This is a genomic window from Streptomyces sp. Ncost-T10-10d, from assembly GCF_900091955.1.
Classification (GTDB): domain Bacteria; phylum Actinomycetota; class Actinomycetes; order Streptomycetales; family Streptomycetaceae; genus Streptomyces.
In genome coordinates, this window is record NZ_FMDF01000157.1 from 57,672 (window position 1) to 165,230 (window position 107,559).

Here is a 107,559-nt window from a genome sequence, read left to right on the forward strand (position 1 = left end):
CTCTGCGGGATCGTCGCGGACCGCCTCAGCCGGAAGGCCGCGGCCCGGAAGTGGATCGTTGCGATCGTCTGCGCTCTCGGGTCGTTCGTGCTGCTGACGGCGGGATTCCACCTGCCGGCCGGCCCGCTGCAGCTCGTGCTGATCGCGGCCGGGACCCTGGTGGCCGGCGGTACAGCCGGTCCGGCGGCCGCCATGGTGGCCAATCTGACCCCAGCCGCCATCGCGGCGACGGCTTTCGCCACCCTTACGCTGGCCAACAGCCTGCTCGGGCTGGCTCCCGGACCCGCGGTGACGGGCATGCTCGCGGACCACCTGGGCCTGCTCGGCGCACTGCGGCTGATCCCGCTCGTCGCGCTCGCGGGCGGCGTGGCCTTCACCATCGGGAAGTTCTCCTACGAAAAAGATCTGCGCCGCCTGGGGCTGCTCCCCGACCTGGCGCTCAGGATTCCGGAGTTGCAGTCATGAGTCTCAGCACACTGCCGACGGTCGTCATCGTCCCCGGGCTGCGCGATCACGTGCCGGACCACTGGCAGACGGTCCTCGCCGACAGGATCGCCGACGCCCGAACCGTTCCCCCGCTGGAGAAGGACAGGCTGAGCCGCGACGCCCAGGTTGCCGCACTGGACGAGGCGCTGTCGGACATTTCCGGCCCCGTCCTACTGGTCGCCCACAGTGCAGGGGTGATGACCACCGTGCACTGGGCGCAGCGACACCGGCGTCCGGTCAAGGGGGCGCTGCTGGCGACGCCGCCCGACTTCGTCACCCCGCTGCCGGACGGCTATCCCACCCCGGAAGTCCTGCGCGAAAACGGCTGGATGCCGACGCCACGGACACCCCTGCCCTTCCCCAGCATCGTCGCGGCGAGCACGAACGACCCCCTGGCCGATGTCGATCACGTCGCCGGTCTCGCCCGGGCGTGGGGGAGCCGCCTCGTGGACCTCGGCCCGGTCGGACACCTCAACCCTGCCTCCGGCTACGGTGAATGGTCCCGGGCGCAGGAGTTCGTCCGCGAACTCGGCCGAGCCTCGTCCGACATGTCCGCCTGACCGGCGATGGCAAATGATCTCCATGCCCCTTCTGGGACAGACCGCGTCACCGGATGGCGCGACATCGTCGCGGGGACGGGAACACGTCCTGACCCGGACCGAGCTTGCTTCCGGCTTGGAGTGGGATCGTGTCAGCCGAGCCGAAGCACGTGAGGGGTGAGCCGGGTTCTGCTCCGTGACTGCCGGTCAGGAACGGTTTGGCGGTGGGAGAGAAGGGGAGTCACAACATGATTCCGGCTCTGCTGTCGACGGCTCCAGCGAAAGGCGCCTGACGAACGAGAGCCCAGGGCGGGCGCCTTTTTGATGCCGCTGGAAGAAGCCGGGCACGGCCTTCCGGCGCCGGCCCTGTCGCGTCGCCGTCGGGGTCGTACCCCACGGCACGGATCGTCTTCCTTCCCGTACAGGCCCGGCCCCGCGGAGCGGCGTGGCCCCGACGCGAGTGCCGGGGCCCGAGGTTTCACAGTGCGGCCGCGCCGATCACGATCGCCGCTGTTCCGGTGAGCAGGAGGGCGACGATGAAGGCGATGCTCCTCGCTCCGGAGCGACGGTCGGCTGCGGGGTCGGGTGTGTAGACGGCCGGGTCCGTGGGGGCGTAGTGGATGGTGAGGTCGCGGCCGAGGGACAGGCGCGGGTCGGGGATGCCGTCGCGGGACAGGACAGTGACGTGCGTGCCCTGACGGGTGGTGAAGGTGACGACGGGGGCGTGGCTGACGATCTCGCCGCCCTCACCGTCGGTGTGGACGTCCTTGGTGACGGCCACGACACGGGCCGGGACGGCGACGGCCGAGGCCAGCAGGGCGTTGCGGGCGCGCGCCAGGCGGATGTCGGGGCTGATCGCCCCGACGGCGGTCAGCAGGGCACCGAAGCCGAGCAGTGCCCACGGGTAGCCCCGGACGACGGTCGCATGGATCACCAGCCCGATGAAGAGCAGGACGACCGCGCAGTTGGGGCCGTTGCGTCCGCTCTTCTCGCCCACGGTGTCGAACACGACGAGGAACCGGTGCGGTTGCCCGGGGGGTAGCGCACGTCAACTTCCCGGCCCACCCAGGCTTCCCGGATCGCGTCGCCGTGCCTGCCTGCGTTCGGCAGGGTGAACTCCTGCCCGGTGGCCGGGTCCTGGAACGCGAATGTCACCGGTATCCCGGGCTTCTCGGAGTCGCCGTGGGCCGGCTGCCCCACTTCCACGATCCGCGCCTTCACCCATACCGCTCGCTGGGCCCGGGTCACTCCGGCGAGCGAGCGCCCGTAGCCGAGCAGCGCCAGCCCCGCGGGCACCACCCACCACAGCGCCAGTACCTCGTCACTGCTCATCCGAGCCCCTGCCCCTTCTCCGCGGAAGGCAGCCCGCGGGACGCTTCGGCCGCGCACCCAGCACACCGGCCGCGCACGCATGGGTGAACCCCGCTGTCCGGATGCGGGGAAGGCGGTTGAGGGGGAACCGCGGATGCTCGACGCCGTACGCTCCGATGACGACGGCCATGACCTCGCGGAACCTTTGGAGCCGGTGCTGCGCCGACCCCCACCGACCGACCGGGGCCCCTGAGCCGACTTCGCCGCCGCGCCGTCCCCGCCGCCCATCTCCTCCGCAGGCGTGCCCGCTCAGAACTCGACACGGAACCGGCCGCCCGACGGGTCGACGACGGCTGTGAGCCGAAGACCCACGCGCAGGGCGGGATGGTGCGTGCGCTTCCAGGTCGTCTCGAACGTCCGCAACCCCGGCCCGCTGACCCGTAGACCGACCGCGACGCCGGATTCCTCCCCGCTCCAGTCGAAGTCGGTCAGGTCGGTGATCTCCGCGGTCGCCGGAACACCCACGGCGTCGAGCCGCCGGTTGTGCTCTCTGTCGACGACAGTGTTGCCCCAGAACGCCAGGCCCAGGGGAACAAAGACCACCGTGAACACGATGCCCATGACCGTGAGCTCCGCGCCGGCGAGGAGGGCGAAGCCCAGCATGACCGGACCGCACAGGCACATCACCGCGGCAATGATGTAGAGGGACGTTGGCTTCCCACAGGCCGATCTGCGATATCTGTGTCATCTGCGGCTTGGGGCCGATCCCGCCGTTGTCCCCGTCATCGACCATGTCAGCGCTCCGAGCCCTCGGGTCGGCTCCGCGCCAGCCGGTCCGCCAGGGCCTGCAGGCCGACGAGCCGGTGCGGGTCGTACAGGATGGAGTGGCGTCTGCCGTGCTTGGTGGTGATCGTCAGTCTGCGGCTCCGGCCGGGACGGAACTCCAGACGAGGCTCCTCCCAGATGTGGTACCGGGCGGCGTCGACATAGCCGAACACCTCCAGCACCCGGCCGTCGAAGGAGAGCAGGACGGAATCGGTCGCCGGCGCTTCGTGCAACGGCGTCGGGATCACGGTGCGACGCCGTCCCCGGCATAGAGGTAACCGCCGGGCCGGGCGGGGTCGGACACCAGTAGCACCTGGTCGCCGGTGCGAGGGATCCGCAGTTTGGAGACGATGGTCTGGAGGGTGATCCGGTCGGTGGTCCCGGACGGCTGCAGGATCAGGTCGACGACCGGGTCGTAGTTGACCAGCTTGCCGGTGTCGCTGATCGATACGACGACGGCGGGTATGGTCGGCGCTCCCATGGCGACCAACTGCCGGGCATCCAGGCCGGAGTTGTACGCACCGATCGACTGCTGGAGTCTGGTGAAGTCCTCGTTCCCGAGGAATGCACGCGTGGCGCGGCCGTAGAAGCCTTTGCCGCCGGCCACCTTGCCGGCGATCTCGGCCGCCCGCTCCTCGCGGGTCTGGCGACGTTTCCCGAAGATTCCCATGAGGCTCTCCTTCTGGTGATGTCCGGTGCGGTCCGGACGCGGGGGTCGGCGGGCAGCCGGAGGGCCACCTCGTTATCGGCGTTCGACAGGTACGGGACGGTGACGGAGCGGCCGCCCTGTACGCGGCCGGTCAGGCGGGCGGGGAAAGACCGTTGGACGGTCGCCTCGTACGACGATCCGCCGGGGCGGCCGATGAGTTGCCCGGCGACCGAGGTGACCGTCCCACGGCCCGTGTCGCGCGGTTGACCGTCCTGGTCATGGGTTCCCTCCTCGCCGTCGGCCCGGCCTGACGGTGTGGACGCTAGCGGCCGGGGACACCTACCGATCCCAGGTTCGCCCGCCCGTTCCGGACGACGTACTCTCCTCACATGCCGCCTCCGAGCCAGCAGACCGGCGAGCGCCGACCGCGCGCCATGGTCATCGACCGGGCCTGGCGTGGCCTCGGGCCGGGGCTGGAGTCGCTGAGCGGCCCCGGTGGCGCACCGTTGACCCGGACGGTCAAGCTGATCGTGCTACCGCTGATCGTCAGGCCGGCGCTGCATCCTGAACTTGCGGTGGACTTCCTCGGACCGGCGCACGCCGCGCGCCTGGACGCGCTGATCCAGGAGTCGGGTACGCGTCTTGAGGCGACGGCACAGTGGTTCACGCTGCTCAAGAGGACCCGCCGGTCTCTGGGCATCGTGGCGGGCAACCCCCAGGACCTGTACTTCCAGCGGTGCTTCGAGCTGGCCACCGAGCACGGAAAGCCCTCGGCCGGTGCGGACGCCGTGGCCAGGGCAGTGGTGGAGGACGTGGTCGGCGCGGCCGGCGGACGCACGGTGGAAGTGCTGAAGAACCATCTGGCGGACGCTGCCCGGCGCGCCCGGCTCGACGGGGAACTGGCCACCGCGTGGGGGAGTCATCAGCCGGCCCCATCCGCCGACGCGGTCGCGGCAGTCGCACGCGCGGCCGAGGTACTGGAAGCCTGCGGCGCGCCGGGGCGGTCGCGGAACTCGCCGGAGTACACGTCCATGGTCGAGGCGGGACACGGAGGATTGTTCGGCCGGGCCCTGTGGGCGGACACGAGCGGTGTCTGGGGCCGCGACGACCTCCCTGTGCATCTGGGGCTGACCGTGTGGCCGGTGCCGCCGTGTCCGGAGGCGGGGCTGGGTGCCTCGACGGCCACGCTTCCCGCGCCACTGGACCGCACGCTCTTCGAGCGGCTCTTCGTCGTTCTGCAGTCGTCGGCCCGGCGCGAGGAACTGCCGACGGTGCCCGAGCTCGTGAAGCGGGAGATCGGACGCAGTTGCGCTCCGCTCGGTCTGTACGACGAGAGCCTGCGCGTCGCCGTGGTCCTCGGCGGCCGGCTCGCGGTCGGTCTCGACCCGCTGGGCAGCGGGGATTCCGCGCTGGGGCGGACAGCGGCGCACCGGACCGTCAACAGCCGCTGGCGACGGGAGGCTTCGGTTCTTCGTGCACGCCGGATGACCGTTTCTCCCCGCCCCGACCCGGGCGGCGGCGTCCTGGACGCGCTCGCCCAGGACCTCCGTACGCCCTGGACCGCCTACATGCGGCGGCTGTGGGTGCGGCTGCACGGGCGGGATGTCCGCGACGCACCGCTGGGCGACATCGCGTCGGCCTGGGCGGTGCTCGACGGGGTCGCCCGTTCGGTGATGATGGACCACCGAGCCAGGGTCCGGTCGGCGCTGCGCACGCTGTCGGCGACTGCCGCGGAAGCGACCGAGCGGAGCAGCGCGTGATGGCGCAGGCAGGCATCGACGTCCATGTCGCGCGGGGCGAGGACGGCACGATCCGGGTCGCCTCCGGCCCTGTCGTCGGCCGGGCCGACGACGGCAGCGGCGTGGCTGCCGCGGGTCCCGGCTTCACCGGGGCCGTTCTCGACGTCGCGGGCGCGGTTCTGGTCTGGCCCGTCCTCGGGGAACCGGGATTGCCGGTGGCGGAGGTGGATGACGTGGGGCGGGCGCAGCAGTGGCTGTGGGCGGTCTACGGTGAGCGCACCGCCGCTGCCGTGCACGCCTGCGCGGCAGGGGAGTCGGCCGGTGTCCGGGTGACGGCGGACATGACCGCTCTCGCGGGCGGCGCCGCCCGGCTCGGCTTCGGGCACTGGGCGTCCCGGTGGTGGCCGGCGTCGTACGCGGACGGGATACCGGCGCTCGAACCGGACGTGCTCGGCCTGGAGCTGGCCGCACTCACCCACCGGTGCCATCAGTTGTTCGACGACTTCGGCGATCAGCCCGATGACTGCGCGGCCGAACTGATCGAGGAGCATCAGGCCGCCCTCGACCCGCTGATCCAGTGGTGGCGCACGGCATCACAGCCGGCGGACACGGCACGCCACCTGGAGAGCGTCCTGCGGCTGATCGACAATGCGGCGGACAGCGCCGGGCTGGACGGGCCGGTGCTGCGCCGCCTCCGCTCATCCCTGGACCAGGGCCGTCCAGCCGCTACGCCGGCCGGCCCCGGCACGCTGTTCGCACGGCACGACGGCTACGCACTCGCGGCGGGCGAACCGCTCCTCACCGGCGGCCGGGTGATCGCCCGGGGCTCAGGGACCAACGACTGGCACCGCTACCCGCCCGGCTTCGTCGACGCTTCCGAGCACGCGGTGTCCTGGACCGCTCGCGCACTCGGCGCGCGACGGCGGATCGAGGTCGAGGTCGTCGCACACGTCGCGGCACCCGCCGGCGGTGCGTCCCTCGTCGCGGAGGTCCGTGTGAACGGTGGCCTCCCGGACCGGGTGGTCCTCGCCAGAAGGGACGACATGTGGACCGGCCGGGCGGATTTGGACCTGCCCCTGCCGGCCGGGGCGATGCCGCCGCGTTTCGAGGTGGGTGTCCTGCTGCCCGGATTCGACCCGGGTCCGGGTCCCGAAGGCCGCGAAGACCGCGACGCGATCCGCGCGCTGGTCCGGCGGCGACTTGCAACCGCGGCACAGCCTCCGGCACACCACGCGTCGCCGCACGACGCGTCTTCGGGGCTGTTCCTTGCCGAGATCGCCGCGCTTGCCACCGGCGAGGACTACTGACGGATGCCGGACGAGGACGAGGAGAACGCAGCGGTGACGCAGTTGTACGGGGAACCGTTCGACAGCGGCTTCGCCCTGGCCGAGGAGCATCAGCTGGCTGCCGATCCAGGGGCCGCGTGCGCCGTCTACGAGGAGTTGCTCACCGTGGCCGAGTCCATCGAGGACTCGCCCGATGTGCGGTTCCTGCGGGCGCACCTGCTGTCCGACATCGCGAGTGTCCGGCTCACCGCCACGGACCTGGTCGGGGCGGAGGAAGCCGTCGAGCGGTCCCGCGGCCTGCTCGACGGCACCGCGTCGGTGCCGATGGGGCCGCGTGGTCGTCAACTGTGGCTGGAAATCCTGCTGAAGACGCTGCTCGCCAGGGCCGACCTGCTCCGCAGGACCGGGCGCCTGGACGAGGCGCTGGGGTGTCTGGACGAGGCGGCGGTCAGGCTGCCCGAGTTCGACGATCCCGAGGCGCTGCGTACTGCCGAACTCGGCCTGAACCGGGTGCATCTGCTGATGGATCGGGGCGAGTGGGGATCGGCCGAGGAGCAGGGCTTGATGCTGCTGTCCACCCTGCCGGAGACCCTGATGGAGACCGTGCCGCGGCTGCTGACCGCGCTCGGCCTGATCTGCGCCTCGACCGGACGGTTCGACCCGGCCGAGGACTACTTCGCCCGCGCGGAGGACGGCTTCCGGGCGATGGAGGACACGGGTGAGCTGCAGTCACTGGTCGCCCACCGGGCGTACGCGGCGATGCACCGGGGCGACCTCGACCTCGCGGAGCGGCTGTTCGCCGAGGCATCCGCGGTCTTCGAGCGGCAGGGGCGGTTCGGTGACCTGGCGGTCTGTGAACAGGCCCGTGGCTTTCTCGCCGGCCGGCGTGGCGACACCATCGACGCAGACGACCTGCTGGGAGCGAGCCTGGCCCGGTTCGAACGACTCGGCGCTTCGATCGCCGCCGCCGACACCATGCTGCTGGGCGCCCAGCACGCCTATGACCGGGGCGACATCGAGGCGATGAAGCGGCTGGCCCATGAGGCCCGCGAGGTGTATCAGGCGCGGGAGGTGTACGAGCGGTGTGCACAGGTCGACCTCATGCTCGCGAAAACCCTTGAGCACAACCTGAACCTCACGCACCACGGCGACCACGAGACGGAGTCCATCGGCACCGCACTCTCCCTCGCCCTTCCCGCCGCACTGGCCCTGGAAGCGGCGCGCTACGACTTCGTCACCGCCCACGCGCGCAGTCAGTGGCTTGAACTGGCGGACGAAGCCATGCGGTTGGTCTTTCGCCTCGCCGTACGCCGACAGGACCAGGGGCTGCTCTTCGAACTGGTGGAACACCGCTGCGCGGGCGTCTCCCTGGCCCTGGACCGTACGCCGCTGCCCGCGACGCGCCCCTCACCCCCCGAGTCGGCCGAGGCCGCCGAATCGGTCTTCCCGAGTGCGGCCATGAAGGCCTACGGGCACGTCTACGGCCCGATGACGCTCGGGGGAGTGGCGGCGGAGGCCGCTGCCTCCGCCGGCCTGCGTGTCGCGCCGCCGCCGAAGGTGCGAATGTCGCCGGAATCCGGCCGCGTCGCACTCCAGGAGTACATCGAGGCGGCCGAGTTCCGCTATCACCGGCCGATCGTGAACGAGGAAGAGGTGCCCTTCTGGATCACCGACGACCTGACGAGCCGCCCGGTGGTCCAGGTCCGGCTCGCCGACGCCGGCGACCTGTTCATGACCTGGACGTGGGCCGGCGGCGCCCGGGGGTTCGGCACCGGCCGCGGGCCCGGTGACGAAGTCGACCGGGCGGTGGGTGCGCTGGCCGCCGCGCTGCCGGGGGCGGGCGGCGGAGCGGAGGGGGTACGGCGAGCGTTCGACTCGGGAGCGATGGCCGATCAGCGGACCGAACACCGGCTCGCGCGGATGCTGGCCGAGGCGCTGTGGCCGGAGGGGCTCACGGCGCAGATACGCCAGGTGTCGGCGCGGGCGGGCCGTCCGCTGATACGGATTCAGCCGTCGTCCCGGGTTGCCCAGGTCCCCTGGGAACTGCTCGCCGTCGACGGCGATGTCCGGCTCATCGATCTGGCGGACGTCGTGACCACCGTCCCGGTGTCGCTGCAGCGGCAGGATCCCGCCGCGCGTCCGGCGCCGGACGCGGACACCGACGCCGACACGGTCGTTCTCGTCCTCGACCCCCGGGTGCCCGGATTCCGGGCCGACTCCTCGCTCGGCTCGGTCCTGGGACCGCCCGGCTCGGACCCGGAGGTGCTGTCGTTCGTCCGGAGCCGCCTCGACACGGGCGCCGTCGTACCGTCCGTCGCCACCCCGGCCGAGGCATTCCGCCGCAGCGACCTGGACCGGGACTGGCTGAGCGAAGTGCTCCGCAAGGGGGCACGCAGACTGATGTACGTCGGGCACGTGAGCGGCGCTCCGGTCGAGGGCGGGCAGAGCGAGGACGGCACGCTCCATCTGTGCTGCGGTCCGGGGACCGACGGCCTGGCCGAGCCGATCCGCACCCATCGGCCCTTGTCCGCCAAGGACCTGCTGCTCGGCACGCTTCCCCTGCGCGCGGACGGGGAGCCGGGTGCGCGGATCTGGCCCGCGCCGCCCCGTGTCGCCCTCATCGGCTGCGAGAGCGGCGGCGATCTGCGGTTCGCCGAGTCGTTCGGCCTGGCGACAGCGATGATCCACAACGGTGCCGAGCTGGTCACCGCCACCCGCTGGGTGCTGCCCACCAGCTTCGCCTTCCACCGGCTGGCCGGCCTGGCCGAGTCCGTACGCCCCCTGTCGGAAGCGATCATTGCCGTCGACGCCGCCCACGAGCATCGCGACCCCGTACACCGGCTCGGCCGTTGGCAGCGCGAGCAGCTCGACCACTGGCGCGCCGGCGGCCGCATCGAGCACTCACCCCTGCTGTGGGCGGCCATGACCTGCATCGTCGTGTGACCAGCAAGCGGTCCGCCGGGACCTGACACTCCCCGAGGCCGTCCGTCCGCCGACTTCGGTCTGTACGAAGGAACGGTACGGCGAGCAGATTCTGCCCCGGTGACCCGAGCCGTGCCCGTGGTGACAAGGCAGCAGTTCCCCGGCATGAACATGATGGCGAGTGTCGATCCGGCGCAGCGCGCCACGTGGGCATCGTCGATGAGGTACTGGGTGACACGCCACCATCCCTCGGGGTGGACACCGACCGAGCGCACACCCTTCGTCAAGAAGCCCGTGTCAGGGGCGACTGTGCACCGACCGTGCCAGTTCGGCATTGAACTGGGCGCCGGCCAGCAGGGCGAGATTGGTGAACCAGATCCAGACCAGAAAGACGACAACGCCGGCGAGTGACCCGTAGAGCCGGCTGTAGGAACCGATGCGGGTGGCGTAAACGGCGAACCCGGCCGATGCGACCAGCCAGAGCAACGCGGCGAGCACCCCGCCGGGCAACCCCCGCCGCAAGCCGCCGGCCGCAGCGGGACCGGTACGGAAAAGTACCGTGATCAGGCAGGCGACCAGGAACATCAGCACGGGCCACTTCGCCACCGCCCACAGCGTGTCGGTGGCATCCGCGAGGCCCAACCGGTGCCCCAGCCAGTGAGCCGGCGGCCCGGTCAGCACCAGGGCGAACGCACTGGCCATGAGGAGCAGCAGCAACCCCACAGCGCTGACGACGATGATGTGCGCCTTGCGCAACGCGGGCCGAGTGTCACGTACGCCGTACAGGGCGTGGAGCGCGCGGCGAAAGACGGCCAGATAGCTGGACGCGGACCACACGGCGCTGACGGTTCCCGTCGCGACGAGCAGCCACACCGCACCGTGGTCCTTGGCCGCGGACTCCAGCGGTTCGCGCAGCGCCGCACCGGACTCCGCGGGGGCGATGGCTGTGATGTCGGTGATCAGCGCGTCGGTGGCCCGGGGGTTGGCCACGCTGATGAGGGCGACCGTGACCAGCAGCGCCGGAAGCAGGGCCAGGATGGCGTAGTACGTCAGGGCGGCAGCCCAGTCCGAGAGGTCGTCGTTCCACACGGAGACGGGGGTACGGCGAAGGGCGGCGCGGTAGTGGGCAGTCCGTCCGCCGGGCGCGGCCTGCCGGGGGAGGCGTCCGGCGGCGTTCGGTGTGGTCTTGTTGGGCACGCTGGTCTTTCCGGGGAGGGGACGTGGACGGGCACGGCGCGGCCTGGCGGCACCGGGGGCAGGCAGTGGATCCCCCGGTGTACGGAGGTCCTTTGCTACCGGGATCATTCGCAGTGCTCCGTCCTTCAGGGCGGAGGTGCGGCCCATGAGTCGGACAGCCCGGACACCCCGAAAAGCCGGCGATCCTTGCAGGTCGCCTTCGGCCTCACCGCGTCGGCCCACGGCTACCGCCGTGGGTGCGTGGCGGGGAGTCCGGTCACTGGTGACGGTCTCGCCATTCGTGGGCGAGGATCGCCCACATCTGCTTGTCGTGACGGGTGCCGTCGTAGGGCCAGTACTCGCGTCGTACGCCTTCGAGCGTCATGCCGAGCCGCCGGGCCACCGCGGAGCTGCGCTCGTTGTCGGCTCGGCAGTTCCATTCGGCGCGATGCATCCCCCGGGAGGCGAACGCCCATTTCAGCAGCGCGCGGCACGCCTCTGTGACCAGGCCGTGGCCCTCGGCGGCCGGCTCCAGCCAGCAGCCGATCTCGCAGGAACCGAAGCCGGTGTCGAACTCCACGAACATCACGCCGCCGACCAGTGTTCCGTCGAGCCAGATACCGAAGAGGCGGCCGCCGTCCGCGGCCTGACGCTCGGCGTACCGGCGCAGCGTGGCCCGCGCCCCGTCGAGGTCGACGGTGACGAACCCCGGCCCGACCCACGGCCGGATGTGCTCGCGAGCCCGGTCCAGATGGGCGGCGAACTCCTCGGCATGCCATATCTCCAGCGGGCGGAGGCGGGCGTTGTCCCGCAAGGAAAGGGAAAACATGATGACCCCATTCACATAACAAGCGTTACGATTATGTACCGTAGCAGCATGCCACGCACCAAGGGGAACCATGAGGCTCGCCGGCGCGATGTCTCCGAGGCGGTCTGGCGGGTGTTGGTCGCGCACGGCTTCGGCGGATTGACCATGCGAGCCGTCGCCGCCGAACTCGACGCCACCACCGGCCTGCTCACCCACTACTTCCCCGCCAAACGCGACCTGGTTGCGTACGCCCTCGACCTGCTCGAACGGCGAAGCGCCTCCCGCCCCCGGCGCGCCGCCGACAAGGGCCTGTCCGCCGTGAGGGCCGCGCTGCTGGACATCCTGCCGCTGACCGACGAGGCCACTGACAGCAACCGGATCTGGGTGTCCTCCTGGGACGCCGCGCTCGCCGACCCCGCGTTGCGCGGCGACTACGCCCGCAAGTACGCGCGGAGCCGCGACAAGCTGCGCGACCTGGTCGCCGCAGCCCAACAGCTCGGCGAACTGCCCGGTGGCGACCCGGCCCGCATCGCGGCCGGCGCCCAGTCCTTCGTGCTCGGTCTGGTGGTACAGGCGCTGTTCGACCCCGGGGCGTACCCGCCTCACCGCCAGGCCGAGCTCCTTGACGACTACCTGGCCACGTTGACCTCCACGCCCTCATCCGGTGGCGATCGCGCGGTCCCGTCCTGACAACCGCGCGTCCCGGAACAGTTCGACGACACCGCCGTGCCCGCCGCCCGGTGCGTCGGAGCGTCGGACGCATGAGGGTGGTGCCACATCGCACGTGACACCACCCCACACCGGTACCCGGCGGACCAACGCGTTACAGCGGCTCGTTCGCCGGCTCGAAGTCGGGCAGGGACGGAGTGGAAACGATAGTGGTGCCGTTCCAGCGAACGTGGGCCGTCTCATTTCCTCCCGATGGACAGCAAGTGGGGTCGCTGTCCTTGAAGACCGGCCGACTGAGTGTCACTTCCGTGCCGGTCTGGGCCGAGATCCGAAGCTGGCTGGCGAAGGCGCGCCCTGCGTACCTGTCGCCGTAGAAGAAGAACACACCGGAGCAGTTGCCATTGGCACTGCCGACACAGGAGACCGGGACCGCTCGCAGTGGGCCGGGCATGCCCGCCAACTCGTCCGCCGTGACCGTGCTGGTGTAGTTCTCCTGCTCGATGCGACGCAACGCTGCGGCTCCGTCAATGGTGCCGGACGGCGCCTTGGTGGACGTCGGACATCCGACGAAGTCGATCACATCGGCGGGAGGATTCTTGCCCCGGAGTTCGCGGCAGTCGCGGAGCCAGTCCGGATCCTCCGGATCATCCAGCACCGGCACGAGGTGTGTGGCCAGATGCAGTTGTCCATTTGTACGGGTGAAGACGCTCGTGGTGACCATATCCGACGCCGGGGCATCGGACCAGACGACGGCCGACCAACTGGACCAGCATCGGCTGGTTCCGAGGTACACGTCCGCAGGGGCCCGGAGAGTGGCGGCTACGGCGGCCTTCAGCTGGGCGGAGGTCGGACAATGATTCGCCTTCGACGGGTCCGCCTTGGGTTTGGCAGCCGCCACTTCACCGGGGCCCGACTCCCAGATCGTCGTGGGTTTACCGAGCGGGAAGGCGATTTCGGCGGATCGTTCCTCGCCGAGAAGGCCCGGGATGATGCCTACGCCTGCGGTGCCCTCGGCGAAGAACTTGACCTTGGCGTTCTCCTTGAGCACGTCGATTTCGGACTCCAGTGCCATTCCTGTGCCGACATGCACCTCGGCGACGAGCAGGTCGATGACAGGGCTGGCTTCCAGCGTGATCCGCCACCCCAGCGTCGCCTTGGCCTTGAACTCGGCCGCTCCGACCAGATCGACCGTGGGCTTGGGCGGCCAACCGGTCGTGGTGACGGAGTTGTCCTGTTGCCCGATCCGAGCCGTGACTCGGTAGTCGATGGGGTTGCTGTACTCGATCTTCGCGCCGGCTCCCCCCTTCAGCTCGCCGCCCAAACGCCAGGACAGCTCGGGGACCACCTTGAACGGGCCGACCCTCAAGAGCTGTGCGGTGACGTACGGGGCGCGCATCCGGCCGAGTTCCATGTCGTAGGTGCAATGGGTGGAGACGGGTGAGCCGAGCGTGAGCTTGGTCGTCTCCTTCACGTGCATGGTCACGGTGCTCTGGGTCCAGCCGATGTCGGTCCCGTCCATGCCGACGACGATGCCGTTGTTCTCAGCCTTCATCAGGGGCAGGGAAGCACCGCACTTGAGACCCTTGAGTTTGCCCTTTCCTTCCATGGTGTCCAGCTTGAGCGTGCCTTCCGACTGGCCCTCGGGCTCCGGATCCGCAGGTGACCGCAGAGGCGCTCCGTAGGCGGCGAGAGCAGGCCCACCCTCCTGGTCCTTGTCCGGCGTGCCGAAACGCAGAACGGCCTTCGGTATCGCCTCGCGCAAGGACGCCTCTTCCGTCCGTACGATGAGCCGGCTGTCCCGCTCGCGCACACTCCGGATCTTGCGCACCAGGCCGTCGGGCGTCAGCGGCGTCTCTGCGGCGACGACGAAGTCACCACTTCTCAGCGACCGGGCATCCCGGGACGCGCGGGCAAACACCAGCTGGGAGCTGCTCGGCGGTTCCAGGAGACCGGTCGATTCGGGATCCAGGACCGTGGTCCTGTCGGAGACGGCGATGCGGTAGTCGACCGTGACGCGTGACGACTCGCCTCTGTCAGCGACGGCGGTGAGCACGTCGTCCGGGGTGTAGTAGGTGGCATGGGAGGCCTTGACCGGTGCTGGTGTCACTCGGACGGTTCCCGGAGGTACCGACAGGGTGGTGGAGGCCGTGACCGACTGCTTGAACCCCTCGGCCCCGGTGACGGTGACGGTGGGGTGGGCCTTGCCCGGAAGCCCCTTGATCTCGATCGTGAGGCGGGTGTTGGCGGATCTGTGGGTCTTCCAGAGGGTCACCCCGCCTCCGGCCAGTAGTGCGAGTGCCAGCAGGCCACTGAGCCACCGGCCCCGTCTGCCTTGCGTGATCATGCGCTATCCCTTCACGGCGCCAGGCTGAGGCGTGACACCCATCAACAGAGTGAAGAGTATTAACCACATAACATGGCGTCGTTGCAACTCGGTCCGTACTGTCAACTCCACGACCCAGTAGGCGACTTGTCCCGTTCCAGGTCACAGAGAGGCACGAATGCGACCCTTCGCCGAGGAAAATGCCGATCGACCGACGTCACGTCGCGAGCGCCTGCGCGCCGAGCTGGAGCAGGAAGCGCTCGCAGCAGCGCGCCGGCTCATCGCCACACAGGGCGTTGAGGCCCTCAGCCTCTCAGCGGTGGCCCGAGAGGTCGGGGTGACCCCACCCGCGCTGTATCGCTACTTCGAGGGCAAGGCCGGCCTCACCCTCGCTCTCTACGAAGCGATCACCCGTGACTTCGTGTCTGCCGTCGCCGAGGCAGCCGGAGCGATCGAAGCGGAGGACTTCGCCGGCCGGCTCTACGCGGCCACGCGCGCCGTCTTGGAGTGGTCGGTGGCGAACCCCGGTGAGTTCGATCTCCTCATGGGAGCCGGCTATGCCCGGCTGGTCGCCGCCGGCCGCCCTGTCGACCAGGTACTCATCCGGGAACTGGGCGGCCTGTTCGGTCAGACCTTCGCAGAGCTGTGGCGTCGAGGCATCCTGGCGTACCCCTCGGAAGGAGAACTGGAGCCGCATCTCCGGTCGCAGGTGACGGCCTACGGAAAGCTCATGCAGCACGACTACCCGCCCGGTGTGGCCATGGTGATGATCACGTGCTGGCGGCAGATCTACGGACTGCTCTGCATGGCCGTCTACGGGCACATGGCCTCCTCGTTCGACGACTACCTGCCCTTGTTCGAGAACATGATGGACGACCTCCTCGCCCTGTGCGGCGTACCGCGCAAGCGATGACTATGCGTCCGCACGCTCGCCGACGGTGGTTCGGCACCGGTGCCACGCCCCTCCGGCCGGCGCTTGTGCCGGAAGGCCGTGGGGACCTGCTGGCCCTGCCACGATGCGGCCCGGCGGCTGCGCACGGAGCTGGAGGTTTTCCTGCGCGCCGGGCCGCACGGCTCCTCAGGCCGACGGGCGACCTCGGTGAGCAGTGCGCCGCTCTCGGCAGCCGGATGTCTGTCCGCCGTGGAATCCGCAGTGCCCGCCCCGAACGCGAACGTGGGCACACTGCTCCAACGCCCGACGGGGGCGTCCACCAGCTGCGATGCCCGGACGACCCACCGGACGGGCAGCGGGCCTCATCCGATGCCATTCTGTCGACGACCGGCCGGCGTTCACCCGGCGGCTGCTCGCCGACGGCGGCGGACCGCTGCCCTGTTCATCGAGGTCAGGGTTGGGGCCTCGGCGGCTCCGCGGACGAAGGCCGAACCGCGGAACGGGCTCAGCCAGTTGGAGATGACCGACGCCGCCCGAGCTGATGCGGGACTTCCGGAGGTACGCGGTGGACGCCTGACGCGGCAACGACGAGCCGCCCCGCGGGCCGGTCCGCACTCCCGCCGACCGGCCCGCGCTCAGGTGGGGGTGCCGGCCGCCCTCGTCAGGCCAGCAGCGTGGCGATCTCCGTCAACTGCTCCTCCCGCAGCGGCCCGTGGGCCAGTGCCCCGGCGTTCTCCTCCGCCTGGGCGACCGTTCGGAATCCGGGGATCGGCACGGTGTGCGGGCTGCGGGCCCAGAGCCAGGCGAGGGCACCCTGAGCGAGGGTGCGTCCGTCCGCTGTCAGGGCCTCGCGTACGGCATCGACCCGCGCCGCCCACTCGGGCGCCGCGCTCCCGCCCGCCCCGAACCACCGCAGCCAGGCCGGCGGGGTGGCCCGGATGTCGCCCGCTCCGCCGCGCCGCTCGGGGTCGTACGCGCCCGTGAGGAGCCCCATCGCGAGCGGGCTGCGGTTGATGCTCGCAAGCCCCAGCTCCGCACAGAGAGCGAGCATCTCCGGCGCGTCCTCCAGCACATTGCAGGCGTGCTGCACGGCGACGCAGTGCGCGCCCTCCGCGAACAGTGCGGCGCGCACCGGGTCGTCGGTGCTCCACGCGTAGGCCCGGATCAACCCCTCGGCCACGAACTCCTCACAGGTGTCCCGGAGTTCCGCGGCTTCGTCGAGTGGCGCGTCGGACAGATGCAGCTGATAGAGGTCGATCCGGTCGGTGCCGAGCCTGCGCAGTGAGGCGACGAGCGCCCGGCGGGCGTACGCGGGGGAGCTGTCGCCCCCGATCAGCGTGCGGGCCCGCTCGTCGAAGCGATTGCCCCACTTGGTGGCGATGACGACGTCATCACGGCGCCCGGCGAGAGCCCGGGCGAGAATCCGTTCGCTGTGCCCGGTCCCGTACACATCGGCCGTGTCGAAGAACGTCACGCCGAGCTCCAATGCCCGCCGGAGCGCCGCGACGGACTCCTCGTCCTCGACCCTGCCCCACCCGAGCGGATTGCCGTCCGGGTCCGCCCACTCGCCGCCGATGGCCCAGCATCCGAAGCCCAGCGCACTGACCTCGATGCCGTCGCGCCCCAGGTCTCTGCTCTTCGTCTCTGTCTTCATGCCTCAGGAGGCTAGGAGTTGAAGTGCGCACGAGGGCAAGTGCCGCGTCCGGACCTGGCAGGCATGCCCTGCAAGATGCTCAACGCCACCGCCGGGCTCTTCACCGAACGCGGCTGGGCGCGTACGACCATGGAGGATGTCGCCCGCACCGTCGAAGTCGGCGTCCAGACCGTGTACTTCACATACGGCAGCAAACGCGCCCTGCCGACGGAACTGCTGGACGTCGCAATCGCCGGCGACACCGACCCCGTCGCGACCCTCGACCGCCCCTGGTCCCGCGCCGCCATCGACGAGCCCGACCCCGCCAGGCCGCCTCACGTCCCCCGGCACATCGTCAGCCGCGTCCGTGCGCCGTGCTGTCCCGCACCACGAGCCGTGTGGGCACCAGCGTCGTTCCCCGCTCTGCCTCGCCCTGCCGTACCTGGCGCAGGGCGCTCTGCACGCAGCGGCGGCCGACCTCGGCGAAGTCCTGGTGGACCGTGGTCAGCGGGGGAAGGAACGAGCCCGACTCCGGGATGTCGTCGAAGCCGATGACCGAGACGTCCTGCGGAACCTTGCGGCCCCGCTCGTCGAGGGCGCGCAGCAGGCCGAGCGCCATCTGGTCGTTGGCGGCGAACACCGCGGTGCAGTCGGCCTGTTCGGCCAGGTGGAGGCCTGCGCGGTAGCCCGACTCCGCCGACCAGTCGCCCCGCACGAGGGGTGGTGGCACGCGGCCCGCCTCCTCGAGTGTGCTGCGCCAGGCGTCCGTTCGACGTTGCGCCGCGTACGACGTTTCCGGTCCGGCGAGGTGCCACACCGTGTGGTGCCCGAGGTCGAGCAGGTGCAGTACGGCGTCCCGCGTGCCGCCCGCCTGGTCGGTGTCGACGACCGCATACCGGTCTCCGGCGTCCGAGTCCGCCACCACGATCTTCACGTGCGGTGGCAGCGACAGGCTCGCCGAGTCGAGCAGATGGACCTCCATGATAACGATGACCGCGTCCACCGCCAGCTCACCCAGCCGGGAGAAGGCGCCGCGCACTTCGTCCTGGGTGGGGACCGCGACCGGCAGCAGCGTGACCGAGTACCCCTCCTGTGCGGCTGAAGTCGCGATGGCCTCCAGCGTGCGCATGTTGCCCGTCGTGGACAGCGTGAATGTGATCACGCCGATCGTGCGGAAGTCGCCCCGCTTGAGCGCGCGGGCCGCGCTGTTGGGCCGGTAGCCGAGCTCCTTCATCGCCGCGAGGACCCGTTGCCGCGTCTCCTCGTTGACGCCGGGGAAGCCGTTCGAGACGCGGGACACCGTCTGTGAGGAAACGCCCGCGACCCGGGCGACGTCCGCCATCGACGCGTTCTGTGCACGGCGTCGGCCACCGGGCCTGCCTTGCGCCGGGGCGCTGTCCGTTGCTCCCACCGTTTTCCCTCACCAGCTGTCTCGTTCGTATACCGAGAGGCGGACTCTTGACCGTGATCAACGGGGCGGTGTAGACATGCCGCCACCGAATGTTTACGTAACCATAACAGCCGTCGGCCCCTTGCGCGTCGGAATGGTTACGCAAACATCAAGGTCACCACCCGCGAGGAATGTACGAGCGAGGGACGCGAGATGACGACGCTTCAACCGACGGCGGCCACAGGGCCCCGCCCGGCCGGACCACCGGTGCGACAGGCGCGTCGCTCGTGGACGGGATGGGGGTTCATCGGCCCCTTCGTCCTCGTCTTCGCGCTGGTCTTCCTGGCGCCGCTCGGGTACTCGATCTATCTGAGCCTCTTCAGGACCCAGCTCGTGGGCGGCACCACCTTCGTGGGCCTGGGCAATTACCAACAGGCCCTGCAGGACAGTCAGTTCTGGGACGGAGTCGGGCGCGTCGGCCTGTTTCTCCTGATCCAGGTGCCGATCATGCTGGGCCTCGCCCTGCTGGTCGCGCTCGCCCTCGACAGTGGCCGCCTCTACGGCAAGGACTTCTTCCGGATATCCGTCTTTCTGCCCTACGCGGTGCCCGCCGTCGTCGCCTCCCTCATGTGGGGCTTCATCTACGGCACCCGCTTCGGCCTGGTCGGCGACCTCAACGACGCGTTCGGCGTGAAGCTGCCCGACCCGCTCTCCTCCGACCTGATCCTGGCGTCCATCGGCAACATCGTGACCTGGGAGTTCGTCGGCTACAACATGCTGATCTTCTACGCCGCGCTGCGGGTCGTCCCGCATGCGCTGTACGAGGCGGCGGAGATCGACGGCGCCGGACAGTGGCGCGTCATCTCGGCCATCAAGCTGCCGGCCATCCGCGGCGCGCTCGTCATCGCCACCATCTTCTCGATCATCGGCAGCTTCCAGCTCTTCAACGAACCCGCCATCCTCCAGAAGCTGGCACCGAACGCGATCACCACCGACTACACCCCGAACTACTACACGTACTCGCTGTCCTTCTCCGGCCAGCAGCACAACTACTCCGCGACGGTCGCCATCGTCATGGGCGTGATCACCATGATCGTCGCCTATGTCGTCCAGCTGCGCGGCATGCGCAAGGGAGCGTGAGCCCAATGACCGGGCTGAGCAGTACCACCACCGCTTTCCGGCCCCCGGCGCCGCCGAAGTCCGCCGCCTCGCGCTTGCGCGCCCCGCGCCGCCACACCCCGGGACGCCCCAAGCGCAGTGTCCTGCTGACCGTGCTCACCGTCGTCGTCCTGCTCTACAGCCTCGTACCGCTGCTGTGGCTGCTGATCAGCGCCACCAAGACACAGCAGGGCCTGGCGGGCTCGTTCGGCCTGTGGTTCGACGGGGACTTCGCCCTGTGGGACAACATCACCGAGACCTTCACGTACCAGGACGGTGTCTTCGGCCGCTGGCTCCTCAACACCCTGCTGTACGTGGTGGTGGGCGCGGGCGGCGCCACCTTCCTGGCCGTCCTCGGCGGGTACGCGCTCGCCAAGTTCGACTTCCCGGGCAAGCGGGGTGTGTTCGCAGTCGTCATAGGCGCGGTCGCGGTACCGACCACGGCGCTCGCCGTCCCGACGTTCCTCATGTTCAGCAAGATGGGTCTGACCGACACCCCGTGGGCGGTCATCATCCCGTCGCTGATCTCGCCGTTCGGCCTGTATCTGATGTGGGTGTTCGCCGCCGAGGCGATCCCCACCGAGCTGATGGAGGCCGCCCGCATCGACGGCGCGGGCGAGGTGCGCACCTTCTTCCAGGTCGCGCTTCCGCTGCTCGCGCCCGGCACGGTCACCGTTCTGCTCTTCACCACGGTCGCGACGTGGAACAACTACTTCCTGCCGCTGATCATGCTGAAGGACCCCGACTGGTACCCGCTGACCGTCGGACTCGACGCGTGGAACAAGCAGGCGTACGCGGCCGGCGGCGAGGTCGTCTTCAACCTGGTGATCACCGGCTCGCTGATCACCATCGTGCCGCTGATCGCCGCGTTCCTGCTGCTCCAGAAGTACTGGCAGTCCGGTCTCGCCGCCGGAAGCGTCAAGGAGTAGGCGCAACAATCCAGTTCAACCTTCATTTGTTTTCTGAAAACCCTCTGTAGGACCACGACGAAGTGGAAGCATCGCCATGTCCAAGCACCCCCGCCGCCTGCTGCGCGGCATTGGTCTCGTCTGCGCCCTCGCCCTCGGGGCGACCGCCTGCGGCGGCTCCGATGACGACAACTCCAGCCAGAAGAAGGTCGGTTCGGCCGACATCCAGGCCGCCCTGAAGAAGGGGGGCACCGTCACCGTCTGGGCGTGGGAGCCCACCCTGAAGCAGGTCGCCGCCGACTTCGAGAAGAAGTACCCGAAGGTCGACATCAACCTGGTCAACGCAGGCACCAACAACGACCAGTACAAAGCCCTGCAGAACGCGATCTCGGCGAAGAAGGGAGTCCCCGACGTCGCGCAGATCGAGTACTACGCGCTCAGCCAGTACGCGCTGACGAAGTCGGTCGCCGACCTCAAGCCCTACGGCGCCGAGAAGCTCGCCGACTCCTACTCTCCCGGCCCGTGGAACTCGGTGCAGGCCGGTGACGGCATCTACGGCCTGCCCATGGACTCGGGCCCGATGGCGCTCTTCTACAACAAGAAGGTCTTCGACAAGTACAAGATCGCCGTGCCGACGACGTGGGACGACTACGTCGAGGCGGCCCGCAAGCTGCACAAGGCGGACCCCAAGGCGTACATCACCAGCGACCTCGGCGACGCGGGACTGACCACCAGCCTTCTGTGGCAGGCCGGTTCGCGTCCGTACAAGGTCGACGGCACCAAGGTCGGCATCGACTTCACCGACGCGGGCGCGAAGAAGTACACCGAGACCTGGCAGAAGCTCATCGACGAGAAGCTCGTCTCGCCGATCGCCGGATGGAGCGACGACTGGTACAAGGGCCTCGGCGACGGCACCATCGCCACGCTGCCCATCGGTGCGTGGATGCCCGCCAACTTCGCCTCCGGTGTGAAGGGCGCCTCCGGTGACTGGCGCGCGGCCCCGCTGCCGCAGTGGACCAAGGGGGCGGCGGACAGCTCGGAGAACGGCGGCAGCTCGCTCGCTCTGCCCGAGCTCGGCAAGAACAGGGAACTCGCTTACGCCTTCGTCGAGTACGCCAACTCCGGTGCGGGCGTGCAGACCCGCATCGAGAACGGTGCGTTCCCCGCCACCACGAAGGACCTGAACTCAGAAGCCTTCCAGAACACCGAATTCCCGTACTTCGGCGGCCAGAAGGCCAACAAGGTCTTCGCCGAGTCCGCGAAGAACGTGCCTGCCGACTGGAAGTACCTGCCGTACCAGGTGTACGCCAACTCGATCTTCAACGACACCGTCGGCAAGGCCTACATCTCCGGCACGAAGCTCGACCAGGGCCTGAAGGCGTGGCAGGAGGCGTCCGTCAAGTACGGCACGGAGCAGGGCTTCACCGTCGAGAAGTAGCACCAGAAGCCTTTGAAGTTCGCCTTCGCACCATAGGACCCCGGAAGGACCTGCATGACCTCCCCCCGCATCTCCCGTTTCCCGTACCCGGCGGGCAGCGACGGCCGCCGACGCCTCGGCTACGGCGCCGATTACAACCCCGAGCAGTGGCCGCGAGAGGTGTGGGAGGAGGACGTCCGGCTGATGCGCGAGGCCGGCGTGAACATCGTCTCCCTGGCGATCTTCTCCTGGGCCCGGATCCAGCCCACCGCCGACACCTGGGACTTCGAATGGCTCGACGAGGTCATGGACCTGCTGCACGCGGGCGGCATCGGTGTCGACCTGGCCACCGCGACCGCGTCTCCGCCGCCGTGGCTCACCACCGCCCACCCGGATATTCTGCCGGTGACCGCTACCGGCGAGACGCTCTGGCCGGGCGCACGCCAGCACTGGCGGCCCACTTCGCCGGTCTTCCGCACCCATGCGCTGCGCCTGGTGAGGGAGTTGGCGACGCGCTATGCCGGCCATCCGGCCCTGGTCGCCTGGCACGTCAACAACGAGCTGGGCTGCCACAACGTCTACGACTACTCCGACGACGCCGCCCACGCCTTCCGTACTTGGCTGCTCCGCCGCTACACCACGCTCGAAGCCCTCAACCACGCCTGGGGAACTGCCTTCTGGTCCCAGCGCTACAGCGACTGGGACCAGATCCTGCCGCCGCGCCTCGCCGCCTCGCACCCCAACCCGACGCAGCAGCTCGACTTCAAACGGTTCTCGTCGGCCGCGCTCAAGGACCATCTGCTCGCGGAGCGCGAGGTGCTGCGCGAGCTGACCCCGGACGTGCCGGTGACCACCAACTTCATGGTGATGGGCGGCACCAAGGGCATGGACTACGCGGACTGGGCGGACTCGGGCGCGATCGACTTCGTCGCCAACGACCACTACGTCACCCCAGGCCCGCAGGACCGCGACGAGCTGTCCTTCGCAGCCAACCTGACCAGCGGTATCGCGGGCCACCGCCCGTGGTTCCTGATGGAGCACTCCACCAGCGGCGTGAACTGGCAGCCCGTCAACCTGGCGAAGAAGCCCGGGGAGCTGGCGCGGGACTCGCTGCTGCACGTGGCGCACGGCGCCGACGCCGTCTGCTTCTTCCAGTGGCGCCAATCGGCGGCCGGAGCCGAGAAGTACCACTCGGCGATGGTGCCGCACGCCGGTTCCGACAGCGAACTATTCCGCTCCGTAGCCGAGTTGGGGCGCACCCTCGAAGCGCTCGCGCCGATCGCCGGAGCCGGGCGCGAACCCGGCCGCGTGGCCGTCCTGTTCGACTGGGACTCGTGGTGGACCAGCGAGCACGACTCCCACCCCACCTCGCGGCTCGACTACCACCGCGAGGCCCTCGACTGGTACTCCGCACTGCTGCGGCTCGGTATTCGCGCCGACGTGGTGCCTGCGCACCGTACCGACCTCTCCTCGTACGACGTGGTGATCGCGCCCGTGCTGCACGTGGTGCCCCAGCCTTTCGGCAAGGCGCTGACCCGGTACGTCGAGGGCGGCGGACACCTCGTCACCACGTACTTCTCCGGCGTCGTCGACGAGAACGACCACATCTGGCTCGGCGGCTACCCCGGCGCCCTGCGCGAGCTGCTCGGCATCCGCATCGAGGAGTTCGGGCCGCTTCTCGACGGCGCCACCGTCGATCTCGACAACGAGACGACCGGCAGCCTGTGGACCGACCGGATCACCGTCACCGGGCCGGACGTCGAGGTGCTCGCCCGCTACCGCAGCGGGACGTACGCCTCTCGCCCGGCCATCACACGCTGCACGACGGGCCACGGTTCGGCCGCGTACGTCTCCACCCGCCTCGGCGCCGAAGGCCTCGCCGCACTGCTGCCGGATCTGCTCGCACCGGCCGGCGTGACCAGCGAACTCCCGGACGAGGCACGAGGAGCGGTCGAGCTCACCGTGCGCCGCGACGCCGACAGCCGCTACCTCTTCCTGGTCAACCGCAGCGACGTGCCGGTGCCGCTGCCCGGCGTGACCGGTGAGCTGCTCGTCGGACCCGCGACGGAGGGCGGCCTCGTACTGCCGCCCCGGGACGTCGCCGTGCTCCGGCAACCCGCCCCCTGAATCGCACCACAGCAGTACCAACTATCCGCCCACACATATGATTTGGGAGCACACGTTGGCACGCCATATCCGCACACGACAACTCCTCGGCCTCGTCGGCACCGCCGTCCTGGTTTCCGGAGCCGCCCTCACCACCGCCCCGCCCGTGACGGCCGCAGCGTCGACAGCCGCCGTCACGGTGACCCCCGACCCCTCGTACCAGCAGCAGAAGTTCGAAGGCTGGGGCACCAGCCTCGTCTGGTTCGCCAACGTCACCGGAGGCTACCCGCGGGAAATCCGCGAGAAGCTCGCCGACCTCCTTTTCGGTGACGACGGGCTCGCCCTGAACATCGCCCGCTACAACATCGGCGGCGGCAACGCCCCTGATGTGAAGGACTACCTGAGAGCCGGTGGAGCGGTCGAAGGGTGGTGGAAGGCCCCCGAGGGCACCACCCGCGACGACACCGACTGGTGGAGTGCCGACGACGCGGCGGACTGGAACGAGAACGCCGACGCGACGCAACGCTGGTGGGTGAACCGGATCAAGGACGACATCGACCACTGGGAGACGTTCAGCAACTCGCCGCCGTACTTCATGACGGAGAGCGGCTATGTATCCGGCGGCTTCGACGCGTCCAAGGATCAGCTCAAGACCGAATCCGTCGACGACTTCGCCGCCTACCTGGCGGGCGCCACGAAGCGTCTGGAGAAGGCGGAGGGCATCAAGGTCGACACGGTCGACCCGTTCAACGAGCCCAACACCAGTTACTGGCGAACACAGTTGGGTGCCGACGGTGAGCCGACCGGCGGACGCCAGGAAGGCGCGCACATAGGCCCCGAGCTCCAGCAGAAGGTCATACGCGCCCTCGCCCCCGCCTTGAAGAAGGCGCGGACCGGCGCGCAGATCTCGGCGATGGACGAGACGAACCCGACCACGTTCACGAAGAACTGGAACACCTATCCGGCCGATGTGAAGGACATCGTCGGGCAGATGAACGTCCACACGTACGGCACCGGCGGCCGCACCTCCGTGCGCGACCTGGCGAAGGCGGCCGACAAGCCGCTGTGGATGAGCGAGGTCGAGGGCGACTGGGGCGACGGACAGTCCTTCACCGACATGCGGCCGGGACTCGGGCTCGCTCAGCAGATGGTCGACGACCTGCGTGAACTGGAGCCCACCGCCTGGGTGTTCTGGCAGCCCGTCGAGGACTACGACAACATGAAGCCCGGCGGCGAGTCCGCCAAGGGCGGCAACTGGGGCGAGATCCAGCTCCCGTTCAGCTGCACCTCGAAGGACACCCTTGAGAGCTGCCCGGTGTACACGAACACGAAGTTCGACACCGCGCGCAACTTCACGCACTACATCCAGCCCGGTGACAGCCTGATCAAGACCGACGACACCAGCAGCGCCGCTGCCGTCTCCCAGGACGGCAAGAGCGCGACGGTCGTCCATGTCAACAAGACCACCGACGTCCGCACGGTGTCGCTTGATCTGTCGAAGTTCGGCCGCATCGGCAAGGGTGCGACCGTCACCCCGGTCGTGACCAGTGCCGACGGCAAGCTGGCACGGCACGACGCCATCCCGGTCAGCGACAAGAAGGCCACCTTCACGGTGCCGGCGCAGTCGGTGACCTCGTTCGTCGTCGACGGGGTGTCCGGTGTCGCGAAGGGCGCGGCGACCCTGCAAAAGGGGCACACGTACGAGCTGACGGGCGCGCAGAGCGGCAAGGACCTGACCGTCGCCGACGACGGCAGCAAGCTCGTCATCAAGGCCGGCGCCTCCGCAGCAGGCCAGCAGTGGCGGCTGCGGCAGATCAGCGGTGAGGGCGCTGAGAACCGCAAGCGGTACGTGTTCACGAGCGCGGCGAGTGGCAAGCGTCTCGCCGTACGCGACGACGTCCCGGTCGTCGAATCCGACAGCGGGCGGCGTGACGCGGCCACCCAGTGGATCATGTCGTCGACCGGCGACGGCGCCTGGACGCTCGTCAACGCCGGGACCGGCAAGCTCCTGGAAGTCGGCGGGCAGGCCACGAACGACGGTGCCTCCGTCACCACCTGGCAGCCCAACTCCGGGGCGAACCAACGGTGGAATGTCACCGATGTGACGCCGTAGACGTACTGGTCCCCACCGAGCGGTGTTGAGGGATGCCCGAAGTGGTCGTCGGTGATCCGCATGGTCCGGGCGCCATCCGCGTTGAAGCCGGGATCGGCGTCGACCCCCGGGGTGTCCCGGCCGACGATCCCGGCTTCCAGCAACTCGCGTACGAGCAGGTCGGCCATGCCTGCGGCGCGCCGTGATGCGTCTCTGCACTCCGGCCGGCATCGGCCCAGGTCAGCGATATCCTGAGCGAGCTCCGGTGTGCGGGCACCTTGGCTCTGCCCAGGGACAGATCACCTCGTGGGCGCTGCTCCACCTGCCTCCCGCCCCCGCGATTGACATCGCCGTCACCGGCGGTTCCGCACGAGGGGACGGTAGGCCGAGCCTGTCCGCCGTCAGTGGCGGGCGCGTCGCAGCCGGTGGCCGAGAAGAACAGCTCCCGCACCGACGATCAGGGACGCCCCGGCGAAACGAGCGAGGACGGTCCTGGCACGTGCGTCATGCGCGGATCCGCTGGCTGCCAGGGAGGGCCGGGCGGAGTCGGGAGCTGCAGCCGCCTGGAGGATCAGGTCGGCGACCGCCTCGGGGTGGGCGATCAGGGACACATGTGAAGAGTTGATCTCCACCGTGTGCGAGCGGGCCCGCTTTGCCTGGAAGCGTTCCTGATCCGGGTCGATGGTCTTGTCCTGCCGGCCCACCAGTGCCCAGGACGGTATCTGCTTCCAGGCCGCGACCTTGGCCTTCTCCGAGAAGGCGGTCGTGGCGGCGGGCCGCTGGGTGACCCCCAGCAGCTTCGCCTCGCTCTCCGGCAGGTCTGCGGCGAAGACCTCGTGGACCTTGTCGCGCTTGAGGTACAGGTCGGTCCCACTGCGACCGCTCTCCCGGAACGGGACGGAGTCGGTGGCGGTGCCCAGTTCACTGGGGAACCGCGCGCCCAGCGACATGCCGCTCTCGCCCACGTCGGGCATCAGAGCCGACACGTACACGAGCGACTTCACCTTGGGGTTTCCGGCCGCGGCCGAGCTGATTACGGCGCCGCCGTAGGAGTGGCCCACCAGCACGACGGGGCCCTTGATGCTGTCCAGTACCGAGGCGATGTAGGTGGAGTCGTTGTACAGACCGCGCAGCGGGTTGGAGGGCGCGATCACCGGGTAGCCGCTGCGCTCAAGGCGCGAAATCACCCCGTCCCAGCTGGAATTGTCGGCGAACGCGCCGTGCACCAGAACCACCGTGGGTTTCGCGCCGGGAATGTCGCCGTCCGCGACAGCCGGGACTGCCGTCGTCGTGCACAGGACCAGAGCACATCCGGCGACGGTGACGTGCGCGCGCGATATGCCGGAGATCGCCGATGAGGTCATGCTGTTCTCGCTCTCCTCGATGCCAACAGCACCTCAGCGTTCACACAGTGGCGCCGCCGGGCCCGGCAGTACCCCCCAACCGGGTGAAAGGCGCGTGCATCGGAGTGATTGGCCGGTTTCACCTGGTGTGGCAGTACTTGCTTCCGGGTGCGGAGCCCGGGTTGCCGGTCACCTCCGCATCGGGGAAGCGCTGATCGCGCTGTTTCCGTGAAGACATTCAAGGCGATCCGGTACGTCTCAAAGGCGTGGGCGGCTGTACAGGCGGCTCCGGAGCGCGGCGGAACCGTCGCCTCTTCGCCCGCCTGTTGTGGCGGCGCGGACGGGTCCACCGCACAACGCGGAGCGGTGGGCCCGAAACGGCTTCGTGGGCCGGCTACTTACCGGGGCCCGGGTCGGCCGGCGCATGCAGTGCCTCGCGCAGAACCATGGTGGTTTGGGTGACGGCCTGCTTGGCGGCCTCGGTGTCGGCCAGTGCGTTGAGCATCATGAAGTCGTGGGTGACTTCGCCGTGGTGGGACGAGGTGACCGGGACGCCGGCCGCACGGAGCTTGGCGGCGTAGGCGTTGGCCGCGTCGAGCAGCACATCCGAGTCGGTGATCATCAAGGCGGGCGGCAGGCCGCGCAGTTGATCGACGGTGGCGTGCAGCGGGGAGGCCAGCGGGTTGCTGCGGTCGGTCACGCGGGGGGCGTAGGCGTCCCAGAACCACTTCATGGCCGGTTTGGTGAGCCAGCAGTTCTCGGCGAACCGGTTGTAGGAGGGGGTGTTGAAGTTGGCGTCGGCCACGGGATAGAGCATGACCTGTTGCCGGAAGTGGGGGCCGCCACGCTGCTTGGACATCAAGGTGACAGCGGCGGTCATGTCTCCGCCGACCGAGTCGCCGGCAACTGCCAGACGGCTGGCGTCGACGCCGATCTCACGACCATGGCCGGCCACCCACCGGGCGACGGCGTAGGCCTGCTCGACCGGGACGGGGAACTGGGCCTCGGGGGAGGGGGTGTAGTCGACGAAGACGACAGCGGCGCGTGCTCCGTCGGCTATCTGCCGGACCAGGCGTTCGTGGGTCGTGAAGTTGCCCAGAACCCATCCGCCGCCGTGGATGTAGACAATGGCGGGCAGATTGCCCTTGACGCCGTTGGGGCGGACGACGTGGATGGACACCGGGCCGGTCGGGCCGCCGGGCACGGTCCGCTTGCTGATCTGCGCGGGCAGCATGTCCACGGGTCCCGCCTGCAGCTTGTTCAGCACGTCCCGGGCCGCCTTGTACGACAGCTTGTACAGCGGCGTGCCGTCCGCTGCCGCGAGCTGGTCGAGGAAGTCCTGGTCGATCTTTTCCAGCTTCACCGGCGGTTTGCCGCAGGGCACGTATGTGGCCTGCATCTGTTTGGAGACGGCGGCTACCGCCTCACCGTTGTCGGCGGCGCGGTCGCTGCGGCCGGCGCAGGCGCTGAGCGTCGCGCCGGTGGTTGCCAGGAGCGCGACCATGGTGCAGTAGCGGGTCCTGCGGGCTATCAGCCGTCGTTGCGATGATGCCATGTCTGCGGATTCCCAACGTGATGGTAGGTCCCCCAGGTCACCCTCTTCGCATCGCAGGGCCACCGACCAGCCGGGTTAGGCCGCCGGAGTGTCCTGGCGCGGTACGTGTGGCGGTCGGGCCGAGGAGTCCAGCCGGCCCTGTTCGGGCAGCGGGTACAGGGCGGTCAGGGAGGGTGTTCAGCACGGCCGAGGTGCGTACCGAGGCAACGATCACTCACAGGCGTGCGGCTGATGCGCACCGTGCAGAATGCCTGCAACTGCCTGTCGCACACCTCAAGAAGCTTCCCGTGCCGTCTCCCGTCCGCTCGTCATGCGAACAGCGCACGCCGGGACACGGCGCCGCATCGCCGTACTCCCCCACGGATCTGGTCGGTGTGAACGGCCCGGCGGGGTTCCAGACCCCTGAGGACGGCGACGGTGACCAGCGCGTAGGTCACATGCGGAACGATGTCGGCGACCCAGTCGGAGCGTGACCACGTGCGTGGGTCGGTCACGCCCAGCACCGTCATCGGGCCGTTGGTTCCGATCAGCGCCCCCACGGTCGCCGTGGCGGTCAGGACGGCGTTGCTCGGCCGCCAGCCGCAGGAGAGGGCAAGGCCGAGCAGGGGCGCCCATGCCCGCACCCGCTGCCGTGCCGGTGAGGGGGCCCAGGGCTTCGACGCGGTTCTCCCGTAGGTTCCCGTCGCCCGCGATCGGAACGTGCAGGGCCGCCGACAGCCGCTCCACGGTGACCTCCGGTGCCTCGCTCGCGCCTCGGCCGCGGATCACCATGTCCAGGTAACCCACCGTGTTCAAGGCCGTGGTCCCGGCAGCGCCCGCGGCGGTCCCCGCCAGGAGACCACGCAAGTGCCGGGCCGTACCGATAACTCCCGTCATGGGCCGCTCATCCCTTCACGAACTCCAGCAGCGCGGCGTCGATTACCTCCGGGTGCGTCCGGGCGACGTTGTGCGGACCTCCCTCCATCGTCACGAGGGTGAGGTCTTGATCAATGGAGGCAGCGGCCTTGGTGGTGTTCTCGTAGCGAAGGACGCGGTGGTCCTCGTGGTAGATGTCGATCGGAGTGCCGCTCTCCTGCCGACGTTGACGACCGGCATGGGCGCCTGAAACTCCCGGTACGGATGCATGCCGCTTCCAGCCCTGCCGCGTTTGCCCGTGAGCCGACTTGGCTGCGTACCGTTTCAGTAAATACACCGAATGGCTCACTCCGCCACCGGAGTCTCGGCGCGTCGCTCTGGCCCGCATTACTCTGCCGGCCTCCGTAACAACATCGGGCATCGTCCACGCCTTCGCGCACGCGGTGAGTGGGCCGCGCCCGCCTCGTGCCCGGCCTGACCTGAGCCTTCCGTGCTGCGGCCGCCCCATACGTGCCGGTCGATGCCGCCCTCGACGAGTGCGATCCGCGCCGGGGCGGACGCGCCGACCACTCGGGCGGGCACTGAGCCTCTACCAACCTGCTGGCACGTCAGGTTGGTTGGGGGCGTCGTACGCAACGGCGAAGCTCCTCTCGGGCAGTGTCGCGACCGAGATCCACTGTCTCGCGCGGGAGCTTCGCGTGCTGGTCCACCCGTCGGCGATCGATCTGTCCGACGCACACCTGCGGCATCTCGCGCGCCGACCGGACATGCACCGCCGTGAGATCGGTTCCCGTCGGCGGCGCCTCACCGCTGGGCGGCAGGCCCTGCCGGCCCGGGCTCGCCTGCGTTGCGGTGGCACCTATGCCTTGGCCACCGCGGGCCTACTGCTCGGCCGGCGCGCGGTCAACTCTCCCATCAGAGCAGCGCTCGGGCAGGGTGCCCAGGCCGCTCGGCGGGCTCGCTGCCACGGGTGAACCCGGCGGCCAGGCAAGCTGCGTTACCTGTCGTGGCCGAGTGAGGCGTCGCCCCGGTTCCTCCGAAGGCGCTTCGAGCCCCATCGTCCGATGGCCGGCGAAGTGGAGCGGCTTGAGGCTTCGTCCGGGGAGAGGGGGACCACGGGGAACTGGTCACGATGCAGTGGCCGGTCGACAACGCACAACCGCTGCCCGTCGGGGCCGGACAGCCGGGCGTTGTGGCCGAGGATGAACACGCCGACGGCTCCGGTCGACGTGACCGTTGTCCCACGCTTCGTCCCGGTGCGCCTCTGATCGCCGCATTCGGCGTGTTGGCGGTATGCCAACGCCCCCGCCCGGGCTGCCGGTTCACGGCCTTTTATGCGTGCTGTGGAGCCCCTCGGTATCCCGTGTCGCCCTCGATGCCCGCCGGGCGTCGAGAGTTTCGTGGTCATTCCCGAGACGCTGGACCATCGGGCCAGGATCGACTGGCCTTCGCACCACCTGGGACCAGTGAACCCTTCCGTACCGCTCCGATAACATGATCGAATTCATGGCGATCGCGCCCATCGCCTGCCCTTCACCGGGAAATCGTGCTATCCGGCGCGAAGAGTGACCTACTTAACCAACATCTAACAAATCGGCCAAACAATTGATATCTAAAGCATCGCGGGTGTTTTCGCGAATAAACTGCAGAACTGCCTTCGCCGCGTGGCGTCGACCACGGGTGATGCTGTGGGCCGCGGCGGCGGTGGTGACCCTCGGATTCCTCATCGCGCTGGAGATTGCCGCGCGTCACTACGGCCTGCCGGGGCCGATCACCACCCAGGTGCAAGAGGTGGTATTCGCCCCCAAATCGGGTTTCCTGTTGTACGCCAGTATGGGCTTGATGATGGTGGTGCTCACCTGGCGACAACGGTTCATCGCGGCTGGTGCCGCGATCGGCATCGACATCACCTTCTCGCTGGTGCGGTGGGCGGCCGACGTCAAGGTGACCGACGGCCACCCCTTCGGCAACGGCGCCTTGTGGGTGATGTTGGGCTGTGCGGTCATCGCTGTCACGCGCCGCACAGGCCAGGAACGTGTCCTGCTGCTGAAGGGCGTCGGACTGGGCCTGCTGCTGGTGGCCGGCCGTAAGACCGGCGACACCTGGCTGCTCATCACGTCGAAGACCCGCCCGGCGGTGCTCGATCAGTACGTGGCAACCGCCGATCACGCGCTGGGCAACCCGTCGTGGCTGGTAGGCCGGATCGTCACGGCCACCGGCCCGGTCGGCGCCCGTTTTCTCGACTACGTCTATACGCAGCTTGCGGTGGCCGCGGTCATCGTCGCGCTGTACCAGCTACGCAACGTGGCGGTCGAGCGTCGCTTCCCGGGCCATCATCTGGTGCGCACCTTCCTGGTCATCGGCCTCCTCGGGCCCGGCATCTACATGATCTACCCGGTGGTCGGACCGATCTTCGCCTACGGCGCCGACGGCGGACACTGGGCGGTGGCCAACCTGTGGCCGGACACACCACCGCCGATCAGCGCCCCGCACCACATGCCATTCGACGAGATCACCCCACGCAACTGCATGCCCAGCCTGCACACAGCGTGGGCTACCGCGATCTTCATTCATTCCCGCAAGGGCCCACGGATTCTGCAATTCGCAGGCGCGTTCTGGCTGATTGCCACGCTCGGTGCAACGTTGGGCTTCGGCTACCACTACGGCGCGGATCTCGTTGCCGGCGTGGTGTTCACGCTCACGATCGAGGCAGCACTGCGCTCGCTCGAACGTGGCTGGGACCGGTCAGGAATCCAGCTGGTCGCCTACGGTGCAACGGTCTTCGCTGCGCTCTTGGTGTCATATCGCTATCTGTCGATGGAGATGGCCGAACATCCGTGGGTGTTCGGGCCACTTCTCATTCTGGCGATGACCTCAGTGGTCTACGGCTACGTACGGACCACCAAACTGTGGGAACCGAAGGTCGGACCGGCGCGGCAACCGGAACCGCAACCCGAACTGGTGTGAGTCGTGTTGCATCAGGAGGCGTGCGAACTCCAGGCGCGACTCGTGGATCCCGTGACCCCGCCACGGACACGGAGCGGTCACGGGTTCTGAGATGCTCACCGCTGCCGCCAAGGACTCGGCCCGCGGCGAGGACGGTGCCGTACGCCCCCTCGTGCTGGTGGGAGCGGGCAGAGGAGCCGCCGCCGTCGCGGCGCTCCTCGGCCGGACGACGTCCCGTCCGCCGGGCGGCCGGACGACGTCGCGCTCGCGGGGTCCCTGGCCGCGGTGCCACCACGGTCGGCGACTGGGAGGGCGAGCTCGACGTGCGTACCGCCTGCCCCGCCCACCGGGGGGACGCTCACCGAGGACCCCGGGATACGGCGCGGCGCGCTCGACGAAGCGGTGCCGGAGGCCCTGCTAGTGCCGTGCCGGGCGTCGCGAGCCGGTGAACCTTTCCGGTCGCAGCACTAGTGGCGGCGTACGACAGTGCACTCGGCCTCCCCACGCTGCTCCTCGTCGGCGACGCCGATCCGCTCGCGGACCGCGAGGCACTCGTCCGTTCGGCGAAGTCGATGCCGTGTGCCCGCCTTTCGGCGGTCCGTGACGCGCACCACGACGTCCTGAACGACATGCAGCACCGCTCGGTGGCCGCGGAGATCGTCACCTTCCTGGAGACCTTGCGCAACGAGCTGGTGCCGGTCGGCACGGTCGATTCGAGCGCGTGGTGAGCGTTGTCGCTCCGGCCGGGACTCCCGGCCGCACCCCGCACCGCCGCTGCTCCTGATCCGAAGAGACAAGGCTCGCCCCTCATGGCAACCATCCTCCCCGTATCCGGAAACCCCTCCGCCACTTCCCGTACCGCACGGCTCCTGTGCCACCTGGACGACCGGCTCCGGGAGCAGGGCCACGACGTGACGCCGCTGGACGTGCGTACCCTGCCCGCCGAGGCGCTGCTGGGCGCCGACTTCCGGCACCCGGCCGTCGTCGGGGCCGCGCCGTAGTTCGAAGAGGCGGACAGGGTGGTCATCGGCACCCCGTCTACAAGGCCGCCTACTCGGGGCTGCTGAACTCACTGCTGGACCTTCTTCCGCAGTACGCGCTGACCGGCAAGACCGTGCTGCCGCCGGCCACCGGCGGCAGCACGGCCCATGTGCTGGCCATCGACTACGCGCTGCGCCCGGTCCTGAGCTCGATGGGTGCCGCGCACGTCGTCCCGTGCTGGTTCACGCCGGACAAGGAGATCACCGTCGGCGAGGACGGCACGTCGGCCGTCGCACCCTGTACAGCCGAGGCTCTGGTCCAGGTCACCGACACGTTCATTGCCATGCCGGGCGGCCGTACGGCGGTGCCGGCGCCCACAGGCTGAGCACTCCCGCCGCTCACGCGGTCCTCAGCGCCGCCACACCGCACTCGCCGCACATGGTGACCCGACGTGCCGTGCATGCCCGGGCCGGGCGGGGTGGGCGGCGAGCAGAAGAAGACCGCGGGGTGGGCGGTGGCGCAGCGACGCGCTGAACGGAGTCCGGGGAGCTGAAGAGGGAACGCCGTCCTTGGCCCTGGCCGACTGCGGGAGATTCCGAGAGCGACAATTGTTGGTGGGTGCCGTGCTGGTCGGTCCACGGAGTCAGGGCGCGAGGTCCTGCCCGGTGGACCGGGTGCCGAGCCGGCGGGAGACGACCATGAACGGCTCGGTCCGTGTCGGACAAGTTGTCGGGGTACCACTGCGGATGCACTGGAGCGTGCCGCTGCTGGTGGTCCTGTTCGCGTACGGTCTTGGCCGCCAGACCCTTCCGGCATGGACTCCAGGGCGCTCGAATGCGGTTTACACCTTTGCCAGTGCCGTGGGGGCCGTACTGCTCATGGGCAGCCTTCTGCTCCACGAGACGGCACACGCTGCGACTGCCCGCAGGAAGAAGATCGCGGTACAGGATGTGACGCTGTGGGCGCTGGGCGGGATGACCCGGATGGGGCCACCGCAGACGGCCGCGGTGGCTTTCGCGGTGGCGATCAGCGGGCCGCTCACCAGCCTGGCCATCGGAGGCGCCGCGCTCGGAGCGGGAATCGGGCTGCATGCGATGTCCGCCTGGGCGGTGCCTGCCGCCGTTCTGGTGTGGCTCGGCTGGGCGAACCTGTTCCTGGGTGCATTCAACCTGCTTCCTGCTGCGCCGCTCGACGGCGGAAGGGTGATGCAGGCGCTGTTGTGGTGGCGTACCGGAGACCGGGAACGTGCGGATCGGGCGGCCTCCCGAAGCGGTCAGGTCGTGGGCGGGCTGCTGATGGCCTTCGGCTGGATCTCTTTCCTGCGCGGGGCGCCGGGCGGGCTGTGGCTCATCGTCGTCGGGCTTTTCATCACGGTCGTCGCCGGTGCGGAACGGCAGCGCGCCGTGATCCACACAGCACTGCGGGGTGTCAAGGTCGCCGATGCCATGTCCAGCCCGGTGACCACCGGCGCCGACTGGCTGACCATCCGGCATTTCATCGACGAGGTGGCGGTGAACTCCCGCCATTCCGTCGTGCCCCTGCTCGATTTCGAAGGCCGTCCCAGCGGGATCGTTCAGATACGCAAGCTCGCCCGGATACCGGGAGCGCGCCGGGAGGCGCTGCGCGTGCGTGAGGTGGCGATCCCGCTGTCACAGTGCGCGGTTGCCACCCCTGGTGATCTTCTGAGTGAGGCTCTCGACAAGCTCCGCCCGGGTAGTGGCATGCGCATTCTCGTCGTGGATGGGGGCCATCTGGTGGGGTTCGTCACCGCGAAGGACATTTCACGGCTGATCCAGCGGCACACACTGGGGGGCCAAGGGCCCGACTGAGACAGCACCCCAGGTCAGGGTGAGAGACTCGGGTACGCCTGATGCCCCGCGTCATGCAGCCGGTGGGAGAAACCCCGGCAGCGTGCCGCTGGTATCGGGACGGGGCTCTGGCTTGGGGATCTCGGGGAAATACTTGCTGACCAGCGGAAACGCCGGTCGGTAGGAATTTCGCGGGGCTTGCGCCGTGTGCGGACGCAGGGGATGTGGTGAGGCGGTTTCGTCGGAGGGCAGGGGCGGGGCGGCTTGCCGTCAGTGGGGCTATGGGGCACGGCTCGTGGGGGTTCAAGTCGGGGGCCTTGCCGACGAGGCCATCCGTACAGTTCAGGCGGCATGCTCGTACTCGTAGAGGATGCCGCCGAGGCGTTCGCGTCCCCTTCGGGGAGGCGTCAAATTCGTACGCCCCACATGAACGGCATACCGCTGCGTGCGATGGATTCGTAGCGCACCTGCGCTCCAGGTTTGGGGGCGTGGAGTATCTGTCCGTTGCCCGCGTAGAAGCCGACGTGGCTCAAGTCGGTCCGCATGATGATGAGGTCGCCGGGCTTCAGAGCACTCAGTGAGTTGATACGCGTTCCGACGTTGGCCTGTGCCTGCGAGGTGCGGGGTATGGAGACATTGGCCTGCTTGAACGCCCACGATGTGAGGCCCGAGCAGTCGAAGGATCCCGGTCCCGTGGCTCCCCACACATAGGGCAGGCCAACGCGGGATTTGGCGGCGTCGAAGGCTGCAGCGGCGCGTGAGGAGGCGCTTGACTCATTGCCGAGGTTCACGCGCGCGCTGTCGCGGTTCGCACGTTCCTCCTCCGCCGCCAACCGGGCCTTCTCCTTGGCGCTCAGAGTGTTGAGGAGTCGCTGAGCGGAGGCGAGTTTGCCCTGAATCTCGGACTTTTTGCGGCGGAGTTCGGTGCGGGTGGTCTCTAGATCCGCCAGTTTCTTGGAGGCTTCGGCCCGCTGCTGTTGCAGTCCGCGCTGCTGGATCTGGAACTGCTGAAAGGTACTCAGTTCGCGTGCGCCGACCTGGTCCAGGAGGGATGCCTTCTCCAGGAAGGAGTCCGGGTCGGTGGAGAGCATCAGCTGCATCGACGGATCCATGCCGCCGCTGCGGTACTGGGCACTGGCGAGGGATCCGATGCGTGCGCGCATCGAATTGAGATCTGCCTGCTTGCGCGCCGCGGTTTCCTGAAGAGCCGTAACGTCCTTCTCGAGGCCGTCGGCCTTCTCTTTGGTGCCGTTGTACTTCTCTGTCGCCTGTGTGGCTTCTTCGTAGAGCCGGTCAACTTGAGCTTTGACGCCCTTCTTCGTCGGATCGGGCGCAGGGTCGGCCGAGGCCGACTGCGCAGACAGGGCGACGACGGCCAGAGCGGCTGTCGTAAGCACGGTCGTCTGGTTCCTGCGGGGCGGCTTGGGGCGGCGGTGGGACGCCATGGTGGGGCCAGCTCCTTCTTCCTCGACCGCCCTTGCCAGGGGTCGTTCGGTTCTCCTGGCGTAGTCAGGCGCTTTGGGTACGTGAGGTTCATTCGGCCGCACCGCCCGGAACGTGTGTGGTCACGTGGGCGAGAGGGCCGCCTGAATACTAGACAGCTAAGTGTTTTAGTAGCAAGCATTCGCTGTTCGCTGACGGTCCGTGCCTGCTTCCGTGTACTGCGCGTGGGTGTACTTGCCGAAGGTGGCGAGCCTGCCTTGGTGTGCGAGTCGACCGCGCTGAGCCAACGGGACGCACTGTGACGGGCCGTGGGACGTAGCCGCGACGGACGTCGGGCAAGGGACCTGCGTCGGCCGGGTGGGAGTGGTACGGAGTATCCACTCCGGGCTGCGGTCACGTTGTGACAGGCCGCATAGTCGGTATGCGCCGACCCTGCGCGCGGCGCAGGTGGTTCAGTACGGCGCGGGCTGCGGCTTCCTCGTCGGCTGTCATGGTGGTCGCGTCGGCCGCGGTTGCCTCGGAGGGGTTCGGCAGGGGCGGGTCCATTCGTTGAGCTCCATGGTGATCGCGGCGAGGGCCTTGTCCAGCTTGCGGGTGGCCTCGTAGGCCACCGGAGGCATGGCGGCCGGGCCGGTCAGGGCAACCATGGCCGCGGGGTCCGGGGCCTGCATCACCGTCCACTGCCTTTCGGTGGGAATCACCACGTCGCAGGGCAGTGGCAGTCCGACGCTGCGGTCGGCGTCGAGGGCCTGTGCGGCCAGGCAGTGCACGCGCCGAGGAGTGGATGATTCTCACTCCACTATACCCCCCGGGGTAATCTGTTACGGTTGATTTAATACCCCAGGGGGTACCCAACCGGAATGAGGGAGTGAGCGGCACATGTTCTTCGTCGACACCATCGAGATCGAGGGCCTGGGCAACCGGCACTACCTGGCCGGGGGCGCCCGGACAGCGGTAGCGGTCGATCCGCCGCGGGACATCGACCAGGTCATCGCGGCCGCTGCGCGGCGAGGCGTGCGCATCACACACGTCGTGGAGACGCACATCCACAACGACTACGTGACTGGCGGTCTGGAGCTGGCCCGGCTGACGGGCGCCGCCTATCTGGTGCCGGCCGCCGCTCATGTCTCCTTCGCCCGTGTCCCGGTCCACGACGGAGACGTGATCGAGATCGATGACGGTATAGCCGTGCGGGCCCTGGCCACCCCCGGCCACACCCCGCACCACACGGCCTACGTCCTGGAGGAGAGCGGTACCCCCGTCGCCGCCTTCACCGGCGGTTCGCTGCTCATCGGCACCGTGGGCCGCCCCGACCTGGTCGAGCCCCGGCTCACCGAGCACCTGGCTCGCGCCCAGCACGCCTCCGCGCACCGGCTCGCCGCCGAACTGCCCGACACGACATCGGTGTTGCCCACCCACGGCTTCGGCAGCTTCTGCTCGTCCGGGCAGGCCGAGGGCGACGCGAGCACCATCGGCCAGGAGAAGACGGTCAACGCCGCACTGGCCCAGGACATCGACACCTTCGTCGCCGAACTGCTCGCCGGCCTGGAGGACGTACCCGCGTACTACGCGCACATGGGCCCGGCCAATTCGGCGGGCCCGGACCCGGTCGACCTGACCGCGCCGCCCCGCGCGGACGCCGAGGAGATCGCCGCCCGGCTCGCAGCCGGTGAGTGGGTCGTCGACCTGCGCAACCGCGTCGCGTTCGCCGACGGACACGTCACGGGGTCGTTCAACTTCGAGGCCGATGGCAAGATCGCCACCTACCTCGCGTGGATGATCCCGTGGGGCAAGTCCATCACCCTGCTCGCCGAGTCGGCCCAGCAGCTTGCCGCGGTGCAGCGCGAGCTGGTCCGCGTCGGTATCGACCGGCCCGCCGCCGCGGCCACCGGGGGCCCGGCCGACTGGCTGCGACCCGGTGAGGCTCCGGCGTCGTTCCGCCGGGCGGTCTTCGCCGACCTGGCCGCAGAACTCCGCGACGCGTCGCACCCCGTGATCCTCGACGTCCGCCGCGACTCCGAGCGCGCCGGCGGACACATCGAGGGCTCCGTCCACATCCCCGTGCACATGCTGCACCAGCGGATCGACGAGGTTCCCGCCGGAACCGTCTGGGTGCACTGTGCCGGCGGCATGCGGGCCGGGATCGCGGCCTCGCTGCTGGACGCGGCAGGCCGTGACGTGGTCGCCGTGGACGACGGTTTCGACCAGGCGGCCGAAGCGGGTCTGGCCGTCCGCACCAACGGCTGACCCGCCTCATACCTTCTCCGGCGCCGAAAGGAGCCTTTGCATGTCTCTCCTCCGACGCGGTCCCGGCCGCCTCAGTGTCACCGAAGCCCACCGCATGCTCCAGGAGCATGCTGTCGTCCTGCTGGATGTGCGTGAGGCGGATGAATGGCAGGCCGGGCACGTCCCCGGCGCCCGGCATCTGCCCATGTCCCGGCTGGCGGCCGGCGCAGGTGTACCCGGTGCAGGGGGCGGCCCGCGGCTGGTGTTGATCTGCCGCTCCGGTAACCGTTCCCGGCACGCTGCCCGCCTGCTGGCCGAACGGGGCATCGACGTGGTCGACGTCACCGGTGGCATGGCCGCCTGGGCCCGTCAGGGACTGCCGGTCCATGACGCCCGTGGGGCGGCGGGCACCGTCGTATGAGTGTGCTCATCCTGGCACTGGTGGCCGGAGCCGCGGTCGGTCTGGCACTGGGAGGGCTCGGCGGCGGCGGAAGCGTCCTGGCCGTCCCGGCGCTGATCTACCTGCTCGGCTTCAGCCCCGTCGCCGCCACTACCGCCAGCCTGATCATCGTCGCCGCGACATCGCTCACCTCCCTGCTCGCCCACGCTCGGGACGGCCACGTCCGATGGCGGGCCGGACTGCTGTTCGCCGCCGCGGGCATCGTCCCCGCCATGCTCGGTGGACTCGCGGCAGGCGGCATTCCCGCCCCCGTCCTGACCACCGCCTTCTCGGTGATCGCAGCGCTCGCGGCGTGGCGCATGCTCCGCCCCGGCCGCTCGACGGAAGACCGCTCCGTGCAACCGGCGCGGGCCGCCGGCGCGGGGGCCGGTCTCGGCGCCGTCACCGGCGTACTCGGCGTAGGCGGGGGATTCCTCGCTGTGCCCGCCCTGGTCGGCGCGCTCGGCCTGCGGATGAAGGCCGCGGTCGGTACCAGCCTCCTGGTCATCACCATCAACTCGGTGGCCGCCCTCGCCACCCGCACCGGCACCGCCGACGGCCTCGACTGGGCCGTCATCGCACCCTTCACCGGAGCCGCGATCCTCGGCGCCTGGGACGGCAAACGCCTCGCCGCGAAACTCTCCGGCAACGGCCTGCAGCGGGTGTTCGCCTACGTCCTGCTGGTCGTGGCCGCCTTCATGCTCATCGACAGCCTCATCTGACCCACCCGCACCAATGTGAAGGACATGACACGCCCCATGCACACGACCCTCACCACCGACATCGCCCGTGAGCGCCTGCACTCCCTGACCGTCATCGATGTACGTACGCCCGGTGAATACGCCGGTGGTCACCTGCCCGGCGCCCACAACATCCCCCTCGACGACCTCGGCCACGCCCTGCCCGCCCTGCGCGATGCCGCCGACCGCAGCGAGCTCCTCGTGGTCTGCGCCTCTGGAGCACGCTCGCAGAACGCCTGCGAACTGCTGTCCCGCAACGGCATTCCCGCCTCGACTCTGGAAGGCGGGACTGCAGCCTGGGCCTCCACCGGCGAAGCCCTGCACCGGCCCACCACAAAAACGGCGCGACCCAAGTGGGCGATGGACCGCCAGGTCCGCCTCACCGCAGGCTCCGTCGTTCTCCTCGGCCTGCTTCTCGGCCTGCTGATCCACCCCGCCTTCCAGCTGCTCTCCGCAGGAATCGCGGCCGGCCTCGTCTACTCCGCCCTCTCCAACAGCTGCGCCATGGCCGCCCTGCTCGGAAAGCTCCCCTACAACCGCACCAGCCGCGCCGCCCTGGACCACACCCTCGCCGCCCTGCGAGGGAACTGACCGCGACAACGCCGAGGCAGCTGCCTCCGGGCGGCTGCCTCGGCGGGTGGCACCGGAAAGGAGCAGCCGGGAGCCTCACCGCTGCACAGGCCTCCGCCGTCGCCGCCACGACACGCTCGGCCTCTTCCCCGCGTCAACTGGACGGTGCCGGCAGGGGAGGCCGGTGTGCGCGATCAGCGCCATCCCCGTCGTACGTGGAGGGCATGCGTACCGGTCTGCCCCGCCGAACGGGTGCCGTCGGTCAGCGTCTGACGATCCTGTCGAGGACGCTGGCGATGCCGGACTTGACCGCGTCGCGGTGGTGGAGGGGTTCCGCGGGCAGTTCACTGGTGGGGCGCACGCCCCGGTCGGCGAGGATGTAGAGCAGGCGCAGGGTGCGCAGGCAGTTGCTGATGTGAGCGGGCACCGGGGTGCTGAGGCGGTCGGCCCCGAAGTGGGCGGCGATCGGATCCAGCCAGCCGACGGCGTCGCGTTCGCTCAGGTCGGTGCGGGTGAGGACCCGGGCGATCGCCCGGGCCAAGCGGTCGTCCTCCATCTGGTCGTAGACGTGGTCGGTGGGCGCCGTCAGCCGCGCGGCGGCGAGGTCCAGCATTCGCACCGGCGCCACCTCGGGGTGGCGACCGAAGCCGGCAAGCAGGTCCGCGCCGTGCGCCACCGCGTGAAGCCAGCCGAGCGTCTCATCGTGGCCGCGGAGATCCTGCTCCGCCGGGTACCAGTGCTCGAACGCGTCCACCCAGCCGGCCTTGAAGTTTCCAGCGGCCACCAGCATGTCGAGTACGAGGGGCGCGAAGGTGCGGGCTTCGACCCGCGGGTCGGTGAACCGGGTGGCCATCTCGTCCCCCAGCTCCAGCCGCCGGGACGTCCCGATCGCCCCGCGGGCGATCCAGGTCGCGAGGACGGTGTAGGGCGCGCCGTCCCGGACCAGTGGGTCGGGATCTGCCAGGGCACGGGACAGCTCGCGGACGAGGTCGTCCATGGGCCGGTCAGCGGGCACGGCACAGTCGGCGGCCTCGACGCTCTTCCAGTCGATCATGACGGGCAGAGTAGGTCCTTGCCGTTGCCGCGCGCCTGCGAATTATGTCCAGGTATCCATCTCAATCCGTCAACTGCCCTCCCAGATGAGCAGTTCTGGCGTCTGCATCACGCTGCCCGTCGAAGCCGGACAGGGTGCTGCGCAGCGGCCCGGTCCAGCGCGCGATCGCCGCGGGTCCGTGACCGGCCGAAGCCAGGCCACTGGTCACGCGGCGCTTGGAACATCCAGGTCAGAACGTGCGCTAACCCCTCGCGGCCCTGATTGGTGCTTTGACCTGGGCTGATCGTACGGCGCAGCCTTCGCGGGTCGATGTTGTCGATCTACGGAGAACCTGATGGCGGTCGAGTTCCTGTCGGATCAACAGGCAGCCCAGTACGCGGCGTTCAGCGGAGCGCCGTCTCGTGCCGAGCTGGAGCGGTACTTCTTCCTGGATGACTCGGATCTGGAGAAGGTGTGGGCCAAGCAGCGTGCGCACAACCGGCTCGGCTTCGCGGTCCAGCTGACGAGCGTGCGCTACTTGAGCCGGTTCATGCCGGACCCGCGACAGGTGCCGGCGGAGGTGGCCGAGTACCCGGCCGAGCAGTTGGGCATCGCCGATCCGTCGTGCCTCAAGGAGTACGGCGAGCGGGACCCTGCTGGAGCTGCGAGCCGCGGTGAATGCGATGCTGCCCTGCGTCGACCTGCCGGGGTCGCGGCTGGACGTGTTCTCGTGGACCGGCGCCGACCAGGCGTTCGCCTCGGTCACCGGGGCGAGGCGAGGTTGAAGGACCTGCACGTGACGATCGCTGCGCTGCTGGTCGCGCACGGGGCCGGCGCTCCCTCGTCCGGAGATCTTTTACGGCCACTCCCGGGCAGCTCTGCCAGCGCTACCAGGACGGCGCGGGGGACCGGATCGGCTGCCTGGGCTTGGTCCTCAACGCGCTCGTACTATTCAACACTCGGTACGTGGACGCCGCGGTGAACCAGCCGGGTGCGGACGGCTTGGACGTCCGCGATGAGGACGTGGCCCGCCTCTCGCCGTTGGTGCGGCGTCACATCAACATGCTCGGCCGGTACTCCTTCGTGACGCGCGGCAGCAGCTGTTCGAGGCAGCCGAACGCGTGCTGCTGCGGGACGGCCCGAACGGGCTGACCAGCCGGGCCATCACCGACGAGGCAGCCTGCGCCAAAGGCGTCCTGCACCGGCACTTCACCGACTTCGACGCCTTCCTCACCGAGCTCGTGCTCGACCGGGCCGCACAGCTCGAGACACAAGCGCATGCGCTGCGCGAGACCGTCGGCACCGGCACCGTGGCCGATAACCTCACCGGCGCGCTGAGCACCTTGTTCGGACCGGTTCCCGTGGCGATCATCCCGCTCATCACCTTCCGGGACGAGTTGCGCGCGCGGCTGCGGCAAGCCAGGCCCGGAGGCGGCATCGCGATCCTCGCCCAGGTCACGAGCGCGGTCTCCGCCTACCTGGCCGACGAGCGCGCGATGGGTCGCATCTCGGCCGACGCCGACATCGACTCACTCACCCTCTCCTTGGTCGGAGGCGGGCATCTCCTGTTCGCAGACCGCGACCTTGACCCACCGACCACGGCAACCGTCAACAAGCTGGTGACCACGGTGCTCGCCGACGTCGTGCAACGGCGGCCACGCTGAACCTGACTTGCAGCCTGCAACGGTCCGCGCGGAAAGGGGGCCTCAGCGCCGGCTGCAAGCTCCGCACCGCCGCGCCGACGCTGAATGTCGACTGACACACGCCGGGGTGCCGGCTCCCAGGCGGCGCCCCGGCGTCTCCCACCGCGCGGCGCCGTCGAGTCGCCGAGAGTCGGTGGGCCCCACGTCGTGCTCCGCAAGAGAGGCTTTGGGCATGATCCATGCCGTGCTGCACGCCTTGTCGATCGCCGGTTCCATGACCTGGGAAATCACGTGGGCCCTGATCCTGGGCTTCGTCCTGTCAGCCGTGGTCCAGGCGGTCGTCCGCAAGTCCAGTGTCGTCTCCTTGCTCGGCGACGACCGACCCCGCACCCTCGCCATCGCCGCGGGCCTGGGCGCGGCCTCCTCCTCATGCTCGTACGCCGCGGTGGCGCTCGCCCGCTCACTGTTCCGCAAGGGCGCGAACTTCACTGCGGCGATGGCCTTCGAGATTGCGTCTACCAACCTGGTCGTCGAGCTCGGTGTCATCCTGGCGCTGCTGATGGGCTGGCAATTCACTGCGGCGGAGTTCGCCGGCGGCCCCATCATGATCGTCGTGCTGGCGGTGCTGTTCCGGCTGTTCCTGCGCGATGGACTGCTGCGCCAGGCAAGTGAGCAGGCCGAACGCGGGCTCGCCGGCTCGATGGAGGGCCATGCCGCGATGGACATGTCCGTGCAGCGCGAGGGATCCTTCGCCCGGCGGCTGCTGTCTCGCGAGGGCTTCACCTCCACCGCGCACGTCTTCGTGATGGAATGGGCGGCGATCCTGCGTGACCTGGCGATCGGCCTGCTCATCGCCGGCGCTGTCGCGGCCTGGGTGCCGGACTCGTTCTGGCGTTCTTTCTTCTTCGACGGCCACCCGCTGGCGGCCAAGCTGTGGGGGCCGATCATCGGCCCGCTGGTCGCCATCGCCTCGTTCGTCTGCTCGATCGGCAACGTGCCACTCGCGGTGGTGCTGTGGAAGGGCGGCATCAGCTTCGGCGGCGTGGTCGCGTTCATCTTCGCCGACCTGCTGATCCTGCCGATCCTCAACATCTACCGGAAGTACTACGGCGCGAGGACGGCGCTCTTCCTCCTCGGCACCTTCTACCTGGCCACCGTCATCGCCGGATACATCGTGGAGTTCGCCTTCGGCGGTCTCGGTCTCATTCCCGACCAGGCCGACGCGAAGGTCCCGATGGAGGGCGTCACCTGGAACTACACCACCTGGCTCAACATCGCCTTCCTCATCCTGGCCGCCGCCCTCCTCATCCGGTTCTTCCGAACCGGCGGCAGGGACATGCTCCGCATGATGGGCGGAGCACCCGGCAACGGCCAACGGCTGTGAGAGGGGAAAGCACGATGGCCGGCATTGACCGTCGGGCGCCTCGACTGCGTGACCGGCCCAGCTGCCACCCGTCCCTACGTGCCTCCTGGTGTACGGGCCGCTCACCTGCGCCGCTACTTGACAGCTGCGGATAACGGGCCACCCGCTTCACGGATACGGGGGACCGGTGAGAGGGAGTCGCAGGTGATGACGGCGGCAGTGGTAGCCCGCAAGGACGCTGTCCGTCACTGAGAAGAGAACTCGCCCAAGAACAGCATCAACCGCCGCTCCGTTCTGGCAAGTACAACTGGGCTGTCGACGGCAAGCAGTTCGCCATGGAGGGGGCAGCCGATGCGGGAGGGAGGGCGCCCAGCCTCACGTGTGCCCGACCACTGGGCTCGCGTCATTTCCGGTCGGCTGCACGCGGGCCTCTCCGATGACGCACGGTGAGCTGGGGCTGGTGCGCCCGTTCACAAGAAAGTCGAAATTCCGGGAGTGCTCGATCCTGAAGCCCGCGTCCGATATGGCCTGCTCGGCGTCCCGGGTGAGATTGCAGCCACCGCCGAGGAGGGGCCACACCGTATTCATAATGCGTTGCTTCCGGGCGAGTTTGCGGTTCGTGGACCGTACGTGCTCGTAAAAGAACAACCGCCCTCCGGGGCGCAGGACGCGCGCGGCTTCCGAGAGAGCCCTCGGTACGTCGGCGATGGTGCACAGTACGAGCGATACCACGGCGCCGTCGACGGAGTCGTCCGGCAACGGCAGTTCCTCCGCACGGCCCGCGCGGACCTCGACGGCCACGGCGGCGTCAGCCGCTGCCCGGTGGGCGAGCGCGCGCAGTCGCGGCTCCGGCTCCACCGCGATCACGTGGTCCGCCTCCGGCGGATAGTGCCGGAAATTTGCGCCGGACCCCGCTCCGATCTCGACAATGCGACCCGCGGTGCGCGCGAGCAGTTCCGCACGATGCTCAAGTGCTCCGTGAGCTTCCGCAAATGCATTGATCTTCGGGTAGATACGGGAGAACAACGGGTGCCTGATCTCCGAGCGTGTGGTGGCAGAGGCGGCCATGACAACGACTCCCTTCGGCGCGTGACTTCATAATCTACGACCGCGGTGCAGTAGTTACCGGTCTGTTCCGCAGGGGCCGCCGAACTCAGCGAATCCGGCTCACACAGTCGAGCGGGCCCGTGGAGATGCGCCATCCGAGGCGAGGAAACGGGGTCCGGGGCTCCGCACGCGACCAGGGCGACAGTAGACAGAAGCAACTTGGTAAATGAGTAAATGAGATGGCGAGTCGGTTCGCGAGGTCGGCGAAGCGAGCTTCTGCTACACGATGCCCAGTGGGCAGGTGACGAGCAGAGGGAGGAACGGCACCGTGACGGCAGCCGCGGCCACGAACCCTCGCAGGGCGGGGTGCGTGCCACGGCGCGGGCCGAGTACTCGTTGCAGGCGGACGAGCACGGAGTCGCCACCGATGGCGAACGCGCCCCTGGGGGCTCGTGCCGCAGCCATCTCGTACATCGCGGAGGCGAGCACATCGTGCGAATGGCGACGCAACGCGCGGTCGTCCGCGATCATCTCCAGCAGGAGCGCGGTCTGTTCCCTGGCATGCCGGGCCAGTGGTACCCGTGGGAAGATCACGGAGAATGCCTCGGCTGCGGCCAGCACCAGATGATGGCGGCCGGCGACATGGGCCCTCTCGTGCTCCAGGACGGCGTCCAGCTGTTCGGGGGAGAGCAGGCGCACTGCGCCTTCGCTGACAACGATGCGTGGGTGCCTCCCCGGGAGGCTGTACGCGGCAGCGGCCGTGTGCTCGACCACGGTGGCGTCCAGCCGGTGCGACCGGCGGCCGACCATGTCGAGGACCGCACGGTGGCGGGAACGTGCCCTGCGTGCACGGACGACCTGGTACGCGAAACCTGCTGTCAGGGCCAGCGCGACAGCGGCGGGGAGCGCGACGGAGAGGCGGTCGGCCATGGTGGGGTCCTGTGATCCCACGGCGCCGAGAGCCACTCCGCAGGAATGAAGAAGCCCCATTACCCCGGCATGGAGGTGCTCGGTCGGAGTGGCGAGGTGGTAGGCGGCGAGTGCCACCGAGATGGAGAACGAGGCCGCCAGGGCCTGCCACGTCGCAGCGGCCAGCGCGGGGGCACGGTGCGGCCAGGCACTCCGCAGCAACACCCGGGGAGCGAGGAAGCCGATGGCCGCCGCGTAGCCGATGAGTGCGGGGGCGGCGTTCACGTCCTGGATCGTCCGCCGGTGTTTCGCAGTGCCTTCCGCAGCGCGGCGACCTCTTCGTCGGACATCTTCTCCACGAAGTGTGCCAGCGCTGCGGGGCGGTCCTCGCTGGTCCCGAGGGCGTCCTCCATGAGGGCGGCGGAATAGGCCTCGCGGCTCCGGACCGGTGTGTACAGCCAGGCCCGGCCCTGCTTGCTGCGCTGCAGCCAGCCTTTGTTGAACAGGATGTTGGCAACGGTCATCACGGTTGTGTAGGCGATGGGCCGATGGGCGTTGATGTCGTCGACGACCTCGCGGACCGTGGCCGGGCGCCCCCACTTCCAGAGACGGTCCATGATCTCCGCCTCGAGTTCCCCGAGCCGTCGCATGGCCCTCTTCCTTCCGCCGCCGTTGTACGTAGCTCCATAGTAGGGCCATCGCCACCTGTGCAGGACGGCCCGTTCGGCCACCCGACCCTTCCTGTGTGCGACAGAGCGGTCCCTCGGTGTGGGCGTTCACGGGTCCTTGCCGAGTACTGGCACTTCGGTCGCGCCGCCGGAGCCGTTCACAGAAGGCAGCCATCTCCGAGCAGGCAGATCCGACAGCTTGAGCCGTACCGTGGACATGGGCCTCTCCCGTGGCTCGAAGGGATGGGCCGGGCGCGGTGGGGGCCGGTTCCGGTGGACGTGTCAGCCCTTCCCCGAGCGGCGGGCTTCGGCCGTGGCCTTCAGCTCCTTCAGCCACTCCTCAAGACCTCCTCCGAGGTACTTGATGGAGGTGGGCACGTCCGCTTCGACCTGGGCACCGGTCCAGGTCTCCTCGGTCTGTACGAGGACACCGCCCCAGACCTTGGTGAAGGTCCAGACATGGACGCCCCTGTCGATGCGCAGCCCCTTGCCGATCGCGGGACCGGTCCAGCGGATGCACGTGCCGTGCTTGAGCTGCTGGACGGTCGAGGTGATGGTCAGGGTGGTGGCGGGCGTCGTGGAGGTGGGGGGCACCGGGGTGGTCCACCGGAACCGCGAACCCTCCCGCAGCGGACCCGCGTCCAGGCGTTTCATGCTGGTGACGGGCGGCTGCCACGACGGCCAGCGTTCCACGTCGGTCTGCAGATTCCAGATGGTGCGCAGCGGCGCGTGGATGACGGTCGCGGTCCGGTACCGGATCTTGGCAGCGGGATCGACGCCGTTCCCTCGACAGGTCAGTGAAGCACCCGCGCGGTCGGCGTGGTCGGCTCTGCCGGCCTGACCGGGCGCGGCGGATTGGCTGGGGGCGGCGGCGACGAGGACGGCGGCGGCCAGCGGGACCGACAGCAATGCGGCGCGCATGCGGTGGGCGGTTCGTGAGGTGGCGGGCCGGGCCTGCTGATTCAGCGTGTCGGGCACGGTTCTCCTCCTTGTCGAGTGACTGGTCCGGCGATCGTGGCATTACTGCGCACCTCGGCGGCCAAGTTCTTCGCAAGGGGCGGGAATTCGCTCCCTGTCGGCCTTGAGGCGTTCGTTCCGGGTATTGATCTCCTCCCATGTCTCCGGGACGAGGGTGGCTCTGCCCGCGGTGACGCTGTCCTGGGCGAAGCCGACGTAAGGGGGTTGGCGGGCTTCGTAACGAGCGGGCGGGGTGGCGTGATCGGTCGGCCGAGCGTTTCAGTTCCTCTGCCCGGTAGTGGGCGCCGGTGAGGGCCAGTGAGGGGCCTCGGCCGGAGAGCAGGGCCGCGCAGCGGGCGGCGTCGCCGACCAGGGCGATCCGGCCGGTGTGCCGGTATGGTTCACGGTGTCGTTGAAGGTGAGGACTCGGGGCGACACGCGGCTGCACCGGACGTGACCGGTGCGTCCGAGGCCACCCGCACTGCTGAGGCCTCGTCCTGAGCGCGGGCTGCGGCCATGAGGTCACCTGCCATGGTGTGGGCCTTGGCCAGGGTGTCGAGGCCCACGGCCAGCCAGGTGCGGGAGCCGATCTGTCGCCATAGCCTGACGGCTGCTTCGGCGCGTCGACCGGCCGGCGCTGGACGGCCTGCTACGAGTTGTGCCTCGGCGAGTGCGTAGAGCGTCGCTGCCTCCCCCCACAGGTTGCCGAACTCCCGGTAGGTCCAAAGGGTGCGGGCCAGTAATCGGCGCCCCTCCGCATGAGCGCCTTGCCGTACCAGGACGTCCCCCAGCCAGCAGGTGGCGTGTGCGGTGGTGAGCCGGTCGCCCAGACTCTCACTGATCGAGGCAGCCTGTCGGAAGCAGTCGGCGGCGGCGGGGTAGGCGCCACGTGCGCGGTGGCTCTGTCCCAGGCATCGCAAGGCCTGGGCTTCTCCGTGCCGGTAGCCCGCTTCTCGGCTCGCTCGCAGGCACTGCGTGAACCGCTCCATGGCCGCTTCGACATGCCCTTGCTCGAGGTGGATGACGCCGATGCCGTTGGTGGCGTAGACGAGGCAGTTGACGTTTTCCACCGTTCGAGCCAACTCGATTGCCTGTCCGAAATGATGCACAGCCGAGGAGTACTGGCCCAATAGACGGTATACGTATGCCAGTCCGGCTGTGGCGCTGGCTCGGTAGGCCGGGCCCTCGCCGTCGGCGAACTGCAGTGCCTGCTCGAAGTGGTCGAGCGCTTCCGGATATCGGTCGAGGATGGTGGTGAGTTCGCCCAGACAGCGGTGGAGTTGGGTGGCGCTGCGCCGGCTGCCGCTGCTCAGTGCCGCCTTGAGCGCCCGGTTCTGGAGACGTTCCCAGTCGTCGAAGTGGCTGCCGATCTGGAAGAGTGTCGTCAGCGCGGTGGCCAGCCCGGCGGCCGGCGCGATCTCGGTTCTGTCGAGCGCCTGGTCCACCACGTCGATGAGGAGCTGGCGCTCGTCGTTGAACCAGGCCAGTGGGTCCGCGAGGATCTGGGTGGTGTCCGTCGGGGAGGGCCGCCAGGATGCCAGGCCGGCCTGCGAGATGCCCTGGAAGTCGACGCTGAGGGTGTCCGCGGCCAGGTCGGCCAGGTGCAGGCTCGCGCCCAGCAGCCGTGTGAGCGCGGCTGAACGGCCCTGCGGCGAGACCTCCCGATCCGCCCGTTCCCGGCCCACCAGCCGCACCAGGTCGTGCAGCCGGTAGCGCACTCCGGTAGCACCAGTCGCCCCAACCTCCACCACGTGCACATCCACCAGTTCGTCGAGCACGGCCTCCGCGCGGCCCAGGTCCATGTCCAACAGCGCGGCCAGGGCCCAGACGGCGAAGTCCGGTCCAGGCAGCAGGGCGAGCATCCGCAGGGCGTGCCGAATCATGGGGGCCATGCCCCGGTAGGTCAGCTCCAGGCTGGCCCGGACGGCGATGTGACCGACGGCCAGCTCATCAAGCTTGCGTTGCTCGTCGGCGAGCGCACGGGCGACCCTGGCCAGCGGCCAGTGCGGTCGTGCGGCCAGTCGCGCTCCGGTGACCCATACCGCGAGGGGAAGACCGCCACAGGTTTCCACGATGGACCGGGCCGATTCGGACTCCTCGGCGGTGCGGTCTGCGCCCACCATCTCACGCAACAGAGCCAGCCCCGCCCGGGAGTCGAGGACTCTCAGAGGGAGCCGGACACCGCCCAGGCTCGCCAGCGTGGTCCGGCTGGTGACGATGGCGGCGCAGTGTTCACCGCTGGGCAGAAGGTCGTCCACCAGCAGCGTATCGGCCGCGCTGTCCAGCACGACGAGTATCCTGCGCTGGGCCAGCAAGGTGCGGTAGAGGTTGATTCGTCCGGTCGTGTCCGGGGGCATCGCTCCGCCGTGTACGCCGAGCGCCCGCAAGAAGGTACCCAGGACCGTGAACGGCTCGGCCGGCTCGTCACCGAAACCCCGCAGGTCCACGTAGAGCTGACCGTCCGGAAACCGGGAGGCCAGCAGATGCCCTGTGCGCACGGCGAAGGCCGTCTTGCCGACCCCGGCCGAGCCGGTGACCAGCAGGGTCACCGACCCGGTCATCTCCTGGCCGAGCAGCCGGCAGGCTTCGGCCAACTCGTCTTCCCGGCCGACGAACAGGGACGGGGTCGGCGGAAGCAGGCGAGGTCGCGGTTGCTGTGTGTTTGCTCCGCCCCGATCCTCGTGACTTCTTCCGGTGGCGTCATCCGGCCGGTCCGAAACCGATACGTGTGGGCTCGCCGCTGACGAGGCCCGCTGACGTGCTGGTGCGGAAGCGATCGTGAGGGGCCGGGCGGGCACGTCGAGCGAAGGGTCGGAGTTGAGTATCTGCTGGTGAAATTCCCGCAGCTCCCGACCGGGATCGCACCCCAGCTCCTCAGCCAATTCCCGGCGGACCTGCTCGAAGCAGCGCAACGCATCAGCCGCCCTGCCACTGCGGTACAGGGCGAGCATGAACTGGCGGGCCAAGCGTTCATCCAACGGGTACACCGCGACACCCGTGGACAGGGCATCCAGCAGGCTGGTGTGCCTGCCGCGACGCAGCTCGATATCGTTGCGATCCAGCTCGGCGGTGCGCCGCTCCCGGTGAACGGCCTCCCGGGAAGCGTTGAACCACGGGGTGTCGATGGACAGGAAAGCCTCGCCGCGCCACAGCGCGAGGCCTTCCTCGAACAGGGCCGCGGAACGGTCGTCGTCGCCGTCCGCGCGAGCCCGGGCGACCAGATCACGAAACCGGTGCAAGTCCACTGTGGGAGCTTCGCTCAGCAGGACATAGCCACCGGGCTGCCGTGCGATACGTACGTGCTGCGCGGCGGGTTCCAGGATCTTCCGCAGATGGGACAGATAACTGTAGAGGCCCCCTTGGGCACGTTGCGGCGGACGGTCGCCCCACACCCGTTCGATCAGCTGGTCCATAGGCACCGCACGATTGACATCGATCAGCAGCGTGGCCAGCACGCAGCGCTGCCGGGCAGGTCCTAGATCCACCGTCACGCCGTTGATACGCGCCTCGATGTCACCGAGCACACCGAATTCCACCATCGCAACATCCCCTCAGCCGGAGTGCCAAGCTTTCGGGAATCGCTCTCATCAGCCAACTCAAGATATGGCCAAGATTTCCCACAAGTCGACCGGGCAACAGGCGAACCTCTGTGCGGAGGCCAACGCCCTTGCCATCCTCGGCGACGCCCATCTCGCCCTCGCTCAGCCTGACGAGGGCGGCCACAACTGGATCCGATCCGTCAGCCCCTACCACGCCCAGCACCGCGCGGAAGACGCCCGGCGCCCACCTCTCGCTGTTCGGTTCGGGGATGACGGGCGGCGCGGCGTTCGTGCAGGGAGTCCGGCGAAGTCCCGTTCCCGGCTGAGGAGATCGACCGCGACGAAGTGGATGCGGGGCCGACCGCGTCAGCAGCTCATCGCCTGTCACGGTCGCGTCACGCCCGGTTGTCGGTTGCCGAAGCCGGTGCCACCAGCAGTTTCAAGGTCTGTCCAAGATTTACTCCAAGCGAGCCGTGCACTGTCGTACTCATGGCCAACCGGGTGCCCGCGAAGAGGCCGCTCCGATTCGCCGTCGTTCCGGCGGCCGCCGAAATCCGTGTTCGCGCACGGCCACGGCAGGTCCGGACACGAACGTATTTCCACGGAGGCATTTCCGGTCTCCAACGGCACGGTAGAAAAAGGGAGAATTCATGTTCAAGAAGATCGAGGCGTTGGGAAGTGGCCTTCTCGGGCTGCTCGTCCCGACGACGGAAGCGTCGGCCGCCGTCTGCTACGTCCGTAGCTGGAGTTCTTGCTGGCAGTGCGCCTACCGTCCCTGCAGCGGCTGCTGCGACATCAACGGGCGTAACTGCCAGTACATCGACTGCAAGTAGCCCGGCGATCGCCACGTCTCCCGGCGGATGACCACTGCCGGGAGACAGACGGTCACGGTGGCCGCTACAGGGACCGCCTGTGGGCCACCGTGGCCCACGTCGGCCGCAGGAATCGCCACGACCCACAGGTGATGCATCGTGCTCTATATCGAAATTGGTATGCGCTGCCTGATAGGGGCAGTGTTCCTGATTTCTTTCCTCGGAAAGATTTCCGGACCCGGGAAATTCGATGCCTTTGTCGAATCCGTGCACGGCATGCGGATTGTCCCGTCCCGCGCCGCTCGACCTGTGGCACGGGTCGTCCTCGCCGCCGAGGGCTCCGTGTGCCTGCTGCTCGCGGCACCGGCCGCGGCTGGCGCGCTGGCCGGATTCACTTTGTCGGCAGGGCTGTTGATGTCCTTTGCCGTGGCCATCGCACTGTCCGTCCGCCGTGGTGTACGTGCCCCGTGCCGGTGCTTCGGGGCCTCGGCGGCCCCGCTCCGTCTCTGGCATGCCGTACGGAACCTGCTGCTGACGGCGGGCGCGGCCGGCGGCGCAGTGGCGGCCACCGGCAGCGGCCAGGTGCACGTCGGCGGAGCGGTTCTGGCCGTCTTCGGCGGACTGCTGCTGGGTGGACTGGTGACCGTACTCGACGACCTCTTCGATCTCTTCCGACCAGGCGGCGGCACTGGCCGCCCGGTGCGGCCACCACAGGCCGCCTGACTCTCATTGGAGACACCATGTCCTTTCTGATCGGCGCCGTGGTCCTCGTGGGGCTGCTGTGCACGCTGGACCTGATACTCACGCTGGGCGTGATCAAGCGGTTGCGTGAACACAGCGAGCAATTGGCGGCCAGGACTGAGGGCGAGGCGCCGCCTGCGCTGGGAGTGGGGGAGGAAGTCGGCCAGTTCACCACGGTGACGATCGACGGCGAGACAGTCGACCGTGAACTCCTCGACGACGAGACACTGGTGGCCTTCTTCTCACCCAACTGCACGCCATGCAGGGAGAAGCTGCCTGCATTCACGGCGTACGCCCGGGAACGAAAGGGCGGACGGCGGCGGGTGCTGGCCGTCGTCGCGGGGAATGCCGAGGGCGGGGAGCGGTTCGTCGAAGCACTTGGCCCGGTCGCCCGCGTGGTCAGGGAGGACTACGACGGACCGCTCGGCGCGGCCTTCAAGGCACAGGCATACCCCACCATGCTCGTCGTCGCCCCCGACGCGGCAGGCCGTCTCGTCGTCACGGCCGACCAGGTGCTACTGAACCGACTTCCCCTCACGGCATGAACGGGCACCGCGACCAGGGACCTGGTGCACCGGTCGGCTCCAGGCATACCGAACGCCGCTCCTCGGACACCTCCCGGGGAAACTCCTCGGGCGGTTCGGGGGGCGGCTCGCGGCGCGGGCGCCAAGACCGCCCGGCTACGGATTCCTCCCTCGCACGGCGCGTGCTCACCGCCTGTTCACTCGCCGCCGTGGCCGCTCCCGGAGCACTTGTCCTGTACGTACTGATCAGCCTGGCGACCGGAGCGCTGCCGGTGGTCGCGGCCTGGCTCACCAAGGTGCTCATCGACCGGCTCGCGGCGGGGATCTCCATGGGTGGCTTGTTCACCGTCGCTGCCGGACTCGCCCTGACCGGTGTGCTCGCGGCGGCGTCCCCCCAGATCACGCAGTACCTGCGGGCACAACTGGACCGGCGGGTCGGACTGATCGCGCTGGACCGGCTGTTCGCCGCGGTCGACTCGTTCACCGGCCTCGGCCATTTCGAGAACCCGCGTTTCCTCGACCGGCTGCGGCTCGCGCAGCAGGCCAGCCGCGTCTCACCGAACCAGACGGTCGAGGGCCTGCTCGGCATCGTCCGGGCCGTCATCACCATCACCGGCTTCCTCGGCTCGCTTCTCCTGCTCAGCCCGCTGATAGCCGCTCTCGTGCTGGCATCGGGCATACCGATGCTGGTTGCGGAGATCGCTCTGTCACGCCGCCGTGCCCGGATGCTGTGGGCCATCAGCCCGGCCGAGCGGCGGGAGGCCTTCTACAGCGAACTGCTGTCGACTGTGCAGGCGGCGAAGGAAGTACGGCTCTTCGGGCTCGGTGGCTTCCTGCGGGGCCGGATGCTGGCCGAACGGCGCTTCGCCGATGCTGCGACACGTGCCATGGACCGCCGGGAAGTCGTGTTCCAGGCCGGACTGGGCCTGGTCGGCGCATTGATGTCGGGTGCCGGCCTGGTGTGGGCGGCCATGGCCGCCCAACGCGGCACTCTCTCCGTAGGTGACGTCATGATCTTCGTGGCAGCGGTGGCGGGTACGCAGAGTGCCCTCGTCATGCTGGCGAGCGATGTCGCACGCTGCCACCAGGCCCTGAGCATGTTCGACCACTTCATCGTGGTGACGACGACCTCTCCCGACCTTCCGTCGGCCGCGGCCCCCGAACCGCTGCCCGCCCTCAGCGAGGGAATCGAACTGCAAGGCGTCTGGTTCCGCTACGCCGAGGATCAGCCGTGGGTGCTGCGCGGAGTCGACTTGCGTATCCCATACGGCACGTCCCTCGGCCTCGTCGGTCTCAACGGCGCGGGCAAGTCGACCCTCGTCAAGCTGCTCTGCAGGTTCTACGACCCGACGCGGGGCGCGATCCTCTGGGACGGCGTCGATCTGCGCGATATCGACCCCGCAGAACTGCGTGGCCGGATCGGGGCGGTGTTCCAGGATTACATGGAGTACGAACTGTCCGCGGCCGAAAACATCGCTCTCGGCGATCTCGCGGCGCTCACCGACGGGGACCGGATCCGGGCCGCCGCCCGCAACGCGGGTATCCATCACGATCTGCAACGCCTGCACAGAGGTTACGAAACCCTTCTTTCTCGTAGGTTCCTCATGGAATCGGACAAGGAGGACCACGACCTGGGGACGGTGCTGTCGGGTGGGCAGTGGCAACGGCTGGCCCTGGCCCGAGCGTTCCTTCGGCACGAGCGAGACCTGGCGATCCTTGACGAGCCGTCCTCCGGCCTGGACGCGGCGGCTGAGCACGCGATCCACACGTCGCTCCAGAAATACCGTGGCGGACGCACCAGCCTTCTCATCTCACACCGGCTCGGTGTTCTCCGCTCCGCTGACCGCATCGTGGTGCTCTCCGACGGACGCATCGTCGAACACGGAACTCACGCCGAACTCGTCGCGGTGGACGGCGAATACGCCCGACTGTTCGCTTTGCAGGCCGCGGGATACCAGCCTGAGTCCGCGCTGACCGAGGGAGGGCAGCCATGACCCGGTCCCATGAAACCCGGCGGATACTGCCGGGGGATCCGCTGCCGCCCGCGCCGCGGCACCCGCCGTCCTCGGGACCGGAGCTGCGCGCCCTCGCCGCCCCCCGTGCGGGGCAGAACCACGCCCCCGACCGCCGCGCTGCTCCATGGCCCGGCCCTGGGGGGCTCGTGGCATCAGCCCTCGCCGCACTCACTATTGGCGCGGGCACATGGGCGCTGACCGGCTTCGTCCTCGCGGGGGTCCTGATCCTCGTCCCGGTGTTCGTCCTTGCCTCGCTCGGCGTCGCCGCGGTCGGTTCCGAAACCGTGGTCGTGACCGTGCGCGGCGCGAGCATGGAGCCCGCCTACCATGACGGTGACCGGGTGCTCGTACGGAGGAACCGTGCATTCGAGTCCGGCACGGTGGTCGTCGTGGAGCATCCCGCGGGATCCTGGACCACGGCGCCGCCGCCCATCGGCGCGTCAGGGCCGGTCACGCACCGCAACTGGATGATCAAGCGGGTGATGGCCGTCCCCGGCGACCCGGTGCCCCGTACCCGGGTTCCCGCGCTCGCCGAAACACCGGACGACCGGGTCCCAGCGGGGCAACTCGTTCTCCTCGGCGACAATCCCGAAGTCAGCTTCGACTCGCGGGAAGTGGGTTACTTTCCGGCCGAACGAGTACTGGGGGTCGTGTTGCGTCGACGGATCCCATCCGTCTCGACCCGGGGTCACTCTGTGCACCGGTGCATCCGCTTGGTTCGACGATCGGTCTCAGCGCGTGTCACGCCCACTCCACGTCGAGCCCTGCCCGGGCGGCGCATTGCGGGTCGGTGAGCCTGTCCCCGCGGCTCCTGGGAGCCCTTCAGCGTGCTTCATGCCCAGGCCGGCCAGTCGCTTCCGCGGCCCGCGGTTTCGCGTCTGTTCCCACAGCCCACTTGGCCACGGTCGTTTGCAGCCGGCGCGCCTCTTCAAGGCCGGGGAGGGGATTCTCGGCGCGCCCCGGACTTGCGTCCAATACCTGCATCTATAACCTGATGGCATGGATGTCGACACTCGGCTGTTGCGCTACTTCGCCGCCGTGGCGGAGGAAGGGAGCCTCACCCGAGCCGCAGAACGACTGTTCGTGTCCCAACCAGCGCTGACCAAACAGATCAAGCAACTGGAGACCCAGCTCGGAGTGCCGTTGTTCACACGGTCCCGGGCCGGCATGGCCCTCACCGAACCGGGCCAGGCCCTGGTGGCGCGGGTGCCCGCTCTGCTGGCCGACTGGGACCGGGCGCTGCGGGAGACGAAGAGCACGGCCGGCCGAGCGGCCCGGGTGCTGCGGGTCGGATTCGTGGCCAGCGCCGCCAACGAAACCACCCAGCAGATCATCGCGATGTTCGCCCGCCGTCGGCCGGGCTGGAGGGTCGACATGCGGCAGGCCGCGTGGTCGAACCCGACCGCCGGACTCGCCGACGGAGATGTCGACGCCGCTCTGCTGCGGCTGCCCTTCCCGGGCCAGGACACTCTGCGAGTGGAGGTGCTGTTCACCGAGCCCCGCTGGGTCGCGCTCCCCACAGGACACCCGCTCGCCATGCGAGACCAGATCCCTTTCCGGGATCTGTGGGAGGAGCCGTTTGTGGCAGCCCCACCGGAAACAGGCCGGTGGCGGGAGTACTGGCTGGCCACCGACGAACGTGAGGGCCACCCGGTCCGTATCGGCGCCGTCACCGACCAGCCCGACGACTGGCTCAGTGCGATCGCCAACGGCTACGGCATCGCTCTCACCCCCGAATCCTCCGCCCGTTTCTACGCCCGCCCCGGCATCACCTACCGGCCCGTCAGCGGCGTCAGCGCCAGCCAGGTCGGCATCGCCTGGGGGCCCGCCGACGACACCAACCCCATTGTCCAAGACTTCGTCCGCTGCTGCCTGGACAGCGAACCACCCAGGCCCGGCGGAGCCGTCGCCTGATGCCACGCTGTGGCCGGCCCACCGAGCACTCCACCCGGTTCCCGGTCCGACCATCAGCGCACCCCGTCTGCCGGCGGCGGGATCGCGTCGTACCAGTCGCCGCCGGCCCGCGCGGTCTCGGAGACCGTCAGCTGGCGCTGTGACCGCATGGGTTGGATCTGTGGTGACCTCCGGCCCGACTGGTGGAGGCGCGGTGGCCGAGCCTGCCCGTGTGCGCAGGCTGACCGGCCAGGAAATGCAGAAGCTGCAGCAGATCGTGCGCCGGGGCAGCACCGACTTGGTGCGCTGCCGCCGCGCGATATTGCTGCCGGCCTCGGCGGGGAACCGGGTACCGGTGATCGCCCAGCTGGTGCAGGCAGATGAGGACACCGTCCGGGATGTCCGCCCCCGCCGACTCGGTATTGACGACGAGTACTTCGTCATCCAGCCGGCCTTTGGCCGCCGCCCTGACCGCAGCTCCGAACCCCGACCTGAGGAGGTATGCCCATCCGGCGGGACATGGCTTTCAGCGGGAGCGGGGTTCGGTGCGGACGTGCACGCGCTCGCCCTGGCCTCCGAAGAGGTTCAGGACCTCCACGGCGGAGGCGCCGACGGGACCGAACCAGTGTGGCAGGCGGGTGTCGAACTCGGCGGCCTCGCCCGGCTCCAGGACCAGGTCGCGGTCGCCCAGGACGAGCCGTACACGCCCCGACAGGACGTACAGCCACTCGTACCCCTCATGCGTGCACGGCTCGGGCCGGTTCTGGGTGGCCGGGATGACCGACTTCCATGCCTGCAAGGGGCCCGGCCGGTTGGTCAGCGGAATCAGGGTCCGGCCGTTGCGCACGCGTGGTCTGCTGTGGATCCGGGGGTCGCCGACCTCGGGCGCCCCGACCAGCTCGTCCAGCGGCAGCTGGTGGGCCTGCGCGATCGGCAGCAGCATTTCGAGGCTCGCGCGGCGCTGGCCGGATTCCAGCCTCGAAAGTGTGCTTGTGGAGATCCCCGTGGCCTCGGCCAGCGCGGACAGGGTCACGCCGCGCTGCGTACGGATGCGTCGGAGCCGCGCGCCGACCTGCGCCAGCGTGGTGGCGATGGGGGATTGCTCGTCCATGAGTCCCATCCAATCCAATTCTTCCCGGAAATGGCAACAGAATTTGCCGATAGTGCAAAGTCGGAGCGCTCGGGTACCGGAGGTGATCGCGATGACGAAGGCCACGGCCTTGCCGGTCGCGCGGAACGGATGCGGCCGCGGCTCGCCCCGGGTTCTCTTCGGATCGCTGCGGACGGTGCCCCGAGATGGCGGTACTTGCGAAAACGGCAAGTACATTTGCTGACTTTCGGATTGAGGGTGCACGCTCGGGGCGGAGGTGATCGCCATGAGCGATACGACGAACAATGTGCAGAACGCCACTGCTGACGATGGCGTGTACGACGTGGTGGTTGTGGGCGCGGGCGCGGCAGGGCTGAGTACCGCCCTGGTCCTGGCCCGGGCCCGTCGCCGGGTTGCGGTGGTGGATGCGGGAGAGCCGCGCAATGCCGCCGCCGCGCACATGCACGGCTTCCTCTCCCGGGACGGGATGCCTGCGGCCGACCTGCTGGCGGTGGGTCGGGCCGAGGTCACCGGTTACGGGGTGGACCTGTTGGAGGGCCGTGTGGATCAGATCGACCCCGGCTTCTTCGTCCGGCTGGACGGCGGTGCGGTACTCAGGGCCCGCCGGGTGGTGGTGGCCACCGGACTGCGGGACGAGCTCCCCGCGATCCCGGGCGTACGAGAGCGGTGGGGCAAGGACCTGCTGTTCTGCCCCTACTGCCACGCGTATGAAGTACGCGACCAGCCCATCGGAGTGCTGGGCACCCACCCGGGCGCGGTGCAGCACGCGCTGCTGTTGCGGCAGTGGTCGCACGACATCGTCTTCTTCGCGCACACCCTGGACCTCGGCGCGAAGGAGCGCGAACAACTGGCCGCCCGCGGCATCACCGTCGCCGACGGGGCCGTCAAGCGCCTGGTGACAGAAGGCGACCGGCTGCGCGGCGTCGAGTTGGCCGAGGGTCGTGTCTTCCCCCGTTGCGCGGTCTTCCTCTTCCCGCACATGGTGCCCCACGACACCCTGCTCACCGGCCTGGGGTGCGAGCGGGACAAGAACGGCTGGGTGACCACCGACGCTGCGGGCCGGACCAGCGTGTTCGGGGTGTGGGCGGTCGGCAACGTATCCGATGCGAGGGCGCTTGTGATCACCGCAGCAGGTCAGGGGGCCGCGGCCGCGTTCGCGCTCAACCATGACCTCGTCGCGGAGGACATCGAGCGTGCCGTGGAGAACAGCAGCCCTTCGTCCCGGACGCCGCAGTACTTCCCGCAGCCAGCCCCACAGGCCGCTTTGTCCGACTGACCTCAGCCGTTTCACCAGCCGTCTCCCGGCACATGCCGTCCAGGCCCGCCGGGAGCCGCGCGCATACACGAACACACCAAAGAACGCGCATACACGAACACACCAGAAAAGGAGAATCCCACCATGGCAGCAAAGTCCACCGGACCCGTGGACAGTGTCACCGAGCAGACCTTTCCCGACCGCGTACTGAAGGCAAAGCAGCCGGTCCTGGTCCAGTTCTGGGCCGCGTGGTGCGGGCCATGCACCAGAGTCACTCCCATCATCGAGGCGCTGGCCGCCGAGCACGCGGGCGTCCTGGACGTCGTCAAGATCAACGTGGATGAGGAGCCCGGACTGGCGGACCGGCATGGAGTCTCCTCGATCCCCGCCTTCGTGGTCTACGCCGACGGCACCCCCGCAAAGGCATGGACGGGCGCCGCCCCGAAGCCCCTCCTGGAACGCAACCTCGGCCCCTTCCTTCGCTGAGCTCCGGCGGGCACCACGCACTTGACGCGGCGGGGCCGGGCCGAGTCGGGGTGCCCGCCGTTCGTGCTTCTGGAGCTTTTGTGCTTCTGGAACCGGAGAACTCATGAACTCACATCACGATCAGGGCATCCAGTGGGACGTCCTTGGTGCGCACCGGGAACGCGAAGCCGGCCTGCACGCCCCGCCCTCACGCAGAGTATGGACTGGTTGCGGGATCTGTTGTGGGTCAGCGGCGGCGGACATAGTCGCGTCCACCCGGGGGGGCACGTCGATCACGTCCAGTCTGGTCTCCCGGCAGCGGTGCTCCGCCGCCGGAGCGGCCACCTCCTGCGGCAGGGGCTGCCGATGTCTTTGACCGGGCCTCGGCGGATACCGCGATGCGGTCCGGCATCAGCCGGACGCGGCGGCGTGTGCGTGAACAGACCCAATAGCCCCAGCAGGGCCAATCGTCAGACATCGGAGATCGTTGCGTAGGGGCGCAGGACATCGCCTGCCGTGCCGCCGGTCAGCGCCCGGCCCGGGTACCAGTAGCCGACTGGGCCGATGAGCCGTCCGCCGCGCAGAGCGCAGACGGCCCGGTCGGGGTTGAGGCGGGCGGTGATGCGGGCTCGGCACGGGCGGGCATCCGCCGCCGTCACCCAGGGGATCACACTGCGTGATGGGGCCACCGCCTGCGCCGGTGTGAACCCCAAGACCACCAACGAGGATGGCGGCAAGGAGTTGAGCAGCCTCATCGTCTCCGTCTCCGACAGTGACCCGAACCCGGTGTCCTTAGGCCATGGTCCAGAACGGCATCGCGGCCCTGCCCGACGAGGTCGAGCAGGCGACTGTGGACCTAGACGTGCGCCGATCCGGCCAGGAAGGCCGTGTCGGTCCACATCACCCGCTGCCCCTCCGGTTCGCTCAGACCCGCAGATTGCGCCGTGCCCGGGCGGGCTTGCGACCCGTCTCGGCGTCCACCGCGAGCACGGTACCGGCGTGCGTGCCGACGTAGACGACTCCGTCGGCGTAGACGGGGCCGGTGCCGCGGGCATCCAGTGCGTGCCGCCACAGGACCACGCCGTCACTCAGGCTGATCTTGAACAGGCGGCGACCGTACTTGGTGCTGACGATCCACCCGGACGAGCCACAGATCGCCGGGGACGAGGCGCCGTAACGATTCGGCAGGTGCCAGAGGAGCCCGCCGTCGTTGCCGTCCACCGCGTACACGCCACCGTGGCTGTCGCCGACGAAGACCAGGCCCTCGGTCAGCGCAGGGGTGCTGTCGACCACGCCAGCCGCCTGCGCACCCCACAACTGCTCACCGGTGGCGGCGTCGTAGGCGCACAGCTGGCCGGTGCCGGTGCCCGCGCAGACCATGCCGCCCGCGACGCTCGGAGTGCAGCAGCTCAACTGGCTCGCGATGGAGCCCTGGTGCCACAGCTCCTCGCCGCTCACCGCGTCGAAGGCAGTCAACTGGGCCCGCGCGCCCTGCACATAGACCCGGCCGTCGGCGACCGCCGCTGCGGCGGCCGACCCGTCGGGCAACTGCCGCTCCCAGCGTTCCTCGCCGGTCGCCGCGTCCAGCGCGCGGATCCGGGAGGCATCGCGCAGCAGGTTGGCCGGGTGGTGGACGACGTAGAGCAGGCCGTCGGCGACCACCGGCGCGCCTGAGTGGCCAACCCGCTGCCGCCAGCGCTCCCGCCCGTCCGCGGCGCCGACCGCATACAGCACGCCGGACTCGCCGACGACGTACACCGTCCCGTCGGCGACCGCCGGCGTCTCCTTCAGGGCACCGACCGCGTCGAAGGACCAACGCGCCGCGCCCGTCATCGCGTCCAGCGCGTAGCACCGGCCGTCGGAACAGTTGACGTACACGGTGCCCGCGCAGACGACCGGCGCGGCGACGACCGCGTCCGGCAGCCGCACGCTCCACGCCTCGAAGCCGGACGGCAGCGTGCCCTTCGGATAGACGCCGGTGTGGGCCGGGCCGCCGCGGGCCATGGCGGACGGTCCACTGCCGGGCCCGGGTGCCGACTGTGCTCCGGCGGAGGGCACGGCGTCCGATACGGCCCCGCCAACGGCGTCCGCCATCCCGCCCTCGGCATCGCCGGCCGCCTCCTCCGCCCCCGTACGGCCGTCGCCGACGCCGGGGTCCGCGTCCGCCACCTCGCCCCACAACCCGGGGTCCATGACCTCCACCAGGTCGACCAACGAGCGCAGTTCGGTCAGGATCGCGTGGGCGTCGTCGTTCTTCCCCCGGCGCGGGCCCGGAGGCTCCGCGTAGAAGAGGTAGCCGCCCTCCACCTGCCACTGCAGCCAGCGTCGGTCGTCGGCGAACCCGCGCACGGCCGGGGTGAGCAGCCGCGCCGCCGTCTCCGGGTCCACGCTCTCCACGACATGGACGGCGTCGTAGACCGGGTCGCCGATCTCGTACAGATGGCGGTCCGGGCGCTCGGAGACGAGCCGCTTCAGCAGCGGAACCATCGTGTCCACGGCCAGCGAGTGCCGGCTCACCGCGACCAGCGGCAGCACGGCCGGTAGTTGCACGAGGTACACGGTGCGGGCGGCCGAGGGGTCGTCGGTGACACAGTCGAAGACGCTGAACCAATGGCTGTCCAGGGTGCCGCTCACGGCGTCCACGGCCATCGCCTTCCCGGCATCGACACCGAGCGGCCCCGCACACAACTGCAGGCGTTCCGGATGCCAGTCCGTGTAGGTCCACCCGCGTTCTTTCGCCAGGCGACGCCGCGCTGCGCTGTGGTCTCGCTGATCCCTTTTCCTCGACATGCCCCGCCCCTCCATTCGCCCAGGGAGCTTACCCGGCCCCAACTCCCCTTACAGCAAGGGCATCAGGTCTCGCCCGGGGCAGAAATGCCGGATTCACCCACCGGTGGCGCTCTGTCCGACCGGGTGTGCCCTTGGCTGGGTGCGAGGGAGTTTGATCTCGCCATTCTCGTCGGGCAGGACCCGGGCAGAGCGGCCCGCCGCTTCGACACGGCGGTGAAGGGACACTCGGATTCCTTCAAACGGTCCCGCGCGATCTCCCGCACCGAGCCGGCTGCCCCGGTCATGGTCAAGGGCGATCCGCGGCAGGCGGCAGTGAACTCTTGACAATTGGGCATGTCCCTGGCGGGCAGTGGTACTGCGCCACTCCCATGAACGGCACCACACCTTGAAGGGGCGATCAGCGCATGACCAGGCCTGAGAGCGCGGGATATGACTACGACGTCGTCATCAGCGGAGCCGGCCTCGCCGGCAGTGCCGCGGCGATCTTGCTCGCTCGGCGCGGTGTCCGCGTCGCACTGCTGGAACGCCGCTCGGACCCCGAAGCGTACAAGGTGCTTTGCACCCACTCCCTTCAGGCCAGCGCCTACCCGGTGCTGGACGAACTTGGCCTCATCCCCGCTCTGGAGAAGGCGGGAGCCGTCCGCAACGAGGCCCGCTGGTACACCCGCTGGGGATGGATCGAGCCGAGGGCCGCACCGGCGGGCCCCGAGCTACCGTACGCGTACAACATTCGGCGCAGCACCCTCGACCCGTTGATCAGGTCCCATGCGGCGGAGACTCCTGGCGTCGATCTGCTTCTCGGCCACCATGTGTCCGGGCTGGTCCGGGAAGCCGGGCGAACCTTGGGGGTGCGCGCGTCGACGCCACAGGGCGAGCGCGAGATCCGGGCCCGCCTGGTGGTAGGCGCCGATGGCAAGGACTCGGCCGTAGCGAAGTTCGCCGGAGTGCCTGCTCGGCGGTACGAGAACGCGCGGTTCGGCTATCTCGCACACTTCCGCAATCTTCCGCTGCACGGCGGGATAGGTCACGCCTGGTTCCTCGAGCCCGACATGGCGTACGCGTTTCCGAACGACGACGAGGTGACGGTCATCGCGGTGCTCCCGGACAAGAAGCGGCTGCCGGCCTTCCGGGAAGACCTGGAGGGCAGCTTCTTCGAGTTCGTCCGCGCCCTACCCGAGGCACCGCCCATCGACTCCGCCGAGCGCATCACGAAGATCACCGGCACTGTCAACTACCCGCTTCACAGCCGCAAGCCGACCGCACCGGGCGTCGCGTTCATCGGTGACGCCGCCCTGACCGGCGATCCCCTGTGGGGAGTGGGATGCGGGTGGGCTCTGCAGTCCGCGCAATGGTTGGCAGAGGCGGTCGCCTCGGCCGCAACCGGTCGGGGCGACCTCAACAGGTCGCTCGTGGTGTACGCACGCAGGCACCGGCGCCGGCTGCGCGGTCACCAGTACCTGGCCGCCGACTACGCCAAGGCCCGTCCGTTCAATCCCTTGGAGCGGCTGATGTTCTCGGCGGCAGCGCGCGATGAGTCGCTGGCGCGGCACATGCATCTGTTCGCATCCCGCCTGATCGGGCCGCTGCGTTTCTTGAACCCCGTGGCGCTGGCCAAGGCTTCGGCCGTCAACATCAAGCATCGCGGGGCGGCTGTCTGAGCGATGACGACGGCGAAGAGGAGTAGGGCGGCCTTGGGGCCAATGGGTACAGCGTTGGACTCTCCCACCGTGGGAGGGTCCACCATGATGGCGTGCATGACGAACTTCTCACCATCGGGCGCTTCGCCCGCCTGTGCCGGCTCAGCGTCAAGCAGCTACGGCACTACGACGAGATGGGGCTATTGGCTCCGGTCCGCGTGGATGCCGGCTCCGGCTACCGCTATTACGCACCTGAGCAGGCGCGTAATGCCCTGACCATTGCCCTGCTCCGCGAGATGGATCTTCCCCTGGCTGTGATCGCTCAGGCGCTGGCTGCCGAGCCTGAGCGCAGGGCACAGATCCTGCGCGCCGAGCGGGACCGGCTGACCGAGCGGATCAGTAGGGACCAGGCACGGCTGGAGATGCTGGAGCGGCTGGCGCAGAGCGGCCTGCCCGGCTATGAGGTGAAGATGAGCAGGGAGCCGGAGCGACGGCTGGCAGTGGTGCGAGCGGCCTGCACTCCTGCGGAGATCGGGGAGAAGGTCGAGGCATGCGTAGGCCGGCTGCTGCCCGTGCTTGGCAGGGCGAGAGTCGTATGGGAGCCGCCGCTGTGGGGGCTGTACCCCCTGGATCTGGAAGAGCGGATGGAAATCGCCGTCGGGGCGCAGTTGCCGCAGGTGGAGGGGACACCCGGCCTGGAGTTCGAGGTGCTGCCCGGCGGGCTCGTTGCCGAGACCGTGCACATCGGGTCCTACGCTCAGCTGCCCTTGGCCTACAACGCGCTCTTCGCCGCCATCCACGAGCGCGGACTGTGCCCGCAAGTGCCTGTACGTGAGGCCTATCTCGTCGGCCCGGCAGAGGCGCCGCAAGAAGAACTGATGACCCGGCTGATCATTCCCGTCCAGGAGAGCATGGCATGACCACGATAAGAAACATCGATGCCTGCGGTACGCAGCACTGCGAGACGACAGCTCTGGGGGTGCTGTTGCGGCACCAAGGACTCGATCTGTCCGAGCCCATGCTCTTCGGTCTCGGCTCCGGCCTGTCCTTCATCTACTGGGACAGCAAGAACATGGACTTCCCCTTCCTCGGGGGACGGGTAAAACCATTCGACCTCACCGGAAATCTAGCCGCCAGACTCAACCTGGGGCTCCTGGTTCAGGAGACCGCCTCGCCACGCAGGGCATGGGAGAACGTGGTGGCCCCCATCGACGCCGGCCACCCCGTCGGACTGCAGCTCGACAGCTACTACCTGGACTACTTCGGGTCGAAGGTGCACTTCGGCGGTCATGTCGTCGCCATGTACGGCTACGATGACCACGACTCCTACCTGGTGGACACCGACCAGCAAGGCGGAGCGGTATCCACCAGCCTGCCCAGCCTCGCCCAGGCCAGAGCCGCGCGCGGCCCGATGACCGCGAAGCACCGGTCCTTCACCCTCACCGTTCCGAGGGATCTGCCCTCCCCACAGGGACAGATCATTCCCGCCATCACCGCCTGCGCCGAAGCCTTCCTCAACCCGCCCATCGCCAACCTCGGACACCGAGGCATCGAAAAGGCCGGCAAGCTGGTATGCACATGGCTCCAGCGCACCGACAACCCGCAGCGAGACCTGTCGCAAGCCGCTCTTCTGATGGAGAAGGCCGGCACCGGCGGCGCCCTGTTCCGCAACCTCTACCGCGACTTCCTCGCCCAATGCACCCAACTGCTCGACAGCAGACACCTGCGCACCGGCCACAATCTGTACACCGAGGCAGCCACCCTGTGGACCGAAGCCGCAGCACTGATCACAAAAGCCGGTGAATCAGGCGATACGCAGTGCCTCGCACAGGCAGGCACTGTCCTCAGCGATCTTTCACGCATAGAGCGCGAGGCCATGCAGGCGCTGAGCTACCTGCAGGAGTGAGACATCAATCGATGCCCAGTTGGGCGCCGGACAGCTGGAAGGTCAGCCGCTTGGCGGCTTTCAGCGCACTTGCCGCGCCCCGGTCACCGGCTTCGGCGGCGCGTGCCGGCTCGCTGCGCTCGATCGTGGTCAGAGAGAATCGGCTGCGACGAACACCGCAGATGCAAGGGTCAGGGCGAGGGCGAGAATCAGCAGGAGCACTTCGGTTACCGACCCCGACTCCGACCCCTGGATCGACAACTGTGGGCGGGCCGTGGCACGGCTGGTACTGAGAGGTTCACCCATGGTGGGTCTGCTTCTCCATCTTGACTCGGCGGATCGGGTGGATCCTGGATGGCGGGCTTTCCCAGCCAGGCTGCCGGAGTGCGGCCCGGCAGGAGGCGACCCCATCCCTGTGCTTCTACAGGCGTGTGGAAAACCCGGGGGGGCGGCCTGGATGTCCCCGGGCGGCCCGGGAGGCGGAGGCGGCGCATCTCGTCGGGAGGAGCGCGGCACGATGAGCGGCTGGCTGGGCTTTGTCCCGGCGTGATCAGTCCGCTCCGGGCAGCTTGGGGCCAGTGAAATCCGGACCCGAGAAGCCGGGACTCGAAATGTCGGGAGCACTGAAACCCGGCCCCCTGCGTGGCTCCGGAACCCCCTTCGCGCCGCCGGCCGCACGTGAGGTGTCCGTCACATCCGGACGGTCTACGTCCTCAAGGCTCACGGTCTGGAGCGAGTTGGACAGGAAAGGCAGAATCCCGCGTTCGAGCAGTGCCTCCTGCCACGCGTCACGCGCGTGGTCCACCTCGGGATCCATGCCACCGGCCGCCGAACGATTGCGCGCCGCTGCCACCAGCATCCAGACGAGACCGGCCAGCACTGTCACTACCGCGACCCCTGTCGCAGCCAGACCGGCGGAAAGCATGACGTCGGCGAGATGTGAGTGCATGTCAACAGCCCGGAAGGCGAAGCCGATCAAGCCGAAGACCGCGGCAGCCGTGGCGGACAGCCCCGGTACCAGAACGGCCACCGCATGCAGTGTGCTGCTTGTGTTGGCGGCCGCGCCGTCGGACTCGCGCCGTGCGCGACGAAGCGTCGCGCCCGACGAGGCCGAGGCTGCGAGCAGCTGACGGTATGCGCGGTATTCGGAAGCCGCCGAAGCGGCGATGGCGGTGCGCGCGCCGAGTGCCCGAGTGCGCAGTTGTTCATTGTTGAGAGCCCTGGGAGTGTGGCGCCTCTTCTCCTGGATCGCGGGGGAGTTCAGTGCGTGATCCAGGATGCGCTCGAATGAGGGCAGGTCTTCTGCCCGTAGGTGATCCGGACGGTCCACGAGTCATCCTTAGTTGGTGAAATGCGCTCAGCGTGTCCTCACGATGGTTCTCGGGTTGCGCAATCCTTCGAGCGTGTCAGTGAAGCCGCCGGGATCGAGCGGGTGCCCTTCCGTGAGACTTGCTACATTACGCAATTGAGCAATCGTTAGTGTTGCGATCCGTCGCAGGAGGAGGAACTGCCATGCCTGTTGCCCGTCGGGTGCTGCCACGGCTCGGCCCGGTCCTGGCCGTCCTGGCTCTGATGGTCTGCGCGATGTTCGCGTCCGCCCCCGCCCCCGCGCACGCTGCGGGGGCGGGCCTCGACAGCGTGGCCGAGGCCTTGAAGAAGAGTCCCGTGTACGTTGATCCGCGCGCCCGGGACCAGCTCTCCGAGGCCGACGCCGAAGACCTCGCGAAGAAGATCGAGGACGCGGGCAAGCCTGTTTTCGTTGCTGTTCTGCCAAAGGCCGCCGAGTTCCCTCCCGGGACCCTGATGCGGGACCTGCGCACCCAGGTCGGCATCACCGGGGTGTACGCCGTCCACCTTGGCGACGGTTTCAACGCGAACGCGGACTCCTCGGTGATGTCTCGCAACGCGGTCGGCAACCTCACCGGCGCCGTCAAGCGCTCCCACTCCGGGGACCCCGAAGGACTCCTGACCGCCTTCGTCGACCAGGCCACCCAGCAGTCCAAGGGGCAGGCCCCGGCCACCTGGAGCGGCGCCGAGGATGATCAGGGGAGCGGTGGCGCGGCGGTGCTGTTCACCGTCGGCGCGGTCGCGGCGGCCGGCGCCGGAGGGTACGCCCTGTACCGCCGTTCAAAGAAGAAGCGCGAGCGCGCCGAACTGGACGCCCTGCGCGTCGTGGTCGACGAAGACATCACCGCCTTCGGCGAGGAACTGGACCGGCTCGACTTCCACCCGTCGGAGCCCGGGGCCGACGACGCGATGCGGCAGGACTACACCCACGCCCTGGATACGTACGACAAGGCCAAAGAACTGATGGCCGTGGCCGCCAAGCCGCAGGATGTCCAGCCGGTGACCGCAGCCCTCGAAGAGGGCCGGTTCGCGCTCGCGGGCCTGGCCGCGCGCCGCGCCGGAACCCCGGTGCCCGAGCGCCGTGTTCCCTGCTTCTTCGACCCTCGCCACGGCCCGTCGGCCATTGATGCGATGTGGGCCCCGCCCGGCGGCATGCCGCGCAACGTACCGGTGTGTGAGGCTGATGCCGACCTCCTGGCGGCCGCGCAGGAGCCGATGGCCCGTCAGGTGCGGACCGCCCACGGTTCCGAGCCCTACTGGAATGCCGGACCCGCATACGCACCTTGGGCGGGCGGCTACTTCGGCGGCACCGGCAGCATGCTCGGCGGCCTGCTCGTGGGCACGATGCTGGGCTCGGTCCTCAATGCACCTTCCGCCTTGGCCGACACGGCGCCCGTCGACAGTGCGCCAGATGGCGGGGAGTTCACAGGCGCCGACTTCAACCCAGGCGACTTCGGCGGTGGTTTCGAAGGCAGCGGCTTCGAGGGCGGAGGCGACTTCGGCGGTGGAGACTGGTGATCCCGGTGTTCAGCAGGCCGCAGGAGAGGACCCACACAGGTTCGCCCCGGACGCGTTCATGGGCGTGAGTCGCAGCTCTACCCGATTCCTCCTGATGCAGCGGCGGATCATGCTTCCGTGTTGCCTGTGGCGGGTGTCGTCGAGAGTGACGCTGCGCAAGGCATGAACCGGGCCATGGTTCGGTTCAGCCAGGAGGAATGCGCGTGTAGGCGATCTCACGTTGTCCGCCGCTGCCCAGGTGCCGACCCGTTGGCACATCCTTGCTGTCAGGTACAGGGAAGAGCTGTCGGCGGCAAACAGGTCCCGTACTGTTTTCGGCAGGGCGAATGGAAGCCACTCGGTCAACGGGAACAGGAGCCGCCCCTATCAAGTGGGCTGAGGCCCGGGGTGGTGCGGGGCTGGGTGTCCATGACCGCGATGCAGTCGGTGGCCGATGTTCGGTGGCCCGGGTCCTCTTGGGGCGTATCCCTGACAGGTGCGGTTCGTGAGGCCCCGGCACCGCTGTCCGGCAGACACACGCGGTGGGATCGCCCCACCACAGCTCCCGAGCCCCCGCGATCGGGTCGTGCGGGCCGATCGCAACGATCCACACCTCGGCGTCGTGCCAACACGCCCGGAAGTGCTCTTCGCCGAGCTCACCCGGCTTCCACTGGTCGGTCCCGTGGGTGATCTGCCGGAGCGCCGCATCGTCACGAAGCCGGACGAGCTCGGACAGGTCCGTCTCGTCCGCGCGCCGGGAGGACAACTCCGGCTGCTGAGCCGCTTCGAGCAGGTTCTCGTTGCGCAGTCGCTCGAAAGACATGTGTCTGTTCACAACGCGGCACTCTGTGTCCCCTCCCGCCACAAGGACCGTGGTGAGGCTCACCACCTGGGCCGCATGCCCGGCGGCCAGGAGTGCCGTCACTTGCGGGAAGACGGCGTTCGGCCTCGGTGGCCTGGTGCCGAGGCCGAACATCCGCGGCAGCACGTACTCGAATACAGGCCTGCCCTGTGCCCGCAGACCGTCCCGACCGTGCGGGACCCCGGTTCCCCGGTCGTTCCGGCCCCGTCCACGTGACCGCCCAGCCCTCACACGCGCCTTTCGGTATCGCGTCGCTCAGTCGATACCTACGCCGTAGTCGGTGGCGATACCTGCCAGTCCCTGTGCATAGCCTTGGCCGATGGCGCGGAACTTCCACTCCCCGCCTCTGCGGTACAGGGCGCCGAAGACCATTGCGGTCTCGCCGGCGGCGTCGTAGGAGAGCTCGTAGCGGCACATCTCACGGCCGGTGAGGTTGTCCACGACGCGGATGAAGGCTTCGCTGACCTGCCCGAAGCTTTGGCCGCGCCGCTCCGCGTCGTGGATGGAAACGGTGAAGACGACCTGCCCCACCTTCTCGTCCAGCCTGTCGAGGTCGATGAGGATCTGTTCGTCGTCCCCGTCGCCTTCGCCGGTCGTGTTGTCGCCCGTGTGCCGAACGGCGCCGTCGGGGCTGGTGAGGTTGTTGTAGAAGACGAAGTGCTCGTCGGAGACGGCCTTCATCCCAGGGCCGCAGATGATCGCGGACGCATCGAGGTCGAAGTCCGTGGCGCCGACCGGCCGGGCGTCCCAGCCCAGCCCGACGGTGACGTCCGCAAGCGGGGTGCCGTCCTGGTTGAGGACGACGTTCTGACCTTTGGCGAGGCTGACGCCCATGTGTGCTGCTTCTCCCCGAAGTCGAGCTGCGTTCGGGGCCGCGTGGCAGAGCCCCGGAGTGACGAGTTTCACAATAGTTTAAAAGTTGCGCAATAATTAAACTATGCGCATGGATGCGAACGACTTGACGGGCTCGGAGAGCGCGATACTTGATGGCGGCCCCGCGGACGGGCTGTGTATGCGGGTTACCGACCGGCCCTCGGTGTTGCAGGTGACGTACCCCTGCCAGCTCGAAGCCCCGCCGGGCGGCGTGCAGGTGGAGGCGCTTTACGTCTACCGCCGGGACCCCGGGGTGCGGAGTGAGCCGCTGAGGTACGGCTTCGACGGCGCCAGTCCGTGACGGGGCCGCCTCGTGCGGTTCACTGGGCGTTGTTGGTGCTTTCCGTGGCCGGCCGGGCCGGAGTCGACTCACCTGTGGTCCGGATCGCCGAAGGTGCGACGTGTGGGGGTGGGGCGGGATCGGAGGCGGGGCTCGGCGCACCGTCCTCCTTCATGGCCTTGGTCTCACTCTTGAGGATGCGCAGAGACTTCCCCACCGCCCGGGCGGTGTCCGGCAGTTTCTTCGAGCCGAACAGCACGATGACGACGATCGCCACAATCAGCAGATGCCAAGGCTCCAGCCCGTTACGCAACATTTCCAGCTCCGCCTTTCGTCTCGTCAAACGGGGCGCGCACCTAGGGGTGGCTCCCACTGGAAGACTTGCTACATTGCGCAACTGTACAACCTTGGAGTGGGGCGAGCCGTCCCCTCTGTATCGGTCGGACGGATGAGGGCGCACAACACATGGCAGGCACCCGCCAGCAGATGGCACCCCCGCGTCACAGCGGTGCTCGATCCGCCGTACGCACCCGGCGGCGCAAGCGCAGCCGGGTGCGTACCGTGCTCGTGATGGCTGTGTCGTTGCTCGTGCTGGTGACGGCGGGAGCGGGGTGGGTCTACCTCCGGCTGAGCGGCAACATCGACACCTTCAGCTCGGACGGTATCTCCGGCGACCGACCGGACGCCTCCGCTTCGAAGGGCGCGAACGTCCTGGTCATCGGCTCGGACGCGCGCACCGGCGGGAACAGCGATCTGGGTGGCGGTGACAAGAGCGACGTCGGCCGCTCCGACACCGCCTTCCTGCTCCACATATACGCCGACCACCAACACGCCGTCGCCGTGTCCGTCCCGCGCGACACCCTTGTCGACATCCCGCCCTGCAAACTCCCGGACGGGAGTTGGAGCAAGACGCAGACCAACGTCATGTTCAACGCGGCGTACTCCATGGGCCAGACTGCCAAGGGCAACCCGGCCTGCACCCAGAACACCGTCGAGAAGCTCACCGGACTGCGCGTCGACCACACCGTCGTCGTCGACTTCAAAGGCTTCTCGCAACTGACCGAGGTCGTCGGTGGCGTCGAGGTGTGTCTGCCGCAGAACATCTACCAAAGGGACCTCAATCCCAACCGCACCACGCGCGGCAAGCTCCTGTTCGCCAAGGGCGAGCAGAAGGTCGCCGGGCAGCAGGCGCTGGACTACGTGCGCATCCGGCACGGCATCGGCGACGGCTCCGACATAGGACGCATAAAACGCCAACAAGCCTTCGTCGCAAGCCTCATCAAGAAGGTGAAGAGCGACGGGCTCACCCCCACCAAGCTGCTGCCGCTCGCGGACGCCGCGACCAAGTCCATGACCGTCGACCCCGGTCTCGGGTCCGCCGACAAGCTGCTGTCCTTCGCGATGTCGATGAAGGACATCGACCTGCACAACACCAAGTTCGTGACCATTCCCTGGCGGTACCAGGGATCGCGGGTCGCGATCGTCGAGCCGGACGCCGATGCCCTGTGGGCCGCGCTGAAGGCCGACCGGACCATCGACGGCAAGGACGCCAGTGGCAAGGGCGGCGACGAGGCGGCCTCGGCCTCCCCCTCGGCGAGTGCCGACGAATCGGTCTCCGGGGGCGGCATCGACGTCGCCGTCTACAACGGCACCACCGTCGTCGGGCTCGCCGCCCGCGCGGCGCAAACCCTCAAGGACCACGACTTCACCGTCACCGGCACCGCCACCGCCGGCGCCCAGGACCACAGCACCACGGTGATCGAGTACGGTCCGGGACAGCAAGACCGGGCGGAGACCGTCACCCGACTCTTTCCCGAGGCGGATCTCCGGGCGACGACCACGGCGGGCATCGACGTGATCCTCGGCCAGGACTACGCGGACCACCCCGCGGCCACCGCCTCCAATAGGCCGGCTTCCGTACCCTCCGAAGTGGCCGACGGTGCCCGCTCCGCCGATGACGACCTCTGCGCCAACCTCTCCTACGGCTGAGCGGATATCGCTTTCCCGGCCTTGGCCCAGTTGGCATGCAGCCGGTCCAGGTAGGACTGCGCCTGACTGCCCGGGTGCGCGCCGCGGGCGAATGCCAGCACGTTGCCCGACCCGGTGTTGTAGCCCAGCGCCAGCAGTTCGTTCTTCGTGTACGTCCCCGGCCGGTGGGCGGGCAACTGCGCGGCCAGGTCGTGCAGATGCCAGGCGGCCGCCTCAATCGCCAGGTCCCGGTCGTCGGGCAGTTCCTCCCATCGGCGGTTCGCGAAATCATGGCGCCGCTTGGTCTCGTCGAAGGCGGCACGGTGCATGTTCGCGATGCCGAAGGCTGCATCCGGCTTGTAACGCTGCCAGGCCCGTTCCAGCTCAGGGTCGTGCGGCTTGCAGGACTCGTTGTAGAGGACCGCCATCAACACGACCGGACGGGAGTCCCGCATCGTTTGCTGACCCCGGCGCAGGGCCTGCACGACGACAGTTGTGCGGGGTGCGTACCGACGGGCGGCGCCACTACGGATGTGTACCGCGACTCTCGTAGCGATGTCTGGCGGTCGCAAGTCCCGCCGCGTACAACCCGAGCACCACCACGAGCAGCAGGTAGTAGAGGGCGGGCAGGGCCATCAAGCCCAGCCGCGGGCCGAGCGGGGAGAGCGGCAGCAGCAGTCCGGTGGCGGCGAGCGCGGCTGCGGCCCAGCCGACCGGGCTGATCCCGCGGGTCTCGGCGGTGCGGCGGCCGGTCCGCAGGAGCAGCATCACCAGTGCCTGCGTGAGCAGGTTCTCCGTGAACCAGCCGGAGTGGAACACCGCCTCGTCGTCCGTCCCCCCGGGACCGTACAGGGCGAGGGCGAGCACCGCGAAGGTGGCCAGGTCGGCGACGGCATTGAGCGCTCCGAAGGCGGTGATGAAGCGGAGGAAGTCGCGCGGTCGCAGGATGGTCGGGTGCTTGAGTGCGGCGGGAGCGGGCCGTTCGTAGGAGAAGGTGAGCTGGGCGGCGTCGAAGCACAAATTCTGGACGAGGGCCTGGGCCGGGAGCATCGGCAGGAAAGGCAGCAGGAGGCCGGCGGAGAGCATGGCGATGACGTTGCCGAGGTTCGAGGAGAGCGTGATGCGCAGATACGTCGCGATGGTGACGCTGCTGTGCCGGCCTGCCGTGATCGCGTGATCGATCGTGGACAGGTCCTTGCCGTGGTCGGCAAGCACCACGTCGGCGTTCTCGCGGGTCATGTCGACGGCATCGCGCGGGCAGATCCCGACATCGGCCGCGTTCAGTGCGGGCAGATCGTTGACGCCGTCCCCGAGGAAACCGGTGGTGTGGCCCGCGGCACGCAGGGCGGTGACGATGCGGGCCTTGTGCTCGGGGGTGCAGCGCGCGAAGACGGTGGTCCGGTGGGCGAGGTCGGCCAGCTCCGGGTCCGTGAGCTTGTCGATGTGGTCTGCTGTGCATACGTCACCGGGGTCGATGCCCAGATCGCGGCAGGCTCGGGCCGCGGTGCCAGGGTGGTCTCCGGTGAGGACCTTGACCGTGACGCTGCGGTCGGCGAGGACGCGCAGGGCAGCGGCGGCGGAGGGGGCGAGTTCCTCACGCAGAGCGATGAAGCCGATGAAGGTCAGGCCGCGTTCGTCGGCAGGCGTGTATGCGCGGCGTCGCGCCGGACGTTCGGCGGTGGCGACCGCGAGGAGCCGCAGCCCGTCGTCCGCTTGGCTCGCTGCGAATTCGAGCAGCCGTTGCCCGTCGACGCCGTCGAGCGCGCATCGCTCAAGTACGTTCTCGACGGCGCCCTTGACGACGAGTGTGTGGACGCCGAGGCGGCCGGGGTCGCGTACGACGGCGGTGGCGAGGCGACGTGCCGGATCGAACGGCAGGGCAGCGACCCCGTCGTACCGCAGTACACCGTCCTCGTCGGCCGCGTCGAGGATCGCCTCGTCCAGGGCGTCCGGGGCGGGCAGATCGGCGAGCTGGAGCGTCCACCACGCGTTGACGGCGGCCCAGCGCAGCACCTCGGGATCGTCCCGGCCGTCGGCATTCAGCGCGTGGACCACGACAGGCCGGTCCTGGGTGAGCGTGCCCGTCTTGTCCAGGCACAGCACATCGACGGCACCCAGGTCGTGCAGCGCGGGCAGCCGTCTGACGATCACGCCGTGGGAGCGCGCGAGGAGCGATGCGCCGCGTGCCAGACATGTGGTGACGATGACCGGGAGCATTTCCGGGGTGAGCCCCACCGCCACCGCCACCGCGAACGGCAGCGTCTCCAGACCCCGGCCGCGCAGAGCGGCATTCGCCATGAGCACCAGTGGCGGCGTCAGCAGCATGAACCGGATGAGGATCCAGGAAATCCCGTGCACCGAGCGGTCGAAGGCGCTCGGGCCACGCGGGTGTACGGAGTCGTGTGCGGCGGCTAACCAGGTACACGCCCCGGTCGCGACAACCACCGCGGTGCCGCTGCCCGACATGACACTGCTGCCCTGAAAACACAGCTGCGGCTCATCGAACGGGCCGTTCTCCAGCGGGCCCGGCGCATCAACAGGATGCTTGGCGACCGGAGCCGACTCCCCGGTGAGCGCTGCCTGATTCACACTCAGGCCGATAGCGCGCAGAAGCCGTACGTCGGCGGGGATCAGGTCGCCGGGGCCGAGGCGGACCACGTCCCCCGGCACCAGCTGATCGACCGGAACCTCCCGAGGCACTGGCCCTGCATCCTCATCCGTGCGGCGCAGTACCGTTGCGGTGGTCGCCACCAGCTCCCGCAGCCCGGCCATCGACCGGTCGGCGCGATGTTCCCCGGCCGACCGCAGCACACAGCTGACCACCACAAGCACGGTGGTCACACAGGCGGTGCCCCAGGCCGCGACGGCCGCGGACACCAGGCCGAGGCAGAGCAACACCGCGGTGAACGGATCGCGCAGGCTGCGCAGAAAACGCCCGACCCATGACACGGTCCGCCGGGCAGGCAGCGTGTTCTCGCCGAACCAGGCCAGGCGCGCGTCAGCTTCCACGTCCGTCAGCCCACGAGGGCCGCTGTTGAGCGTGCGCAGCACCTGGAGCGAGGTCAGTTCTTGCGACGCCCTGCCGACTGCGGGGGCTCTTCCCGGTGACGGAGCGGTCGGCTGTTCGGGCGGTACAAGGCCCGGCCCCTCAACCGCGGAGGTGTCAGGCACCGGTCCTGCGGAGCGCTCGTACCGGCGCGGACGCGGCATCGGCGCGAGCGGTCAACTGGCCGACCATCAGCCGCACCACGGTCACGATATCGGGGTCGTCCACGAAGTAGACCATCCGTCGGCCCTCGCGACGGGAACGCACGAGACCCGCGAGCTTCAGCTTTGTCAGGTGCTGGCTGACGGCGGGCAGCGCGCCTCCCACCCGCTCCGCGAGTCCGGTCACATCACTCTCGCCCTGGGCCAACGTCCACATGATATGGAGCCGTGCCGAGGATGCCAGCAGCCCGAAGGTCGCGGCCGCCTCCGCGAATACCTCGGCAGGCGGGTCCTCGAAGCTGTCGACGTCTGTCGCCACCGTCGTCCCTCCCATTTCCGTGGGGTCGCTTGCGAACCTCCCCAGTCTAGGCCGCCCCGCGAAGCTCCCGAGCGACGCCGGCCGCCGGCACCGTGGACCCGGCTCGCTCCACCGACATCGTCGACGCCGCGGGCGCGATCAACCCGAGGAACTTCGGCCTCTCTGCCTACCGCACCCCGGACGCAAGGCGTTCACGTTGCAACCGGATCCGCCCGCGCCGCGTCTTCGCCATTGTCTGTACAGTTGCGCAACCGAGCAACGCACTGCAGCCGGCTGTGGCGATCTACGCCCCTGCGCGGCCCGACGAGGGGAACGACGAACGTGGGCATCATCAGCTGGATCATCCTCGGGCTTGTCGCCGGAGTCATCGCCAAGGTCCTGCTCCCCGGGCGCGACCCCGGGGGCCTGATCGGTACCACCCTCATCGGCATTGCGGGCGCCTTCGTCGGCGGCTGGCTCTCGGCGCGCTTCCTCGACCGGCCGGTGGAGAATCACTTCTTCGACCTGACCACGTGGGGTGCGGCGATCGGCGGCTCCCTCGTCCTGCTGGTCGGCTACCGCGTCCTCTTCGGCAATTCACGGGACTGACGAAGATTCCGGACTCCGCCGGAACCAAGCGGGTGGCCTGCGCCGTACACAATTCTCGTGATAGGAGTCGGCGTCACCGTCCGAGCGGCGGCCGAGGTGGCACCGTCGACCGCCGACATCGGCAGCTGGATGATTTCGGTCGGACAAACCACCGCTGGTGGTCCCTCGCCCGTTTCGCTTCGATCGGGTCGTGCTTCCTCGCGGCGGTCGAGAGGGCGTCTGGATGATGCCACCCCGGCCGCTCGCCCTTCCGTCAGCCGCTCACCGCTGTCGTCCTGAAGAGGTCGCCGCAGATGAGGGGTTGGGAGGTGCGCAGGGTCAGAGCCTGCCGGGAGCCGGGTGGGTAGACCCGGAGATAGTCGGGCCGGTCCCAGCACTCCGAGCCTTTGATCCCGCGGTTGAGGGTGTGCAGGGTGACTTCGGCTGAGCCTCTGGCCCCGATGACGGTGACCCGACCGGCGGCGCCCTCTCGGGCGGCGGGTTCGCCGATCACGCTGCCGTCGCGCCTGATCAAGGAGACCCCGGGAAAGCCGGTCAGGGTGCAGGGGTCCGGGGACTTGTTCACCAGCGTGAGCCGGTAGTGGATCTGGCCTGCGCCCGCGTCGCCCTGCCTCAGGCTCATGGTCAGCGCCTCGGTCGTGCAGCGCCCCGGACCGCTGCCGGTCGCCGGGGCGGACGTGGTTGCCGAGGCGCTCGAGGTGGCGGCCCCGGTGGGAGCCGGCTCGCCCGGCGCGACGGGCGCATCCGGGGCGGTGCTGCCGCGGGCCGACCTGCTCGATCCCGCGGGTTCGGCTGAGGGGGAGGCGCCGTCGTCGCAGCCGGCGGCGCCCACGGCGAGAGACACGACCGCCACCGGGACGAGGGCGTACCGGCGGAGCCCGCGCCTGCTGCCGGTCGCTCCGCGCTCACACGGACGTAGGGATCGTGCGGACGGTGGGGTGATGGTTCGCGGAGTGGAGTCCATGGTTCTCGCTTGCTCGCTTCGGTGCCTCCTGAATCATCCACTTCGGCGCGGGAATACGGTTCCGGACCGTGTCCGGTGGGAGCGGCGGCCCCGGAGCCGACGGCGGACGGCACGGGTGCGAGCGGTGGGACCGCCGCCAACGCGCTCTACCACTCCGGGAACGGAAGCGCCACGGCATGAATGTCCAGGTCCTCACCGATCCGTTCGGACGGCTGCTGTGGGCATCTTCGGCGTTACCCGGCTCGACCCACGACCTGACCGCCGCCCGCAGCCACGGGATCACCGACGCCCACGCCGCATCAGGGATCAAGTGCCGGGCAGACAAGGCGTATCAGGGTGCCGGCTGCCACGTCCGAGTCCCGTTCCGGCGTCGCCGCCTCAAGTGAGGGAAGCGGCGTCACAACACCACCCACGCCGAGATCCGCTGCGTCGGCGAGCAGGCTGCGGCCGTCCCGAAGGGCTGCCGCCTGCTGCGCAAGCTCCGCTGCAGCACCAACCGGATCACCGACATAGCCAAGGCCGACCTCGTCCTTCACCACAACTTGAGGTGGTAAAAGCCTCACTCGATTGGAGCGTTTGAGTCGCCACCTTGAATGATCCGGGCTTTTCATTGAGCTGCACCGCAACGGCGTTCGTGGGAGGTGGCGGATGTACAACATGTGCGCCGAACGCGCCGCGACGGAGAACGGCACCGGACTCTCGTGGCATGGCATCGACCGCGAGGGCAACGACCTGTGTGCTCGGATCTTCAGCGACACGGCAGCGTCGACACCGGACGGCGTGTGCGACCGTGATGATGACTGCCGCAGCTGCATGAACTTCGTTGCCCAGGCAGTTCGTCCTTCGCCCGTCACTGCGGATTCATCCGCTCCGGTCGGCGATGCCACGCAGCGGAACTCGGACCTCATTGCGCCGAACCCGGGAGGTCAACCTCGTGGTCACTGACATGTCCCAAGAGCTGAACCGGTCCCGGCCGCCGCTCATCGCACGCTGGCGCGAATTGGCAAGCCAGCACCTCACCCCCACGAAAAGATCACTGATCGTGACGTGGATCGCCTTCGGCGTCACGTGGGGAACCGTGCGGACCATTACCCACGGCATTCGCGGCGGATGGCTGCCTTGGGGGAACATCTCCGCCGGCGGTCAGCACTTGCACCACTACAACTTGGGCATCGGCATCCTTGCCGGCATTGGCATCATCGCCGTACGTGGCGACGAGCGCGCCGTCGGCCACCCGGCCGTCGCCGCTGCCTACGGCGCCGGAACCGCTCTCATCGCCGACGAATTCGCCCTGCTCCTCGATCTGCAAGACGTCTACTGGGCCAAGCAAGGACGCCTCAGTGTGGATGTCTCGCTCGGCATCCTTTCCGTACTCGGCGCGTACCTGACCGCCACACCGTTCTGGCACGAGTGCGCTCGGGTGACCCATCACCATGTCGTCTCCGCCGCCGAACATCACCTGACACCCGCCAGGTAGGTCGCCCCGGGAACCCACCGCTGTGCCAGTGGTGGGCGTCGGTGAGGTTGCCACGGGGCGGGATGTGGTGGTGCGTAACTCGGGGGAGTCCCGAGCAGGGGCGGGCAACTGGGTGCTGCCTCGCAGATCGTGGACGCTCGCCGGTCCCTGCGCGTTCTCAGACGGGGTAGGCGTGGGTCTGCGTCGCCTTCACCGTCGCCCAGACCTCCGCACCCGGGTGCAGGTCGAGCTCGGCAGCGGCGACCGTGGTGAGATCGGCGGCGAGGGGGAGATCGCCGGTGAGGGCGGCGCGGATCTGGTCGCCGTGGGTCTCCAGGCCGGCGACCTCGCAGCGCCAGAGGTTGCGGGCGCTGGAGCCGGTGGGCCGGCTGCGGTAAAGGGTGATGGCGCTCGGGGGGAACGCCACGAAGACCGGTCCGGACAGTGCCTCCGTGGTGGTGATGGCAGGGCCGGTGTCGAGTCGGACTGTGTGGCCGTCCGCGTGACCTCGGTAAAGGTTCAGGCCGACCAGTTGGGCGATGTAGTCCGTACGGGGGTGACGGGCGATGTCGGACGGGCTGCCCTCCTGGACGACTTCGCCGTGCTCGACGACGACCAGGCGGTCGGCGAGGACCATGGCGTCGAGGGGGTCGTGCGTAACGAGTACGGCGACTGCCTCGAATTCGGCCAGGTGGCGCCGGAGTTGGGTGCGGACCTCCAGTCGGGTACGGGCGTCGAGGGCGGCCAGCGGCTCGTCGAGGAGGAGCAGGCGTGGGCGGGTGGCGAGGGCGCGAGCGAGGGCGACGCGCTGCGCCTGGCCGCCGGAGAGCCGGCGAGGCTTGGCGCCGGCGTGATCCGCGAGACCCAGGCGGTCGAGCCAGTTGGCGGCCTGTGCACGTGCCTCCGCCTTGGTCGCGCCCTGGCAGCGCGGCCCGAACGCCACGTTGTCCAGGGCGGTCAGGTGGGGGAAGAGCAGATAGTCCTGGAAGACGACGCCGACCGGGCGGGACTCCGGCGGCGTACGCTCCAGCGTCGCGCCGTCCAGCCGTAGGTGACCGCCGGTGAGTGGTGTCAGGCCGGCGAGCGCGCGCAGGGCTGTGGTTTTGCCGGCGCCGTTGGGGCCGAGCAGGGCGACTACCTCGCCGGGCGCGACGGTCAGCGCCACGTCGAGGCGGAAGGCGCCACGGTCCACCACGAGGCGGGCGTCGAGCCCGTCCGGGGCGGTGCCGGTGCGATCGTCGTGAGTCTCGGTCATCCGGCGGTCATCCAACGGTCGCGCAGTCCGGCCAGGACCGCGATGGACACGGCGAGCAGCACCAGGCTGAGGGCGATCGCCGCCTCCGGGTCGCTCTGCAGGGCGAGGTAGACGGCGAGGGGCATGGTCTGGGTACGGCCGGGGAAGTTGCCGGCGAAGGTGATGGTCGCGCCGAACTCGCCGAGCGCGCGGGCCCACGCCAGGACCGCGCCGGCCGCGATGCCTGGTGCGATCAGCGGGAGCGTGACCCGGCGGAACGCGGTGAAGCGGGACGCACCCAGGGTGGTCGCCGCCTCCTCATAGCGTGGGTCGGCGGCCCGCAGGGTGCCCTCGACGCTGATGACGAGGAACGGCATCGCCACGAATGCCTCCGCGACCACGACCCCCGCCGTGGTGAACGGCAATGTGATGCCGAACCAGGAGTCCAGCCACTTCCCGACGATGCCGTTGCGGCCGAGCGCCGTCAGCAGCGCCACGCCGCCCACAACCGGCGGCAGGACGAGCGGGAGTGTGACGAGCGCTCGGACGAGGCCGCGTCCGGGGAATTCGACCCGGGCCAGCAGCCAGGCCAGCGGCACCCCGATGACCAGGCTCACCGCGGTCGCCGTCGTGGCGCAGACCAGGGACAGCTGGAGCGCCTGCCACACCTCGGCGCTGGTCATCTGCTCGGGCATGCTGCGCCACGGGGCCCGTACGAGCAGGGCGATCAGCGGCACGATCAGGAACGCCAGGCCGATCAGCGCGGGCACGAGCAGAGGGAGTGGTACGCCGCGGCCGCCACCCACCCGGACACGCCGACGCCGCGGCCCACCCCGGAGGGCGCCGGTCGCGGCGTCGGACTTGACGGTCGAGGTCACGGCTTCAGGAACCCGGCCCCGGTCAGGACCTTCTGACCTTCGGCGGACTGCACCAGCGCGATGAAAGCCTTGGAGGCCTCGGCGTTGGGGGCTTCCTTGAGCAGGGCGATCGGGTAGTCGTTGACGGCGTCGGCCGACTCGGGGAACTCCACGCCCTCCACCTTGTCACCGGCCGCCTTCACATCGGTCTTGTACACGACCGCCGCGTCGGCCTCCTTCAGCTCGACCTTGGTCAGGGCGCTTTTGACGTCCTGCTCGTACGACACCGGAGTGAGCTTGAGACTGCTGGCGTCGAGGGCCTTCTGGGCGGCGGCACCGCACGGCACCTCCTTGTCGCAGAGCACGACCTTCAAGCTCGACCTGGTGAGGTCCTTGAGGGAGGAGATCTTGTCGGGATTGCCCGGCAGAGTGGCGATCTCCAACTGGTTGCGAACGAAGGTGGCGGGCGTGCCGGAGGCGTCGCCCGCGTCGGTGACGATCTTCATCGTTTTGGGGCTGGCCGCGGCGAACACGTCGGCCGGCGCGCCGCCGGTGATGCTCGCGGCGAGCGAGTCGCTGCCGCCGAAGCTGAAGGTCACCTTCGTACCCGGGTGTTGCTTCTCGAACTCCTTGCCCAGGGTCGTGAAGCTCTCCTTCAGCGAGGCCGCGGCGAACACGGTCACCGTGCCGGACAGCTTGTCCGGCGAGGAGGCCGAGGCGGAGGCGTCCGATTTCACCGCCGAGGAATCGTCGGACGAGGAGCAGGCGCTCAGGGCCAGCAGCGCGGCGGTGCCTGCACCGGCCACCTGCAGGGTCCGGCGGGTCCGGCGCGCGGTACGGGTTATCACGGGTCCACTCCCTCTGGTCCTGACGGACACATCTACGGTCTGTCGACGACCACGTTGGTCGACTTGATCACGGCAACCGCCGGAACACCGGGCTCCAGCTTCAGTTCCTCAGCCGACTCGCGGCTGACCAGCGCCACCACCCGGAACGGCCCGGCCTGGATCTCCACCTGTGCCGACACGTCTCCGAGGATCACGTCGGTGACGATGCCGGAGAAGCGGTTGCGGGCCGAGGAGCCGGTGGAATCCCGCTCCGTACCGTGCAACTGCCGGGCGTAGGCCGCGAGAGCCGGCCCGGGGATGATCCGGCGGCCGATCTCGTCGCGTTCGGCGGTGAGTTTCCCGCCGTCGACCAGACGCCTCACGGTGTCGGCACTGACGCCGAGCAAGGCGGCCGCGTCCCCGATCCGGTAGCTGTGCATGCGCTGATCATACTGCCGCAGATGCGAGGGGAAAGTCTTCTGTGGCTTTGCATGAGCCGGATCACCGATCCTCTGGGATTGCATGTGCGTTTGTACAGGATAGGTATCCGGGTACGGGCATCCGGGAGGTGATAGTCCGTGAGTCAGTCCCACGCAGTGGCGGATACGGTGGCGGAACTTGCCCTCACCGGCGATCTGACCCGTCCGGCCCGCCTGACCGTGCCCGACCTGCTCGCCTGGCCGCAGCACGAGGCCGACGTCAGCTTCGAGTGCACCACCAGCGGCATGCGGCACCACCGCTTCACCGGGCCGCTCCTGCACGACGTCCTGTCGGCGGCCGGTCCCGTTTTCGACCCCGCCCGCCGCAAGGACCGCCTGCGCTTCCTGATCGCGGTGTCCGGCGCGGACGGCCACCACGCCCTGCTGTCCTGGGCGGAGATCGACCCCGACTTCGGCCGCGCGCCCGTATTGCTCGCCGCCACGATCGACGACACTTTGCTCGACCGCGGCGGTCCCCAGCTCGTCCTGCCCCAGGACCGCTGCGGAGCCCGGCACATCAGCGGCATCAACGCGATTCGCGTGGACGGTGGGTACGCCTCGTGGGCGTGACACCAGGCAATACCCGTAAGGCAACGGCGAAGGGCGGCCTGTGAGCCGGGTGGAACAGACGGGCGTTCTGGTCGTCCAGCACAGTGCTCCACGAGGGCCCGTACGCCATCGGCACGACGCTGGAGGCGGCAGGGCTGTTGGTCCGGGTGTGCCGGACCTGGGCGCGAGACCCGGTCCCGGAGTCGTCTGCCGGACTGGCGGCGCCGGTGATGATGGGCGGGCCGACGACGGCATACAACAACTCCCCAGCGTTTCCGACACGCGCGGCCGAGTTCGCTGGAGAGTTGAGAGGGTTTCGCATGTCACAGCTGGCAGTGGATCGACGGCGCAGACGTGGAGTCGTACATCGCGCCTGCCAACGACACCCCGTTGCGGCGCACGGACAAGGCCGGGCGTCACTGCCACTGGATCCTGGAGATCCATCTCGTCGACCAGGAAAGGGTGCCGGGCTCAGGGACGCGGACGCGGCCGTACTGCTGGCGGGCGAGGAGACGCACGGCGCCGTCCCCGACGACCTGATCGAGGCATGCGCCCGCCACGACATTCCGCTGGCCGCCGTGCCGGCCGACGTGATGTTCCAGGCTGTCACCGACACCGTCTACCTCCAGCAGGTGGGGCGAGCTGAGCCGCCATCACGCGCTGCCGGAGAACGCACGGGCGCGGCTGGGCCGCCTGGTCGCCCAGGACGCCGGTCCGGGCGCGATCGTCGCTGCGGCCTTCGCCCATTTCGGCCGGGCGGTCGTCGCCTACGTCCTCACCGCGACCGGCCGTACAGTCGCAGCCACGGAGGGCGGGGGCACGCTCTCCGCGTCGGAGGCCGCGGCGCTGCTGGCCGACGGCACCGGTGCCACGGTCCCTGTCGACGCGGACGTCGCTTCCCCGTACGAGCGCTGGCACCTGTACCTGCCCGACCCCGGCGCCGCGCCGCCCCGCATGCTGCACGAGGTCGCCGCGGTCCTGGGCCGCTGCCAGGAGACGCAGTCCCGCCGCAGGGCCGCCGATTACCAGGCGGCGGACGAACTGGGCGCGCTGCTCGCCGCCCCCGGGGCGGAGCCGGCCTCGTTGGCTGCGGCGCTGCGGGCCTGTGGGCTTCCGGTCGAGGGACCGTACCGCGTGATCACCGCCGACACCGGGGCCCGGCGGGTGGGACTGGCAGAGGGAGCGCTGGCGGAGGCGGTCGCTCTTGCGGGGGCTGGACCGGCAGCGGTCGGACGCCTTCCGGACGCCACCGCGTTCGCGGTCGTCCCCGGCGCCGTCGATGTGAGCGAGGTGTGGCCGCTCGTCGCCGCCTGCGAATCGTCCGTACTGCTGCACGGCGGACACGGACGACCTGCCGCCGAACCGCCGGACCTGGCCGGAGCGCTGGCCGAGGCCCTCTACGCCCTGACCTCGGCCAGGAACACCGCCCCGGACGCCTCGCTCCTCGGCGACGCCACGTCCCTCACCAGCCGGGACACACTGCTCACCGGAGTGCCGTCCGAGGTCCGCACCGTCTACAGCCGCACCGTACTCGGACCCCTGATCGACGCCGTGAGCCCCTTCGCAGCCCCCCTCCTGGAGACCCTGAAGGCATTCCTCGCCTGTGACGGATCATGGGTGCGTACGGCGGAAGCTCTGCACCTGCACGTCAACACCGTCCACTACCGCATCCAGCGCGTCGAGCACATCACGCTTCGCCTGCGGCGACCTGCTCGCCAGGATGAAGCGCGGCGCCTGCCTCATCAACACCGTTCGTGCGAGGATCGTCGACCGTGACGCCGTCGATCGCGCCCTGCGCAGCGGCCAGTTGGCGGGCTACGCGGGCGACGTCTGGTACCTGCAGCCGGCCCCGGACGACCACCCCTGGCGCACTATGCCGCACCACGGCATGGCCCCGCACATCTCGGGCTCGTCCCTGTCCGCGCAGGCCCGGTACACGGCGGGGACAAGGGAGATCCTGGAGTCCTGGCCCGCAGGGCGCCCGATCCGCGACGAATACCTGATCGTGGACGGTGGCGCGCAGGCGGGGACCGGACCTCATTCGTACTCGGTCAGCGGCTGACCCCCCGGGGAGGCCACCGTTTCCGCGGTCAGACGCGGTCGATGTGCACATTCGTCGACTTGACTCGGGCGGTGGCCTCCATTCCGACCTCCAGCCCCAGCTCCTCCACGGCCTCTCGCGTCAGCAGTGACACCAGCCGGTGCGGGCCGGCCTGGATCTCCACCTGGGCGGCGACATCACCGAGCTTCACCGCGGTGACGATCCCGGGGAAGGCATTGCGGACCGAGGTGTACGAAGCGTCTTCCTCACCGCCACCGCCCTTGGCCAGCTCCACGGAGAAGACGGCAAGATCTTTTCCCTTGATGAGCCGCCGCCCGCCCTCGTCCCGATGGGTGGCCACCCGGCCGGCGTCGGCCCAACGCCGAGCGGTGTCGGGGCTTACACCGAGGAGCCGGGCTGCCTGGCCGATTGTGTAGAACTGCATACACGCCAAGATAGGCCCATCCACGGACGCTCATGCCCACCGCACTGGCCCGGTCAAGCAGGTTCCGCCGGCCAGGAGGCGGAGCGCGGGGCCAGAAGCTGTCCGGGCGATCAGAGGCATCCGGCGGGGTTGCCGGCATCGCATTCTCGCCGTTGGCCAGCCGGATAGGATCCGATGATGTTCAAACTTCGAGCCCGCACTTTGGTTTTCGACATCGACGGCACGCTCTGCTTTGACGGACGAACGATCGATGATCGAATTCTCGCGGCGATCGGCGCGTGCGAGCGCGTTGGCTACCACGTGGTTTTCGCGTCCGCCCGGCCTGTCCGAGACCTCCTGCCTGTCCTCGACGGAGCCTTCCCGTCCGCCACACTGATCGGCGGGAACGGGAGCCTCGTCTCGGTCGACAGCGGTGTCCAGGCTCGGGCCGCTTTCGATCCTGCCGGACTTGGCGCACTGATGGACGCGGTCGGGCAGTACGAAGCGACCTATCTCGCGGACGGGCCCTGGGACTACGCCTATACCGGACCTGTGGACCACCCGATCCGGAGCCGTGTCGATCAGGGTAACCTCGCGAAAATGGTGGACCTCGCCGAGCTTCCCGAGGTCGTGAAGTTCCTTGTCGTCGGTGCGTCGCACATGGCGGAACTCGCCGAGGCCGGCCGTCGGCTGGGGCTGATGGTCAACCACCACCTCGACGAGGCGATCATCGACTTTGCGCCGGGTTCGACGACGAAGTGGGAAGCCCTGACGTGGATGGGGATCGACGAGTACATCGCATTCGGTAACGACATCAACGACTTCGATCTCCTGCGGAACGCGGAGCGGGCAGTGCGCGTCGGCTCGCACCCGAGTCTGGGCGACGTTGTTCAGGTCACCATCGCGGCCGACCCGGAGGCAGTCGCGGCCGAGATTTCACTGCTGGCCGAGGCGGCCAAGGCCACTGTCTGAGCGGCGACACCCTGAAGCGTCGGATCGGTTTCACCGAGCGAGTCGAGCCATACTCCGGGCGGTGTGACAGCGGGCGCGAGTGCCTGACTCGCCGACGCTTCGATTCTGAGGTCAGCCAGAAAGCCGGCCTGAGTCCGGGCCTCATACAGCCCGCTATCGCGAGGTTCAGGCGGCGATCACCGACTAGGTGCGGACTGGCTCCGACGCCGAGAAGGTTGGTGCCACCATGGCGTGGTACTTCGCGCGCCCGGGGCTCAAGTACGCCTCCATGGACGACCTCAGACGCGGCCTGCCCACCGAGGAAAGCAAGGCAGTACTGGATGCTCTGGCCGATCTCCGCGACGGTTACCGCGCGACCTGCCTTGCCGCATTCCTGTCTTGTGAAGACCCGGTGACCCGTCAGGACCTCTCCCTCGGGATCAATCTCGACCCAGCCGCTTACCCCGGTGACCTCCAGTCCAGCCACCAGCAGGCCAGGCGCATCATCATGGCCGACTCCGAGCACCATCGCCGGCTACTTCAGCGCTCACCCCAAGTGCAGCCACCCACAGAGGGCCAAGAATGACAACTCGCGCGGGTCCACTCGGTGCTGCTTGAAGCAGTTCAGAGAAGCCTGCATCCGATGCCCCGTCCTCCAGATCGACCCCCGCCGACGGCCCCGGCTCATCGACATCATCCAGAACCTCTGCGAACGAATCTGCGAGGCCCGAGGCAGCGGCTGGCTCGGCGAAGTCGAAGGACTCCCTGCGCGCCTGCTCTTGGCACTCGCAGTCAGGCGCCCACGTGCACGCGACGTGATCGAAGGGGGCGAACCCATCGACGACAAGCTCACCCCCTCCACGAGGTTCAGTGGAGTACCACCTGTCCTGCTCGTTCCCCTCGTCCGACGGCCGTTGGGGGCACCGAGTCGCGATCGAGACGTGCGAGAGCGCGGGTGACGGCCTAGGGGCCAGCGGCCCTCAGCCGTCGGCGGGCGGCCTATTGCCGGCGCCTCTCCCGTACGAGGCGCTTCTCAACTCTCTGAACGGAGGGTTGGTAGCGCTCTCTGTCAGAAGGCGGGTTCGTCGTGCCGAAGGCTGAGGAACACCGCGGGGGCCGTCCAGCCACGCAGCGTGGCGAGGATGGTCGATCGGAATGCGGCTTTTGCTGTGGAGGCGCCGAAGGCCCCGGCGAGTTCGAGTGTCACAAGCCCATGCAGGGTCACCCAGAGTGAGACGGCGATCGCCGTCGCTTCGCCGTCGAGGACGGACTCGGTCACGGCGCGATCGATCGCCGCGATGAGCGGCCGGACGGGGTCACCGGCACCGACCGCTCCTGACGGCTTGAAGGATTGCACTCCACCGAACAGCACTGAGTAGAGGTGGCTGTGTTCGCGTCCCCATCGTCGGTATGCGGCGGCCAGTGCGTAGATGTCGGCGAGGGGATCCTCAGAGGTCGGCACCGCCGTCAGGGCCTGGAACAGGCCGGCGACGGCTCGGTCGCGTACCGCTCCGATCAGTCCTTCCTTATCGCCGAACAGGGAGTACACCGCAGCCGTTGACGTCTCGGCGGCCGTGGCCACGGCGCGGACCGTGACCGACTCCTGCGGACGGGTGGCGAGCAACTCGGTTGCGCACTCCACGAGTCGCTCTTTGACGGTCGCGTCGTTTGTTCTCGGCCTACCCATGACGAGAAGCCTACCTCCTTTGGTAACGTCGTTTTGAAACAGCGTTTTGAAACTTCGGAGGTCAGCCGTGCCCACGTTCGCCATACACCTTGCTCGTTTCACCGGACGCTTACTGCTGGCCCTGGCAGCCGTTGCGACGCTGGTCGTCGTCTTTCTCGCCACGATCGTCCTCACGGACGGGGCAGGCTCGGGGTTCGGCGCATGGTTGACGACCCTTGGAGCCGGGGCTGTCGCCGCGTTGTGGCGGGGTCGGCGTCGCACTCGGGCGGCGCGGCTCGTGCCGTTCCTGCCGGTGGTTGTGGCGGCGGCGTTGACGGCCTCGGTCTGCATCCCGACCGTGCCCACGGCCCGGCGGTACCCGCCCGCCCTGCCGTTCGTGGCCACGCAACACTGGAGCCTGGCCACAGGCAGCCGGGTCGCGGTGTATCACTACCCGCCCGGGAACGCCGGCACCCGACACCCCATTCCGTTCGTGTACCTCAACGGCGGACCAGTTCGCGGCATCTCGGTTCTTGACCACCGGTTCCTGCAGCTCCTGGCGCGACAGGGCTACGACGTCTACGCCTACGAACAGGCCGGCGGCGGACGAAGCGACCTGCTCCCCATGGACCAGTACACGATCTCCAGGTCGGTGCGCGACCTTGCCGCTTTCGTCGACCGCCTGGACAAGGGCAGGGTCGACGTCCTCGGATTCTCCTCAGGCGCGGCCGTGCTCACGCGAGCCCTGGCCGACCCGCGCGTCGCTGCACGCTTTCACCGGACGATCATCGCTGAGCCCGGCCCGATGGACGGCCCGACCGCGCGAATCACCGGGCACAAGGGCCAGCCATCCGCGCGCGGCCTCGCGTCGGCCATGACCGGACCGCGGTCGACGCACATCCCGCGGTACGCCGCCGCATTCGGCCTCATGCGACTTGGGCTCCTCACCCCCGACACCGGGCTGATCGGACAGGCCGAAGGCGACAACGCGTTCACCGCCGCTGACCTCGGCGGCGACACCGCATCCGGCTACTGCGCGCGCGACGCGCACCGCATCCCGACTGAGGACACGGCGCAGAACTTTTCCTTCAGCCCCGCCGCCAGCCTCCGCATCCAGCAGACGATCAAGGAATCACCCTCCATCGCCCCGCAACTGAGGCGCTCCCAGACCCCCGCGATGCTGATGATTGCCGAGTGCTCCTCCCAGGTCCGTCAATGGGCGACTGCCGTCCTTGCCGGTGATCCCGCCATCCAGCGCACGCAGTACATGCCTGGAGTCGGACACCACATGTGGAACGGCCTTGACGACAACAACGACCGAGCCGCCGCCGTCATCACCACATTCCTCCAGGACAAGCCCGCCCCCCTGCCGAACCACCCGACCCGCGACGAGATCCCCGCCTTCCTGCGCGACCACAAGTGAAGACCCTGCAGCCCACCTCCGGCATCGCCGGGCGAACGCTCGAAGCCGCCTGGCCCTGCGTCAGGTACGGCCACAGCGTGTTCACCAAAGGGATGACCTCTTGGCCTCGCCGTTTCGCTCGGGGACGGCTGGCTATGGGGTCGGAAACGCGAAAGCGCCTTCCTGGCCTGGGACGATGAACCTTGCTGAGGGGTTCTGTCGGTCCAGGCGGAGGGCACTTTCCAGGTGCAGACTATCGGGTTGCGTCCCAAGGTCCAGGTCAGTGCCGATGGTTCGGGAGTGGTGGGTCACGCCGGGGCACGGCTGCTGACTGATCTCGCCGATGCCACCGGACTGACCACCACGTACTCCATTGGGACCGTCATCACGCCCAGGAAGAACGTGCTGACGCCAGCATCAACCGGTTGACATCCATAGGGGCATCAAGCTCACGGTGCGTTACGAAGCGACCTTCCTCGTCGCGGCCATCAACGAATGGCTGTGACCATCTATCACAGGGCATCCGGCTGTTGCGTGTGTAAGCCTCAAGAAGACATCGATGCGCGGTCGGCCTCACTGCGGAGAACACAGAATTCATTGCCCTCAGGGTCCGCGAGGACGGCCCAGCCGGCACCATCGGGTTCCCGGCGATCGTCGACGAGGGTGGCCCCGAGGTTCAGTAGTCGCTCGACCTCCTCCTCGCGCGTGGTCTTCGGACGCAGGCACAGATGAAATCTGTTCTTGAGCGTCTTCGGTTCCGGCACCTGGTTGAAGTGCAGCAGCGGGCCCTCCGGCAGCATCACCTCAGTCTCTGGATCACCTGGGTTGTCCTCCCGATGCAGCGGACAACCGAGCACCTCACTCCAGAACCGAGCCAGCTCATAGGCATCCGCACAGTCGATCGCCACATTCTGCAATACCGAGACCATGCACGAGAGCCTGCCTGAAGCACCGCTCGGTCCGCCAGCAAATTGTGGCCCGACAGTCGACGTGGTGGTCCGTATGCGGGTACTGCGTCCGGTGTGTCCTACGCACGGTTGCCGTCACCTTCCCTGAGCAGGTGTCCGGGGTACTGGAGCGTCACCAGCGCCGCACAGCCCGTCTGACCAGGCAAGTCAAGGCTTTGGTCGCGGAGTTGGCGGGCTGGGCGGGGCACGTTTGGCGGCGATACTCGCGGTGGGCCTGTCGCGTCACACGGCCCTGCGTGCCCTGTTGCGCATCCCGTTGCCCGCCGGACGGGTGTGCCGCCTGATCGGCGTCGACGAATTTGCTCTGCGCCGACGGCACCGCTGTGCCACCGCGGTGATCGACGCCGAGACCCATGAGCGGATCGAAGTGCTGCGCCCGGTTCACCGCCGCCCTGCCCCGAGACGACCCAACTGGCCACCCGTATCCGAACCTTCGCCCAGCTTCTGAAGCCTCACCCAGGAAATGCCGACGCGCTCGAGCTCCGGATCACCAGGACCGCGCAGCCGACCTGCCCCATCTGCACACCTTCACCCGGGGCCTGGAGCGAGACCTCGACGCTGTGGTCGCCACGCTCACGCTCCCACACAGCAACGGCCCGACCGAGGGCGTCAACACCAGGACCAAGCTGATCGCACGCCAGATGCACGGACGGGTAGGCCTCACCCTTCTTCGCCACCGCATCCTCCTCGGATAACGACACCCTCCGTCACCACCGAATGCGAGGCAGGGCCCGTCCCGGGCTCCGTCTCCGAAGCCCGCCGGCTGCAGATTGCCCGCCGCCCCGCTCGTCGCCTATGAGGGGCAGGTGCGGTCGAACCGGTTGAAAGCGAGGAGACCGGGCCGCCGGCAGCGGAGGGGTGACGGGAACCATGACGCTGTCAGGTTCCAGACATGCCGGTTTCGGACAGTGAACGACCGTTCTTGATCCGGGAGTTGGGATTACAGACTGGGCGTCGCCTTGGATGCCCTACCGGGCGCCCTCGAAAGGAGACCTCGTGAAGAAGATCCTGTCTGTGGCAGCGAGCCTGGCGATCGCCGCGACCTGTGGCCTTGGCATGGCGCTTCCCGCGCACGCCGCTGACGCGACCGGCGTCACGACTGCGGCGAGCCGGTCGCTGCAGTCCTCCATCGACACCTCCTCCATGGACCCGCAGCACCAGGCCATCGTCGACCGAATTCTGGCCAAGCTGCCCGCCGACTGGGAGGCCCGCCTCGACGCGGCCAAGGCCAAGTACGGTCTGAAGGGCGAGGAGTGGCAGCAGATCCGCGACAACGCGATCAATCCCGGCGACTACCAGTGCCAGACGACCGACCTGTCGAAGTACGCCAACTCCCTCCTGGACGGCGCCCAGGACCCGTGGACCATCTTCATCCTTTCGCTCTTCGGCGGATTCGACATGCCCACCTACGACGCGCTGATCTACGGCAAGGAGTCGTCGTCGAACACGTTCGGCGTCAAGGGTGAGTACACCCAGAAGCTCAACTCCGAGATGAAGAACCTCAAGCGCTTCTGGGATATCGACTCGGCACGCATCGAGCTGATCCCCATGCACGGCGCGGACGTCTTCACCAGCCCGGACCGGCTCGCCCGCACGCTCTCCGTGCTGTACGGCGGCACGCCCGAGGAGAACCTCGACCTGGCCGACATGTTCATCGAGCTGGTCGACTCGGAGCCGGTCCTCCAGGGTGGCGCCAACCCGATCTTCACCTTCAACGCCTTCGCCTACAGCGAGAAGGACGACCCGGCGCCGCTCGGCATCACGGACCGGATCATCATGGGTGACGGCATCCTGCAGGGTATGAACGCGGTGAACCTGGGCGACGTCGCGCCGCGCGGCATCCTGGGCCACGAGTTCGGTCACCACGTCCAGTACCAGAAGAACCTCTTCGAGAGCGACCTGACCGGCCCGGAGGCCACCCGCCGCACCGAGCTCATGGCGGACGCGTTCGGCACGTACTACCTGACCCACTCCCGCGGCGAGTCGCTGAACGCCGCCCGTGTCCTCAAGTCCGAGAAGTCGTTCTACCAGGTCGGCGACTGCAGCTTCACCAGCTCGGGCCACCACGGCACGCCCAACCAGCGGCTCAACTCGGCGACTTGGGCGGCGGGCGTGGCCAACGAGGCGCCGAATCAGGGCCACATCCTGCCCGCCCTCGCGTTCGACAAGCTCTTCGAGGCCAAGCTGCCCGACCTGGTCAAGCCGGACAGCAAGTAACGGTCACCGCCACGCCGCGGGGCGATGAACACCTGAGCGGCTGAGGACCCGCGCGGGGCGGGCCGGATCACGCACCGGCCCGTCCCGCGCGCCCACGCGTCCAAGCCACGAGCCCGACCGCGTCACAGCCAGCCCCGACGGCTGGCCTGGACACCGAGCTGGAAGCGGGTCTTGGCGCCGAGCATCTCCTGGAGGCGGGCGATGCGCCGGGCGACGGTGCGCTCGCTCACCCCGAACTCACGGGCGATCGACTCGTCGGTCAGCCCGGCGCTGAGGTAGCTCAGGAGCTGCCGCCCCTCAGGGGTCGCCTCGCTCTTGACGGCCTCACCGGCCGGCGGGAGCGGAACGGCGATTCGCCAGTACGACTCGAAGACGCCGATCAGCCCGTCCAGGAGACCCGACGGCTGCACGACGACACTGTGGTGTCCCGTACGGTTCGGGGCGGCGACGGACACCACGGCGAAACGGTCGTCGCAGACAAGTACGTTCAGCGCGACATCGGGGAAGACCCGGGCCTGTTCTCCCCGGGCGACGCACTCATGTGCCACTTCCAGTGCCTTGGGGTCCTGCAGGATGTTGGCGCTGTACACCACCCGGTAGTCGATCCCGCGGTCCAGCGCGTCCAGCGTGCCAGGGCCTACCTCCGGCACCCGGTCGCTCCCGCCCACCGGCCCTATCGACAGCGCGCGCACCCGGGACACCGCCCCGTTGTGCACCCGTGACTGGATCTCCCCGCGCCGCTCGGAGGTGTCGACGACCTCGACGTAGCTCGCTCCGGCGGTGTGGTCGAGCCAGTACTGCGACAGGGCCGTGGCGCTCTCGTAGGCGGTCCGGGCCTGGCGCGCGCGCCGCTCGGCGACCGCCTCCAGCACCGCGCGGGGCGGCTGGGCGGTCAGCCTGCCGTCCGTACGGGAGACCAGGCCGATGTCGCTGAGTTCGGCGACGGCGTCCTTGAGGCCGTCGAGCGGCGACCCGACCAGCGCCTGCCGGTCGGTGAGCTCGGACATGGTCTGCGGCCCCCGTTCCACGAGCGCGAGGTAGGCGGCCTCCGCTGTCGCGGAGAGACCGAGAGCCTGCAACGGGCGCAGCGTGCGCATGTCCCCCCAACCCGGCGGCGCCGCACGGCAGCACCCACCGACCCCACTTCTACGGTGGCTGTCATTCCGCCAAAGATCGTCAGCCTAACATCGGCATGATCATGCGGACCGGGAGCGGACGGCGTGACGAGCGGCGCTGATGAAAGCGCCGGCGGAGGCGTCGGCGGAAGCGTCGACAGGCGGTCTGCGCCTGCCGGCATCGGGGGCGCCCGACCACCCCGCCGACCCACCCGGCGCCGCCCACCCTCAGCCGCACACGTCACCGTCCTCGACACCGTCGGCAACACCGCGGATGCGAAATGCGCGACGGAGAGGCTACGGCGGTGAAAATTGAGCGGGATCACCGGCAGGTGATCGACGGAATTCTGCACCGGGTGCGGACCGGAGTGCAGTGGCGGGACCTGCCTGAACGGCTCGGCCCGTGGAAAACCATCTATGAACCGACTGACTATGGTCGGCCGACGGGACGTGGGAGCGCCTACTCCAGCAGGTCCAGGCCGAGGCCGACGCAGCAGGCGAGATCGACTGGGACGTCTCGGTCAACTCCACCGTCGTGCGCGCATCAGCATGCGGCCGGTGCCGGGGGTCTCAGCGGCAGAACACCAGGGCGAAACGCCGCGCAGAGCCGCGTCGCCCGCCTGGTGGGGACGGTGCAGGAGGCGAGGGCCTTCGCCGCTCGCGCGGCAGGTTCACCACCAAGCTCCACCTGAGCGCAGAAGGCCGCTGTCGCCCGCTCTCTCTCGTCGTCACACCATGGCAGCGAGCGGACTGCACCCAGTTCAAGCCGGTGAGCTGGAGAAGATCCGCGTCCCGCGGATCGGGCCGGTCAGACCCCGCAGGAAACCCGACAGACTCGCGGCGGACAAGGCATACAGCAACGGGCCCTGCCGCGAGTGCCTGCGACGCCAGGGCATCCGGCACAGCATCCCGGAGAAGACCGACAGCCAGGCTGCCCGCCTGCGCAGAGGTTCACGCGGCGGCCGCCCACCGGGGTTCGACGAAGAGCGGTACAAGAAGCGCCATACCGTCGAATGGGCCATCAACAGACGCAAGCAGCACAGGGCCGTGGCCACCGTTACGACAAGCGTCGCTATGTCTTCCTCGGCACCGTAACCGCCGCAGCCCTCACCACCGGCTGAGATTCGACGCCTTCTGGGAGTTGGACCCCGCCGCCGTGCTCCAGACCGCGACCACGCCGTGACGTGGTCCCACTGGCGTCGCCGCCACCAAGCACGCGCCCGCCGCTGCCACTACAAGCAGAGCATCGCACCTTGCCGGACGACCCGGCAAAGACCGCCCCACCCCCATCCCAGCCCGCTACACTCTCCACCCCCAAGCCGTTGGCCGGCGCTAAGGAAGAATTCTGGCTGGCGTACTCCCGCGAGCTGACGGGAGAATCCATACCTACCTGGCGAATCGATACGGACATGCCTGCCGCAACCGTGTGAGCGTTGAGCAGACGCACTCTTGGTTCGTTCACAGTGAAGATTGACTACGAAATGATGAATTCCATGATCTTGAGAAGAAGATCATGACTGGCATCATCGAATGGGATTGGCACGTTTCTCTCTTCAGGATATCCAGCGTTCAGCTCGTCGGGGTATTACCCGACATGGAGAGGCCAGGGAATAGGGAGACCTCCGCTGTCCGCTGCAAGTAGTCAGCCCCGGATGTGCCGCCGGTTCCAGGTGCGGAGCCGATGATTTTCAGTGTTATTCCCCAGTGAGTGCGCTTCGACATGTGCCAGCTGGCATCGAGGCGCCGCATGCTCTCCTTCAGCCTGGTGACGTTCTGCGAGGGAAGTTCAGACAACTGTCGCTCCAAAACTTCTTGTAGTGTTTCGCCTTCGAGAACGAGAAACGGCGCTTGAGGAGAAAGTGAGCCGGGATCTCGCGGTGCGCTCAGCGACTCCACCCGTCGATACGAGGTGGATTGAACGGCGCTCCTGCCGTTGGTTTTCTCGCGGATGACGGCGAATGCCTCGCGTGGCATCGTGGTCAGGACGCGGAAGAGCGCAGGCGTGGCCTCAAGCCGATTCGCCGCGTCGCTCAGTTCGTCGCGGCAACCTTCGGCATCACCGTTGTCCAGGGCGGTGATGGCACGTTCGAGGCAGCGGCCGATGTGGACGTACAAGCCCTCGAAGATCTGAATGATCCTGATGAACATCTGTTCGTCATGAAGCCGGGTCACAGGCAGCATCGTGGCTTCCACGAGGCGCCGGACGGGCTGCTCGATCTGATCGGCCGCTGCCGAGACGGCCCTGGACGCGGCAGCCGTCAGGGCTTCATCTCCCTTGAGTACGTCCGCCGTGGCGAATGGACCGGCCTTGCCCTCGAACTTCTCTCCCCAGGCGGGTGCGAGAGCGTTCATGCTTCTCAGAAGCTGGTAGGCCGCGCGTGCCCTGGTCCGCTGCCGTCGGCTGGGCTCGGCGGCGAGAGCAGATGTTTCGGTGGAGAGCAGGTCCACGGCAAGAGCGGCCATGATGGTGTCTGACAGGATGTCGCCCTTTTCTCCTTCCGACCGTTCCCTCATCCCGTCGTAGAGGTGGGTGCCCACGTAGGTGTGGTAATCACCGTCCTCCTGGTCGAAAGTGAGACGCAACCAGGAGGACAGCGGCGGCGTGCTCACCCCCTCGTCCTCAGGTGGTGCGGTGCTCTGCACCGAGGCGTGGAGATCGCGCAATTTGGCGATGAGAGCAGGGTGCGCGTCGCCTCGCCCCACACACCGAAAGTGCTCGATGACGTCCCCAAAGGGGAATTTCTCGGTTCTCAGCCGGTAGGACCCTTTGGAGTCAGCCGCACTGCACCATTCTTCGACTGCGTGCAGGGCACGAGTTCCAACGGTATCGGTGAATTCGGCCTGCACTGCATGCTGGCTCAGGGCCGCCACGCCGATACGGCCAAGCAATGGTCCGGCAGGTCCTAATTCTTTCGGTACGTTTGCACTCATAATTCGCCTCATTTCAGCGAACGCTACCGTCTGTGAACAGCCTGAATCTGTCGATCGTTTCCTCGGCGTTCGCCATTCTCAGCGCGGCTCATGGCCTCGATGAGGCACTTGGGGCGCATATCGGTCCAATTGGCAAGGCTTGGTTTCGGAATCGCGTGGTCAATCTCGACGTCGATACAGGTCCGCGCGGGGTGAGCGAACGGTCCGCTTCACAGGCCCGCGGTGAGGGCGGCGGTGAACGGCGTCTTCCCGCACGTAGGTGCCCGTGGCGGCGTAGTGGTCAAGTGTGTGGCGGGTCTGGGCGAGCATGGGTTGGGCGGGGCAGTGTTCGGCGTCGGGCCAGCCGGGGACGGCGCCGAGTGCACCGAGGTGGGCGAGGTCGAAGAGCGAGGTGTCGGAGACGATGAGGTCGTCGGTGCCGCGGATCCAGCCGATGGACGGTTTGCGGTCGATTCGGTGCAGGTCGTCGGTACGGAAGTGGGTGGGGGCCATGGCGTTGAGGTCACCTCGGGGACCGGGGCGGTGCCACGGTAGGACGGTGCGGTGGACCTTCCTATGGGGTGAGCAGTCACAGATCGGGGTGGGAGCGTGTGTGGTGTCGCCATCTGCTGGGGATGAGACGGGCAGCGGCGCGCCCTGCATCTCGGCCGGGCGCTCGACGCCGAAGTACTCCAGGAGCGTGGGTGCCAGGTTGATGGTCTGCACGAGGGTGTTGCGCCGCTCGCCCGCGCTCCCCGCGCGCGGGGACCGGTTGGCATGGCGCAGGATGTTCCGCGCTCGAAACCACGCTCCGCCGGGATCGCGCTGCGGATCCCGCCGCTGAAGCTGTGCACCGACAACGGGGCGTTGATCGCAGCCGTCGGTGAACTGCTGGTCCGGGCGGGAGCCGAGCCAGCCCCGCTGGATGTGTCCATCGGACCCGTCCGTGCCCCTTGAGTACGCCGTCCTACGCCGGGTCACCACGAACTCGGAGTCCTGCTCGACAGTGAGTGGCGATTCCGGATCACCGGGGCCCGGCTGATCGGACTGAGCCGCCGGGAGCAGTTCCCAGTGCTTCCGCCCCGGTCCTACGGCGTGGCAAGGAGCAACTGGAGTGCCGTTTGGTGCGAACCGGACGCCGCCGTCATCGCGATCCACAGATTCACGTCCGATGCTCAGCAGTAACTCGACGACCGAGGCGCGGTCGGGGGCCGTAGGGTCGTCGGCCAGCGCGAACAGGAATGGCAGACTCGCCGCCATGCACGCGTACACGGCGCCCTGGTGATGGGCCGCACTGTAGAAATCGCCGAGTGCCCTCTTTCGAACCTCGGGGTCGGGTGAGGCCATCGCCCGGAGCCACACCGGAACGTCGACGGCCGCGCCGCACGCATGGCTCATCGACGACCAGTCGATGCTGTCCAAGTAGTTGATCATGCACGGCACTCTGCCGCAGGGCACTGACACCATCTCACGGGACTTCGCGGACACGGCCGACCGGGCGCCCGGGAGGGTAACGACCTGGTCCCCGATAGAGGGCCGGGAGCAGGGCGGGCTTCTGGTGCGAACTGACAACATGGGCTCATGGATGATGCAGGGGGCCTCGGTGAGTTCGTTGTGCGCCGCGCGAGTGAGTCGGAGTGGGACGCGCTGGTTGAAATCGACGCGGTCGCGGTCGAAGGTGACGTCGGGCGACGGGCGAGCATTCGAAGGTGGTGCCGGCAGGGCCTGGCGGTCGTAGCAGAAGACGCGTCTGACCTGCTCGGCTACTGCGTGGTTGAGTACACGTTTTTCGAACAGGGCTTCGTCACGATGTTGATGGTGGCCCCATCGGCCCGCGGCAGAGGCGTTGGTCATGGGCTGCTGGACGCCGTGGCCGCCTCGTGCACAACTCCGAAACTGTTCACCTCGACCAACGTCTCCAACCAGCCCATGCAGCGACTGCTCCAACGGGCCGGATGGAGCCCGGTCGGCCTTCTCCACGGCCTCGACGAGGGCGATCCCGAGCTGTTCTACCTCTGCCGACCGCAGACCGGGCGGATGTACCCGTGATCGGCGACCCGCGACCTGAGGCGGACCGCATGGGTTCATGGGATGTGCCGTCCCAATGGGCCCGTGCGGCTTTGTCTCATCCTGGCTTCTGTGGCGTCTCCCGTACGCATCTCGGCGATCTGATGGAGGAGTTGGCAGGCCCTTGGCTTGCCCGGTGTGAGTCTGCGCTGCGTGAGCGACGTGGCGCCGAGCGGCAGCGGGACGCTGATGCCCGGAACGAAGCACGACCACCGGCGGCATCGGCGCCGACCACGACCTCGTACGGCGCCACTGGCCGGAGCGCATGGGCACACCTCCCGCCCGCTCGGTGACCAGCGTCCGGCAGGAGACCACGACACCGGAGGCAGAGAAACAGGTCGTCGGTGGCAGCCCGATCACGCACCAGCGCCGATCGGGGCCGCCGTTATGAGTACGCCAGTCCGCCGATCACGCCCCCTGGGCCATGCCGGTGGGCGGAGCTCCTTGCGGGACAAGCTGTCTTGGACGACTGCCTGTACCGACGAGCTCCGTTGCTCCACGTTGGAAGCCCCGTCAACGTCCTTGCGTGACCTGCGGAATCGCTAACTACCCGGCCCTGGGGCAAGCCCCCTATCTGCTGGTCTCCGCGCCGTCCTCCGCCTCCGCCTGTGACCGGTCACCCGACTCGGCCGTACCGCTCAGCGTGGCCCCCAGCCGGATCACTCCCTCGGCCCTGACCAGCGATGTGCCGTGGGCGTCCACTTGACGCATCAGTGGTGTCATCAGGGGTAGTCCGGAAGGCGGCTGGTCCGTGCCCACGGCAACGTGCAGCCGGGCCATGAACCGGGCGAGGCCGGCAGGGCTGGCCGGGTTGTCCGGGTCGCCCGCGTACCGCTCGGCCCCGGCCATCGCGGCTTCCGACTCCTGCACGCGTCCGGTGGCTCGCAGCACGAGTGCCAGCAGCACCCCCGACATGTGAAGGCGTCGGTGGCTGTTGGTGGCCTCCGCCCAGCGGAGTGCGGCGCGCAGGTCCGCCTCCGCCTCCGCGTAGTTGCCTACCAGACATGAAAGCCAGGCCCGGGTGTGCAGCGCCCTGGCCCGGTACTCGGGTTGGCCGGCTTCCGCTGCCCTGTGGGCGGCCGATCCGGCGAGCCGGCAAGCCTCGTCGTAGTGGCCACGGCTCGGGAAGAGGCTGCAGACCGCGATCAGCATCAACAGGTCCACGGCTGTCCGCAGGGCCTCGGGGACCGACGCCAGCGACTGCTCCACGGCAGCGGTCAGCACGGCGTGCTCCGCGCGGAACCAGGTCCGGGCCTGATCGGTGTCCGCGAAGGCGATGCCCGTATGGTCCGCCGGGTGGAGCCAGGCGGGGGAGGGGGCGTTGTCCGGCAGAGCCGTGCGTGCGACGTGGACCGCGCTGCCGTAGAGGAGGGCCAGGACCCGGCGCAGCGCCTCCGTCCGGTCCTCGGCGCGCTCCGTGGATTCGGCGTGGCCTTGGCCGTAGAGCCGGAGCAGGTCATGCAGGCGATAGCGGCCCGGGGCGGGGGATTCCAGCATCCCGGCGTCGACCAGGGCCTCGGTGAGGTTCTCGGCCGCGTGCTCCTCCGTGCCGAGAAGAGCGGCGGCGACCGGCAGCGGCAGGTCGGGGGCGTCGAGGAGGGACAGGAAACGAAAGGCCCGGGCCAGGTCGGGGGTCAGGGCGTCGTAGCCGAGCCGGAAAGCGGACTCCACCATGTGGTCGCCGTGGCTCAGTTCGTCCAGTAACACACGGGTGTCGGTCAGCCGCGCGCCGAAGGCGCGCAGGCTTTGGCGGGGGAGGGCGGCGAGGCGGGCACCGACAATGCGCACGGCGAGCGGCAGGCGGCCGCAGGAGTCGAGCAGGTCCCGGGCGGCTTCGGGCTCCGCGGCCACTCGTGCGGCGCCCGCGAGCGTGCCGAGTAACGACAGCGCCTCGGCCTCGGTGAAAATGTCCACGGCGAAGGAGCGGGCGCCGGGTACGGCGAGATGAGGAGCCCGGGTGGTGACAAGTACCGCCGAACCAGCGGTGCCGGGCAGGAGCGGGCGGACCTGGGCGGCGTCACGGGCGTCGTCCAGGACGAGCAGCACACGACGGTCGGCGAGCAGGGTGCGCAGCAGCGCTGCCCGCTCTTCCCTGTCCAGCGGCAGCCGGTCGGGCGGGGTGCCGAGCGCACAGAGGAGATCGGCGAGCACACCGGCCGGATCCGCCGGATGGGAGCCTGCGCGCAGGCCGACGTACAGTCGGCCGTCGGGGAAGGCTTCGCGCAGGCCGTGTGCCACATGGACGGCGAGCGCGGTCTTGCCGACGCCGCCGATGCCGGCCACGGTCGCGATGACGACGGCCCGGCTGTGCCCGGGGCGGGCCTGGAGCAGGTGCGCCTTTATCTCCTCGACGAGACGGCCACGCCCCGTGAAGTACCCGATGTCGGAAGGCAGCGGTGCAGCGGTCATCTCCCCGCTGCCCCGCAGGGGGCCGACGATCGCGGGTGCGCCGGGCCGCCGGTCCGCGCCCATGGACGACTGTCGCTGGAGCCCGAAGGCGCCTGCCAGCTGGTCCGGGCGGAGGGGCGGGGCCGCGGGACGGACGTCGGTGCCCACGGGCCACGCGGGGGAATGCACCGTGTGTCCCGCGCGGAGTCCGCGGTGCAGTTCCGTCAATTCCGCTGACGGCCTCGTCCCCAGTTCCCGCTCCAGCAACTTGTGCGCCTCGTCGTACACACGAGCGGCATCTGCCTGGCGTCCGGCGCGCTGCAGCGCCAGCATGAGCAGCCCGTGCGACCGCTCCCGTAAGGGGAACTCCTTTACCATCTCCGGTAGTTCGGCCACGGCCTCCTCGTGCCGTCCCAGTTCGACGGCCGCGGCGTACAGGTCTTCGCGCGCCGCCACCAGGCACTCGGCCAACTGCTTGCGGTGGTGCTCGGCCCAGGGCCCTGGCACCCCCGCCAGAGCGATGCCCCGCCAGCGTCCGACCGCACGTGACAGCCGCTCATACACGGCCTCGGCAGAATCGCGCCGGTCCGCGGTCTCGTGCGCGAACACCTCGGTGTCCACGTCCACCGCCGGCTCCAGGAACCGGTAGCCGCCCTCCTCGGCGACGATCGACCGGCTTCTGGACCGCGCGGGCCGGTCCGGTTCCAGGGCCGCGCGCAACTGGGAGACATATGTGCGTACGGCCGAGGACGCGCAGCGCGGCGCGGCAGCCGATCCCCACACCCCGTCCACCAACTGCCCGACCGTGACGATGTGCCCACGCCGCAGCACCAGTATCGCGAACACCGCCTGCTGCTGCGGCGGTCCGAGCGCTATCCGCTCACCGCCACGCCTTGCACCGACCGGCCCCAGCAGACGCACCGTCAGGTGCTCCGACGTTGCCTGTGCCTGTTCAAACCCCCGCATGACCCTACCCCTTGGCCAGGATGGTAGCCGTGTCCCTTCCCAAGCACGCCCTGGAACACGCCGCCGCCTTCCCGCCGGGTTCTCGCCGCGACGTTCATCGAACGTTGAGCTCTTCCTGGCAACCCGCGCCGAACCTTGGACAGCCCGCAACGGCACACGACGAAACGGAGCGGATCCATGAACCACACCATCGGCAGATGGAGCAGGGCCGTCCTCGGCCGCTTCCTGCCCGTACTCGCGTTAGGCGGCCTGCTCTCCGCCGCCCTCACCGCGCCCGCGCACGCCGAACTGCCCGGCGGCGGATGGGGCGAGCGCCACCTCGACGAGATCACCCTGCTGGCCAGCCACAACGGCTACGCCAACGGACCCGACGGCATGAGCGCGCCGTTCACCAACCAGACGTACTCGCTGCGCGACCAGTTGTGGAACCAGGGCGTGCGCGCCACCGAACTCGACGTCTACGACTACGACTACGGCACGGGCGACGACCGCCCGCCCTTCGCGCGCACCGGCCATGGCGAGGTGTTCCGCCAGTGGGGCCGCCCGCTGGCCGACCACCTGAGAACCATCGTCGACTTCCTCAACAGCAATCGGCAGGAGGTCTTCGTCCTCACGCTGGAGGACTACGCCTCCAAGGACCTGTTGGCCAAGGCCTTCGACTCCGTCCCCGGCGCCCGCTCGATGATGTTCGACCCGCGCGCCTGGAGAGTCGACTCAATCGGCTGGCCCCGGGTCCAGGACATGGTCAATACCAACCAGCGGCTGCTGGTCCTGTCCGGCAAGGTCGACCGGGAGGACATCGGCATCTTCCCTATGAGGGACTGGACGATCCAGAACCACTACGACAACGGCATCCGCCAGTGCACCGACCGCAGCGGAGACGGGATATCCGACCCGCTGAACGTCGGAGGGAGGTACGGCGCGAGCGGACAGCGGGCATTCCAGAAGCTGTTCATCAACAACCAGTTCAGCTCCCGTACCTACGACGACTTCTACCAGACGGCCAAGACGGCCTGCGAGTCCGCCACGCTCGGGCGCATGCCCAACATGATCTCCACCGACTGGATCGGCTACGACAACCAGGACGCGTGGCGGTTCGTGAACGACACCGACAAGGGTGTGGGCTGGAACGTGGGCGACCGCGACCTCTGCCTCGACGTGGAGGGAGGCCGCAGCGACAACGGCACTCCCGTACAGATCTACTCGTGCAACTGGACCAACTCGCAGGCGTGGAGCCGCGTCCCGATCCTCAAGCAGAACGTGTTCGAGATGCGTGCCTTCGGTAAATGTCTGGACGTGGCCGGCGGGTCCACGGCCAACGGCACCCGGGTTCAGCTCTACGACTGCAACGGCACCGGTTCGCAGCTCTGGTTGCACGACAACCGCGCCCTGCGCAACCCCATGTCCGGCAAGTGCCTCGACGTGCCGTCTGGTGACTTCAGCCCGGGGCGCGACCTTCAGCTCTACGACTGCAACGGCACGCCGTCCCAGGCCTGGGACTGGCGCATGGTCTGACCCGGTAAGCCCGGCCACCGGTCACGGTCCCGTTGGTCGGGCTCAGCCTGTTCGGCCGACGGTCCGCGGCGCCGGCAGACGGCTGCTCGGCCGCCGGTGTCCGGGCTGGCTGATGACGCCCACAGGCCGTTCGGGCTCCTGCTGCCGTCACCTCGCCCTGCCCGAGGTGATCAACCGGGTCGGCCGCTGCGCGCAGTACCGGGTGTTGCGCGTGGACATCACGAACGTCCGGTTCCAGGGTGGACCAGGCACTCCACCGTGCTCGACTGCCCCTGCGAGGCAACCGGGCTTCGCGAGGGACCTGCGGCGGCCCGTAGTGTCGGGTCTCCCACACCGCCCGCCCCTGCCCGCCGGTTCTCTGACATTTTCGGGACAGCATCGGCCGACCTCGGTATCAGAACTCCAGGAGAGTGCCGGCGACGACGGGGCGGCCGGCGCGCACCCCGGACACCTCTGGCCAGGCGCAGCACCAGAGCTCGGATCGAGCGCACGGTGCGCGGCCGACCCCCGTGCTTCGGTCTCCTCTGGGCGGCGTGTCGGCGGGCGAACAGGTCGCGGTGCCGGCGCAGCACCGTATCGGGTCGGACCAGTAGCCGGATCTGCCGGAGTGCCTGCAGCGGAAGGCCATGCAGCAGCGCCACCAGAAGAGTCCGGTCGCTCAGTGGAATCGCACGCGCTGGCCGCTCAGTTGCCACTCCCGCACCGCAGTCTGATGACGGAGAGCCAGGATCTCAACGTTGTTCTCTCGGTAGCTCATCGGCAGCAGTCTCAACATCGCGAACGCGTTCGTTACACCCAGGCACGCCAGTCTCAGCAACACAGCCGATCACCATGCCGTGCTCACTGTCGGCCGTGCGAGAGCGGCGACTTGAGCGATCCTGTCTGTCACCCTGGGAGACCTGGTCCCACCAGCACAGATGAGGTATTCGGCAAGGTCAGGGATAGCGGAGGGAGAAGCTGGGAGTCACCACGTAGACCGCGCCCTGCTCTGAGTGGGACTGGTGAAAGGCGCCTGGCAGGCCAATGGCCAGGTCAGTTCGTCGCCCGCCTCGTTCATGGCCGGTCGGCCGTGGCAGGCGATCGTGATCCCGCCGGCGCACGGGCCGGGCGGCGGAGAGCAGCCTGTAGGTGATATCGGCACCTGGATCTACCCGCCGCATCCTCGGCCGTAGGGCTGCATGAAGGCTTCACGGGCCCACCCGCACAAGGCACATGGGTGGAGGAGAGCGTCAGCGGCCCTCCTGCAGATCCGCGGAGAGGTGTACGGCCCCGGTGCAGGCCAGTCGGTCCGCCATCTCGACGCACGCCTCGGCCCCCTTCGGGCTCGTAGCGGGCAGCATCGGGCTGCTTTTGCCGTGCGTCACCCTGTCCCGGTGCGAGGCGAGCAGCTCGTCCGCTCCGGATCGGATCGAGACCTCCAGGGCGCCATCGCGCGCGTCCGTCTCCACCTCGGACCAGACGGTGGCGCAGGACGGGCTGAACCGGAGCCGTACGGCGTAGGCATCCTCAGTGACGGTGCTCTCAGTGCGGGCATCCCGGTTGCAGCGGGAGGAGCCCGGATACTGCCCCCGGCAGCTTTCCTTGCGGCAGGACGCCGCTTGCCGCTCCGGGCTGCCGCCCGACAGGGCCGGGGCACCCACGGCGCAGGCCACGGCGCCCAGCGTGGCGGATACAGCCAGCACGACGGCCGTCCGCAGCCGTCGCGCCCGGGCAGCTGACGCGAGCGGTAGCCGCGGCGCAGGGGGCTGGGGCGCGCTCAGCGGTCTGGTCTCGGCCCGGCAGGCGTTCTCCCACAGGGTGATCAGCGGCGCCATCTCCGTGCCCCCGAGTCGCCCCAGAGCCTCGACAGCGGTACGCGGCGGGAGCTTGACGCCGTTGAGGTAACGGTGCCATGAGGACTTGCTGTGGGCGGTGCGTGTGGCCAGCGCGGCCAGGCTCAGCCCGGTCTGCTGTTTGAGGTCGCGCAGCCGCTCCACCAGCAGCAGCCCGTCGGGGCCGAGCGAGTCGGGCAGTTGCTGCCAGCGAGCCGTCGCTTGCTCCTTCATGCCGTTCCCAATCCTTCTATCAGGCATCCGGCTCATTCCGGATCGCGTGATGTGT

At 68.9% G+C, this 107,559-nt stretch carries 93 protein-coding genes and 11 pseudogenes (1 of these 104 cut by a window edge); 59 read left to right on the forward strand and 45 right to left on the reverse strand.

The genetic code is table 11. From position 1 onward, the window contains the following. Positions 1 to 465: the 3' portion of an MFS transporter gene (locus GA0115254_RS28195; RefSeq protein WP_093898107.1), read on the forward strand. It extends 867 nt beyond the left edge of the window; 465 of the gene's 1,332 nt are visible here — the last part of the coding sequence; its start codon lies off the left edge, out of view; its stop codon occupies positions 463 to 465. Continuing rightward, positions 462 to 1,046 carry an RBBP9/YdeN family alpha/beta hydrolase gene (locus GA0115254_RS28200; protein WP_093898108.1) on the forward strand — a complete coding sequence of 195 codons (585 nt, stop codon included), beginning with the start codon at positions 462 to 464 and terminating at the stop codon, positions 1,044 to 1,046. The genes GA0115254_RS28195 and GA0115254_RS28200 overlap by 4 nt, the downstream gene beginning before the upstream one ends. A 457-nt stretch (positions 1,047 to 1,503) precedes the next feature. Here GA0115254_RS28200 and GA0115254_RS47845 read toward each other — a convergent pair whose 3' ends face one another. From GA0115254_RS47845 to GA0115254_RS28220, 5 genes are all read right to left on the reverse strand, one after another. Next, on the reverse strand, positions 1,504 to 2,034 hold the full coding sequence (locus tag GA0115254_RS47845) for a DUF3592 domain-containing protein (protein ID WP_370740958.1): 531 nt from the start codon (positions 2,032 to 2,034) through the stop codon (positions 1,504 to 1,506). Further along, positions 1,956 to 2,357: a hypothetical protein gene (locus GA0115254_RS47850; RefSeq protein WP_370740959.1), complete on the reverse strand. Its 402-nt coding sequence runs from the start codon at positions 2,355 to 2,357 to the stop codon at positions 1,956 to 1,958. Before GA0115254_RS47850 ends, GA0115254_RS47845 begins: the two co-directional genes overlap by 79 nt. Positions 2,358 to 2,645: 288 nt before the next feature. Next, positions 2,646 to 2,999 carry a hypothetical protein gene (locus tag GA0115254_RS28210; protein WP_176740324.1) on the reverse strand — a complete coding sequence of 118 codons (354 nt, stop codon included), beginning with the start codon at positions 2,997 to 2,999 and terminating at the stop codon, positions 2,646 to 2,648. Between the two features lie 131 nt (positions 3,000 to 3,130). Beyond that, positions 3,131 to 3,394, reverse strand: a complete 264-nt coding sequence (locus GA0115254_RS28215) for a hypothetical protein (RefSeq protein WP_141720922.1) — start codon at positions 3,392 to 3,394, stop codon at positions 3,131 to 3,133. Between the two features lie 11 nt (positions 3,395 to 3,405). Beyond that, positions 3,406 to 3,831 carry a hypothetical protein gene (locus tag GA0115254_RS28220; RefSeq protein WP_093898110.1) on the reverse strand — a complete coding sequence of 142 codons (426 nt, stop codon included), beginning with the start codon at positions 3,829 to 3,831 and terminating at the stop codon, positions 3,406 to 3,408. A 368-nt stretch (positions 3,832 to 4,199) separates the two neighbouring features. Between GA0115254_RS28220 and GA0115254_RS28225 the strand changes: the two genes are divergently transcribed. From GA0115254_RS28225 to GA0115254_RS28235, 3 genes are read left to right on the forward strand one after another with little or no spacing between them, the layout of a single operon-like run. Next, complete coding sequence (locus GA0115254_RS28225; RefSeq protein ID WP_093898111.1) at positions 4,200 to 5,570, forward strand: hypothetical protein; 1,371 nt, start codon at positions 4,200 to 4,202, stop codon at positions 5,568 to 5,570. Further along, positions 5,570 to 6,856: a hypothetical protein gene (locus GA0115254_RS28230; protein ID WP_093898112.1), complete on the forward strand. Its 1,287-nt coding sequence runs from the start codon at positions 5,570 to 5,572 to the stop codon at positions 6,854 to 6,856. Before GA0115254_RS28225 ends, GA0115254_RS28230 begins: the two co-directional genes overlap by 1 nt. A gap of 3 nt (positions 6,857 to 6,859) precedes the next feature. Further along, the gene (locus tag GA0115254_RS28235) at positions 6,860 to 9,778 is read left to right on the forward strand and encodes a CHAT domain-containing protein (protein ID WP_093898113.1); all 2,919 of its coding nucleotides are present in this window, start codon (positions 6,860 to 6,862) and stop codon (positions 9,776 to 9,778) included. A gap of 276 nt (positions 9,779 to 10,054) precedes the next feature. On the opposite strand, the gene GA0115254_RS28240 is transcribed toward GA0115254_RS28235, so the two are convergent. Both GA0115254_RS28240 and GA0115254_RS28245 read right to left on the reverse strand, forming a co-directional pair. After that, positions 10,055 to 10,954 (reverse strand): YihY/virulence factor BrkB family protein, encoded by a 900-nt coding sequence (locus GA0115254_RS28240; RefSeq protein WP_256102818.1) that lies wholly within the window; start codon positions 10,952 to 10,954, stop codon positions 10,055 to 10,057. Positions 10,955 to 11,210: 256 nt separating this feature from the next. Beyond that, on the reverse strand, positions 11,211 to 11,762 hold the full coding sequence (locus GA0115254_RS28245) for a GNAT family N-acetyltransferase (protein ID WP_093898114.1): 552 nt from the start codon (positions 11,760 to 11,762) through the stop codon (positions 11,211 to 11,213). Positions 11,763 to 11,810: 48 nt separating this feature from the next. Here GA0115254_RS28245 and GA0115254_RS28250 point away from each other — a divergent pair, with 48 nt between their 5' ends. Next, positions 11,811 to 12,431, forward strand: coding sequence for a TetR/AcrR family transcriptional regulator (locus GA0115254_RS28250; RefSeq protein ID WP_093898181.1), 621 nt, complete (start codon positions 11,811 to 11,813; stop codon positions 12,429 to 12,431). Between the two features lie 133 nt (positions 12,432 to 12,564). On the opposite strand, the gene GA0115254_RS28255 is transcribed toward GA0115254_RS28250, so the two are convergent. Then, positions 12,565 to 14,754, reverse strand: a complete 2,190-nt coding sequence (locus GA0115254_RS28255; protein ID WP_256102819.1) for an LppP/LprE family lipoprotein — start codon at positions 14,752 to 14,754, stop codon at positions 12,565 to 12,567. A gap of 157 nt (positions 14,755 to 14,911) precedes the next feature. On the opposite strand from GA0115254_RS28255, the gene GA0115254_RS28260 reads away from it, so the two are divergent. Next, positions 14,912 to 15,646: a TetR/AcrR family transcriptional regulator gene (locus GA0115254_RS28260; protein WP_093898115.1), complete on the forward strand. Its 735-nt coding sequence runs from the start codon at positions 14,912 to 14,914 to the stop codon at positions 15,644 to 15,646. Between the two features lie 640 nt (positions 15,647 to 16,286). Here GA0115254_RS28260 and GA0115254_RS28265 read toward each other — a convergent pair. Beyond that, positions 16,287 to 17,279, reverse strand: coding sequence for an aldo/keto reductase (locus GA0115254_RS28265; protein ID WP_093898116.1), 993 nt, complete (start codon positions 17,277 to 17,279; stop codon positions 16,287 to 16,289). 75 nt (positions 17,280 to 17,354) lie between these two features. On the opposite strand from GA0115254_RS28265, the pseudogene GA0115254_RS46585 reads away from it, so the two are divergent. Then, positions 17,355 to 17,471: pseudogene (locus tag GA0115254_RS46585) on the forward strand (helix-turn-helix domain-containing protein); the annotation flags it as partial. Between the two features lie 142 nt (positions 17,472 to 17,613). Here the strand turns inward: GA0115254_RS46585 and GA0115254_RS28275 are convergent. After that, on the reverse strand, positions 17,614 to 18,600 hold the full coding sequence (locus GA0115254_RS28275) for a LacI family DNA-binding transcriptional regulator (protein ID WP_093898117.1): 987 nt from the start codon (positions 18,598 to 18,600) through the stop codon (positions 17,614 to 17,616). 261 nt (positions 18,601 to 18,861) lie between these two features. Between GA0115254_RS28275 and GA0115254_RS28280 the strand changes: the two genes are divergently transcribed. The 6 genes from GA0115254_RS28280 to GA0115254_RS44755 all read left to right on the forward strand — a co-directional run bounded on the left by GA0115254_RS28280 (position 18,862) and on the right by GA0115254_RS44755 (position 26,535). Continuing rightward, positions 18,862 to 19,788, forward strand: a complete 927-nt coding sequence (locus GA0115254_RS28280; protein WP_093898118.1) for a carbohydrate ABC transporter permease — start codon at positions 18,862 to 18,864, stop codon at positions 19,786 to 19,788. A gap of 5 nt (positions 19,789 to 19,793) precedes the next feature. Then, the gene (locus tag GA0115254_RS28285) at positions 19,794 to 20,735 is read left to right on the forward strand and encodes a carbohydrate ABC transporter permease (RefSeq protein ID WP_093898119.1); all 942 of its coding nucleotides are present in this window, start codon (positions 19,794 to 19,796) and stop codon (positions 20,733 to 20,735) included. A 76-nt stretch (positions 20,736 to 20,811) separates the two neighbouring features. After that, positions 20,812 to 22,152: an ABC transporter substrate-binding protein gene (locus GA0115254_RS28290; RefSeq protein WP_093898120.1), complete on the forward strand. Its 1,341-nt coding sequence runs from the start codon at positions 20,812 to 20,814 to the stop codon at positions 22,150 to 22,152. Between the two features lie 54 nt (positions 22,153 to 22,206). Next, the gene (locus GA0115254_RS28295; RefSeq protein WP_093898121.1) at positions 22,207 to 24,258 is read left to right on the forward strand and encodes a beta-galactosidase; all 2,052 of its coding nucleotides are present in this window, start codon (positions 22,207 to 22,209) and stop codon (positions 24,256 to 24,258) included. Between the two features lie 37 nt (positions 24,259 to 24,295). Continuing rightward, positions 24,296 to 26,350, forward strand: a complete 2,055-nt coding sequence (locus GA0115254_RS28300) for an RICIN domain-containing protein (protein WP_176740325.1) — start codon at positions 24,296 to 24,298, stop codon at positions 26,348 to 26,350. Positions 26,351 to 26,382: 32 nt separating this feature from the next. Next, a complete protein-coding gene (locus tag GA0115254_RS44755) occupies positions 26,383 to 26,535 on the forward strand; it encodes a hypothetical protein (protein ID WP_176740326.1) in 153 nt (50 codons plus the stop codon). Between the two features lie 195 nt (positions 26,536 to 26,730). Here GA0115254_RS44755 and GA0115254_RS28305 read toward each other — a convergent pair whose 3' ends face one another. The 4 genes from GA0115254_RS28305 to GA0115254_RS28320 form a co-directional block, all read right to left on the reverse strand. Beyond that, positions 26,731 to 27,693: an alpha/beta fold hydrolase gene (locus GA0115254_RS28305; protein ID WP_093898123.1), complete on the reverse strand. Its 963-nt coding sequence runs from the start codon at positions 27,691 to 27,693 to the stop codon at positions 26,731 to 26,733. 373 nt (positions 27,694 to 28,066) lie between these two features. Next, positions 28,067 to 29,227, reverse strand: coding sequence for an alpha/beta hydrolase (locus GA0115254_RS28310; protein WP_256102820.1), 1,161 nt, complete (start codon positions 29,225 to 29,227; stop codon positions 28,067 to 28,069). Positions 29,228 to 29,535: 308 nt separating this feature from the next. After that, on the reverse strand, positions 29,536 to 29,850 hold the full coding sequence (locus GA0115254_RS46590; RefSeq protein WP_256102821.1) for a hypothetical protein: 315 nt from the start codon (positions 29,848 to 29,850) through the stop codon (positions 29,536 to 29,538). 260 nt (positions 29,851 to 30,110) lie between these two features. Continuing rightward, positions 30,111 to 30,431, reverse strand: a complete 321-nt coding sequence (locus tag GA0115254_RS28320) for an alpha/beta hydrolase (RefSeq protein ID WP_141720923.1) — start codon at positions 30,429 to 30,431, stop codon at positions 30,111 to 30,113. 1,334 nt (positions 30,432 to 31,765) lie between these two features. Here GA0115254_RS28320 and GA0115254_RS28325 point away from each other — a divergent pair. From GA0115254_RS28325 to GA0115254_RS28340, 4 genes and pseudogenes are all read left to right on the forward strand, one after another. Then, a complete protein-coding gene (locus GA0115254_RS28325; protein WP_093898126.1) occupies positions 31,766 to 33,049 on the forward strand; it encodes a phosphatase PAP2 family protein in 1,284 nt (427 codons plus the stop codon). Between the two features lie 449 nt (positions 33,050 to 33,498). Continuing rightward, the gene (locus GA0115254_RS46595; protein ID WP_256102822.1) at positions 33,499 to 33,756 is read left to right on the forward strand and encodes an alpha/beta fold hydrolase; all 258 of its coding nucleotides are present in this window, start codon (positions 33,499 to 33,501) and stop codon (positions 33,754 to 33,756) included. A gap of 81 nt (positions 33,757 to 33,837) precedes the next feature. Then, positions 33,838 to 34,394, forward strand: a pseudogene (gene ssuE / locus GA0115254_RS47250) (NADPH-dependent FMN reductase). Between the two features lie 313 nt (positions 34,395 to 34,707). Then, positions 34,708 to 35,838 carry a site-2 protease family protein gene (locus GA0115254_RS28340; RefSeq protein WP_093898183.1) on the forward strand — a complete coding sequence of 377 codons (1,131 nt, stop codon included), beginning with the start codon at positions 34,708 to 34,710 and terminating at the stop codon, positions 35,836 to 35,838. A 386-nt stretch (positions 35,839 to 36,224) separates the two neighbouring features. On the opposite strand, the gene GA0115254_RS28345 is transcribed toward GA0115254_RS28340, so the two are convergent. Together GA0115254_RS28345 and GA0115254_RS28350 are read right to left on the reverse strand one after the other, a co-directional pair. Next, positions 36,225 to 37,262, reverse strand: coding sequence for a C40 family peptidase (locus tag GA0115254_RS28345; protein WP_093898127.1), 1,038 nt, complete (start codon positions 37,260 to 37,262; stop codon positions 36,225 to 36,227). Between the two features lie 486 nt (positions 37,263 to 37,748). Then, entirely contained in the window at positions 37,749 to 38,030 is a 282-nt protein-coding gene (locus GA0115254_RS28350) for a hypothetical protein (RefSeq protein ID WP_093898128.1), read from the reverse strand. Between the two features lie 109 nt (positions 38,031 to 38,139). Between GA0115254_RS28350 and GA0115254_RS28355 the strand changes: the two genes are divergently transcribed. From GA0115254_RS28355 to GA0115254_RS28370, 4 genes are read left to right on the forward strand one after another with little or no spacing between them, the layout of a single operon-like run. Beyond that, a complete protein-coding gene (locus GA0115254_RS28355) occupies positions 38,140 to 39,507 on the forward strand; it encodes an MBL fold metallo-hydrolase (RefSeq protein WP_093898129.1) in 1,368 nt (455 codons plus the stop codon). A 40-nt stretch (positions 39,508 to 39,547) separates the two neighbouring features. Then, positions 39,548 to 39,907: a rhodanese-like domain-containing protein gene (locus GA0115254_RS28360; protein ID WP_093898130.1), complete on the forward strand. Its 360-nt coding sequence runs from the start codon at positions 39,548 to 39,550 to the stop codon at positions 39,905 to 39,907. After that, positions 39,904 to 40,647 carry a sulfite exporter TauE/SafE family protein gene (locus GA0115254_RS28365; RefSeq protein WP_093898131.1) on the forward strand — a complete coding sequence of 248 codons (744 nt, stop codon included), beginning with the start codon at positions 39,904 to 39,906 and terminating at the stop codon, positions 40,645 to 40,647. Before GA0115254_RS28360 ends, GA0115254_RS28365 begins: the two co-directional genes overlap by 4 nt. A 24-nt stretch (positions 40,648 to 40,671) precedes the next feature. After that, the gene (locus GA0115254_RS28370; protein ID WP_093898132.1) at positions 40,672 to 41,256 is read left to right on the forward strand and encodes a rhodanese-like domain-containing protein; all 585 of its coding nucleotides are present in this window, start codon (positions 40,672 to 40,674) and stop codon (positions 41,254 to 41,256) included. Positions 41,257 to 41,497: 241 nt separating this feature from the next. Here GA0115254_RS28370 and GA0115254_RS28375 read toward each other — a convergent pair whose 3' ends face one another. Further along, positions 41,498 to 42,289: a DUF2785 domain-containing protein gene (locus GA0115254_RS28375; RefSeq protein ID WP_093898133.1), complete on the reverse strand. Its 792-nt coding sequence runs from the start codon at positions 42,287 to 42,289 to the stop codon at positions 41,498 to 41,500. 334 nt (positions 42,290 to 42,623) lie between these two features. Between GA0115254_RS28375 and GA0115254_RS47855 the strand changes: the two are divergent. The 4 genes and pseudogenes from GA0115254_RS47855 to GA0115254_RS28395 all read left to right on the forward strand — a co-directional run. Beyond that, positions 42,624 to 42,920 (forward strand): annotated as a pseudogene (locus GA0115254_RS47855) (DUF4158 domain-containing protein); the annotation flags it as partial. 26 nt (positions 42,921 to 42,946) lie between these two features. Then, positions 42,947 to 43,420, forward strand: coding sequence for a Tn3 family transposase (locus tag GA0115254_RS47860; RefSeq protein WP_107451406.1), 474 nt, complete (start codon positions 42,947 to 42,949; stop codon positions 43,418 to 43,420). Beyond that, positions 43,369 to 43,932, forward strand: coding sequence for a TetR/AcrR family transcriptional regulator (locus GA0115254_RS28390; protein WP_093898134.1), 564 nt, complete (start codon positions 43,369 to 43,371; stop codon positions 43,930 to 43,932). The genes GA0115254_RS47860 and GA0115254_RS28390 overlap by 52 nt, the downstream gene beginning before the upstream one ends. A gap of 214 nt (positions 43,933 to 44,146) precedes the next feature. Continuing rightward, on the forward strand, positions 44,147 to 45,295 hold the full coding sequence (locus tag GA0115254_RS28395) for a permease (protein ID WP_093898184.1): 1,149 nt from the start codon (positions 44,147 to 44,149) through the stop codon (positions 45,293 to 45,295). A gap of 354 nt (positions 45,296 to 45,649) precedes the next feature. Here GA0115254_RS28395 and GA0115254_RS28400 read toward each other — a convergent pair whose 3' ends face one another. The 5 genes from GA0115254_RS28400 to GA0115254_RS28420 all read right to left on the reverse strand — a co-directional run bounded on the left by GA0115254_RS28400 (position 45,650) and on the right by GA0115254_RS28420 (position 52,394). Then, positions 45,650 to 46,342 (reverse strand): class I SAM-dependent methyltransferase, encoded by a 693-nt coding sequence (locus tag GA0115254_RS28400; RefSeq protein ID WP_093898135.1) that lies wholly within the window; start codon positions 46,340 to 46,342, stop codon positions 45,650 to 45,652. Between the two features lie 258 nt (positions 46,343 to 46,600). Next, entirely contained in the window at positions 46,601 to 47,515 is a 915-nt protein-coding gene (locus tag GA0115254_RS28405) for a M56 family metallopeptidase (protein WP_093898136.1), read from the reverse strand. Next, positions 47,512 to 47,880, reverse strand: coding sequence for a BlaI/MecI/CopY family transcriptional regulator (locus tag GA0115254_RS28410; RefSeq protein WP_093898137.1), 369 nt, complete (start codon positions 47,878 to 47,880; stop codon positions 47,512 to 47,514). The genes GA0115254_RS28405 and GA0115254_RS28410 overlap by 4 nt, the downstream gene beginning before the upstream one ends. 300 nt (positions 47,881 to 48,180) lie before the next feature. Further along, positions 48,181 to 48,819, reverse strand: a complete 639-nt coding sequence (locus tag GA0115254_RS28415) for an SRPBCC family protein (protein WP_093898185.1) — start codon at positions 48,817 to 48,819, stop codon at positions 48,181 to 48,183. A 437-nt stretch (positions 48,820 to 49,256) separates the two neighbouring features. Continuing rightward, complete coding sequence (locus GA0115254_RS28420; protein ID WP_093898138.1) at positions 49,257 to 52,394, reverse strand: AfsR/SARP family transcriptional regulator; 3,138 nt, start codon at positions 52,392 to 52,394, stop codon at positions 49,257 to 49,259. A 650-nt stretch (positions 52,395 to 53,044) separates the two neighbouring features. On the opposite strand from GA0115254_RS28420, the gene GA0115254_RS43965 reads away from it, so the two are divergent. The 7 genes and pseudogenes from GA0115254_RS43965 to GA0115254_RS46610 form a co-directional block, all read left to right on the forward strand. Continuing rightward, the gene (locus tag GA0115254_RS43965) at positions 53,045 to 53,227 is read left to right on the forward strand and encodes a hypothetical protein (RefSeq protein ID WP_141720924.1); all 183 of its coding nucleotides are present in this window, start codon (positions 53,045 to 53,047) and stop codon (positions 53,225 to 53,227) included. A 159-nt stretch (positions 53,228 to 53,386) separates the two neighbouring features. Beyond that, on the forward strand, positions 53,387 to 53,929 hold the full coding sequence (locus GA0115254_RS28430) for a MauE/DoxX family redox-associated membrane protein (RefSeq protein WP_093898140.1): 543 nt from the start codon (positions 53,387 to 53,389) through the stop codon (positions 53,927 to 53,929). Positions 53,930 to 53,946: 17 nt separating this feature from the next. Further along, positions 53,947 to 54,492, forward strand: coding sequence for a TlpA disulfide reductase family protein (locus tag GA0115254_RS28435; RefSeq protein WP_093898141.1), 546 nt, complete (start codon positions 53,947 to 53,949; stop codon positions 54,490 to 54,492). Positions 54,493 to 54,680: 188 nt separating this feature from the next. Next, positions 54,681 to 56,465: an ABC transporter ATP-binding protein gene (locus GA0115254_RS28440; protein ID WP_256102824.1), complete on the forward strand. Its 1,785-nt coding sequence runs from the start codon at positions 54,681 to 54,683 to the stop codon at positions 56,463 to 56,465. After that, positions 56,462 to 57,280 carry a S26 family signal peptidase gene (locus GA0115254_RS28445; protein WP_093898143.1) on the forward strand — a complete coding sequence of 273 codons (819 nt, stop codon included), beginning with the start codon at positions 56,462 to 56,464 and terminating at the stop codon, positions 57,278 to 57,280. The genes GA0115254_RS28440 and GA0115254_RS28445 overlap by 4 nt, the downstream gene beginning before the upstream one ends. Before the next feature lie 205 nt (positions 57,281 to 57,485). Further along, entirely contained in the window at positions 57,486 to 58,400 is a 915-nt protein-coding gene (locus GA0115254_RS28450; RefSeq protein WP_093898144.1) for a LysR family transcriptional regulator, read from the forward strand. A 193-nt stretch (positions 58,401 to 58,593) separates the two neighbouring features. Then, positions 58,594 to 58,866, forward strand: a pseudogene (locus GA0115254_RS46610) (IS630 family transposase); the annotation flags it as partial. Between the two features lie 39 nt (positions 58,867 to 58,905). Here the strand turns inward: GA0115254_RS46610 and GA0115254_RS28460 are convergent. Further along, entirely contained in the window at positions 58,906 to 59,490 is a 585-nt protein-coding gene (locus tag GA0115254_RS28460; RefSeq protein ID WP_093898186.1) for a helix-turn-helix domain-containing protein, read from the reverse strand. A 265-nt stretch (positions 59,491 to 59,755) separates the two neighbouring features. Here GA0115254_RS28460 and GA0115254_RS28465 point away from each other — a divergent pair, with 265 nt between their 5' ends. Together GA0115254_RS28465 and GA0115254_RS28470 are read left to right on the forward strand one after the other, a co-directional pair. Beyond that, positions 59,756 to 60,766, forward strand: a complete 1,011-nt coding sequence (locus tag GA0115254_RS28465; protein ID WP_093898187.1) for an NAD(P)/FAD-dependent oxidoreductase — start codon at positions 59,756 to 59,758, stop codon at positions 60,764 to 60,766. Positions 60,767 to 60,889: 123 nt separating this feature from the next. Next, positions 60,890 to 61,231 carry a thioredoxin family protein gene (locus GA0115254_RS28470; protein ID WP_093898145.1) on the forward strand — a complete coding sequence of 114 codons (342 nt, stop codon included), beginning with the start codon at positions 60,890 to 60,892 and terminating at the stop codon, positions 61,229 to 61,231. Positions 61,232 to 61,680: 449 nt separating this feature from the next. Here GA0115254_RS28470 and GA0115254_RS28475 read toward each other — a convergent pair whose 3' ends face one another. Further along, complete coding sequence (locus GA0115254_RS28475; protein WP_141720926.1) at positions 61,681 to 61,869, reverse strand: hypothetical protein; 189 nt, start codon at positions 61,867 to 61,869, stop codon at positions 61,681 to 61,683. Between the two features lie 265 nt (positions 61,870 to 62,134). Next, the gene (locus GA0115254_RS28480) at positions 62,135 to 64,000 is read right to left on the reverse strand and encodes an outer membrane protein assembly factor BamB family protein (protein ID WP_141720927.1); all 1,866 of its coding nucleotides are present in this window, start codon (positions 63,998 to 64,000) and stop codon (positions 62,135 to 62,137) included. Between the two features lie 404 nt (positions 64,001 to 64,404). Between GA0115254_RS28480 and GA0115254_RS28490 the strand changes: the two genes are divergently transcribed. The 3 genes from GA0115254_RS28490 (at position 64,405) to GA0115254_RS28500 (ending at position 67,543) form a co-directional block, all read left to right on the forward strand. Continuing rightward, positions 64,405 to 65,658, forward strand: coding sequence for an NAD(P)/FAD-dependent oxidoreductase (locus tag GA0115254_RS28490; protein ID WP_093898149.1), 1,254 nt, complete (start codon positions 64,405 to 64,407; stop codon positions 65,656 to 65,658). A gap of 92 nt (positions 65,659 to 65,750) precedes the next feature. Next, positions 65,751 to 66,557: a MerR family transcriptional regulator gene (locus GA0115254_RS28495; protein ID WP_093898150.1), complete on the forward strand. Its 807-nt coding sequence runs from the start codon at positions 65,751 to 65,753 to the stop codon at positions 66,555 to 66,557. Further along, positions 66,554 to 67,543: a BtrH N-terminal domain-containing protein gene (locus tag GA0115254_RS28500; protein WP_093898151.1), complete on the forward strand. Its 990-nt coding sequence runs from the start codon at positions 66,554 to 66,556 to the stop codon at positions 67,541 to 67,543. The genes GA0115254_RS28495 and GA0115254_RS28500 overlap by 4 nt, the downstream gene beginning before the upstream one ends. Positions 67,544 to 67,553: 10 nt before the next feature. Here the strand turns inward: GA0115254_RS28500 and GA0115254_RS46615 are convergent. Together GA0115254_RS46615 and GA0115254_RS28510 are read right to left on the reverse strand one after the other, a co-directional pair. Then, positions 67,554 to 67,744 (reverse strand): annotated as a pseudogene (locus tag GA0115254_RS46615) (CNNM domain-containing protein); the annotation flags it as partial. A 328-nt stretch (positions 67,745 to 68,072) separates the two neighbouring features. Then, positions 68,073 to 68,852 (reverse strand): hypothetical protein, encoded by a 780-nt coding sequence (locus GA0115254_RS28510; RefSeq protein ID WP_093898152.1) that lies wholly within the window; start codon positions 68,850 to 68,852, stop codon positions 68,073 to 68,075. Positions 68,853 to 69,034: 182 nt separating this feature from the next. On the opposite strand from GA0115254_RS28510, the gene GA0115254_RS28515 reads away from it, so the two are divergent. After that, on the forward strand, positions 69,035 to 70,387 hold the full coding sequence (locus GA0115254_RS28515) for a hypothetical protein (protein ID WP_093898153.1): 1,353 nt from the start codon (positions 69,035 to 69,037) through the stop codon (positions 70,385 to 70,387). A 1,096-nt stretch (positions 70,388 to 71,483) separates the two neighbouring features. Here the strand turns inward: GA0115254_RS28515 and GA0115254_RS28525 are convergent. Further along, positions 71,484 to 72,062, reverse strand: a complete 579-nt coding sequence (locus GA0115254_RS28525) for a TerD family protein (RefSeq protein WP_093898155.1) — start codon at positions 72,060 to 72,062, stop codon at positions 71,484 to 71,486. A gap of 109 nt (positions 72,063 to 72,171) precedes the next feature. Here GA0115254_RS28525 and GA0115254_RS28530 point away from each other — a divergent pair, with 109 nt between their 5' ends. Beyond that, a complete protein-coding gene (locus tag GA0115254_RS28530) occupies positions 72,172 to 72,402 on the forward strand; it encodes a hypothetical protein (protein ID WP_176740328.1) in 231 nt (76 codons plus the stop codon). A gap of 19 nt (positions 72,403 to 72,421) precedes the next feature. Here the strand turns inward: GA0115254_RS28530 and tatA are convergent, their stop codons facing one another. Continuing rightward, positions 72,422 to 72,697, reverse strand: coding sequence for a Sec-independent protein translocase subunit TatA (tatA, locus tag GA0115254_RS28535; RefSeq protein WP_093898156.1), 276 nt, complete (start codon positions 72,695 to 72,697; stop codon positions 72,422 to 72,424). A gap of 149 nt (positions 72,698 to 72,846) precedes the next feature. Between tatA and GA0115254_RS28540 the strand changes: the two genes are divergently transcribed. Continuing rightward, a complete protein-coding gene (locus GA0115254_RS28540) occupies positions 72,847 to 74,370 on the forward strand; it encodes an LCP family protein (RefSeq protein WP_176740329.1) in 1,524 nt (507 codons plus the stop codon). Here GA0115254_RS28540 and GA0115254_RS28545 read toward each other — a convergent pair. From GA0115254_RS28545 to GA0115254_RS28555, 3 genes are all read right to left on the reverse strand, one after another. Next, positions 74,361 to 74,804, reverse strand: a complete 444-nt coding sequence (locus GA0115254_RS28545; protein WP_370740960.1) for a lytic transglycosylase domain-containing protein — start codon at positions 74,802 to 74,804, stop codon at positions 74,361 to 74,363. The genes GA0115254_RS28540 and GA0115254_RS28545 overlap by 10 nt on opposite strands. Before the next feature lie 70 nt (positions 74,805 to 74,874). Beyond that, positions 74,875 to 77,559: a magnesium-translocating P-type ATPase gene (gene mgtA, locus GA0115254_RS28550; RefSeq protein ID WP_093898157.1), complete on the reverse strand. Its 2,685-nt coding sequence runs from the start codon at positions 77,557 to 77,559 to the stop codon at positions 74,875 to 74,877. Next, complete coding sequence (locus GA0115254_RS28555; protein ID WP_093898158.1) at positions 77,513 to 77,890, reverse strand: ArsR/SmtB family transcription factor; 378 nt, start codon at positions 77,888 to 77,890, stop codon at positions 77,513 to 77,515. The genes mgtA and GA0115254_RS28555 overlap by 47 nt, the downstream gene beginning before the upstream one ends. Before the next feature lie 306 nt (positions 77,891 to 78,196). On the opposite strand from GA0115254_RS28555, the gene GA0115254_RS28560 reads away from it, so the two are divergent. Continuing rightward, positions 78,197 to 78,463: a GlsB/YeaQ/YmgE family stress response membrane protein gene (locus GA0115254_RS28560; protein WP_093898159.1), complete on the forward strand. Its 267-nt coding sequence runs from the start codon at positions 78,197 to 78,199 to the stop codon at positions 78,461 to 78,463. Between the two features lie 253 nt (positions 78,464 to 78,716). Here the strand turns inward: GA0115254_RS28560 and GA0115254_RS28565 are convergent, their stop codons facing one another. After that, the gene (locus GA0115254_RS28565) at positions 78,717 to 79,316 is read right to left on the reverse strand and encodes a DUF4232 domain-containing protein (RefSeq protein WP_256102826.1); all 600 of its coding nucleotides are present in this window, start codon (positions 79,314 to 79,316) and stop codon (positions 78,717 to 78,719) included. A 269-nt stretch (positions 79,317 to 79,585) separates the two neighbouring features. Here GA0115254_RS28565 and GA0115254_RS28570 point away from each other — a divergent pair. From GA0115254_RS28570 to GA0115254_RS28575, 3 genes and pseudogenes are all read left to right on the forward strand, one after another. Beyond that, positions 79,586 to 79,981, forward strand: a pseudogene (locus tag GA0115254_RS28570) (transposase family protein); the annotation flags it as partial. Positions 79,982 to 80,075: 94 nt separating this feature from the next. Continuing rightward, complete coding sequence (locus GA0115254_RS43970; protein WP_141720928.1) at positions 80,076 to 80,372, forward strand: hypothetical protein; 297 nt, start codon at positions 80,076 to 80,078, stop codon at positions 80,370 to 80,372. A gap of 1 nt (position 80,373) precedes the next feature. Then, the gene (locus tag GA0115254_RS28575) at positions 80,374 to 80,904 is read left to right on the forward strand and encodes a hypothetical protein (RefSeq protein ID WP_256102827.1); all 531 of its coding nucleotides are present in this window, start codon (positions 80,374 to 80,376) and stop codon (positions 80,902 to 80,904) included. 157 nt (positions 80,905 to 81,061) lie between these two features. On the opposite strand, the gene GA0115254_RS28580 is transcribed toward GA0115254_RS28575, so the two are convergent. The 4 genes from GA0115254_RS28580 to GA0115254_RS28595 are packed head-to-tail and all read right to left on the reverse strand — an operon-like array spanning position 81,062 to position 84,241. After that, positions 81,062 to 82,138, reverse strand: a complete 1,077-nt coding sequence (locus GA0115254_RS28580) for an ABC transporter ATP-binding protein (protein WP_093898161.1) — start codon at positions 82,136 to 82,138, stop codon at positions 81,062 to 81,064. Further along, complete coding sequence (gene modB / locus GA0115254_RS28585) at positions 82,135 to 82,995, reverse strand: molybdate ABC transporter permease subunit (RefSeq protein ID WP_093898162.1); 861 nt, start codon at positions 82,993 to 82,995, stop codon at positions 82,135 to 82,137. The genes GA0115254_RS28580 and modB overlap by 4 nt, the downstream gene beginning before the upstream one ends. After that, positions 82,992 to 83,819, reverse strand: coding sequence for a molybdate ABC transporter substrate-binding protein (modA, locus tag GA0115254_RS28590; RefSeq protein ID WP_093898191.1), 828 nt, complete (start codon positions 83,817 to 83,819; stop codon positions 82,992 to 82,994). Before modA ends, modB begins: the two co-directional genes overlap by 4 nt. Positions 83,820 to 83,854: 35 nt before the next feature. Then, positions 83,855 to 84,241 (reverse strand): TOBE domain-containing protein, encoded by a 387-nt coding sequence (locus GA0115254_RS28595; RefSeq protein ID WP_176740330.1) that lies wholly within the window; start codon positions 84,239 to 84,241, stop codon positions 83,855 to 83,857. Positions 84,242 to 84,379: 138 nt separating this feature from the next. Here GA0115254_RS28595 and GA0115254_RS28600 point away from each other — a divergent pair, with 138 nt between their 5' ends. The 4 genes and pseudogenes from GA0115254_RS28600 to GA0115254_RS28615 form a co-directional block, all read left to right on the forward strand. Then, a complete protein-coding gene (locus GA0115254_RS28600; RefSeq protein ID WP_093898163.1) occupies positions 84,380 to 84,850 on the forward strand; it encodes a molybdopterin-dependent oxidoreductase in 471 nt (156 codons plus the stop codon). A 318-nt stretch (positions 84,851 to 85,168) separates the two neighbouring features. Continuing rightward, positions 85,169 to 85,369, forward strand: a pseudogene (locus GA0115254_RS46620) (hypothetical protein); the annotation flags it as partial. A gap of 414 nt (positions 85,370 to 85,783) precedes the next feature. Further along, entirely contained in the window at positions 85,784 to 86,605 is an 822-nt protein-coding gene (locus GA0115254_RS46625) for a PucR family transcriptional regulator (RefSeq protein WP_256102828.1), read from the forward strand. Continuing rightward, positions 86,538 to 86,891 (forward strand): annotated as a pseudogene (locus GA0115254_RS28615) (NAD(P)-dependent oxidoreductase); the annotation flags it as partial. The gene GA0115254_RS46625 and the pseudogene GA0115254_RS28615, both read left to right, overlap by 68 nt. Positions 86,892 to 86,919: 28 nt before the next feature. Here the strand turns inward: GA0115254_RS28615 and GA0115254_RS28620 are convergent. After that, complete coding sequence (locus GA0115254_RS28620) at positions 86,920 to 87,315, reverse strand: TOBE domain-containing protein (protein WP_093898164.1); 396 nt, start codon at positions 87,313 to 87,315, stop codon at positions 86,920 to 86,922. Between the two features lie 201 nt (positions 87,316 to 87,516). Between GA0115254_RS28620 and GA0115254_RS28625 the strand changes: the two genes are divergently transcribed. Both GA0115254_RS28625 and GA0115254_RS28630 read left to right on the forward strand, forming a co-directional pair. Continuing rightward, positions 87,517 to 88,266: an HAD hydrolase family protein gene (locus GA0115254_RS28625; protein ID WP_256102829.1), complete on the forward strand. Its 750-nt coding sequence runs from the start codon at positions 87,517 to 87,519 to the stop codon at positions 88,264 to 88,266. A 226-nt stretch (positions 88,267 to 88,492) separates the two neighbouring features. Then, positions 88,493 to 88,831, forward strand: coding sequence for a hypothetical protein (locus GA0115254_RS28630; protein ID WP_093898165.1), 339 nt, complete (start codon positions 88,493 to 88,495; stop codon positions 88,829 to 88,831). Between the two features lie 483 nt (positions 88,832 to 89,314). On the opposite strand, the gene GA0115254_RS28640 is transcribed toward GA0115254_RS28630, so the two are convergent. Then, positions 89,315 to 89,932 (reverse strand): TetR-like C-terminal domain-containing protein, encoded by a 618-nt coding sequence (locus GA0115254_RS28640; RefSeq protein ID WP_093898166.1) that lies wholly within the window; start codon positions 89,930 to 89,932, stop codon positions 89,315 to 89,317. A gap of 67 nt (positions 89,933 to 89,999) precedes the next feature. On the opposite strand from GA0115254_RS28640, the gene GA0115254_RS28645 reads away from it, so the two are divergent. Next, positions 90,000 to 91,334 (forward strand): alpha/beta fold hydrolase, encoded by a 1,335-nt coding sequence (locus tag GA0115254_RS28645; RefSeq protein WP_093898167.1) that lies wholly within the window; start codon positions 90,000 to 90,002, stop codon positions 91,332 to 91,334. 524 nt (positions 91,335 to 91,858) lie between these two features. Here the strand turns inward: GA0115254_RS28645 and GA0115254_RS28655 are convergent. Continuing rightward, on the reverse strand, positions 91,859 to 92,242 hold the full coding sequence (locus GA0115254_RS28655; RefSeq protein ID WP_093898169.1) for a VOC family protein: 384 nt from the start codon (positions 92,240 to 92,242) through the stop codon (positions 91,859 to 91,861). A gap of 61 nt (positions 92,243 to 92,303) precedes the next feature. On the opposite strand from GA0115254_RS28655, the pseudogene GA0115254_RS47865 reads away from it, so the two are divergent. Together GA0115254_RS47865 and GA0115254_RS28665 are read left to right on the forward strand one after the other, a co-directional pair. Continuing rightward, positions 92,304 to 92,976, forward strand: a pseudogene (locus GA0115254_RS47865) (transposase); the annotation flags it as partial. 301 nt (positions 92,977 to 93,277) lie between these two features. Further along, positions 93,278 to 94,498 (forward strand): neutral zinc metallopeptidase, encoded by a 1,221-nt coding sequence (locus GA0115254_RS28665; protein WP_093898170.1) that lies wholly within the window; start codon positions 93,278 to 93,280, stop codon positions 94,496 to 94,498. A gap of 122 nt (positions 94,499 to 94,620) precedes the next feature. On the opposite strand, the gene GA0115254_RS47255 is transcribed toward GA0115254_RS28665, so the two are convergent. Then, complete coding sequence (locus tag GA0115254_RS47255; RefSeq protein WP_093898171.1) at positions 94,621 to 95,595, reverse strand: helix-turn-helix transcriptional regulator; 975 nt, start codon at positions 95,593 to 95,595, stop codon at positions 94,621 to 94,623. 338 nt (positions 95,596 to 95,933) lie between these two features. Here GA0115254_RS47255 and GA0115254_RS47870 point away from each other — a divergent pair. Beyond that, positions 95,934 to 96,734, forward strand: a pseudogene (locus GA0115254_RS47870) (IS5 family transposase); the annotation flags it as partial. 448 nt (positions 96,735 to 97,182) lie between these two features. Here the strand turns inward: GA0115254_RS47870 and GA0115254_RS28680 are convergent. Next, positions 97,183 to 98,544 carry a tryptophan 2,3-dioxygenase gene (locus GA0115254_RS28680; RefSeq protein WP_141720929.1) on the reverse strand — a complete coding sequence of 454 codons (1,362 nt, stop codon included), beginning with the start codon at positions 98,542 to 98,544 and terminating at the stop codon, positions 97,183 to 97,185. A 159-nt stretch (positions 98,545 to 98,703) separates the two neighbouring features. Beyond that, the gene (locus GA0115254_RS46645; protein WP_256102830.1) at positions 98,704 to 99,036 is read right to left on the reverse strand and encodes a hypothetical protein; all 333 of its coding nucleotides are present in this window, start codon (positions 99,034 to 99,036) and stop codon (positions 98,704 to 98,706) included. 294 nt (positions 99,037 to 99,330) lie between these two features. Between GA0115254_RS46645 and GA0115254_RS46650 the strand changes: the two are divergent. The 3 genes and pseudogenes from GA0115254_RS46650 to GA0115254_RS28690 all read left to right on the forward strand — a co-directional run. Continuing rightward, positions 99,331 to 99,565 (forward strand): annotated as a pseudogene (locus GA0115254_RS46650) (hypothetical protein); the annotation flags it as partial. Next, the gene (locus GA0115254_RS47875; RefSeq protein ID WP_370740962.1) at positions 99,520 to 99,708 is read left to right on the forward strand and encodes a hypothetical protein; all 189 of its coding nucleotides are present in this window, start codon (positions 99,520 to 99,522) and stop codon (positions 99,706 to 99,708) included. The pseudogene GA0115254_RS46650 and the gene GA0115254_RS47875, both read left to right, overlap by 46 nt. A 396-nt stretch (positions 99,709 to 100,104) precedes the next feature. Continuing rightward, positions 100,105 to 100,572 carry a GNAT family N-acetyltransferase gene (locus tag GA0115254_RS28690; RefSeq protein WP_093898173.1) on the forward strand — a complete coding sequence of 156 codons (468 nt, stop codon included), beginning with the start codon at positions 100,105 to 100,107 and terminating at the stop codon, positions 100,570 to 100,572. 588 nt (positions 100,573 to 101,160) lie between these two features. Here GA0115254_RS28690 and GA0115254_RS28700 read toward each other — a convergent pair. Further along, positions 101,161 to 103,944, reverse strand: coding sequence for an AfsR/SARP family transcriptional regulator (locus GA0115254_RS28700; protein WP_093898174.1), 2,784 nt, complete (start codon positions 103,942 to 103,944; stop codon positions 101,161 to 101,163). A gap of 177 nt (positions 103,945 to 104,121) precedes the next feature. Between GA0115254_RS28700 and GA0115254_RS28705 the strand changes: the two genes are divergently transcribed. Further along, a complete protein-coding gene (locus GA0115254_RS28705; protein WP_093898175.1) occupies positions 104,122 to 105,459 on the forward strand; it encodes an RICIN domain-containing protein in 1,338 nt (445 codons plus the stop codon). A gap of 1,229 nt (positions 105,460 to 106,688) precedes the next feature. On the opposite strand, the gene GA0115254_RS28715 is transcribed toward GA0115254_RS28705, so the two are convergent. Beyond that, on the reverse strand, positions 106,689 to 107,504 hold the full coding sequence (locus GA0115254_RS28715; protein ID WP_093898176.1) for a helix-turn-helix domain-containing protein: 816 nt from the start codon (positions 107,502 to 107,504) through the stop codon (positions 106,689 to 106,691). Between the last annotated feature and the right edge of the window lie 55 nt (positions 107,505 to 107,559).

Excerpts from the sequence above, each read along its gene's own strand:
- GA0115254_RS28200 (WP_093898108.1), top strand. The coding sequence starts at position 462 with ATGAGTCTCAGCACACTGCCGACGGTCGTCATCGTCCCCGGGCTGCGC.
- GA0115254_RS47850 (WP_370740959.1), bottom strand. The coding sequence starts at position 2,357 with ATGAGCAGTGACGAGGTACTGGCGCTGTGGTGGGTGGTGCCCGCGGGG.
- GA0115254_RS28210 (WP_176740324.1), bottom strand. The coding sequence starts at position 2,999 with ATGCTGGGCTTCGCCCTCCTCGCCGGCGCGGAGCTCACGGTCATGGGC.
- GA0115254_RS28220 (WP_093898110.1), bottom strand. The coding sequence starts at position 3,831 with ATGGGAATCTTCGGGAAACGTCGCCAGACCCGCGAGGAGCGGGCGGCC.
- GA0115254_RS28225 (WP_093898111.1), top strand. The coding sequence starts at position 4,200 with ATGCCGCCTCCGAGCCAGCAGACCGGCGAGCGCCGACCGCGCGCCATG.
- GA0115254_RS28230 (WP_093898112.1), top strand. The coding sequence starts at position 5,570 with ATGGCGCAGGCAGGCATCGACGTCCATGTCGCGCGGGGCGAGGACGGC.
- GA0115254_RS28235 (WP_093898113.1), top strand. The coding sequence starts at position 6,860 with ATGCCGGACGAGGACGAGGAGAACGCAGCGGTGACGCAGTTGTACGGG.
- GA0115254_RS28245 (WP_093898114.1), bottom strand. The coding sequence starts at position 11,762 with ATGTTTTCCCTTTCCTTGCGGGACAACGCCCGCCTCCGCCCGCTGGAG.
- GA0115254_RS28250 (WP_093898181.1), top strand. The coding sequence starts at position 11,811 with ATGCCACGCACCAAGGGGAACCATGAGGCTCGCCGGCGCGATGTCTCC.
- GA0115254_RS28255 (WP_256102819.1), bottom strand. The coding sequence starts at position 14,754 with ATGATCACGCAAGGCAGACGGGGCCGGTGGCTCAGTGGCCTGCTGGCA.
- GA0115254_RS28260 (WP_093898115.1), top strand. The coding sequence starts at position 14,912 with ATGCGACCCTTCGCCGAGGAAAATGCCGATCGACCGACGTCACGTCGC.
- GA0115254_RS28265 (WP_093898116.1), bottom strand. The coding sequence starts at position 17,279 with ATGAAGACAGAGACGAAGAGCAGAGACCTGGGGCGCGACGGCATCGAG.
- GA0115254_RS28275 (WP_093898117.1), bottom strand. The coding sequence starts at position 18,600 with ATGGCGGACGTCGCCCGGGTCGCGGGCGTTTCCTCACAGACGGTGTCC.
- GA0115254_RS28280 (WP_093898118.1), top strand. The coding sequence starts at position 18,862 with ATGACGACGCTTCAACCGACGGCGGCCACAGGGCCCCGCCCGGCCGGA.
- GA0115254_RS28285 (WP_093898119.1), top strand. The coding sequence starts at position 19,794 with ATGACCGGGCTGAGCAGTACCACCACCGCTTTCCGGCCCCCGGCGCCG.
- GA0115254_RS28290 (WP_093898120.1), top strand. The coding sequence starts at position 20,812 with ATGTCCAAGCACCCCCGCCGCCTGCTGCGCGGCATTGGTCTCGTCTGC.
- GA0115254_RS28295 (WP_093898121.1), top strand. The coding sequence starts at position 22,207 with ATGACCTCCCCCCGCATCTCCCGTTTCCCGTACCCGGCGGGCAGCGAC.
- GA0115254_RS28300 (WP_176740325.1), top strand. The coding sequence starts at position 24,296 with ATGATTTGGGAGCACACGTTGGCACGCCATATCCGCACACGACAACTC.
- GA0115254_RS44755 (WP_176740326.1), top strand. The coding sequence starts at position 26,383 with ATGCCCGAAGTGGTCGTCGGTGATCCGCATGGTCCGGGCGCCATCCGC.
- GA0115254_RS28305 (WP_093898123.1), bottom strand. The coding sequence starts at position 27,693 with ATGACCTCATCGGCGATCTCCGGCATATCGCGCGCGCACGTCACCGTC.
- GA0115254_RS28310 (WP_256102820.1), bottom strand. The coding sequence starts at position 29,227 with ATGGCATCATCGCAACGACGGCTGATAGCCCGCAGGACCCGCTACTGC.
- GA0115254_RS28325 (WP_093898126.1), top strand. The coding sequence starts at position 31,766 with ATGCTGTGGGCCGCGGCGGCGGTGGTGACCCTCGGATTCCTCATCGCG.
- GA0115254_RS28340 (WP_093898183.1), top strand. The coding sequence starts at position 34,708 with ATGAACGGCTCGGTCCGTGTCGGACAAGTTGTCGGGGTACCACTGCGG.
- GA0115254_RS28345 (WP_093898127.1), bottom strand. The coding sequence starts at position 37,262 with ATGGCGTCCCACCGCCGCCCCAAGCCGCCCCGCAGGAACCAGACGACC.
- GA0115254_RS28355 (WP_093898129.1), top strand. The coding sequence starts at position 38,140 with ATGTTCTTCGTCGACACCATCGAGATCGAGGGCCTGGGCAACCGGCAC.
- GA0115254_RS28360 (WP_093898130.1), top strand. The coding sequence starts at position 39,548 with ATGTCTCTCCTCCGACGCGGTCCCGGCCGCCTCAGTGTCACCGAAGCC.
- GA0115254_RS28365 (WP_093898131.1), top strand. The coding sequence starts at position 39,904 with ATGAGTGTGCTCATCCTGGCACTGGTGGCCGGAGCCGCGGTCGGTCTG.
- GA0115254_RS28370 (WP_093898132.1), top strand. The coding sequence starts at position 40,672 with ATGACACGCCCCATGCACACGACCCTCACCACCGACATCGCCCGTGAG.
- GA0115254_RS28375 (WP_093898133.1), bottom strand. The coding sequence starts at position 42,289 with ATGATCGACTGGAAGAGCGTCGAGGCCGCCGACTGTGCCGTGCCCGCT.
- GA0115254_RS47860 (WP_107451406.1), top strand. The coding sequence starts at position 42,947 with ATGCGATGCTGCCCTGCGTCGACCTGCCGGGGTCGCGGCTGGACGTGT.
- GA0115254_RS28400 (WP_093898135.1), bottom strand. The coding sequence starts at position 46,342 with ATGGCCGCCTCTGCCACCACACGCTCGGAGATCAGGCACCCGTTGTTC.
- GA0115254_RS28410 (WP_093898137.1), bottom strand. The coding sequence starts at position 47,880 with ATGCGACGGCTCGGGGAACTCGAGGCGGAGATCATGGACCGTCTCTGG.
- GA0115254_RS28415 (WP_093898185.1), bottom strand. The coding sequence starts at position 48,819 with ATGCGCGCCGCATTGCTGTCGGTCCCGCTGGCCGCCGCCGTCCTCGTC.
- GA0115254_RS28420 (WP_093898138.1), bottom strand. The coding sequence starts at position 52,394 with ATGGTGGAATTCGGTGTGCTCGGTGACATCGAGGCGCGTATCAACGGC.
- GA0115254_RS43965 (WP_141720924.1), top strand. The coding sequence starts at position 53,045 with ATGTTCAAGAAGATCGAGGCGTTGGGAAGTGGCCTTCTCGGGCTGCTC.
- GA0115254_RS28430 (WP_093898140.1), top strand. The coding sequence starts at position 53,387 with ATGCGCTGCCTGATAGGGGCAGTGTTCCTGATTTCTTTCCTCGGAAAG.
- GA0115254_RS28435 (WP_093898141.1), top strand. The coding sequence starts at position 53,947 with ATGTCCTTTCTGATCGGCGCCGTGGTCCTCGTGGGGCTGCTGTGCACG.
- GA0115254_RS28445 (WP_093898143.1), top strand. The coding sequence starts at position 56,462 with ATGACCCGGTCCCATGAAACCCGGCGGATACTGCCGGGGGATCCGCTG.
- GA0115254_RS28450 (WP_093898144.1), top strand. The coding sequence starts at position 57,486 with ATGGATGTCGACACTCGGCTGTTGCGCTACTTCGCCGCCGTGGCGGAG.
- GA0115254_RS28460 (WP_093898186.1), bottom strand. The coding sequence starts at position 59,490 with ATGGACGAGCAATCCCCCATCGCCACCACGCTGGCGCAGGTCGGCGCG.
- GA0115254_RS28465 (WP_093898187.1), top strand. The coding sequence starts at position 59,756 with ATGAGCGATACGACGAACAATGTGCAGAACGCCACTGCTGACGATGGC.
- GA0115254_RS28470 (WP_093898145.1), top strand. The coding sequence starts at position 60,890 with ATGGCAGCAAAGTCCACCGGACCCGTGGACAGTGTCACCGAGCAGACC.
- GA0115254_RS28480 (WP_141720927.1), bottom strand. The coding sequence starts at position 64,000 with ATGTCGAGGAAAAGGGATCAGCGAGACCACAGCGCAGCGCGGCGTCGC.
- GA0115254_RS28490 (WP_093898149.1), top strand. The coding sequence starts at position 64,405 with ATGACCAGGCCTGAGAGCGCGGGATATGACTACGACGTCGTCATCAGC.
- GA0115254_RS28500 (WP_093898151.1), top strand. The coding sequence starts at position 66,554 with ATGACCACGATAAGAAACATCGATGCCTGCGGTACGCAGCACTGCGAG.
- GA0115254_RS28515 (WP_093898153.1), top strand. The coding sequence starts at position 69,035 with ATGCCTGTTGCCCGTCGGGTGCTGCCACGGCTCGGCCCGGTCCTGGCC.
- GA0115254_RS28525 (WP_093898155.1), bottom strand. The coding sequence starts at position 72,062 with ATGGGCGTCAGCCTCGCCAAAGGTCAGAACGTCGTCCTCAACCAGGAC.
- GA0115254_RS28530 (WP_176740328.1), top strand. The coding sequence starts at position 72,172 with ATGGATGCGAACGACTTGACGGGCTCGGAGAGCGCGATACTTGATGGC.
- tatA (WP_093898156.1), bottom strand. The coding sequence starts at position 72,697 with ATGTTGCGTAACGGGCTGGAGCCTTGGCATCTGCTGATTGTGGCGATC.
- GA0115254_RS28540 (WP_176740329.1), top strand. The coding sequence starts at position 72,847 with ATGGCAGGCACCCGCCAGCAGATGGCACCCCCGCGTCACAGCGGTGCT.
- GA0115254_RS28545 (WP_370740960.1), bottom strand. The coding sequence starts at position 74,804 with ATGCGGGACTCCCGTCCGGTCGTGTTGATGGCGGTCCTCTACAACGAG.
- mgtA (WP_093898157.1), bottom strand. The coding sequence starts at position 77,559 with ATGCCGCGTCCGCGCCGGTACGAGCGCTCCGCAGGACCGGTGCCTGAC.
- GA0115254_RS28555 (WP_093898158.1), bottom strand. The coding sequence starts at position 77,890 with ATGGGAGGGACGACGGTGGCGACAGACGTCGACAGCTTCGAGGACCCG.
- GA0115254_RS43970 (WP_141720928.1), top strand. The coding sequence starts at position 80,076 with ATGTACAACATGTGCGCCGAACGCGCCGCGACGGAGAACGGCACCGGA.
- GA0115254_RS28575 (WP_256102827.1), top strand. The coding sequence starts at position 80,374 with ATGTCCCAAGAGCTGAACCGGTCCCGGCCGCCGCTCATCGCACGCTGG.
- GA0115254_RS28580 (WP_093898161.1), bottom strand. The coding sequence starts at position 82,138 with ATGACCGAGACTCACGACGATCGCACCGGCACCGCCCCGGACGGGCTC.
- GA0115254_RS28595 (WP_176740330.1), bottom strand. The coding sequence starts at position 84,241 with ATGCACAGCTACCGGATCGGGGACGCGGCCGCCTTGCTCGGCGTCAGT.
- GA0115254_RS46625 (WP_256102828.1), top strand. The coding sequence starts at position 85,784 with ATGCTGCACGAGGTCGCCGCGGTCCTGGGCCGCTGCCAGGAGACGCAG.
- GA0115254_RS28620 (WP_093898164.1), bottom strand. The coding sequence starts at position 87,315 with ATGCAGTTCTACACAATCGGCCAGGCAGCCCGGCTCCTCGGTGTAAGC.
- GA0115254_RS28630 (WP_093898165.1), top strand. The coding sequence starts at position 88,493 with ATGGCGTGGTACTTCGCGCGCCCGGGGCTCAAGTACGCCTCCATGGAC.
- GA0115254_RS28640 (WP_093898166.1), bottom strand. The coding sequence starts at position 89,932 with ATGGGTAGGCCGAGAACAAACGACGCGACCGTCAAAGAGCGACTCGTG.
- GA0115254_RS28655 (WP_093898169.1), bottom strand. The coding sequence starts at position 92,242 with ATGGTCTCGGTATTGCAGAATGTGGCGATCGACTGTGCGGATGCCTAT.
- GA0115254_RS47255 (WP_093898171.1), bottom strand. The coding sequence starts at position 95,595 with ATGCGCACGCTGCGCCCGTTGCAGGCTCTCGGTCTCTCCGCGACAGCG.
- GA0115254_RS28680 (WP_141720929.1), bottom strand. The coding sequence starts at position 98,544 with ATGAGTGCAAACGTACCGAAAGAATTAGGACCTGCCGGACCATTGCTT.
- GA0115254_RS46645 (WP_256102830.1), bottom strand. The coding sequence starts at position 99,036 with ATGGCCCCCACCCACTTCCGTACCGACGACCTGCACCGAATCGACCGC.
- GA0115254_RS28690 (WP_093898173.1), top strand. The coding sequence starts at position 100,105 with ATGGATGATGCAGGGGGCCTCGGTGAGTTCGTTGTGCGCCGCGCGAGT.
- GA0115254_RS28700 (WP_093898174.1), bottom strand. The coding sequence starts at position 103,944 with ATGCGGGGGTTTGAACAGGCACAGGCAACGTCGGAGCACCTGACGGTG.
- GA0115254_RS28705 (WP_093898175.1), top strand. The coding sequence starts at position 104,122 with ATGAACCACACCATCGGCAGATGGAGCAGGGCCGTCCTCGGCCGCTTC.
- GA0115254_RS28715 (WP_093898176.1), bottom strand. The coding sequence starts at position 107,504 with ATGAAGGAGCAAGCGACGGCTCGCTGGCAGCAACTGCCCGACTCGCTC.